Here is a 107,585-nt window from a genome sequence, read left to right as displayed (position 1 = left end):
CATATTTTGTAGCGATTCAATTCAGTTAATGATCATTACTCGTTTTACTCAATATCACCCATTAAAAGATAAAACTTATATAAGGTGGTTAATAAGAATATTGATAGAAAGAATTAAACAAGATATATATCTATAATCAAATATGAATAGCCAATAATTATAATTTTTACATATATTTAAACTTTATTTAGCAGATATCACTCTTTATCTTATTTAATGGGTTTAAGTACCTATATAGATCTAGTTTTTTCTCAATTTTCCTCGCTAAGAAACCCAAGAATAGAACGGCAATGACCATCAAGTTTTAGTATATAAAATGAGCAAAAGACCAAATATTTTTTTATTACGCAATTCGAATTGGTAAATTTTTGTACAAAAGAACTGATGTAGAAAAAATATTTATAGGTAGTATTATTTTTATTAATATTATATTTATTTTCTCTTAAATTATTGAATTTAAAATTTAAAATTTTCTTAAATTAAAATTAACAAAAGAATTAGATTAGCTAAACTTCATAACATTATTAATACTTTTCCTTCATTATTTGAAACTAAAAAATTAAATCAGTGTACTATATTTAGTAAAAACGTGATTAAGGTGAAGCATTTAATGTCTATTTCTCCCTTATTTAAGGCTGTCTATACATCCTTAGTTGGATTGCTATTGGCAAATACAACTACTCAGGCCGCTGATGCATTTAGTGCAGAAAGTCCGTGGATGTTGGGCGACTGGAATGGTCAACGTATCCAGCTTCAAGAGCAGGGCTATGATTTTAGCTTTGGATATACAGGTGAAATGGCAACTTTGCTTGACGCGAAACGCTCAAATAGCCATGGCACAGAATATACAGGTCAGTTAAACCTGGGTACTCATCTGGATCTGGAAAAAATTGCTGGCTGGCAAGACACTGAAGCACAAATTACAGTAACTCATCGTGATGGTCGCAACCTTTCGAATACTTCTGATGCGCTTACAGGACATTTAAGTTCAGTTCAGGAAGTATGGGGTCGCGGTCAAACTTGGCGTCTAACAGATTTCTGGATCAAGAAACAATTCCTGGATCAAAAACTGGATGTAAAAGTCGGACGTTTTGGTGAAGGTGAAGACTTTAACAGTTTTGATTGTGACTTCCAGAATCTGGCATTGTGCGGTTCACAAGTGGGTAACTGGGTAGGGGATCAATGGTATAACTGGCCAGTTTCTCAATGGGCTGCGCGGGTTAAATATAACGTTACCCCGGAAGTTTATACCCAGGTCGGTGTCTATGAATATAACCCTGAGAATCTGGAACGCGGCAAAGGCTTTAACCTGAGCACAGACGGATCTAAAGGCGCGATCATTCCTGCAGAAGTGGTCTGGACACCGAAACTGGGTGAGCAAAAACTGCCAGGTGAATATCGTGCCGGGTATTACTACAGTACCGCTGATGCCAGAATATTTGATGGCGTGACTCCACAAGATGAACAAATCCAAACTGGTCATCATCACGGGGGGTGGATTGTAGCTAAGCAACAGCTGACTTCACATCAAGGGGATACATCACGAGGTTTAAGCGGTTTCGTGAACGTCACTGTTCATGACTCTAAAACCAACCAAGTTAGTGATATGCAAAATGTCGGTCTTGTCTACAAAGGTGCGATGAATGCCCGCCCACAGGATGAAATCGCTTTGGGTGTTGCCCGTATCAATATGAACAATGATGTATTGGGTAACCGTAGTGAAGAAGTCGATGCGGAAATCTATTACGGCATTCATGCAACTAACTGGCTAACCATCCGTCCAAACCTGCAATATGTCCATCATGTCGGCGCATATAAAGACGGTGAAAATGTCTGGGTAGGCGGAATCAAGTTTAATACGTCGTTCTAATCGGAGTTTTTAGTTGCAAATACACAATTGATTCTTCCATTACTTTGGGGCATTGATGAACTGATACTCCAAGTATTCATGTATTTATAACTAAGAACTTAACAATATGGTGTCTATGCCGCTTAAGTGCTTAGACGTTCAAGAAATCAAAAAAAAGGTGTTCAATATGAATACTTCGTCTTCAGGTTCAGTACTGAAAACGATTCTGGCAGCTATTGCTGCCATTTTCGGTTTGGTTCTGCTATTTGGAGGAATATATCTGGCAACACTTGGTGGGTCTTGGTACTACATCATTGCCGGTCTGTTCTTCCTGGCGACAGCCGTGTTATTACAAAAACGTAAAAACACCGCCCTTATTGTTTATGCAGTATTGGTCCTTGGTACAGTGGTATGGGGTCTTTGGGAAGTGGGTTCAGACTTCTTTGCACTGGCACCACGTCTGGATATTTTAGGCCTATTCGGTCTGGCCCTGCTGATTCCTGCAGTGACTCGTGGTTTTGGTGACAGCAAAGCTGCAAAAATGGCGCTGACTGGCTCGCTGGCAATTACGATTGCTGTCATGATTTATTCTGTATTTAATGACCCACAGGAAATCCGTGGCGAATTAACATCACAGCAACCTGCAGTCCATCAATCTATTCCAGGTATTGCCGATGAAGACTGGCCTGCTTATGGTCGTACTCAGTCAGGTTTACGTTATTCTCCATTAAAACAGATCAATTCTGAAAACGTAAAAGATCTTGAACTGGCTTGGGAATTCCGTACTGGCGATACTAAAACAGATAAAGACTCTGGTGAAACCACCAATCAGGTGACTCCAATTAAAGTGGGGAACAACCTGTTCATGTGTTCAACTCACCAATATCTGATTGCACTTGATCCTGCGACTGGTAAGGAAAAATGGCGCTTCGATCCTAAACTGAAAGCGGACAATACCTTCCAGCATTTAACTTGTCGTGGCGTATCTTATTATGATGCGAACAATACTGCAGGTTTTGAAAGCAGCCTGGCTGCACGTTCAACAACTTCTGCTGAATGTCCTCAGAAAGTGATCTTACCAGTCAATGATGGACGTCTGGTCGCAGTGAATGCGACTACTGGTAAAGTATGTTCTGACTTTGGTAACAATGGTGAAGTTGATCTGCAAAAAGACATGCCATTTCCATATCCAGGCGGTTATAACCCGACTTCACCTCCAGTGATCACAGGTACAACCATCATTATCGCGGGTTCAACCACAGATAACTATTCAACTGAAGAACCTTCAGGTGTGATTCGTGGTTATGATGTAAATACTGGTGAATTGCTCTGGGTATTTGATACGGGTGCGGAAGATCCAAATGCGATTCCTGCTCCAGGGCAAAAATTCGTAAATAACTCTCCAAACGCATGGGCGCCATTGGCTTATGATGCACAGCTGGATATCGTCTATGTACCAACAGGTGTAGGTACACCGGATATCTACGGTGGTCACCGTACTGAGCTAGACGAGCGTTATGCGAACTCTATGCTGGCGATTAATGCATCTACCGGTAAATTGATCTGGAACTTCCAGACTACTCACCACGACTTGTGGGATATGGATGTACCCGCTCAACCGACATTGACTGATATCAAAGACAAAAACGGGAAAATGGTTCCAGCGATCTATGTGCTGACCAAAACCGGTAATGCCTTTGTATTAGACCGTCGTACAGGTGAAGCGATTGTTCCGATTACTGAAAAACCAGTACCTCAGTCAGTAAAACGCGGTCCGCAAACCAAAGGCGAGTGGTATTCAAAAACTCAACCATTCTCTGACTTTAACCTGGCACCTAAAGATAAATTGACTGATAAAGACATGTGGGGTGCCACTATGTTTGACCAGTTGATGTGTCGTGTATCGTTCAAGAAATTAAACTATGACGGTATTTATACGCCACCATCTGAAAATGGTACGTTGGTGTTCCCGGGTAACCTCGGTGTATTCGAATGGGGCGGTATGTCAGTCAACCCAGACCGTCAAATCGCATTAACCAATCCAATTGGTTTGCCATTTGTATCTCGTCTGATTCCGCAAGATCCGAACCGTAAGCAGACTGCCAAAGGTGCAGGTACTGAAGCGGGGGTACAGCCAATGTATGGCGTGCCTTATGGTGTTGAAATCAGTGCCTTCCTGTCTCCATTCGGCTTACCATGTAAGCAACCTGCATGGGGTTATGTGGCTGGTGTTGATCTGACCAATCATGAAATCGCTTGGAAACGTCGTATCGGTACGATTCGTGACAGTATGCCGGGCATTCCATTGCCTCCATTTAAAATGGGTGTACCAATGTTAGGTGGTCCAATCTCGACTGCAGGTAATGTGATGTTTGTCGGTGCAACTCAAGACAATTACATCCGTGCGATCAACGTGACTAATGGTGATGAGCTGTGGAAAGGTCGTCTGCCTGCAGGTGGTCAAGCGACGCCAATGACTTATGAAGCCAATGGTAAGCAGTATGTTGTGATTATGGCGGGTGGTCACGGTTCCTTCGGTACCAAAATGGGTGATTCTTTGGTTGCCTATGCACTACCTGACAATAAATAATGAAGTTTTATAGTTAAGTAAAAAAGCCTGATTCGTCAGGCTTTTTTATGCAAAATACAGGCTGTTATGACAATAAAGCTTGATTAGAAAATCATGAACCTTTAGCTCGGCTTTCCTGCAAGTATTCAGTTTGATCTTATGCAGATGCTGAGTCTTTAAAATTAATAAGACACTTTTAAAACGTTTGAACTCCCATGGCATGAGTGAATGCCAGATATCAGGAATATTAGCTATGCACCTTCATACCACGCGGTTGCCGATGAAATCGACTTTATCCTGTCTGATTGCTTGTATCAGTCAAGGAATTTATGCGGAAGAACCGGTTACAGAGGTACAGCGACTGGCTCCCATTGTGGTTGAAGCAACCCGTACAGATCGTGCCATTCTGGAAACACCGGCATCTACCTATTATCTGAATCAGGAACAACAGAATAGCCTGAATGTGAATCTGTCTGAAACCTTAAAAGGTGTACCAGGTTTACAACTGAATAACCGCGAAAATTATGCTCAGGATTTACAGATATCAATGCGGGGCTTCGGTGCACGTTCGACTTTCGGTGTGCGAGGAGTACGTTTATATGTAGACGGTATTCCTGCCACTATGCCGGATGGGCAGGGGCAAACCTCGAATATTGACCTGAATAGTCTGGATCATATTGAAGTGCTGAGTGGTCCATTTTCCTCGTTATATGGTAATTCTTCTGGCGGAACCATCCTGACACAAAGCCGTGAAGGGCAGGGACCTGATTCAGTCACTTTGGGATATTCGGGCGGCAGTCAGAACAAAGGCCAAACGAACCTGGTGCTACAAGGTGGTTCAGAAAATGCTTCTGAACCAAGCTATATCATCAGTTCATCTTATTTTGATACGGATGGTTTCCGTGATCATAGTGGTGCACATAAAGTACTGAACAATGCCAAGCTGACTTGGGATCTGGACGATGGCTCTAAAATTAACTGGGTCAATAACTATGTCAAAATTGCAGCAGATGATCCAGGTGGTTTAACTCGAAATCAATTGCGAGAAAATCCTAAACAGGTCGCAGCGAATGTGTTGCTATATAATGCACGTAAAGAAATTGAGCAATTCCAGACAGGACTGACCTGGAACAAGCCGATCAATGATCAGCATGAATTGTACGGTATGGCATATTGGGGACAGCGTGAAGTCACTCAATATCAATCTATTCCAAGTACAGCACAAGGTGGTCCAAATCATGCGGGTAGTGTCATTGATTTTGACCGTCAGTTTTATGGAGCAGATCTTCGCTGGACCGGAACAGATATTTTACAAAACACTAAATTGATTGCTGGTGTGGCTGTAGATGGTATGACCGAAGACCGTAAAGGCTATCAAAACTTTGTCGGTAATACTTTAGGCGTTAAAGGTGAACTCCGTCGTAATGAAGACAATACGCTTTGGAATGCAGATCCTTATATTCAAGCATCTTATAACTTTGCGCCAGATTGGACGCTAGATGCTGGTTTGCGTTATAGCAATGTGCATTTTAAATCTGAAGATCGATACCTAAGCAATGGCGATAATTCAGGTAAAACGACTTATGAGAAATTACTGCCTTCAGTTGCATTAAGTTGGAAAATTTTTCCTGATTTAATGACTTATGCAAGCTATGCACAAGGTTTTGAAACACCAACATTTACCGAAATGGCTTATCCGGCTGATGGTAGCAACGATGTACTAAGCTTAAAAGCGGCTGAAAGTGAAACTTATGAGCTAGGATTAAAATCTGCGAATCGCTTTGGTGATATGACCTTAGCAGCATTTCAGACTCAAACCAAAAATGACATTGTTTCTGCGGGAAGTGATGGCGGGCGCTCAACGTTTCGTAATGCAGATAAAACTCTAAGAAAAGGATTAGAGCTATCTTGGAATAAAGATCTTTGGCGTGATCTAACAGCTCAAGCCAGCTATAGCTATATTGATGCAACATTTGATGCCGATATTCCAGCAATTGGTACAGTAGCTGCAGTTTCGTCAGGTAATTATATTCCTGGAATTGCTAAAAATCAGGCTTTTGTCAGTCTAGGCTGGAAACCTGAAAATGGCTTTAATGCAGGTCTTGATGTGCGTTATTCAGACCGAATTTTTGTGAATGATATTAATTCTGAAGTTGCACCAAGTTATACAGTGGCTGGGGCTAATGTAGGCTATAACTGGAATGTCAAAGATTTATCTATAAAAACGTTTGCACGCGTAGATAATCTGTTTGATAAGGATTATTCAGGTTCAGTCATTGTCAATGAAAGCAATGGTCGTTTCTATGAACCTGCAGAAGGTCGTAACTGGAGTGCTGGGTTAAGCGTGACAAAACAGTTTTAATTTAAATCTGATTTAAGCTTTCTCAATTTATTCAAGATTCATGTTCACATGTGAATGTCCGCCAAGATCAGCAATAAGTGCGAATCTATGGTGGACATTTCTATTTGAGGCTAATATATATTTTATTTCGTATAATGTATATTATGTTAAATAGGATATTATGCATATGGCCTATTTCTGTATGTAGCACTCACCAATTAGTTAATATGTCTTTTTCATCCTAGTCGTGTTAAACGTAGATATTAAGATTAGTTTGAAGGTTTTCTTTATATAAATTACCTAAATATTTACCTCATAACCTAGATGAAGCTCATCCGCAATTTTTCCTCGAATACCCCAGTTTTCTTTAGGAGTTTCAAATATAGTTATTTCAATATCATTGGATTTAATCCCACATAAATGACTTATATTTTTAAATAAAGCCTAAATAAATACTCTCTTGGTCTCTTTGTTCTTCCTTCAAACATTCAAATCTCGATAATGATCTAAGATCTGGATCGATCCTTTGAGTAAATAAAATTTTCAGACTCTATAAGGTATAAATCGTTGAAAAATCTTTTCTCGGGACAATTTAGCTCTTTGACTAAAGCTTGATGAATAGCTTTACTCAGTTCTATTCTATGTAGTTCGATTGTTTTATTTAAAGCATAAATTTTTATTTGAGACATTGTTTTCTACGCTCTTATAGTTACAGTTTTAATTATAGTGTGTGCTTTAATCTGGCTAGCGTTGTTGTTCAGCATCATTCATAAAAAGTTCAATTATTTATACAAAACAACTAAATGCTGCCCTGTCTAAATTGATAAAATTCTGGTCCTCTATAAAAAAACTTGAAGATTGATAAGGACTAAAGTGAACAGACAACATGATTTACCTGAACTAAGTAAATATAGTGAGCTAAGTAGCGATGAACAAGTAGCTATTCATCAAATGCTTATCTCTTACGTACGCTCAGATCACTTTTATAATATTATCTTGACTCACAATGTTGAACCCTATGACTTGGTTAAGCTTGTAAGTATTAGTTTTGAGAATAGAGATGCAGCTATCTGGGTTCATTTCGAAACAATAACGGCTGAAAGACTAACTATGCCTCTCGATTTTATTTCAAGAATAGAAATATGTAATCAGGAAATATTTTAAATACTGAGACTTGAAGTGTTGAAATTTATTTAAGTTGCCTCGGAATTTTAAATCTATTAAAAAATAGAGACGGTTAACCCTCTCTATTTTTTAAAACTAAAAATTTAATTATTTTATAAATTTCAATAACTTAAAATTATAAATATAACATGTAATATAGCAATTTCTTTAAATTAACATATCACATGTTACATCTTAAGCTGACTAGGCCATCACCTGGGCTTTGTATAAATCATCTTCGTGCTGTCTGAGTAATTCTATAAAAGCAGGAATAGTGTCTGGTTCCAGGAGATAAGGATTAAATCCATCATGGTGATTCTTGATAAAGAACTCAATGAGATCATTATGGACATTGGCATACTTCATGTGCCAACTAGAAAAAAGATATGAGTCGATTATTTCATAAGAGAGAATTTCACAGTTCTTATGGCGTGGATCTTTGACTATTCGATTATAGAAAAGGTCTTTTACACTTTCTTCAGTGCCTTCCAAACACTGGACAAAATAATTATTTCCGAAATAGAGTGCGCCAAAGATTTTGTGTAACTCATTAAATTTTAAGGCTTCTGTTAAAATATTATAAAGTTCAGAAGTAGAGTATTTCTCATCTTTGAACTTACTTACATATAAAAGCCTTACATCATTCATAATAAAAATTTCCTCCTGCTTAAAAAAGGTCCATATGAAAATATAAAAATTTGAACGAATGGTCAATAAAAATGTAATGACAAGGTAATTTAATGGTCAAATTACATACTTCTTATTATTACCTTTTTTATATAGCTGTTTGATCTTTTTAAATCAGGATTCATGACAAGGTTCTCTTTTCGTAAAGAACCTTGTGTTATTGAATTACAGGTCAGTTTTTTCCTTGCTTTTCTATATGCACTGTTGCTGTTCGCCCTGCAACGAAGGCAAGTTCATTCTTTGGTAATTCATCCAGAATAATCTTAACAGGGACACGTTGGGCTAAACGCACCCAACTAAAGGTTGGATTTACATTCGCTAAAAGACCTGAACCAGCAGTACGTTCGCGATCTTCAATCCCCGAGGCAATACCTTGCACATGGCCCTTAAGTTTTTGCGAATCACCCATCAGCTGAATGATGGCAGGTGCTCCCACGTAAATTTTATCTAGTTTAGTTTCTTCAAAATAACCCACTACATAGAGCTGCTTGCGATCTAGTAATGCTGCAACCGCTTGGCCAACTTTGACATAGTTCCCTTCTTTTAATTCAAAATTTGATAATGTGCCATTTGCCGGAGCAACAACTTCTGAACGATGTAAATTAAGTTGCGCGAGATTGAGGTTATTCATGGCGACTTGTGTTAATGCTTCTTGCTGTTCGATATTCGCTTTGGTCTGTTCGATTGCAGCTAAGGACTGCTCATGCTCGGCATGTGATTCATCTCGTGCAGCAAAAATCTGATCCTGTTCCTGTTTTGAAATAGCACCATCCATTAAACTTGAATAACGGCTCGCATTCTTGTCTGCCAGATGAATACTTGCTTGGGATTTCACGACATTGGCTTTAGCATTCGCCAGTTCAGCCTCAGCTTGCGCTAAACCTGCTTTCGCTTTCGCAAGATCCGCACGAGCTTCTTCAACATCTAGTTCTTGACGTTCAACATCAATTTTAAATAATGGCTGCCCTTTCTTGATGGTCTGGTTATCTTGCACCAGTACTTCTGTGACCAGGCCTGAAATATCTGATGACACCTGAATAACATCACCACGTACACGCCCGTCCCTCGTCCATGGCTCAGAATTATAATAATTCCAGATATGTCGAATCACTAAAATGGCGAGAACAGCCACTACCGTCAAAAGTACAGGTCGCAAATATTTGCGTAAATTGACAGATGTCATATACGGTTTTCCTCAATCATTTTAATATCAGGCCTCATAGTAATAAGCCTGCCCAATGGACGGCGCCCAGCAAAAGTACGTAAATGCATAAGTAGAAGATATTTGGCATGATAATCCAGTCATTCGCGACTAGTTTGTCCAGCCATTTCCTCAAGATTCTAAGCAGAACATAGGCAATCACAGCTTGAATCAATAAAATTGGCACATACACACCATAGATATTCAGCTCTCCCATGTATTAATCTCCTGCGCCTGCATATCTTGGCGGTGTCTTGATATGACATAAACTGCTACGAATATTGTTGAGTGAAATATGCAGCCGTTCTACAACATCTGTATGTTCCTGCATGATGAGATCTGCTTCTAGAGCCTGTATTTTGTTGATTAACTGTGTGAAGGCAGCATCATAATTTTGTCCAATTTCTTTGGCACGGAAATACTCATCCAGCTGTATTTGAAGATCTTCGAGTTGCTGGGTCAAAAGCTGCTGTTCAGGTAACTTGAGTATGAGTTCCTGTAACCGTGCCAGATCCACTACGGCGCTGGATTCAATGAGTGCCTGATTGATTTTATTTTTCAGATCTTCAGATTCTACTGCTTTAGTATTTAATACCCCGATGCGGTCAATCATTGTACGTAAATGAATACGGAACCGTACCCCATAAGGAATATACAGTGCTTGTCGAATTGCTCGATTATGAATAGCCAAAATGCGCTGTACGGTTATATCTGGCGACATTGCACGGATCATATGGATAATAAATACAGCAATGATTGGTCCAATCACTGTACCAATCGCTGCATCGAAGAAAGAAATTTGATTCAGGGTATAACGGTTCTGAAAATTCAGCCCCATGATCGTACCCATCAACAAAGGCAAACCAATTCCAACCAAGGGTGGATGCAAAAAAAGCATCAGGCAATATATGCAGAATGGTGCAAGTACAAGTGCTAACTGCCAAAATTCTATAATGTTTGGAAAAATTCCATAGGCATATATGAAGATCACGATCGAAGCATATAAGCTACTGCGAATAAACAGCTTCAATGCAGGCACCGGATTATCCAGCGCCGTTAATATACATGCACTGATTGCAGCCATTTCAGCCAGCATAAATCCTGCTTTCCAGCCGCTTAAGATCCAAAAGGCAGTAGCAATAAAAACAGTGAGGCATGCAGAAACCCCGCCCCGCACCGCTACGCCATGATCACGATGCAGAGCTGGATAGTTTGTAGTAAGTGGAACAATCATTTCAGGCAGTGAAGTATCCCCTTGTTGGATTCGCTGCCAGATCAACTTAATTGCATGGATATTCTGAATAAAATGACGAATATTCATTTTCAAACTTTTCAATATTACAATTTGCTCATCTTTTGAATGTTCAAAAATTTTTAGGAAATCTATTTCAAAATCAGTAGGAAGCTGATTCAATTCAGACTCTTTCAATAGATGTTCATCTGTTAGATATGTATTAATTTTGGAATGTAAATCTGCCAATGACTGGCGATATTCTGTATCAATGAAGTCTAACTGTTGCATGCGTTCAGACATTGCCACCAAATTACTCACCAGCATTGTGATCTGGTTCAGCATTTCCTGCAGTGGTTTGGTCATTCCCTGTAGAGCTGATTTTTCATAGCTTAAATGCACAGCCATGACATGAATATCTGCAATATCTCCAGCCAACTTGCTTAAAGCTTTTGTATAGTTCTGATCTTGACGTGGTTCCAATAGAATTTTATTAAAAATCTGCTGAGTATCCGCTAAGGTTTTACTGACACGACTTTTCACTGCGGGGCCAATATGCATTGGAAATATGGTCGTCGTCACAATCGCGCTGCAAACGACGCCAATAGTAATTTCCAGAAAGCGTCCTACCGCCATATCAAATAATGAAGCAGTATCAATAAAGTAAATGATATTGAAGCAGATAATGACAGTCGTATATCCAGCCAGCATCAGTATATAACTGCGCGGTGTACGATCAAGCAGAGAGAAATATAAGCAAAGACCAACCCAACAGGATAAAAACAGCGTAAACAACCACGGGGTATTGATTAGCCAAGGAGTAACTGCAACTGCCACAATTGCGCCTAATAAAGTACCTAGTACACGATAGATACTTTTTGAAGCGGTCATCCCCGTATAAGGATTGGCAATAACGAAAACTGTGCCAATTGCCCAAATCGGATAAGCAAGATCCAAACTCAACGCAACGTAGAGCGCCAAAATACCAGCCACAAACGTTTTAGTCGCAAAAATCCAGTCCATTTTATTTGGACGAAATGCGAGTAAAGATTTTATAAGCAGCATCGTTTCTCTCTAAGAGCTTATTTTATTTTCTAAAGCAAATAACCTGCTCACCAAGCCCAAAGAACTCAGTGACAAAATTTTTACTTATTGAAAGTCTATAAAATTAGAATATTCAGTTGATTGAACTGAAACTGGTTGATGAAAATATAAAAAGCAAAAGATAGCAATTTGCTTAATTATTCATCATTGGATATTTACGTAATTAATTTTTTCAAATAAACGCATTATTGTCAATAAAAATATCTCTATATGAGAATAAGTATGATTTTTTTATCATTGCATAGGCCGTTAAGCTGAATATTTATCTCTTTTCTTCCTATATCCTCATTATTCGAGAATTTCAGGTAAATAGTTGCCTCTACTGCCCTCTTTTAAGCTAAAGTGAGTCATCACCTTTTTCAATGGTCAGCACTTCAGGTTTTTTTATGGCGCAAGCAAGTTTTGGAAAAATTCTTACGGTTCTCGATCTATTTTCGTTATCACGTTCAGTGATTAATGTAGATATCATCAGTGAAGAATTAAACCTCTCCAAACCCACCAGTTATCGCTATTTAAAAGAATTGGTATCGGCTGAACTTTTACAGCGAATAAGTGGCACATCCGGTGACTATACATTGGGTTCAAAAATTGCTGTTCTGGATTATATTTCAAGAAAAACTGATCCTTTGGTACAGATCAGCATTCCCTTTATGCAGGAAATCGTCGAACGGACTGAGTTCTCTTGTATATTGACTCATCTCAATTATGATTCGTGTATCGACTTACATGACGAAGTCTTTAAAAATGCACATCTGCTTTCATTTGGACGCGGTTGTCCACGTCCGGTCTATGTAGGTTCATCTTCAAAAGTCATCATGGCACATTTATCGAAACAAGCGTTGCTTGATTATTACCAACGTTATGCAGATGCATTTGCAGAAGTAGGATTTGTGCAGAATGAAACCGCTTTTCTGGAACAAATGAGAAAGATCAAAAAACAGGGGTATTATTATTCTAGTGGTGAACTTGATCCTCAAGTTGCAGGTTTGTCTGTCCCAGTTAAATTCTCTCTTAAAGAACCGCCCTTAGCGCTTACTTTATTAGCCTCAAAAAATAGATTTGATTTTGTAAATCTGGAAAAATTAGTACAAATTCTTCAGGAGAAAGCACAGATTATTGAAAATAAGTTCCTCCACCATCCTGAAAGCACCAGTGATATTCGTAATAATTTAATCAAATAAAATTTAAATTATGTTTGAAAAACTATTCATATTCTCATAATATGATTATCAGTCTTTAAGCTATAGTATTCTTACTGAATTAAATGGCGAGAAGATTCCTCAGAGGTAAAAAAGCCTATTTCGAATGAGATAGGCTTTTTTATTTTAATTTTGGATTTATAGCAATAATGCAGATACATTTAAGGAAATTTAAGAATTTTACAATTGCGATGTGTAGATAAAATCTAAAGTTAGAAATTTGAAATCATATAAGTTCTTCCATTTTATGCTTTTCATCTTAGCTCTTCCTTAGAATCCTTCTTGATCAAAAAAGATAACTAAGAAACCAATTAAGCTTTTTATAATTGGATCATAAAAATTTTAAAACTTAAGAATATTATCCCAGTACGGCGGATCTCCAATTTCTTTTAAAATGAAATCAAGCACAGTTCTAACCTTTTGCGAACGAATTCTGTTTTCAGGAGAAACCAGATGAATCCCTATAGAATAAGGCTCTACTGTACTGATCCAGTCAGGAAGGAGTTGAACCAGTTTATGTGTTTTGAAATAGTCTTCCGTAAAAATCCAGGTTGGAAATAATACAATCCCCCGTCCTTCCAATGCCGCATCTACCAGGACTTCTGCATTATTACTTCTTAAAGGCCCTTGTGGCTCAATTAAAACTGGAGTGTCATGCTCTTGCTGACGGAAATACCAGCGTTGGCTGCCTGAAACGCCCTTATACACCAGACATTGATGATTCTGAATCTCGTGTGGAGAATGTGGAGTTCCATATTTTTCAAGATATGCAGGACTCGCACACAGCACATATTGTTGATCACAGACCTTGCGTGCAATTAATGCTGAATCCTGTAATGAGCCAATCCTTATCGCAATGTCTACGCCTTCTTGTACAGGATCAATAAAAGTATCCGTCAAGATTAGCTCGACTGAAAGATCTGGAAAGCTATCATGCAATTTATTTACGATACGCGATATATGTAGCCTTCCCAACGCAACCGCTGTATTGATACGAATTAACCCTCTGATCGCATTTTTACCAGAAATTTCTTCATTGGCTAGATCTAGCGTATCAAGCACTTCCTTAATTTGCACAAAGTACTTTTCTCCTATGTCAGTCAGCCGGACAGAGCGTGTATTACGATAAAAAAGTTGTTGCCCAATTTCCTGTTCAAGTTTGGAAATAAAACGAGATACTGAGGAAGATGGAACCTGAAAATGCTTTGCTGTAGCTGAAAAACTGCCGGTCGTTGCCACCATCACAAAATAGCGTAATGCATTGAGTTGCATAATTGATCTGTCCCTGAATTTAATTCAATCATTTTATTATTGTCATAATAGCAATTATGTTTTGAAAAATTGTGGAATTGTAGCTTTTAAATAAGAGAATATAATTCGGTGCTTTCTTCCTTTGGAAAGCATATATGAAACAGTTGTGGATTTTCCCATTAGTCGTTCTTGCAGGTATGGGGTTATCTGTTGAAGCGGGTTTACTGGGTCCACTCGGGGAAGAAATTGGCCATTTCTGGGCAACATTGGGAATTTTCGCGATCGGATCACTGCTCTTAACCTTCGGACTGATCTTTAGCCGTCCAAAACTTTCTCTCATGTTTAATCAGCCACGGTGGCAACTGACTGGCGGTATATTAGGCCCTATATATGTGGTGGCTTTAACTGTAGCGACACCTCATATCGGCGTTGGCCTGACCATGGTGGGCATCCTGTTTGGCCAGGTTGCAACCAGTCTTATTATTGATCACTGGGGTTTGTTAGGTAGCCATAAACGGGCTGTAGACAAATATCGTATTGGCGCGCTGGTAGCTATTTTAGCTGCATTATGGCTTATTCAATAAGGAAGCTTCTCCATGATTTATATAATGTTATTAGTCGTTATTTTTGGCGGAGCAGTTTTATGTGCTCAATCTTCAATTAATGGTCGTTTGGGTGCTAAAGTAGGTGTATTAGAAAGTTCTTGGCTGACATTTGTCTTAGGTGCTCTAGTCAGTTTTCTAATCGCTTTCTTTCTTGAACCCAACCATGCATTGAATTTATTCACCGCACCAAGATGGCAATTAACAGGTGCATTTTTTGGCGTGGCCTATATGCTTACGATTGTATTTGCTATGCCTAGACTGGGCGCTGCTGCCACCACTGTCGCCGTCATTAGTGGCCAGTTATTAATGAGTCTGCTCATCGATCATTTTGGATGGTTGAATAATCCGGTGATTCATTTAGATGGATCCAGACTAGCAGCAATTGCCCTATTAGCTGTTGCACTATTTTTTATCTATAAAAGTAATATTGCAGCCAAAGCACAAGCTGAAAATTAAGATACTGTGAAAGGAAAGAGATTTTAGGTTTTAAAATCTCTTTTTTTATGAGCTCATAAAGTTATTTTGAGGAATCTAAGGGTAATATTAGGCATAGTTCATAAGTCATTTCACTTAAGCATGCATAATCAATTTTCAGGCAATAAACAAATTCGTGTAGTCTCAAACTTTTCAGAACTCGTTAATTCGGATTTTAAGGGTGCGATGAATGCGATTTGCTGGTCTAGAAATTTAGCGGGTGATTTTGCCGAGATCGTGAATAAGCTTCATTTACAGGAAAATATGACTGAAGTTTCAATTGATGATCTTATGAAACTCCAGCTGTCAGAAAGCGGTCATCTGGCAAGAAAGATTATCTTAGAAGATATACAGCTACTGACTGACTACGGCGCTTCCCCTTCACTCAATCTGCTCAAATGCTATGAACGGGATAATGAGCTCGATTTCATTACTACAGATGTCTATTCATTCCATGTCGATCGCTCTCCGATTGAAACAGATACTTTCTTATGTACCTATCATGGTGCTGCAAGCGATATCTTGCCTAATGATCAGGTGGAACAAAAGATTCTGATTCCAGAAATCAGGGCAAAGCTGAAAGAATTATATGATGGCCCAGAAGCCGGATTTGAAGGTTTTCTGGAAGAGTATTTCTTTGATCTGCATTATCAACCTAAGCCTAATGCAAAACCTGTAAATTTAGGTCAGGGACATCTTTGGCGATTGGCAGTCGATCATCCAGCCCAAAGAGCCCTACCTTGTGTACATCGGGCTCCGGTTGAAAATGAGGGTGAATATCGATTGCTTTTGATTTGTTAAATTCGATACAAATCTTAAAAATAAGAAAATCCACATTATCTTATTGTCATTTTTCTCATTTTCATTCAAGCAAATTCTAACTGTCCAACCGAATGGTAAGTACGATTAAAATACACCAGGCTCTGATCTTGTTCGCTCCGTTGAATCGCAACCACTCGACACATAAAGATACTATGTGTCCCTACTTGCTGGATATTCTCGATTTCACAGTCAAAACTCACTAATGCATCGCCTAGTACAGGTGAGCCTGTTTTTAGTATTGTCCAAGAACCTAATTGAAATCTTCGTTCAGAACTGAATTTGCTGGATGCGAATGCATTAGAAATCTGTTCGTGCTGTGGACCTAAGACGTTCACTGACAAAATTTTGTTCTCAATAAAATGCACATGTGAACGAGATGACTGATTCATACAGACCAGCAATGTCGGTGGTGTATCAGTCACGCTGCATACTGCAGATGCCGTAAAACCATGCATTCCTGTCTCACCCGAGGTTGTAATGACATTCACTGCTGTGGTGAGTAAGGACATGGCATTTCTAAAGTCAGTCGCTTCAATCATCTCTTAAATCCCTAATTGACTATCGCTTTGATGAAGAGCGGTAAAAGTACATGTATTCCTTATACAGCTCTTAAGACAAATGCATACTCAGGCTGTCAGTTCTTGACGAACAATAGCTACGCCAGCACTTAAAGCATTCAGTTTGCCTTGTGCGACTTGACGCGATAAAGGTGCCATACCACAGTTAGTTGAAGGATACAGCTTGTCAGCATCCACGAACTGAAGCGCCTTTCGTAAAGTATCTGCAACCTGTTCTGGTGTTTCAATTTGATTGGTTGCGACATCTATGGCGCCGACCATGACTTTTTTGCCACGAATCAATTCAATCAGATCCATTGGTACATGAGAGTTTTGGCATTCAAGTGAAACAATGTCGATCTTAGACTTTTGCAGTTTCGGAAAAATTGCTTCGTATTGGCGCCACTCTGAACCTAGACTCTTTTTCCAGTCCGTATTGGCTTTGATACCGTAACCATAGCAGATGTGTACTGCTGTTTCACATTTCAGACCTTCAAGCGCTCGTTCTAATGTGGCAATGCCCCAGTCATTTACTTCATCAAAAAATACATTAAATGCAGGCTCATCAAACTGGATGATATCTACACCTGCTGCTTCGAGTTCAAGTGCTTCCTGATTCAGGATTTTTGCAAATTCCCAAGCCAGTTTTTCACGGCTCTTATAATGAGCATCATAAAGCGTATCGATCATGGTCATTGGACCCGGCAACGCCCATTTGATTGGCTGCTTAGTTTGACTACGCAAGAACTTGGCATCATCTACAAATACAGGTTTCTTGCGCGCGACAGCACCCACGACGGATGGCACACTCGCATCATAGCGATTTCGAATACGCACCATCTCACGCTTTTCGAAATCCACACCTTCCAGATGTTCAATAAAGGTGGTCACGAAGTGCTGACGGGTTTGTTCGCCATCACTGACGATATCAATGCCTGCCTGTAGTTGCTCATGTAGGGACAAGCTCAAAGCATCTCGCTTGGCTTCAAGGAGCTGCTCGCCTTCCAGTTTCCAGGGTGACCAAAGTTGCTCAGGTTCGGCAAGCCAAGACGGTTTCGGCAAGCTGCCAGCTGTAGATGTTGGGAGTAAAATGCTCATGTCTAATCTTCTCTCTATATTCGTTAATTTATTTCTTCATTCAGGCAGTATGCTCTTGATGAGCATTATCTACAGTAAAATTTGCGGCCCACTTTTCAAGAATGTCTTTATACGGCTTAATAAAATTTTCTTCTGTCCATTTGCCCTGCTTAACTGCTAATTGACTACGCTCCACACGGTCGTAAACGATTTGTGTCAACGAATAATCCTGATAATTCAGGCTTGGTTGATAGATCAAACCTGCAGGCGAATTGGTGTTGTAAATTTCAGGACGATAAATCTTCTGGAAACTTTCCATGGTACTGATCGCACTGATAAGTTCGAAGTCCGTGTAATCACGCAATAAGTCACCGGCAAAATAGAATGCCAACGGTGCATTACCATGTTCAGGTTTGAAATAGCGAACGCTTAAGCCCATCTTTCTGAAGTATGCATCTGTACGTGAATAATCATCATTTTTATATTCCACACCGAGTACAGGATGCACATGTGCAGTACGGTAATAGGTTTTCGTGGTAGATACACTCAGGCAAATCACCGGCTGTTTCTTAAACTCGGCTTTAAACACATCTGAATGAATTAAATGCTGATAAAGTTTGCCGTGCAAATCACCAAAGTCGTCAAGCTTTGCATCAGCTTTATCACTGAAAGTTGGCAATACAACGCTAAAATCATAATCACGTACATAAGATGAAAAGCTGTTGCCAGTCATGCCTTCAATGCGTTCATTGGTTTGATGATCAATGACGGTACTTTTCAGCATCTCGATAAAAGGGAAAGTTTGACCATGGCCTTCGACATCAAGTTCCGCAGAGATAATGTCAATTTCAAGGGAATAACGGTCGCCTTTAGGATTATCACTTGTCGCTAATGAATTAAAACGCTGATTAATCATGGCCAGAGTTCTGTGCAGATTTTCCTGTCGACTTTCACCACGTGCCAGATTGGCAAAGTTTGTGGTTAAACGTGTGTTGTCTGCTGGTTGATAATTTTCATCAAAACGGATGTGCTTGATTGAGCATGTAAATTGATTACCCATGGAGATTCACTATCCTAAATTTTTAAATAAAGCCAAATTTCTGTATGACTTTATTTAAACGTAAATCTAAAGATGAGTAAAACGATATAAATTCAGTAAAACATGAGAGAAATTCACTATAGCTGAATTAATTGTATGAATACTTACTCAAAATTAAATAGAACGAAATACAGTTTCTCATTCAAAAATAAATATAGATCGCCTTTTATAAAAATGAGCTATCAATTTAATTTTAAAGGTAAAAATTATTGATGTGTCTTTCAATTGGCTCTTGCTGTAGCACCTAGTTTGCATCATTTATTTTAACAACACACAACTTCTGCGTATAAGCAGAACCGACATCGATATAGTGGCAATTATCAATTTGAGTATGGTTTTTTACAATCGTATGACCCAGATAGATCTCATCGATATTTTTAACGGTTCCATAGCGATAAGAATGATTGCGAATTCTCCCTCTACCCCAAAGAGCATTGGTATATGCTGAAGTTAAGCCTGGAATTCTATTTTCACCTTTTGCAATTTTCTTTTTAAATACATTCCAGTCATTAAGCGCAATATCTGCGTGTAAAATGCCAATCTTTTTATGTTTTAGGTTTAGTTCAATGGTCAAAGGAAGTGCAGAAAAAATTTCACTGAGTTCATCCTGTTTTTCGGTTGATAAAAGATAGAACCACTCACCACCATTCTGCGCATGCATATCTTGAATCCATGCATCGTCACGGCCCTTGATACACATTTCCTCATGATTGCCGCGAACACAATAAAACCAGGGCTGACTTAGCAATGAAACGCATTCCAGGTTTTCATTACCACGATCGACCAGATCTCCGGTACAAATCAGTAGATCTTTCTCAAAATTAAAATGAACTTTCTCTAATTCTTGCATGAGCAAGCTATAACAACCATGCAGATCCCCAACCACATATATGGCAGAGAAATCAGATCCATCAATTACCTTAGTTAAAGTGTTCATAAGTATCTTCTATAACATGGAACCCTGTCTGCCAAACCTGAAGCAAAAGATGATTCTTAAATCATATCTTTTAATTTTAATGCTGTTTAAAACCTTAAAGATGATTTTTTAACATTATTTATCTACTACAATTAAATTATTTTTAGTCATAAAGCCCTTTGTAAAATATAGGAAAGTTCACATAATGTTAACTTTTGTATAAATATATTATTTTTTTGTAAGTTTAAGCTTACATCGATTGGAGCAAATACTCTATATCCTGTTTCCTCAATTTTTGACATTATGTTTCACATAAAGAGTCAGCAAGGAAAGCTGATAATAATCGCATTACAATGATAATAAAGTCGAAAGACAGCGAACTTACTGGGATGGTAAGTGATAAAAGTAGAGACTACAGCCGCTAAGCCTTATAGTTTTGGGAGAGACTATAAGGCTTTTATTTTATTAGCATCTACTTATTTATTGATTCGGTGATACTCGCCAAATCACGTTCCCTACATCATCAGCAACTAATATTGCGCCTTGAGCATCTGTAGCTACACCCACAGGCCGACCAAATGCATCTCCATTTTTGCTTAAAAATCCGGTCAGAACCTCTTGAGGCTGACCAGAAGGCTGACCATTTTGAAATGGCACAAAAATAACTTTATAACCACTATGAGGTTTCCTATTCCAGGAACCATGCTGGCCAATGAGTGCACCATCACGATATTGGGATATTAAATTAGCCTTATAAAATGTCAGACCCAGTGATGCAGTATGATTTCCCAAGGCATAATCTGGCTTAATTGCTTTCGCGACCAGTTCAGGCTTTTGCGGTTTTACCCGGGTATCCACATGCTGGCCATAATAACTATAAGGCCAGCCATAAAAAGCGCCATCTTTTACTGAGGTCATATAATCAGGAACCAGATCATTGCCCAGCTCATCACGCTCATTCACTACAGTCCATAAGGCTCCACTCTGAGGCTGCCAGTCCATGCCATTGGGATTACGCAGGCCTGTAGCAAACGGCCGGGCTTGACCTGTAGAAAGGTCCAATTCCATGATCAGGGCGCGTCCTTCTTCCTGAGCTATGCCATTTTCAGCCACATTACTATTGGAGCCTACCGTAATGTAGAGCTTCGTGCCTGCAGGATTGGCAATAACATTTTTCGTCCAGTGATGATTTAAAGGGCCTGCAGGCAAGTCTAATACATTAGTTCCTTTTTCTTTGATCTGGGTCATACCTGGCTGATAAGAGAATCGCACTAAAGCATCTGTATTTGCGACATAAAGCATATTACCCACTAAGGTCATTCCAAACGGCGAGTTTAAATTTTGCAGAAATACCGTTTTCTGGTCAGCAATGCCGTCTTGATTACTGTCACGCAGCAGGCTAATACGGTTGGCGCTTGGATAGGATGATCCTGCTCTTCTCATCACCATTTTCATGATTTTACCTTTAATCCCTTTACTGTCTTCAGGCTTAGGTGGAGCATCAGTTTCAGCTACCAGTACATCTCCATTCGGTAATACATATAACCAGCGCGGATGTTGAAGGCCTTGTGCGAATGCTTGCACTTTTAAACCCGGTGCTGGCGTCGGCATGACGCCTTCAGGCCAACCTTTTGCAGGCGCAATGTTGACGACCGGAAACAGTCTTGATTTTGGTTCAGGTAAAGACGGCTGAGCGCCATAACTATCTGTTACAGGTGTTTTGGATGAAACTGTACAGCCGGTAAATGCCAATATGATTACGGTACTTAAGGCTGATAGGAGAAATTGAGCCGCCATGGTATTTCCTTGCTTTTTGTTTTTATCTCTCCCATTTTAAAAGGTGGTTGAAATCGTAATGATATAGTTCTTGTAGTTTCTGGTTGTGGATTGATTGCCGTAAATATACTAGTGACGCAAGTTGCCTAAAGCATAGAACGCTGTCTAATTTTTTTACTTATATTCACTCCAACCTTCTTAAATAAATGGCCATGCAATACTTAATAAAAGTAAAAGTCCTAAAACCGCACAACTGATTTGCCAGAAACGTAAAGGATCACGTTCAATGATGGTAGGGGCTTTGGATTTTAATAATTCCTTGGATGGGTGTTCCAGATCATGGATCAATTCAGTCAATGCCTCATAACGATACATTGGCTCGATACTCAAAGCCTTTTTTAGAATCTGGTCTAACCAGAGTGGTAAATCTGGCCGATATTTTTGAATGGAATGATATTGAACTTTTTTCATCTGTTTCAATGACTTACATCGAGCCAAATCTGTACCATAAGGAAGCTGTTTAGTCAGTAAATAATAAGCCATGGCTGCCAAAGAAAATTGATCGGACTGAATCGATGGTGAATGTTCAATGAAATATTCAGGCGCCATAAATGCCAAGGTACCAAGTGGCCGATTCACATGTTTAGGATTAATTTCGACTAAACCTCGTACAGCAGTTGAACCATAATCAATCAGTTTGACTTTAAGTGTATTATCAACGTTTAAGACCATAACATTTTCAGGACGTACATCTTGATGCAACATTTCCAGTCGGTGCATTGCATTTAAGGCCAATGCTGTTTGCTGCAAAATAGGGAGAATATCTTCCATCTGCAAAGGCTTTTTCTGTTGATGCAGCCAGCGATCTAAGGTTTCTCCCTGCAAATATTCATAACTCTGGAATAAATATTTTTTCTCTGATTGATGCGGATAACATTGCAGCAGATTTTCGTGCTTAAGACGCTTTGAAACCCAGTCTTCAAGTTGAAACTGTTCAACAGCCTGTTCATCTTGTTGTAAATCTACTGCCAGAGTTTTAATCACTAGCGGTTGCCGATCATGATCGTGTGCCAAATACAGGCAACTGCGGTGATTTTGGTGCAGGATTTTGTCAATGGCATAGCCTTCAAATGCTTCACCTTTGCTGAGCTGGGGTGGAAAGACATAATCCTGGTGCATATAAAACTGATCTGGTTCAGGCAACTGCTCAATACGGAGCACTTGAAGACTTAAATTATCATCACTGCCCTGTTTTAAAGCCTGTTCAACCAGGAATTTGGCAAGCTGATTTAAGTGATCTGCTGCTAAGGTGAAATCTAATAATTGTTGGTCTGTAACAAACTCATAAACCCCATCAGTCATGAGTAGAAAGACATCTTTTTCTTTTAGTTCAAGGCTTTGATAATCAATTTCAATACGATAATCCACCCCTAAGGCACGACTGAGATAATGTTCTGTCGAAGACAGACAGACGCGATGATCATGGGTTAATAATTCAATTTCACCATCTCGGATTCGATAAATACGACTATCACCGACGTGAAAAATATGCGCCTGATGCTGCTTTAAAATCAGTGCGGATAAGGTACAGACATAGCCCCGATCTTTATCGAAACGTCCCTGACTTTGTTGAGTTTGTGCATATAACCATGAATTAGTGGCACGAATCACCCGTGCTGCTGAAGTCTGAGTGCTCCAGGCATCCGAAGTCGAATAATAATCAGAGAGAAAACTGCTAACGGCTGTTTCTGCGGCAATGTGACTGACATTGCTACTGCCGATCCCGTCGGCAATCGCACAGCCTATACCTTTTTGCTTCAGTACATGACCTTCTGGCAAATAGATGCCATAAAAATCCTGATTCTGATCTTTAATACCAGCCGTAGAATACTGTCCAATAGCGACTTTTAATGTTTTTTTCATATTGAAAACTCAAAAAGGGATCATATTGATCCCTTTAAAAATGATTCATTATTAGAATTCTTTTTTCGCGCCAGTACGTACGTGTGTGGTATAAAGTGCCAGACCTGTTAAGGCTAAACCACCGACCAGATTACCTAAAGCAACCGGTAATTCATTCCACAGGAAATAATCTGCAATCGAGAAGTCACCACCCATCATCATGGCAAATGGGAACAGGAACATGTTTACCACTGAATGTTCAAAGCCCATGGCAAAGAACAGCATCACTGGCATCCACATTGCGATGAACTTGCCACTCACTGTAGTTGACATCATCGCACCAATCACCCCTAAAGACACCATCCAGTTACACAGCATGCCGCGAATAAAAATAGTTATCCAGCCTGAGAAACCATAAGCCGCATAACCTAAGGTACGGTCTTCACCAATATGAGAAATCTTTTCACCGACTGGATTCGGATCAGTCGCAAAGCCCATGGTATAAACAGCAGCCATCAGTACTGCAACGACTAAACACCCAGTAAAGTTACCTAAAAATACCAGTCCCCAGTTTTTTAAAATGCGTGCCCAGGTTACGCCAGGACGTTTATCCAGCCATGCCAGCGGTGTCAATACAAATACCCCAGTCAGCAAGTCATAGCCCAATAAATACAACATGCAGAAGCCAACAGGAAACAGTAATGCGCCAATCAGTGGCACACCAGTTTGCACTGCAATCGTAATTGCAAATACGGCTGCCAAGGCCAAAATCGCACCTGCCATAAAGGCACGAATCAAAACATCACGGGTTGCCATATGAAGCTTGGATTCACCCGCATCTACTACTTTTTTTGCAAACTCCGCAGGAGCAAGATATGCCATGTTGTCGTCCTCTTTTTCAATATACGGACCTGTTTTTCGAAAAAAAGACGCCTAAGATCACTGAAGACCTTAGGCGCCGTTGCCTTGAATATTAGAACAGGTAATGGTGAATGGCGTCGTTGCCATGTATATCGAAATAGAAGCAAAAGCTATGCCACAAATAATTAACAATCGCTTAAATATTCATTTTCTATTTAGCATGAACTCTAGAATGCTGTTGGCATGATATCTGCATTATCCGTTCTGCATACATTCATTTGAGAATAATATGGAGAGGATTATGATTACCCATCGTCAACAAGTAACTGATATGATCATTTCAGCGAAAGTTTTAAAGTCAATTAAGTGGTCAGATGTTGCCAAAGAGATTGGTCTTTCTAAAGAATGGGTAACCGCTGCATGTTTAGGTCAGATGGCGTTTAATAAAGAGCAAGCAGAAAAGATTGGTCAGATTTTTGGCTTAAGTGATGAAGCCGTTGCATGGCTACAGATCGTGCCATATAAAGGTTCCCTGCCAACCAGCGTACCGACCGATCCTTTAATTTATCGTTGGTATGAAGTGGTGAATGTATATGGTTCTACCATTAAAGAACTGATTCATGAAGAATTTGGTGACGGTATTATGAGCGCGATTGATTTTAGTATGGATATTCAACGCGAAGAAAATCCGAATGGCGACCGTGTCAATGTCGTATTGTCTGGCAAGTTCTTACCTTATAAAACTTATTGATCAATATCATTTATAAAAAGCCATCAATGTGATGGCTTTTTTTTATTTCATTTTTCTTTTTATATTTGAGCATTAATCTCATTCTCTACATGAAAAAAATTTAGCGAATATACTTTATAAATTTAAAAAATTAATATGAAGTCAATAATTTACATATTATTTTACTAAAATAAATCGTTTTTATTTTAAGCAAAATCTTAACCCCTTCTTCTTTTAATCTGCTTTAACTGCAAAGTATTCCTCTATCAATGAGTAATTTTTAATTTAAATTTCCTATTGTATTTAGATTGATTTAAAAATATCTAATCAATAACATTAGCGATAATTATTATCATTTACATTCATTAAAATGTTTTATACCAATCATCCAACTTTCAAGCTATCTTTGCTCAGTTTTGCCATATTGATGACACAGCAAAGTTTTGCAGAAAATAGTCAGCAACTTCCTACCATCACGATAGTCACTGATGCAGCACAAACAACAGAAAGCTCTGAACAGACTAAAAGCTATATTATTCAAAATTCTGCAACAGCTTCTAAACTAAATATTCCTCTTAAGGAAACGCCACAAACAGTGAATGTAGTGACGCGTCAACAATTAGATGACTTTGCACTGGATAATACCCGTGATGTACTCCGCAACTCACCGGGGATCATTGTAAGTAACCAGGAGACCGAACGAACTTCCTATCTATCACGTGGTTTTGAAATCTCAAACGTATTGGTAGACGGCGTTGGGATTCCGCTTGAAGGCTATAACTACAATAATGACAATCCAGACAGCTTTTTATTTGACCGTATAGAGATCGTTAAAGGTGCAAATGCCTTAAATAATGGTATTGGCGATCCGGGCGCTACCATTAATATGATTAGAAAACGCCCTACTCAGGAACTTCAGGCCGCGTTTAATACCAGTTATGGTTCATGGAATACCCAACGTTATGAAGCAGATGTTTCCTCTCCCCTGACACAGGATGGAAAAATCAGAGGCCGAGTATTTGGCTATCAGCAGACAGGTGATAGTTATCTGGATCACTATGAACTCGAAAAAAATGGCATTGGTGCAGTGGTTGAGGCTGACCTGACTGATTCGACCTTAATAACTGCTGGCTATACTGAAACCAATCACAAGCCGAATGGTGTCAATTGGGGTTCTAATCCACTGATCAATACTGAAGGCGAGCAGCTCAGTTACTCACGGAATTATAATTACAGTCCAAGCTGGGCCTACTGGGACAGTAATATTAAAAACTATTTTGCCGAGATCGAACAACAACTTGGCGCTGATTGGAAAGCTAAACTGAGTTATGAGGAAAAACGGACTGACCGGGATTCAAAACTTTTATTCCTGTCCGGTAAACCTGGTGCTGACGGTACTTCAGGTATTTTCTTATATCCAGGTATGTATATTGATGACAACAAGGAACAGCAGGCCAGTCTGAGTTTTAGTGGCACCTATCCACTTTGGGGACAACAACATGAGGCATCTTTTGGCTATATCTGGGCTGAAAACAATCTGAATGAGTTAGGTTATGCAGGCAGCTTTACCAACCCACTTACCACAGATTTATCCAGTTTTACGCCGCCCGAACCAGTTTGGGATATGTCAAAAACCAGTGGTGAGATGCACATCCGGCAAAAAAACCAAAGCCTATATGCCGCCACCCGTTTACATATGACTGACGATCTGAAACTGCTTTTAGGTGCCAACTATGTTCAGGCTGAAAGTACAGGCAGCAGTTATGGAACAGACACGATTTATGATGAGAATAAGCTATTACCTTATGCAGGCCTGACTTATGAATTTAGTCCTGAATATACAGGTTATCTAAGCTATACCTCAATTTTCCGTCCACAAACAACTAAAGCGCTGGATGGCAGTATTAATAAACCGGTTGAAGGTGAAAGTTATGAAGCCGGGATTAAAAGTTCCTGGCTAGATGATAAGCTCACCGCCAACATGGCCGTGTTCAGAACGGAGCAAAGTAATTATCCGCTTCGTGATTCTGATGGTATACCGACTTTACGCACAACTCAGGTCAGTGACCTGCGTTCCCAAGGCTACGAGTTTGGCCTCGCTGGACAGCTGACCGACCATTTAAACCTAAGCTTTGGCTATACTCAGTTTAGTCTTAAAGATCTGATCAACGGTGGTGATGCCCGTACCTTTAATCCTAATCAGTCTTTTAATCTTCTGACCACCTATCAGGTGCCACAGATTCCAAAACTGAAACTGGGCCTTGGTGTGCAATGGCAGGATAAAACTTATCTAGAAGTTCCTGAAGCTGCTACAGAGGGTGTTGTTACCCAACAAGCAGGCATTATCAAACAGGATGCATATGCGCTTGTGAATCTGATGGCCAGTTATGAACTCAATGATCACATTACTTTGCAGGCCAACGGGAACAATCTGACCAATGAAAAATACTTATTTAATTTCCCGAATCAGCAAGGCTTCTATGGTGCACCGGCAAATTACAGTGTGGCCGTAAAATTCAAATATTAATTTTTCGCTTGAGCTTTGAAAGAATATTCGGAGCTCATTTTCTTATATGTAAACAATAATCAGGTAGAATTCATGAAAAAAATCATTACTTTGACATTTGGACTGTCAATGACCCTTTCTACTCAGGCCCATATGCTTTGGCTAGAACGTGCTTCAGATGCAAAAACACATGCATTCTTTGGGGAATATAGTGAACAGCTTAAAGAAACTCAAGAAGGTGCCTTAAAATCATTCAGCCAAGCAAAAGCGATTCAGACTAAAAAACAATTTAGTCCCCAACTACACCAGGATCATCTGGTCTACTCTACAAAAGATCAAGCAGATGTAGAGCTCCATCATGAACTGATCTATGGGGAATCCTTACTCAGCTATCACGCGAAATCCGGCAGACAAAACCTGAAAGCAGACTCAGAGCTGGATATCGTACCGGTTCAGCCGAACAGTAATACTTTTACAGTCATGTATCAGGGTAAACCCGCTGCGGATGTCAAAGTGACTGTCTATTCCCCACAGCACTGGCTTAAAAATTATACGACCAACAACAAGGGCCAAATTAATATTGCTACGCCATGGAAGGGTCAATATGTACTAGAGGTGAGTCAAGAAATAGACAAGACAGGAAAATTAAATCAGCAAGTGTATAAGAAACAGTACCTGGTTACGACCTTAAGCTTCGTGCATTAAGTTGCCTCAATATTTATTTATACAGATTCATATAAAGGCCTTTCCATGATTTCTACCCTTCAGCCACTTGCTATCCTGTATCGATTAGGCATGAGCTTTGGTATTGGTTATTTATGTAGTTATCTGATTGCTCTCGATCTGGCCTATTTTTTACAGGCGAGTTTACCCAAAGCTGAATCGGTTTATCTGGCTGCCTTTATTGCCCTCATTTTTTATGTCTGTTTTGTGATTGGAATCTTCTGTATCCAAAGTCTTAAAACACTTTCAGTCTATAGCCTGATTCCTCTCATTGTTTTATTTGTCATTTCCCGTTTCATAGGTTAAACCATGCATAAATCTGTCCGTCAATCTATGGCATGGCTACATTCATGGCTAGGTTTAAGTTTTGGCTGGCTCCTCTTCGCGATCTTTTTAACAGGTGCGGTTACCTATTATCGCCATGAAATTACAATGTGGATGCAGCCACAATTTGTCATGATGCAGGTGAACCAGGAAACAGCTTTAAAAACTGCTTATAGCTATTTACAGCAACATGCACCTGATGCACAGAGCTGGTATATCGGGGTAGCAAATCATGATTTACCGGTTAATAAAATTTATTGGCAAACTGCAGAGGGTGCTTATCAACTTAAAACCTTGGATGCTATGACAGGTAAGGAATTAACGCTTTCGGCTACACAGGGCGGAGATTTTTTCTATAACTTTCATTTTCAGCTATATGGCGTACCTTATACCATTGGCCGTCTGATTGTCACCATTGCTGCATTCATCATGTTGATGACCCTGATTTCCGGAATCATTACCCATAAAAAAATTCTGACCGACTTCTTTACTCTGAGAGCTTTTAAAGGACAACGTTCCTATCTGGATTTTCATAATGTCAGTTCCGTCATTGCGCTACCGTTCTTTTTAACTATGACTTTTACTGGACTGGCTATTTTCTTTTATATTGTTTTGCCTTCTGGCATGAAGCAGCTATATCCAGAAAATCCATTTCAATATTTTGAAGAAATCCGAACCAAAAATGTGCTTGCTCCCTCTGCTGTGCCCATTAAAACGGAGATGTTGCCGATTCAACATTTTATCACTACGGCGCAGCAGCACTGGGGAAAATCAGAATTTGACAATATTACCGTGAAGCAGCCGAATACCCAGCTGGCACAGATTACCTTAACCGAATTGAAAGATCATTCTATTACCCGCAATCAGGCACAACTCGTATTCAATGCGACGACAGGCAAATTGCTTGAAAACACCCGTAATGACAGTGCAATTGCTACCCTGAATGCTGGAGTATATGGTTTGCATATGGCACGTTTTGCCGAACCTGTTTTACGTTTCGCCCTATTTTTCTCAGGCATATTAGGCTGTGCCATGATCGCTTCCGGATTATTGCTCTGGAGCCTGAAACGACAGATGCAGAAAAAATCGGATCGTTTTCACTTTGGATATTATCTGGTGAATCGTCTGAATATCACCATTATAATTGGTTTACCTATTGCCATGCTGGCTTATCTTTATGCAAACCGTTTGATTCACATTCCTGTGGGCACCACAAATTATGAAATCTATATCTTCTTTAGTATTTGGCTGAGTAGTTTTATCTTGGCCTGTTTAACGCCACAACAGCATTTATGGAAAACGCAGCTTAAAATTCTCATCTGTGCCGCTTTTATGCTTCCACTCATCGACCTGTATTATTTGTGGTCCCAGCATTATCTGGATTCTTTTGCGAACTATTGGCTGTTTTTGCGTATCGATCTGATGCTCTGGATCTTGGCACTTCTCGCTTACTTCCTACATCAGAAAATTACACCTATCCAGCAAAAAGCTGTTCATAAAATTCAGGCCAAGCTTAAAACTGCACAGCAGGAGTCTTCTTCATGATATGGATGGCAATAGTAGGACTGATCTGGATGGCCTGTTTTGGTTTTTATGCAGTGAGTGAAAAACAGATTTTAAAAACCAGACAGTCTCGATATTCTTTTCTTGTGAGTTATCCGGTCATCGTTAAATTGATCTCAGGCAGTCTTTTACTGTTGGTATTGTTCCTTTTACGAACTCAATTCAGTAGTAGTATTAGCTTTATGGCACTTTGGGTTGTTATAAGTCCAATCGTATTTATATTTATTCTGAAAATGAATAATTTAAAACAAAGAAAAATATAAAAGTTTATAGAGGCCTTAAGAATAAGATATAGCTGAGTATATGAGGCGAGAAAATGATTTTCCCGCCTCATAAATATTAGCTTACATACATATCTGTTTAGAACATCATTCTTAAACCGATTCCATAACGCCAGCCCTGTTCAGAATCAGATGCGTCCTGCCATGCAGTTTTCTCGTTGCCCTTGGAATATTCATAAGCAATATCAAGGTAAGGCATGATCTTTTTATTGATCTCATAACGAGTTTCCAGACCGAATGCCGCATGACTTATTCCAGTCTTTTTAGCATTGGCTGCTTTATCCTTCAAAATGAGGTCAACTTCAACATAAGGCTGCAAAATCAGTTTTTGTGTGAGTAGCAGATCACGTTCTGTTTCTAGCTCAAGTCCGATAAAATCATCTTCACCAAGATACAGATGTGTATTGGTTTCAAAGAAATACGGCGCCAGTCCATGGAATCCAAATACTGCATCTACATGTTCAATATCTTGCCCAGTATTAGGCTGCCCCAAATTTTCCTGACGGTAGCGAAGACCCGCCTGAGCATCCCAGAAATCTGAAATATTCCGGCTATACAGAGCTTGGACTGCATATTCTGTTGCTCTGGATTCTTGTTTGTCAGCTTTGAGTTTAATGAACAGTTTATTTTCATCCGTGCCAATCCGAAGCTCATTCTCAGACTGTAAGCCTCCCTCACCTTCTGAGTTTTTGATCCATTTATTGTCCAGTTTGACCCGCGTATAAATTTGCCCTCCATGTTCCTTGCGATGATCATGTTCGCTGGAATAGGTTGAAGCTGAATCTGGAATTAAATTTTCAGTAATTTCCGGTGCTACTGAAGTTAAATGATGCTCTGACGATTGGAGTGATTGTTGATGATGCATCGAATGATCAGCATGCTGTTGAGATATATCTTCGGCAAAAACAGTCATATTTCCCAACGCCAATACACTAGCCAAAACAGGCTTCAAACAAAGATTAATGGTGTGCATGAGCATCTCCTTGTTTTTCTACTGGTTTTGTCATGTGATGATGGGAATGCTCTTCCCGCACAGTATTCTGAGTCGAAACGTCATTTTCCTGAACATTTGCTACAATCAGTTTATTCATCATTCCGGCAGTCATGTGATACAACAGATGACAATGAATCGCCCATTCACCTAGTTCATCTGCAGTCAGCAAAGTCGTAACGGTTTTTCCAGGTGGGACAATCACTGTATGTTTATTCGGCATATCTATTGCAAACTGGCCATTTTCGAGCTGCATGAACATGCCATGTAAATGCATCGGATGTGCCATCATACTGTCATTGATAAATTTCAGCCTGATCCGTTCCCCAAATTTCACTTTGAGCGGCTCTGCTTCATTAAATTTCTTGCCGTTCATGGTCCAGATATACCGTTCCATGGTGCCGCCTAAACGAATCACCAATTCGCTTTCTGCGTCGCGAATATCTTTTTGCGGAGTTAAAGATTTGAGGTCGCTATATTGCAAAGCTTTATGCCCTACCGGTGTAGAAGCATTGGCCCAGCCGTAAACTGGTTGCTGCGTAAAAGTTTTGGCATCTTTTTCATGTTGCATATCCCCGGTCATATTTGAGTGATTCACATGATCTATAGCGGATGAAGTATCTGAATGCTCGGTATGATTGTCCTCTCCTTGTTCGATAATTTTGGCTGATGCATGCTGCTTATGTCCCATCATCGAATGTTCAGTATCTTTTTTAACATTTATGTCATGGCTAGCATGATTCTGATGATTCATCTGCTCGTGTGCTTCACCCTGCATATTGCCATGTCCCATATCTTCCATGGTCAATAAGGCACGAGGACGGGATATAGGTTTGTGTATGGCATGATGAGCTGGCTTTAATTCATTCTGTAAGCTGCCAATCGCAAAACCGGAACGGTCAATCGATTCAGCTTCAATCTGATAATGTTCCGCAGTGGGCTCCACAATCACATCATAGGTTTCTGCGGCACCAATGCGGAATTCATCGACAACTACAGGTTTGACAGGCTGTCCGTCTGCACTGACCACCGTCATTTTCAACTGTGGAATACGCACATCAAAAAATGACATGGCAGAGGCATTGATAAAACGCAATCGCACTTTTTCATTCAGTTTAAACTGTCCTATCCAGTTCTGTTCAGGCGTTTTTCCATTCACCAAAAAGGTATAGCCGGTTACATCAGACAGATCAGTTTTCAGCATGCGCATCTGGTTCCACATTTTGCGATCATTCCAGGTGGCCTTAAGTCCATCCCGTTTGATTTGCTGAAAAACATCGCTCAGAGTTTCACGCTGATTTTGATAATACTCGGCAGATTTTTTTAAATTATTCATGATCTGCTGGCCGGACTGCTCATGAAATTCTGAAAGCATGACCACATAATCACGCTCGGTCTGCTCATGTGCAGGAACTTCCGCCTGGTTTTTGGGATAGATTACAAAGGCGCCGTAAAGGCCGTCCTGTTCCTGCCCCTTGGAATGGGCATGATACCAGTAGGTTCCACTCTGACGAATTTTAAAGCGATAGACAAATTCCTGATTAGGTGCAATGCCCTGAAACCCGTTAAAACCGGGGACACCATCCATCAGGCCGGGTAGCAATAAACCATGCCAATGCAGAGAGCTTTCTTTATTCTTTAGCTTGTTTTTAACGCGAATAATCGCCTCATCACCTTCCTCAAATTCCAGTAAAGGTGCAGGAAATTTTCCATTCACTGTAATACGTTGTACGGTTTTACCGGTGATATTGACTGGACCTTCATCAATAACCAGCTGATATTCTTTTACAGCAGCCAATAATGAAGACGAGATCACTAAACTTAAGCCCAATAACAGGCTTTGACTAATTTTAATCGACATAACTTAATCCTTGATTTTTGAAATATTAATAACGAGGATTAAGCTTTAGGTGGGCGCAGAATTTCCTGCCAATACCCGGCAAGGTGCTTGGCTTGATAATTAGAAATAAAAGTAGTTTCTAAAACATGGATCTCAGGGAGAGATAACTTCGAGATTTCCACATCGATCCAGCTACTCAGGTTATGGCAAGAGCTATAAATACAATCCAGACAGTCATCTTTGTGTTCATTTAAATCGGAGTGGCAATCCATGTCCTGACTCATATCATGAGCAGAACCATGCATAGCTTGATGCTGGCTATGTAACTTCTCTATTTTTGCCATTTCCTGACAATGGGAACTCATCTGCTTGGCTGACGTTTCCAGATGCATTGTTTTTGCTGAAGCAATCGACATGCCGCTCCAGCTTACGGCGAATACCATAAGCATCACAAACCAGATCTGTTTAAAGAACTGTCTGAGCACGATGCACCCTGAAAATATAAAAATGAGTTAACCCAAATAGCATAGGGTGGAATATTAAAATTCGCAAACTTTATAAGCGCTTAATTTAAAGATTAATATTTTGTTCCTGATAAATTGATCACTTCTTAAAATAATTTAGCGGCAGCTTCAAATAAGACACGCCATTGGCTTCTGGCATTGGGAACTGTCCGCCATTCATATTAATCTGGATCGCAGGCAAAATCAGCTTTGGCATACTTAGACCCGCATCACGCTGCCGACGCATCTGCACAAATTCAGATTTGCTAATCCCTTCACGGATATGAATATTTTGCTGTTTTTGCTGCTGAATCGTGGTTTCACATTGATATTCATGACGTGACTCTGGCAAATAGTCATGACACAAAAATACACGGGTGCTTTCCGGGAGCTGAAACAGCTTGTGAACAGAATCATATAAAACCGAGGCACTGCCATTTGGAAAATCACAACGAGCCGTGCCATAGTCCGGCATAAACAGTGTATCCCCTACAAAGACGGCATCACCAATCACATAGCTTAAACAGGCAGGTGTATGGCCTGGCGTAGGAATATTATAAACTTCCAGTTCTCCAATCTTGAAATGCTCACCATCCTCAAACAGATAGTCAAAAGGCTGATGCGCATTGATCTGTTTCATGTCCAGATGATATATCTCGGCAAAAGTTTCCTGCACCAGCGCAATTTTCTTACTGATTGCAATCTTGCCACCTAATTGCTGCTTCAGATAATGGGCAGCTGTCAGATGATCAGCATGCACATGGGTTTCCAGAATCCATTCCACGGTCAAACCTTTTGATTTTACATAGGCAATCATCTGATCGGCATGCTCGGTCGATGTAGTGGCAGACGCAGCATCGTAATCCAGCACGCTATCAATAATGGCACATTGGGCAGTTTGAGGATCGCTCACCACATAACTAAAAGTATTGGTATTTTTATCAAAAAACGCTTTGACGTTTGGCTGCTGTGTCATATTTATACTCCTGCCCATTTACGGTGAATCCAGACCCCAAGCAGCATAGCTGCAATAAAATACAAGGCTTGATAATGTCCCAAACCAATCAGGGTAAAACTGGGTGCCGGACAAATGCCTGCAATTCCCCAACCGATACCAAATAATAAACTACCCGACAGCAGTTTAGGATCAATCTTTTGATTCTTTGGTAAATCAATGGGTTCATTAAATAAAGTGGTCGGATGTGGATTATGTTTAGCTTTCTGGAAAGGAATAAAAGCCACCAGAATTGCCCCCATCATGACAAAGGCAAGACTGGCATCCCAATCCCCAAACAGATCCAGAAAATCCAGAACTTTTTCAGGATTAGACATACCTGAGAGCATTAAGCCGACTGAAAACAGGCCACCAAATAGAAAAGCGAATAGATTTTTCATTTAGATAGCTCCAACCAGATGACGAACAACATAAACCGTGATAAATCCCGCCAGCATAAAAGACCCGGTCGCAACAAAGGAGCGATTTGACAGACGGCTAATCCCACAGATGCCATGTCCACTGGTACAACCTGAACCTAAACGTGTACCAAAACCAACCAGCAAACCGGCAATGACCATCATCCATGGGCTGGCATTCAGCTCAATTTCTGGCTGAAACAATACGCCGTAGATAAATGGAACTATAAATAGTCCTGCTAAAAACCAGACCGCAGGAGTTTTGAAAATTGTCTTTCGATTAAGTACCTGCCCAACCAACCCACTCACGCCCGCAATACGGCCATTCACATACAGATAGCCGACCACTGAAAGACCAAGCAGTAATCCACCGAGAAACGCTGCCAAAAAGTCATGCATGAGCATATTCCACTTAAAATATATAATTTTATATTATATAATTATAAATATTAATCAAGACGGTTTTTAAATATTGTGTGACTAATACAGGTTTTTTATATGACAGCAGATGAAACTCAGACACGTATTGATTTTTCTCAGGCTCATGTGGTAAGCGAACGCTTAAAAGTGTTGTCGAATTCTGACCGACTGAAAATTCTATGTGTACTGGTCGATAGTGAAATGAATGTGCAACAGATTGAGCTACAAACAGATATTAACCAACCCACTCTCTCACAACAACTTACGGTGCTCCGAAAAGCCGAAATGGTCAGCACGCGTCGTGAAGGAAAGCAGATTTTCTATCAGCTTTCCGACCCCAAAGTACTTACCCTGATGCAAACCTTGTATCAGCTTTATTGCAAGGCTTAAGTGATAAGAAAAATCTTTATTTATCCATAATTGGAGAATACAAATTCTTAAAATATTTAAAAATTAAGTATTTTCAGGAATATCTGCTGGAGCTGTTCTGGTATCACTTTGAATCAGGCCGTCAACTAACTTGATGGTGCGATCACAACTAACAGACAAGCGCGGATCATGAGTCACCAGCAAAATGGCACAGCCCTGTTCCTTATTTACTTTACGAAACAGTTCAAAAACTTCAGACGCGGTCTGGGTATCCAGGTTCCCGGTCGGTTCATCGGCCAGCAACAAGGCAGGTTCTGTAATGAGTGCTCGAGCGATTGCAACACGTTGCTGTTGCCCGCCGGAAAGCTCATTCGGTTTTCGATGTGCATACTTTTCCAGCCCGACTGCAGCCAGAAGTTCATAGGCTCGGTCTAGAGCTTTTTGATCAGGCTTTCCATGCGCCATCATTAACGGCATAAGGACATTGTCTAATGCATTAAAAGCTTGAATCAGATGATGAAACTGAAATACAAATCCAATACTGCTGCCGCGTAATGCGGTACGTGCAGCGTCATCCATACGGCTGGTGGGTTGACCAAGCAGATATAGTTCACCGCTAGTTGGCTGGTCCAATAGACCCAGAATATTCAATAAAGTACTTTTCCCCGAGCCTGAAGGACCAATTAGTGCTGCAAAGTCATTACGTTCAATACACAAATCAATGCCATGCAGAACATCGACTTCATTAGGCTGACCAATATTATAAGATTTACGTAGTGCTTCCAGCCGCAAGACTTCATTCGATGAATCAGACATGACGAATTGCCTCCACAGGATCAAGTGCCGCAGCACGACGGGATGGTATAGCCGCTGCCACTACACCAGTCAATGTGGCCAGCAATAAAGCCAGCAATAGCAGATTGATTGAAATTGGGATATAGAACAGGCCTGGGCCAAATTCATTAAAGATCCAGACCAGCAAATAACTGACTGCACTGCCGATAATAGACCCCAACAAGCCAAAAATTGCGCCCTGAAACAGGAAAACGCGCAGGATTTGTCTTTGTGTGGCCCCTGTTGCCCTTAAGATGCCAATTTCACGAGTCCGTTGTACGACACTGACTGACAAGACGCTAGCAATACCAAAAGCGACGGAGATGGCCACAAAAATAATAATCATATTGGTGGAAAGGCTCTGCGCTGAGATGGCATTCATTAACTGACCATTGGTTTTAATCCAGCTTTCTGCCTGTAAGGAAGTCAAACGCCCGACCTGCGTTGCAATATTTTCTGCTTCAAAAATATTTTCTACCGTCAGGTCTATTACAGTGATCCCGCCTGGCAGGCTGAGTAAGGACTGTGCCTGTTTTAAATCCATATAGACATAGCGCGAATCCAGCTCACGTACTCCAAGTTCAAAAATTCCGGAAATATTTACGACAGTACTGTTGTCCTGACCGGTGTCTAATCGTAATTTGCTACCCACCTGTACACCCAGATCTTTAGCCAGCTGACTGCCAATCATTACATCATCTGCACCGACACGTAACTGCCCACTGATCATATATTCTTTGAGTGGAATTATTTTCTGATAACGTTCTGGATCCATGCCCACCAGCGCAACCGATTCCTGAGCTTCACCACGCTGTGCGAATGCAGGTCCAGAAACTACTGGAGAAACAGCTGTCAATAAAGGCACCTGATCCAAGGTCGTCACGACCTCTTGCCAATTATTGATAGAGCGTAGTCTTTGGGCCCGTTTATCTTCTAGAACCAGCTGCACAGTGCCTGCGGGTGCGGGTATAACTTGGTTCACTTCATCGGGAGACAATAAACGGATATGTGCCTGTGTCCCTAAAGTCCTTTCGATGATATTAGACTGCAAGCCCTGTATCAGTGCCGAGATAAAAACAATCACAGACACCCCTACAGCAACACCCACTGTAATCATCAGAGACTGCATCCGGCCTTCTCGCAAAAAACTGATTGCGATCTTCCATTCGATCCAGAGACGCCCTAGTAATTTTTTCACTCGAATTTCACCGGTAATTCGTTTTTATTGCTGACATCATTGTTCTGTTCAGCATAGTTGATTTCTTTGGGCTTAAATCGAACTCGTGTGCCATCTTTTAAAGTTGAATTTGCATCTGACAGTACCTGATCACCCGCTTTTAAACCGGAAATCACTTCAGACATGGCAAGTCCGCGCAGACCCAGTTGCACTTTTTGTCGCTGGATTTTGCTATCACGTACCAGTAATACGGTGGCCTGATCGCCCTGTACTTTCCCTAGCGCATCATTCGGAATCGCTAAGGTACGATCACGGCGACCTGTCTCGACATTAACCGATACCGTCATATCCTGACGCAGGAAATCAGGTACCGGATCAACCGATAGACGCACTTCTACCGTGCCGCGTTGAGGATCGATACTCGGTGCAATAAAATTAATTCGTGCCGGAAAAGGTTTATCCGGATAAGCATCGGCAATTGCAGTGGCTTTCTGGGACAACGCCAGTCGTGACAGATTACGTTCATCCAGTGGTACACGGATTTCGGTATTACCATCCATTGCAATGGTAAATAAGGTACGTCCTGGCTGAACCAGATCGCCAGGCTCAACATCACGGGTCAGCACCGTTCCAGCAACAGTTGCCCGGATTTTAGTTTTAGCCAGTTGAGCCTGTGCTACCGAAAGCTGCTCACGCAATGAAGCCTCCTCTACCTGACCAGGTGCCAGTGCAGCTGCTTTTAAACGCACAGTTTCATAATTATTGCGTGCTACCCTTTCTGCCTCTACAGCCTGTTCAATTTCTTCTGCCGAAAGGATGCCTGCTTCGGCATTGCGACGACGCGTCGCTTCACGGCTGGCCTGTTCCAGCTGAGCTTTTGCTGAAGCTAACTCTGCTGAGGCTTGTGGACGGCGATTGGTTGCCAGTTCATTCAATGCGACTTCTGCCTGACGAACTTGGGCTGCCAGTTCATCCGATTTAAGTACAACTAGCAAATCGCCCGGTTTGACCCGATCGCCTTCCTTGACCCGACGTTCTAGTACCACGCCGGTTACTTCACTACCGACTTGAGCACGTGAAACGGTGATGACCTGCCCGGTGGCAACCACTGATTGCACCAGCGGCATCGGCTCTAAGGTATAACCTGTGACTTGTGGCCCTTGCCACCAGCGAAATACACCAAATGCAACGAGCAAAATTAAAAGGATCAGGACAATATATTTATAGCGGATAGCGCGCAATGTGCTTCTCCATTCTGGTTAAAAGCGCAGTTGTAAAGAAATACTTGTAGCTTATCTAGCTGTATATTTTAGATTTATTTGGTTGTAAATAAGTTATTGGTTTTATTTTGCAGATTGGTTCCTAAATCGACTTAACTCTTCTGTAATCCGCTGAAGGTATATTTCTGCTTATCGCTCTTTTCCCTAAAAATAAACCCGATATTTCATTCTAGAAGTGAAATTTGAATAACCAAAACAGGCAGTTCTAAAGTGTCAATTTAAGCTAAATGTATAAATGCTAAATCTTGCACAGGTTCTGTTATGAAATGTTGAGTCTAATTCAATCCCAACTAAAAGCTCCTAATATATTTTTTCATCAAGAGCAATCATGGAAAAAATATGAATAACTATCCTGAAACTCCAGCTTCAACTGAAACCCAAGCCCATCAACCGGGTGACCAGACTAAAATGGATCCTACCCCGGAAGTCATTAAAGAGAATTATAAAGGTAGCGATAAATTAAAAGGCAAAGTAGCACTCATTACAGGTGGTGACAGCGGGATTGGTCGCTCTGTATCAGTATTGTTTGCCCGCGAAGGCGCCGATATTGCCATTTGCTATCTGGATGAAGATCAGGATGCGCTTGATACCAAAAAAATGGTTGAAGCAGAAGGACGACGTTGTCTGCTGATTCAATGCGATTTACAGCATCCTGATGAAATCAAGAAAATGGTTGAGCAGACCCTTCAGGAATTTAAAACCATTAATATTCTGGTAAATAATGCAGGTGTGCAGTATCCGCAGGACAGTATTACCGATATTTCTCCAGACCAGTTATTCAAGACCTTCAATGTCAATATCCTGTCCATGTTCCATCTGACTCAGGCGGTACTTCCACATATGCAGGCAGGTGACAGTATTATCAATACCACCAGTATCACCAGCTATCATGGACATGACACACTGATAGACTATTCAAGCACCAAAGGTGCGATTACTTCTTTTACCCGCAGCTTATCTACCAATCTGGCGAAAAATAAAACCGGAATTCGTGTGAATGGTGTTGCACCAGGCCCAATCTGGACACCACTCATTCCAAGTAGCTTTGATGAAGAACAACTGGAAGATTTTGGTAAACAGACACCAATGGGACGTATGGGACAACCGAGTGAAGTCGCTCCTGCCTATTTATTTCTGGCCAGTGAAGAAGCCAGCTATATTTCAGGTCAGGTCATTCATGTAAATGGCGGCAGTATTATTAACGGCTAATCAAAGTTTGAAAGTAGATAACAGCCTTTCTAGCTGTTATCTACTTTTTTCTGAAATATTTAATACGTTTTAGTTTTAGAATCTTTGAAAAACAGAATTTGATGGATATCTATAAAATTCATCTTAAAGCTATAAAACAATTCAAACAAATCCTGACAGATGATTACCCGCGCCAAAATAATCCCTTGTTATAGTGATTTCAGACCCTACCTGATGAGGATAGTAAAATGTCTAGAGGTGATAAATCAGCTTATACCGAAAAGCAAAAACGACAGGCTAAGCATATTGAAGACAGTGAAAAAGATCGTGGTCGTCCTGAAGACGAAGCAGAGCGTATTGCCTGGTCGACTGTGAATAAGCAGGACGGCGGTGGCAAGAAAAAGAAAAACTGAGCTATCCAAAGTTCAAGGAAAGTGATGCTATTGATTTAGCATCAATTCAACTATCTAGATTTTATTCCTTTTATTTTTTAAGCAATCGAAAAAGTCTGATGGCCTTAGGTATTCAGATTCTTTCCTCTGTTTTGTTATTCCATCAAATCATTCAAGATAATTTTAAGGAAAAATATGAAAATTCTGATTATATTAACCTCCCATGATCAACTTGGCGAAACGGGTAAAAAAACCGGATTCTGGCTCGAAGAACTGGCTGCTCCTTATTACACTTTTATTGATGCAGGCGCAGACGTAACGTTGGCCTCTCCAGCCGGTGGCCAGCCACCACTTGATCCAAAAAGCAATGAACCTGATGCGCAAACCGAAACAACCAAACGTTTTGAAGCAGATGAAGTGGCCATGCAGGCTCTTGCCAATACGCATAAATTAAGTGATGTGCTGAATCAGGATTTTGATGCGATCTTTTATCCGGGTGGTCACGGACCGTTATGGGATCTGGCCAATGACCAGAATTCTATTTCCTTAATTGAACAGACTCTACAGGCCAATAAACCTGTGGCACTTGTCTGTCATGCACCGGGTGTGCTTCGCGATGTTAAAAATGCAGAAGGCCGACCTATCGTCGAAGGTAAATCAGTGACTGGCTTTAGTAACACTGAAGAAGATGGTGTTGGCCTGACTGATATCGTGCCATTTTTAGTTGAAGATACGCTGAAAGAAAAAGGCGGACAGTATTCCAAGGCTGAGGACTGGCAAGTGCATGTACAGCAAGATGGCCTGTTAATTACCGGACAGAATCCGGCATCTTCTGCTGCAACGGCTGAGGCGCTGTTAAAGTTATTAAAATAATTTCATCCAGATATAAGTCATTGGAGACCAGTTACTTATTTGCTGGTAAAAAACCCTGATGTGATGTCACATCAGGGTTTATTCGTTTTATGTTGAGATTCTAATTCGCTACTGCTGCTGTTGATGCAATGTGCTGGGCCAGTAATTCTCTGAGTTTAAATTTCTGGATTTTCCCAGATGGCGTCATTGGAATCTCATCCCAGATTTCCAAACGTTCTGGAATATATTGCACTGCCAGATTATGGGTTTTCAGGAAATCCACCAGCTCATTAAAACTTAAAGACTGTGCCGGATCTTTCAACTTGATAATCGCACAGGCACGCTCACCTAGCCGTTCATCTGCATAAGCCACTAAAGCGACCACCGCCACATTGGGATGTTTATATAAAAGTGATTCAATTTCTGCGACCGGAATATTTTCACCGCCACGAATGATTACATCCTTTTTACGGCCACAAATCCGGATATAACCTTTTTCATCCTGATAGGCGATATCGCCCGTATCAAACCAGCCATCTGCATCGGTATCATTTAAATGAGCACGTTTGAGGTAGCCACCGAATCCAGAACAAGCGCGAATCATCAAGCGACCAGACTCATTCACCGGCTTGGCCTTCCCTGTTTTATCGACAATTTTGACGTCTACACCCGGCAAGGCGATGCCATCAGTATTAAAAGAACGTTCATCGTCATCTTCTGGACAGGTAGTAGTGACCGCGCCACATTCAGTCATTCCCCAGGCTGAAATCACTTTTACGCCTAAAATCTCCCGGGCTTTTTGCACTAATGGTCCCGGAATTGGCGCACCAGCACAAAGGAAAATTTTCAGTGAGTCGACTTTGTCATGCTGTTCAGCCACAGTATTGGATAGGTCATTCAGGAATGGTGTTGAAGCCATGGTGAAATTCACCTGATGCTGATGAATCAGATCCACGGCTTTGGAGACATCCCAAACATCCTGTAATACCACTTTGGTATTGAGCTGAATTGGCATCATCAGACCATACATAAAACCGGTCTGGTGCGCCATCGGTGATGCCATGAGCACCACATCATTTTCAGCTAAATGCAGTCGCTCTGCATAAGGCACAATATTGGAAAATAAGGTATTGACCGTATGCATCACGCCTTTCGGTTCACCTGTGGTGCCCGAAGTAAAGATCAGTTGGGTAATATCATCTGGGCCAGATTCAAGCCCATCTAGCTCAGCAATGGCTGCAGCATTCTGTTCCAGACTATGATTAAGCAACAGGCGATCAAAATTATTCTCGCCATCCCCATTCACTACAACTACGTGTTTTAGGGTGTCCAGCTTGTTGTGTAGCTGATTGGCCAACTGTTCATGGCCAAAATTACGAAAGATTTTAGGCACAACAAATACTTTAGATTCACCATGTTTAAGCATGAATTCCAATTCACGTTCACGGAATATCGGCATGAGTGGATTCAATACGGCGCCAATACGGCTACAAGCCAGATACAGCAAGGTAAATTCCCACCAGTTCGGCAACTGGCAAGACACCACATCATTTTTCTCAATACCCAACTGTTTCAAGCCCAGCGCAATTTTGTTGGTCATGTCCCAAATCTGCTGGTAGCTGAAAGTCTGTTCAGTTTGATTCTCGACCTTAAAACTCACTAAAGCGGTTTTGTCCGGATTTTTTTCTACCGCACTGCGTAAAAAATCGAGAATTGTTTGATTGAGCCAGTGTCCTTGTTTGAGCATGGCCTCTTTTCTTGTCGGGATCAGAACCGCATCGAAATCCATTCGCTTACTCCTTATCTTTTATAATAGTCTTATTCAGGCTGGGGCGTATTTTCCTTAAGCTGGTACAGCCTTACGTCCTGCCTTATGCCGAGCGATAATTGTTTTCATGATCTGTGCTGTGCCATCGCCAATCTGGAATCCTAGTACATCACGCATGCGTTGTTCCATCACACCACGGTCATAACCGGCATGACCATAAGTCAGCAGGCATTGATGAATCACATCATAGGCCAGTTTCGGCCCCCACCATTTACACATGCCTGCTTCAGAGGTATGTGGCAGATGGTTGTCTTTCAACCATAATGTTTGCAGACAAAGTAAGCGCGCAGCTTCAACCTGCGTTTCATATTCTGCTAACGGATGGGAAACACCCTGGAAAGCAGTCAATGGCTGACCAAAAGCTTCACGTTGCGCAGCATATTCCCAAGCCTCATCCAGACTGACGCGTGCAACCGCCAAAACTTGCAGACCAATCAGGGCACGCGAGAAATCAAAGCCCTGCATAACCTGAACGAAACCTTTATTTTCATTGCCCAGACGATGATTTACTGGTACACGGACATTGTCAAAGAAGATCGAACCGCGGCCAATCGCACGCTGACCATGGCAGTCAAATCGTGTGGTGCTGATGCCTGGTAAATTCATCGGAACCAAGAGCGCTGTCACGCCATGTGCACCATCTTCATGAGTGCCAGTGCGACCGAAAACCACCGAAGCATCTGCCTGATCGGCCGCAGAAATTGAGGTCTTTTCGCCGTTAATCACATATTCGTCGCCATCACGTTCAATCTTTAAACGTAAGTTGGCAGCATCTGAACCACCACGCGGCTCGGTCAACGCAATTGAAAAAATCGCTTCACCAGCTGTCAGTTTTTTTAACCACGGCTCCACCACTTCAGGTTGGCCATGTTCTGCCAGAATCTGGCCATTTAACGATGCAAGCAGATTGATATAGGAAAAACTTAAATCAGCCTTGGCAATGGCTTCATGGATAATCCCTGCTGCCAGTCGGCCCATACCCTGACCACCGTATTGTTCAGGGAGTTCGGGGGCTATAAAGCCCATTTCCCCCATTTTTTTCACCAGATCACGATCAAAGACTCGGCTTTGGTCGCGCTCCAGAAATCCCGGAGCCACATATTTCTGGGCAAACTTTTCTGCCGTTTCAGCTAAAAATTCTAGATCTTCGGTGATATAAGGATTCTTTTTCATTGATCAGTCTCCTTATTTGGCATATTTACGGAATTCAGGCTGACGTTTTTCTTTCAGTGCATTGACGCCTTCACGAGACTCTTCGGTATCGTAATAAAGTTTTAGCGCATACATGCCCATGCCAGCGATCCCTGCCTGATGTGCGGTATCCATATTGAAACTGCGTTTGGCAATCGCGATTGCGGTCGGACTACGCTGACAGATTTCTTCGCCCCATGCCTGAACTTCTGCATCAAGTTGATCTGCCGGCACACATTTATTGGCCAAGCCAATTTCAACCGCTTCCTGACCAGAATAACGACGGCACATATACCAAATTTCACGGGCTTTCTTCTCACCCACGACGCGCGCTAAAAATGCCGTGCCATAACCAGGATCAACAGATCCCATCTTTGGTCCGACCTGACCGAAAATGGCTTTATCTGAGCAGATCGTCAGATCACAAATGGTTGCCAGTACATTACCACCACCAATTGCATAACCTTGTACACGCGCAATCACCGGTTTTGGGACATCACGAATGGCGGTATGCAATTCTTCCATCGGTAAACCAATGGTGCCACGACCGTCATAATTGCCATCATGTGCAGACTGGTCGCCACCGGTACAGAAGGCTTTTTCACCGGCACCCGCCAATACAATCGCACCAATATTACGGTCATAACCAGCCTTGTTTAAGGCCTTAATCAGTTCGTCACAGGTTGTACCACGAAAAGCATTCATTTTTTCTGGGCGGTTAATTGTGATCCAGGCCACACCGTTTTTTACTTCATATAAGATATCTTCAAAATTCATATTCATTACGTCCTGTACTGTTTTTATCTATCTAATTTATTGTCGATTAATTTGATGCTTTAACCGTTCATGGTCAGGCCACCAGAGACACTAAGCACCTGTCCGGTAATAAAGCTGGCATCTTTGCTCAAGAAAAAGGCAATCGCAGAGGCTAAATCATCCGGTTGACCCAAACGGCCCAGTGGAATGGCACGAACAAAGGCTTCACGTAATTTTTCGGGATTCGATGCACCCTCAGTCACGCCTGCAAGTAAAGCGGTGTCTGTTGGGCCTGGGCAAATCACATTAATTTTGATGTTGTGGCGTGAATGTTCGCGTGCCAGAGTTTTGGAGAAAGATAGCAAACCTCCCTTACAGGCGGCATAGACAGCTTCGCCCGAAGAACCGACACGGGCTGCATCTGAGGCAATATTAACAATGCTGCCGGAATTACGTTCGACCATGCCTTTCAGCACAGCAAAGTGCATATTCAGCATACCAACCAGATTGATCTGGATGAGTTTTTGCCATTCATCAGGCGTACTTTTGATGAAAGGTTTGAAAATGTCCCAACCGGCATTATTCACCAGTCCATCGATCGGGCCCAGTTCGGCTTCCGTTTTTTGGACTGCCTGTTCAACGACGTCACTTTGGGTAATATCACACTGAATTGCTAACGCCTGACCGTATTGATTAATTTCATTTGCCAGCTTCTCGGCAGCTTCCAGATTCATATCAAAAATGGCAACTTTTGCACCTTCTTCAGCCAGACGTCGGCAGGTTGCAGAACCAATTCCGCCAGCACCGCCTGTTACAATCACGACCTTATCTTTTAATCCTTTCATTGTTTTATCCCTACGCTATTCGTTGTCGAATTTAATCGGCTGTTGTTCTAATTCGGTATGTTTTATCTAAAATAGAAACAGATTGAATTTATGTCAATATATTTACATAAAATAATATTTATATTTTTATAAATATATAAATAACAATTACTTAATAATTTTATTTATTCAATGTATTGACCTATATTGACATTTATCTTTAGAGTAACCCATATCTAGTCCCAGCTTATTACTAAGCTGTTTCTGTTTCATGAAGGATGTTTTATTTCTTTAGTTTGCTAGATGACTGCCTTGATATTCAGCTAGAGAACAAACTGAAACTGTGAATATCAAGAAAGATATTTTTAAATGATTTAATCGCTTAGTACAGGATTTAAAGATGCAGATTTCTACTAAAAAACTATGATTTTTAAAACAAATTATAAAAGAAACTGATTTATGCGAAAAAGCGATAGGTTATACTTTGCACCGTTTGGCTATTTCAGTATTGAGGATGTTGCATATAGTGAGTGATACTTTGTCAAAAAAATATGATCAATCCTTATATTCCGCTCATAACCGGCTGTTTTTCCGGCTGTTTCAGGTGGGAAACAGTCTAGATCGAAAATGCTTAAATGAGCTAAAAATATCTCCCGTGCATTGGGCGGTGCTCGGTGCCCTGTCTCGTCCTAAAGTTAAGTCTGGTATGTCTTTTTCAGATCTGACCGAATATCTGGGTGTAAGCCGACAAAATCTGGATGCCGTCTTAAAACGACTGGAACGTGATGGACTGGTAGAGCGTGTTATCAATGAACAGGATCGACGTGCCAAAATTGTTGCGCTTACCACGGAAGGTTTTCAGACCTGGGATAGCCTGCAGGATGATTTTTTTGAGTTTTATGGACAAGCCTTAAATAAACTGGCTTTTGATGATGTGATTACCCTGATTCATTTACTCAATAAAGTAAATGATGGTCTGAAAAGTATTCATCTGCAAAAAGAGTCGGACCAATAAAAAATAGAAATCTTATTTTTAAATTAAATAGATAAAAAATGAGCCCTTATGAGGCTCATTTTTAACATCATTGTTTAAAATGATCATTATGCTTTTTGTGGGTCATATTGACGATCTTTGATAAAGATCCCAGACACTGCACCACACAAGAAATAGGCACCGCCCATAATCAGGAAGCCCAAGCCAATTGAACCACCACTCGCTGCTGCGCCAATAATCGCAGGCGCAAACATGGCCCCAATACGCCCTGCATTATAAGCACCACCGACTGCTGTACCGCGGATTGACGTCGCAAAGCTTTCAGTCATATAAGTTGCGTTAATTGCATATGGAATACCATATAGGAAACCAAAGAAAATTAGCAGATAGGCAATATTATCGGGGGTGTTGAACAGCACAATTACGGGTAGAAAAATCGCCGTACCAATCGCGCCAAAAGAGAAAACGGCGCGTCGACCTAAACGGTCTGCAGCAAAACCGGCCAGAACTTTACCAAAAATCATGGCGACATAAGTCCCGATCATATAGCCCGCCATTGATTTAAAGTTCATGTGTAATTCAGATTCTAGATACGCCGGCATCCAGTTATTTACACCGTAATAGCCAAACTGCAGGAACCCAGCCGTAAAAATCCATAAAATAAACATTTTACGATTCGCAGGATCTGCAAAGATTTCTTTAATGGTACTTTTCTTAACAGGTTGTTTGGTGGTTTCTTCAGCGGGTGCATATAAACGCAGTAATCTTGCACGCTGCCACGATTCTGGTTCAGGAACCAGTTTCTGGATAAAAATCGCCATGACGGATGGGATAATCGCGACAAAAAACAGTGTACGCCAGCCATATTCAGGAATAATCCAACCTGCCAATACAGTAGCTACGATATAGCCGACCGTCCAACCTGCCTGTAAGGTACCTAAAATTGTAGTCCGGTATTTGGTTGGTACATATTCAGCCATCAGGGTACTGGCTGCAATATATAAAGACCCGATCCCAAACGCAGACAGGAAACGTAGTACCGCGAACTGTTCATAGTTTTGGGTAAAGCCCAAGGCTGCAGTTAATACTGAAAAGATCAGAATTGAAATAACGACTGTACGTACCCGGCCTAAACGGTCGCAAGCCCAGCCACCAATAAAACCGCCAATCGCCATACCCGCGAGTGTAAAACTACCCAAGGTGCCGGCTTGTAAATTACTTAAACCAAATTCTGCTTTCAGGCTATTTAAGCTGAAGGACAGCAGTAGCATATCCGCGCCATCGACCAGGAGTGCCAAAAAGGCAAAGACAAAGGCGATCTGCTGGGTTCGCTTGGTGGTGGGTTTTATCTTTGCGAGTTCTCTTTCTAAAAGTTGTTCTCTTACTAATTCCGTCATATTTAAATCTCTATTCCTATCCTTAGGTTTTTTCATTCTGATCTTGTGTATGCACACTTCTGTATGCATGCGCTTTAAGCGCGATCCGTTTTCAAAGCACAGTACTTACTCCTGTTCTTATAGTCTCATTCCCGAGACTTTTCCCTTTCCTGTTATTTTTGAATCGTATTTATTCTCGTCATCAGGCTAAAGAAGTTAGGATGATTTTTCAATCATTTTAGATGTTTTATTTTGTTAGACGAAATTAAGTATCGTAAAGTTGATTGTTTTTCCATTTTCATATAGCTTTAAAGCGATTATTAAAATGACATGTAATCTAAATAACATCGAACAAGGAGCGTAACGATGGGTGCTTTAACAGGCTTTCGTGTACTGGATTTAAGCCGGATTTTGGCTGGTCCTTGGTGTAGCCAGATTCTGGCGGACTTAGGTGCGGAAGTGATTAAAATTGAAAAGCCTGATCATGGAGATGACACACGCATCTGGGGACCACCTTGGCTTAAAAATAATCAGCAGGAAGATACCCATGAATCGGCTTACTATCTTTCAGCCAATCGCGGTAAACATTCAGTTGCCGTAGATTTATCTACTCCGGAAGGTCAACGCATTATCAAGAAACTCGCAGAACAGAGTGATGTAGTGATTGAGAACTATAAAGCGGGTTCGTTGAAAAGATATGGTCTGGATTATGAAAGTCTGAGCCAGATAAATCCGCGTCTGGTGTACTGTTCAATTACCGGCTTTGGCCAGAATGGCCCGCGTGCGCAAGAACCAGGCTATGACTTCATTGTTCAGGGTATGGGCGGTATGATGAGTGTTACGGGTGAACGTGATGACCTTCCAGGGGGTGGTCCGCAAAAAGCAGGTCTAGCCTTTGCTGATCTGACCACTGGCTTATATGCTGCAATTGCGATTCAAGCTGCTTTATTGTCCCGTGAAAAAACTGGTGAAGGTCAGCATATTGATATGGCACTGCTGGATACCCAGGTCGCTTCCCTCTCTGTTCTAGCCATGAATTATCTGACCTCAGGTAAAGTCCCTGGCCGCTTCGGAAATGCCCATGCCAATATTGTGCCTTATCAGGTGTTTAAAGCACAGGAAGGTGAATTCATTATTGCTTGTGGGAATGACCTGCAATTTCAAGCGCTGTGTCAGGCCGTGGGTTTGACCAAAGTGGCAGAAGATCCGCGTTTCTTGAAAAATTCAGGCCGGGTTACACATCGTGAAGAACTCACCACTCTCTTACAGGCTCATTTCTACTCTCAACCGGCAAAACACTGGGTAGATCTGATTCATGCAGTCAAAGTCCCAGTGGGCATGATCAATAACCTGAAACAGGCTTTGGAAGAAGAACAGGTTCTGGCGCGTGAAATGGTCATTCATATGCCGCATACTCTACGTGACGATTACACCTCGATTGGTTCGCCGATTAAACTTTCCAAGACCCCGGTAGAATATAAAAAAGCCCCACCTTGTCTGGGTGAAGATACAGATGCCATTTTGAGTCAGTATTTAAGCCCTGATGAAATGCAAGAATTAAAAAATAAAAAAGTCATCCAGCAGCGCTAAACTGCTCAGCAACAAAAAAAGGAATCGAAAGATTCCTTTTTTATTTTGACTATGTCATTTCTCAGCAGGCTTTGGCATCCGGCTGCACGGTTTTAGGCAACTCACGGCGTAGAATTTTACCGACTGCAGACTTTGGCAATCCAGACACAAACTCAATATATTTTGGCAGCTTATAACTGGTCAATTGTAGTCTCAGATAAGTCATGACTTCATTCTCGGTCAGACTGGTATCCTGTTTTACAATAAAAGCTTTCGGAACTTGTCCAGATTTTTCATCATCCACTCCAATGACGGCACATTCCAGTACTTTAGGATGTTTGGATAAAACGCCTTCCAGCTCATTTGGATAGACATTAAAGCCGGAGACCAGAATCATGTCCTTTTTACGGTCCAGAATGGTGATATAACCCTGCTCGTCCATACAACCGATATCACCTGTCAGGAAGAAACCATCTTTGGTAAATACCTGTGCTGTTGCTTCCGGTTGCTTCCAGTAACCTTTCATCACCTGAGGGCCGCGAATAGCAATTTCTCCAGCCTGATGAAGTGCTACAGGTTTTCCTTCATCATCCAGAATCTGAATTTCTGTGCCTGCCAATGGCAAGCCAATACTACCGCTAAAGCGCTTGCTTAAAGGTGGGTTAAATGTTGCCGTTGGTGAGGTCTCAGAAAGACCGTAGCCTTCATAGATATGACAGCCTGTGACTTCGTACCATAATTCTGCTGTATTTTTTAAAACAGATGCACCACCGCCTGTCGTGGTTTTTAGGCGTGAGTGATCCAGCTCGCGGAAACGTGGATGATGAGCCAATGCATTAAACATGGTATTCACGCCCGGAAACACCGTCGGTGGATGCTTATGATATTGATCTACCAATGCATCCAGATCTCTTGGATTTGGAATCAGGACATTGGCAAAACCGCGACTTAGTCCATAACTGAACAGGCAGATGGTAAAACCATAAATGTGATACAGCGGCAAGGCACAAAACACATATTCTTCTTCAGTGGCATAGCGGTCACCAAAATGGCTGATAAACACCGTACTGTTCTGGGCAATATTAAATAAGATATTGCGATGACTGAGTTCAGCCCCTTTGGAAACACCTGTAGTCCCACCGGTATATTGCAGAATGACAGTATCTTCCTGCTGCTGTACAGGCGCTACAAAATCAATCACCTGTACCTGATCAATGGCCTGCTTAAAGTCAGAAAAATGTTTATCAGGATATTGCGCTGTTTGGCTATAAATTGAAACTGACTGATCCTGAATGAAATCGAGCGGATGGGTAGAAATCACATGTTTTAGCGCAGAACATTCATCCAGATTATTTAACTGTTCTAAGGTTGAGCCCAGAATAATCAAGGCTTCTGCTCCTGAATCCTGAACTTGATGATACAACTCACGCTGGGTGTACATCGGGTTTACATTAACCAGAATATAACCCGCACGAATAATCGCGAAAGTCGCAATCGGATATTGAATAATATTCGGCAACATCACCGCGATGCGGCTACCGGCTGCTAGGCCTAGATTCTGTAGGTAAGTAGCCAGTTTCTGGCTATAAACATCAATCTCCTGATAGCTGAACTTTCGATCCAGATAAAAGAATGCAGTCTTATCCTTAAACTTAAGCAGATTCTCAGCAATCGTCGTACTCAAAGTTTTGTCAGGATCGGGCCGGGTAAATTCCGGATTGACGTTCCATTTTTTATATTCTTCCATCCATGGCTGACTTGTCATTACAGCACTCCTATCCTTGATTTTAAATTTATTTTGTATCGTGAAACTTTATTTTGATTAAAAAATAATAACGTTATCTTTCCTCCCAAATCAATGCAATATTTGGCTAATTTCAAATTTTTACAAATAAAATCACGAATTTTATGGCTAATTATTTGGATATATTTTATCAATTAATAATATGACATTTCTTATAGCGAAATAATAAATCAGTAAAAGCAACAAAAGAATGTGGATTCATTCTTATAAAACAACAACGTAACAAGAAAAGGATGTCGATGATGACGTATGAAACTTCAGTGCTAGAAGCTGAACGGGTCACAGTTCAGCCTAAAAAAATATGGATGACCGCATTTATTCTATGTTTTCTTATTTTACTTGCAGACGGTGTTGATCTGGCTTTTTTGGCCTATAGCCTCACCAGTATCAAAGCTGAATTTAATTTAACCACCGTTCAGGCAGGGGCCTTAGGGAGCTGGAGTCTGGTCGGTGGAGTGATTGGCGGATTAATTGGCGGTTGGGCCTGTGACCGTTTTGGCCGGGTGAAAGTTATTGTATTTTATATGATTCTTGCTTCCAGCTTATCCTGCACCTTGGGCTTTGTAGAATCTTACCATCAGTTTTTAATTATCCGCAGTATTGCAGCTATTGGACTGGGTTCCCTGTACATTGCCTGTAATACATTAATGTCAGAATATGTTCCGACAAAATACCGGACGACTGTTCTGGCGGCACTTATGACCGGTTTTACCTTAGGTTCATTATGTGCAACTTTACTGGCGGGCTGGATTATTCCTGAATATGGCTGGCGTATGCTGTACTGGATTACCATTTGCCCGATCGTTCTGGCTTTTCTGCTTTATTTCCTTGTTCCTGAGCCAGATTCATGGCTACGTTCACGTGAATTAAAACGTCAGGAAGCAGCTAGCAAAGTTAAGGTGAAAAAAGAGAATCCTTATAAAGTCATTCTCAAAGATAAAAATCACCGCTGGATATTTTTACTATGGATTTTAAGTGCAGGTGCCCTGCAATTTGGCTATGCCGGTTTAAGTAACTGGTTACCTGCCTATCTCGAATCGGATCTAGGCATCAGCTTTAAGGCCATGACTGGCTATATGGTTGGCACGTTTATGATCATGATTTTTGCCAAGATCGTCGCCGGGATTCTGGCAGATCGTTTCGGACGACGTGCCCTATTCGCTTTTGGAACCATGGGCACAGCTCTGTTTCTTCCGATTGTAATTTATTTCAATACACCGACCAATATCTTGTACCTGATGCTCATGTTCGGCTTCTTATATGGTATGCCATTTGCCATTAATGCCACGTATATGACTGAAAGCTTCCCTACTTCGATTCGTGGTACAGCTGTAGGTGGTGCATTCAATATAGGCCGTATCGGAGCAGTATTTGCACCACTCACTATTGGTTATTTTGCCCATGGAGGCTCAATTGGAACGGGACTACTAGTTATGGCAGGTGCCTATTTTATTTGCGGCCTGATTCCTGCACTGTTTATACGTGACCGCTTATATGATCCGCAAAAAGCAGATTAATCTCCATCATCTTTTGATAAAAAAACCAGTCAAATAGACTGGTTTTTTAATGAGTAAAATTTAAAAATCAGACAACTTTTCTTTGAGCATTTTCCATGTATTCATAATGGTAACCACTCCGAATAAAATGCTGGTTTTTGTCTCTGAATGAATGCGCATAATCTGGCCAGACTAAAGTCAGCTTGCGACTCACCGGGTCCAGATACCAGCTTTTACAGCTTTCTGATAACCAGACACTGCCTTGGGAAAGCTGCTGTAACTCCTGCATATAGGCATTTTCAGCATCTTGATCAGCTTCAAAGACCTGAATCTGTTCCTGTTCAAAAAACTGCAAGGCATCCAGTACCAGATCAAATTGGGTTTCCAGGAAATAAAGCGCTGAGTTATGCCCACTTCCGGTATTTGGACCGTTTAAGATAAACAGATTCGGAAAGTTATGGACTGTCGTAGATTGATAACCCTGCATACCACTAGACCATTGCTGCTCAAGGCTTAAGCCATGTTTACCTACCACCTTTGCCGCATAAGGTGGACGTGCTGCTTCAAATCCAGTAGCAAAGACGATGATATCTGCAGAAAACTCATTGCCGGACTTACTGATCACACCATCTTTCGTAATTTCAGCCAAAGCTGAATCTTCAAGCGTGACATTCGGTTTTAGAAAAGTTGGATAATAATCATTGGACAGCAATAAACGCTTGCAGCCTGGTTCATAATTCGGTGTGAGTTTTCGCTGTAATTCGGGATCTGGTATCTGGTGTTTCAAGAATTGCAGGCAGTTTTTCTTGACCCGCTCGATCTGGCTTTTCAGATTACGGCGCTGGGCAAAATTATATTCATTGCCCCAGAACAAGGAATGTCTTAACTCTGCCATGCTGTCCGGATCTTTGCGGAAAAGCTGTTTTTCTGACTCAGAATAAGGTCGGTCTGGTCGCGGCAAGATATACGGTGCACTGCGCTGCAATACGGTCAGGCTTTTGGCTGTTTTGGCAATTTCTGGTACAAGCTGTATGGCAGAAGCCCCTGAACCCACTACAACTACGCGCTGGTTTTCCAGATTTACTTCGTGATTCCAGCGTGCAGAATGCATCACCTGACCTTGGAATTCATCCAGTCCTAGAATTTGAGGTAAATGTTCATCTGCCAGATGTCCAGTAGCGGTGATTAGAAATTCTGCTTCATAAGAACCTTTAGATGTCTGAATATTCCAGATACGTTTTTCGGCATTCCAGCTGGCTTTTTCCAGTTGAGTCTGAAAATCGATATGTGGCCGGATATTTTCCTGATCACAGCATTGAATCAAATAGCGCTGAATTTCTGCCCCTTGCGGAAAGACACGTGACCAGTTGGGATTTTTAATAAACGAGAAAGAATATAAATGTGAGGGTACATCACAGGCGACACCGGGATAGGTATTATCACGCCATGTTCCGCCCACTTCTGCGGCACGTTCAATGATTTTAAAATCGTGAATGCCCTGCTGTTTAAGACGGATCGCCATGCCTAATCCACCAAAACCGCTGCCTACAATTAAAATCTTGCTGCGCTGTCCTTGAGCTTGCATTATTTTTCTCCTTTTTTTAAGGCATCATGGGCTGGATTTTCTGATTCGCCGGATACTGTTCTGGATGCTGGCTAAACTGGTTGATCAGTTGCACCACTTCCGCTGGCGCTTCAATATGGATTGCATGTCCTGAAGCTATTTCGATATAGCGGCTGTTCTGAATCGAAGCAAACAGTAATTTTGCTTGCGCTAAAGGCACCATCCGGTCTTCACGGCAAGCCACGATCAAAGTCTCCGCAGAGATGTTCGGCAAAATGGCGGTGATGTCAATGCGATAATTCAGTTCACGCTGTTTGGCTGCATCTTGAGAAGGCTTAACGAAGCGTGCCAGATCCAACACCTGCTGTTCACTACGTGCAGACAAATAATCATCGCTATACAGGCAATAATTCACAAAATGCGGTAAAGCTGCGGATTGATCGTTAAATAGCTGTTGCCAGATCGTGGTCCGTAGTTGTTGCACCGAGCTGGTTTTTGCCCAACCTGCTAACAGAATCAAACGTGCCACGCGCTGTTTAAGACTCGCAGCTACTTGTGTAGCAATCACAGCACCAAGTGAATAACCCACCACAGTAATTGCTTCATCTTCTGCAACTGCATGCTGGATCAGTGCTTCAACTTGTTGACTAAAATCAGTCACTGCCAGATCGGCTTTATCTGGAGTATGCAAATCAAGCGATAAAACCCGCTGATGGATACCGAGCATGGGGAAAATATAGCTGAAATGTTTGTCCGTATTTCCACCCGTACCATGGATCAGAATGATGGTGGGATATGAGGATTTCTGTCCGACTTCATGATAAGTCAGTTGCAGATCACCATAAGGACATTGTCGCGTAATCGTGTCTAAATCCATATAGACTCCTGATCTTGTTGTTTTATGGCCGATGTAATACTGAAAAGTACCTATCGATATTGAGTTTTGTGCAGGATAAAAAAAGTAGTAACAAAAAAAGACCCACGATCGAGAGATTGATCGTGGGCAAAAGGATTAATCGAATTTAAACTCTTCAGGAGTCAGCAGGAACAGGCTCTCACCACCCGCCTGAATATTGGCAATGTGGGTTGAAGTTCTTGGCAGAATACGTGCAAAGAAGAATTGCGCGGTTTTAATCTTCGCTGCATAGAACGGATCAGTATTGCCTTCCTCAATTTTTTGCTGCGCCGTAATCGCCATTTTCAGCCATAAATACGAAGACACCACATAACCAGAGAAATATAGGTAATCCACAGATGCCGCACCGATTTCATTGGCAGACTGTTGTGCCTGAGCCTGAATCGTTTTGGTTAATTCTAGCCATTGCTCAGTCAGCTGGCTCACTTGTGCAACCTGCTGGTTAAACTGGGCATGTTGCTGATGCTCTTTCACAAAACCTTGGATTTCATCGGTTAAGGCAGTCAACAAACCTAGTTTTGAACCCAGCACTTTACGCGCCAGCAAGTCGATTGATTGAATTTCAGTAGTACCTTCATACAGACTGGCAATACGTGCATCACGGGCAATCTGTTCCATGCCATGTTCAGCAATATAACCGTGACCACCAAAGACCTGCATACCATGTTTGGCCGCTTCTACACCTGTTTCGGTCATTAATGCTTTAGCAATTGGGGTCAATAATGCCAGACGGTCTTCTGCGGCTTTCTTCTCTTCAGGATTGTCCGTTGCTTCCGCAATATCAGCATAAGTCGCCAGATAGTAAGCCAAGGCACGTGAACCTTCTGCAAATACTTTTTGAGTCAGTAGCATATTACGCACCGCTGGATGAACGATGATTGGATCCGCAGGTAGGTTTGGCTCTTTGGCACCTTCAAGTGAACGCATCGCCAGACGGTCTTTGGCATAAGCCAACGCGCCTTGATAAGAAGATTCAGCTGCAGCCAAACCTTGAATCGCTGTACCAATACGCGCAGAGTTCATAAAAGTAAACATGCAGTTCAAGCCGCGGTTTTCAGGCCCGATCAGGAAACCTTTGGCATTATCAAAATTCAGTACACAGGTCGCATTGCCATGAATACCCATCTTGTGTTCAATCGCGCTACACACCACACCATTGCGTGAAGCCACATTTCCAGCTTCATCCAGATTGTATTTAGGCACGATAAACAGCGAAATACCTTTAGTACCTGCAGGCGCATCCGGTAAACGCGCCAATACAATGTGTACGATATTTTCAGCCAGGTCATGCTCACCTGCAGAAATAAAGATTTTCTCACCGCTGATGCTATAACTGCCATCTTTATTTGGCACTGCCTTAGTACGGATCAGACCTAAATCAGAACCTGCATGTGATTCAGTTAAACACATAGTTCCGGTCCAGCGACCTGCAATTAAAGGCACCAGGAATTTCTGTTTCTGTTCGTCGCTACCGTGATGCTCTAAGGTACGCATCGCACCATGTGACAGGCCTGGGTACATACCCCAAGACCAGTTAGTCGCCGTAATAATTTCTGAAATGGCAATACGGTATAAGGTCGGGAAGCCTTGGCCACCATATTTTTCATCACCAGTTAATGAGGTAAAACCAAGTTCTACATATTTGTCATAAGCCGCTTTAAAACCATCCGGTGTAGTCACGACGCCATCTTGCAGACGGCAGCCCTGCTGGTCGCCTGTCGCATTAATTGGTAGAAGTTCGTTTTGGCAAAAATCAGCAGCGACTTCCAGATATTGTTCCATAATATCCATAGAAACTTTGTCTGCGAACTTTGCATAGCCTTCGTATTTCTGTTCAACATTGAGCAGATCTTTCAGGACAAACTTCATGTCTTTTAATGGCGCAATATAATTTCTCATCGTAATTCCCTTGTATGAGTTCTAATTTGTATATTTATGACAATTAATTTCATAATACGAAATTATGTTTTAGGTCGAATATAATATAAGTGCATGGATAAAATCTAGTCATGACATAAAAAATCACATTTAAAAAATTAAAACTTTGGTATAAAAAAGCCATTCGGTAATGAATGGCTTTTTATTAAATGATCAAAATAAATCGATCTAGCGCGGGAAAAACTGAGCCAAACGTTGCTGAACAATCTGTTCTGCTTCTTGCATGATATTGTCAATCAGCGTTTGACAGGTTGGAATGTCATGGATTAACCCCATCACTTGACCTGCTGTCAGTACGCCTGCATCTACATCGCCATTTTCCAAAGCCAGCTTGCCTTTTAAGCCACTGACATAAGGGCGAATCTGTTCAAATTCCAGATTTGGATCTTCCCCCATTTTAACGACGAGGTCAGATACCGCATTTTTCGCAACACGCGCAGTATTTCTGAACTGGCGGTAAAGCAGATGCGTTGCCCTTTCATCATTGTCGACATAAAACTGCTTGATGTTGGGATGGATTGGCGCTTCTTGTGTGGCACAGAAACGTGTCCCCATATTGATGCCTTCAGCACCTAAAGCGAGTGCTGCTACCAGACCACGACCATCCGCAAAACCACCACTCGCTACAATCGGTATAGTGAGCTGATCAGCGGCTGCTGGAATCAGGATCAGCCCGGGAATATCATCTTCACCCGGATGGCCGGCACATTCAAAACCGTCAATCGAGATCACATCCGCACCGATTCGTTGTGCTGAAAGTGCATGTCTGACCGAGGTACATTTATGAATCACAATGATGCCGTGCTGTTTAAAGGCCTCAATATGTTCATGTGGCTTGTTACCTGCCGTTTCTACAATCTTGATTCCACTTTCAATAATGGCCTGACGATATTCGGCATACGGCGGTGGGTTTACAGCGGGTAATAAAGTTAAATTGACCGCAAAAGGCTGATCCGTCATTTCACGGCAACGTGCAATTTCCTTGGTCAGCGCTTCAGGTGTGGGTTGTGTCAATGCCGTCAGCGTTCCCAAACCACCCGCATTGGAGACTGCACTGGCCATTTCTGCGGTACCGACCCACATCATGCCGCCCTGAATAATCGGATAGCGAATGCCTAAAAGCTCGGTGATACGCGTTTGAATTTTCATGAATGCTCTCCTTAGCGTCCGGTAAATTGTGCAGGGCGTTTTTCGACAAAGGCCTGCACACCCTCTTTGTAGTCCTGGCTACTTAAGGCCAAGTATTGCAGGTTTTGTTCCAGCTCCAGTTGCTGATCCATGCTATTTTCAGCACTGCGTTGCAAAGCCTGTTTGGTTAAGGCCAGTGCATAGGTCGGCTGTCGTGCCAGTCGCTGTGCAAGCTCATCGATATAAGCATCAAATTCTGCATCAGGGATCATTTTCCAGACCATACCCATTTCAGCCGCTTCTTTGGCATGTACAGGCTCACCAAGTAAAGTCAGTGCCATGGCACGTGCATAGCCGATCAAACGCGGCAACATCCAGGTGCCGCCGGCATCAGGAATTAAGCCAATTTTAGAAAAGGCTTGAATAAATTTGGCACTTTCCTTGGCAATAACCAGATCGCAAGCCAGCGCGATATTGGCCCCTGCACCGGCAGCCACACCATTTACTGCCGCAAGCACCGGTTTGGGACTTTTACGAATCAGGTTGATCAAAGGATTATAATATTTGGCTAGAGAGCCTTCGGGAGGCAACGGCACACTACCGAGCTGCCCGGCACGTTCTTTTAAATCCTGTCCCGCTGAAAATGCCCGACCATTACCACGAATCACAATCACCCGAATATCCGAGTCTGTATTCCAACTTTTCAACACCTGCTGCACTTCCTCATGCATTTGCCGGTTAAAACTGTTGAGTGAATCTGGTCGGTTAAAACTTAAAGTCGCGACGCCTAGTTGAACCTGGGTCTGAATCATTTCCCACATCATCAATTTCCTTATTTTTTTGTCTGTATCTCTACAATTAATAGCCTTTATTGACATTCACCTGATGACACAAATCCAGCCCTTGATTTAAACGACGGTCATTTTCCAGAATCTGCTCTACCACCACAGACATCGGCGCATGTGAGGCGACATGTGGCGTTACCACAATTTTTTCGTGCTGCCAGAATGGATGGTCCGCAGGTAACGGCTCCTGCTCAAAGACATCGACAATTGCACCACGCAGATGACCTGAATCCAGTACATCCAATAAATCCTGCTCGATTAAATGCTGGCCACGCCCGACATGAATCAAAGCTGACTGTTCAGGCAGTTGCTGAAATAATTCAGCAGAAAGAATACCGGTATTTTCTTCAGTAAGTGGTAGCAGGTTAATCAGAATCTGACTTTGCGCCAGGAACTCGGAAAGCTGTTCTTGACCCACATAACTTTTAACTTGATTAATATCTTTTGGGGAATTCGACCAACCAGAAACTTGATAGCCCATGTCTGCGAAACGTTCTGCTACGTATCCGCCCATATGCCCCAGTCCCATAATCCCGATCTGGATATGATGGCTATAGCTCTGGCGATACTGCTTCCACAGCTGCTGCTTTTGCTGTTGGATCATACGGTCAAAATAACGCTGAAAATACAGCACGCCCCAAAGCAGATAATCAAACATGCCCTTTTGGTGATGTGGATCCAGTACCCGGCAAACGGCTTGATCTGGGCGTACAGCATTTAAGTTTAAATGTTCTACCCCAGCAGCAATCGAATGAATCAGGCCAAGCTTTGGTAGCTGCTGCACTTTTTCCAGATCTGGAAACCAGGCAGCAACCGTGGTTGCCTGTTCAGCTTCAGGGCTGTCAACTGTACAGAAACTACCAGCTGGCGCATATTTTTGAAAAGACTTGACCAGAATGGCTTCAATATTTGGTACAGAACTGGAAATAACAATCATGATGCATACTCCGTATATTGATGCTCAATCAGGGACAAAGCGGCCTGCCAGGCACGCTGTAAAATCGGTTCAATGAGAGGACTGGCGAACTGTTTGGCTGTTTTAATTCGGACTTCTTCAGCTGGATAATGCAACTCGGCACCGCCGCTTAAGGCCTTCACCTGTGCCTGACAGGCGCGTTCCAGGAAATAGATTTCATGAAAAGCCCGCGCAATGGTTTCCCCAGCTGTTAATAGCCCGTGATTGCGTAAAATCATGGCACGATGGTCGCCCAAGTCCTGAATCAAGCGTTCTTGTTCGTCAGTTGAAAGCGCAACGCCTTCATATTCGTGATAGGCCACATGCTGATAAAATTTCATGGCATGCTGGGAAATTGGGAGAAGGCCGTGTTTCTGCGCAGAAACAGCAATTCCATCCGCGGTATGCGTATGAATGACACAGTTCAGATGAGGATGCGCGTCATGAATTGCAGAGTGGATCACAAAGCCTGCCATATTCACCGGCTTGTCTTGTTCATAGCTTTCTACCACCTGCCCTTCATGATTAATCTTCACCAGCGTTGAGGCACGCATTTTTTCAAATGCGACACCATATTGATTAATCAGAAAGCAGTCTGGTTGATCTGGGACTCTTAGGCTGATGTGGGTATCAATCAGGTCAGTCATCCGATAATGCGCAATAATGCGATAAAGCGCTGCCAGTTCACAGCGTGCCTGCCATTCAGCAGCTGTAACGAGATTTTTTATTGTCATCATTCCATCCTGGAAAAATATAGCATTTCGATCACTATCTGTTATATCATAATTTTAGAAAAACAGAATATTATTTCATAAAGCGAAATATTTTATTAAAGGGAAGCTATATGACTACAGCTCAAATGAATGGACTTGAATATCTAACTGCAATTAAAAATGGCGAATTACCTGGCTCAGCGATGGGACAACTCATTCCCATGAAACTCAGTGTAGTCCGTGAAAACTATGTGGAATATGAAGTTTATCCAGATGAACGTCATTTCAACCTGCAAGGCGGCATTCATGGTGGATTCTGCGCCACGGTTCTAGACAGCGTAACCGGTGCAGCAGTTCATACTACAGTTGATGCGGGCGTGAGTTTTTCCACTATTGACCTGAATGTCAAAATGCTCAAAGCCATGAAAAATAGCGAAACTTATACTGCGATTGGCGAAGTGATCCGGATTGGACGCAATGTGTTGACTTCAGAAGGCCGAATTGTAGATAAAGACGGTAAAATTTATGCCTTTGGTTCAGCAACTTTATTGGTTACTGGCCGTAAATAATCCTTACGCTGATTTAAGCAATCCCTGCATTTGCAGGGATTTGTATTTCTATATAAATAGCCCAATAAAAAATGCCATGCATATCATCTATACATGGCATTAATACGATAACTAAAGCTGTTATGCAGCTTCAGGGTTTTCAATCACCATCGCCAGGCCTTGACCCAGACCGATACACAGGCTGATCACGGCATATTTTTTACCAGTACGCTGTAATTGACGCGCAACAGTTAAAGCCAAACGCGCACCTGAACAGCCTAGTGGATGGCCAATCGCAATGCCACCACCATTTGGGTTGACACGCGGATCATCAAAAGCCACATCCAGACCTTTCAGGCAAGATAACACCTGGCTGGCAAATGCTTCATTGATCTCGATAATGTCCATATCATCTAGCGTCAAACCTGCACGTTTTACAGCTTTTTTGATTGCTTCAATTGGGCCCGCACCCATGATGCGTGGCTCAATGCCAGCGGCTGCAGAAGACAGAATACGAGCTAAAGGTTTTAAGCCATACTGTTCCTGAACTTTTTCACTGCCGATAATCAGTGCTGCAGCGCCGTCATTGATACCTGATGCATTACCTGCAGTCACAACACCACCTTCGAAAAGCGGTTTTAACTTGGATAATGCTTCAAATGTCGAAGATGGACGTGGATGTTCATCTTCAGTCACTAATTTAGGCGGCAATTTACGCCCTTGTGAAACTTCAATCGGGGTAATTTCACCTTCAAAGAAACCTGCTTCTTTTGCAGCTTGATATTTCGCTTGTGATGCAGCAGCAAAAGTATCTGCCTGTTCACGCGTAATGCCAAACTCTTCAGCAACGTTATCACCTGTTTCTGGCATACTGTGCGCGCCAAATTGATCGGTGAATTTACGATTTGGGAAACGTGTACCAATGGTGGTGTCATAGATTTTGGCATCACGTGAATACGCGCTTTCAGCTTTAGCCATTACAAATGGTGCACGCGTCATGCTCTCTACACCACCTGCAATATACAGTTCGCCTTCACCTGCGGTAATGGCACGTGCTGAATCAATCACAGCACCGAGACCTGATGCACATAAGCGGTTTACCGTTTGACCCGGAACTGTCACTGGCATACCTGCAAGCAGTGCCGCAAAACGAGCCACGTTACGGCTGTCTTCACCGGCCTGATTGGTGCTGCCAAAGATCACATCTTCTACGTCAGCTGCTGGAATACCGGTTTTTTCTAGCAGGTTTTTAATAACTGTTGCTGCTAGATCATCTGGACGTACGCTTGCCAGGCTTCCTGCGTGGCGACCGATTGGTGAACGTAAACCATCATAAATATAGGCATTTAACATGAGTGTTATTCCTTTAACTTTTTAATTAATGTGTAGTATGAACAAGAGCTAAACCGAGCTGAACGCGGCGGCGCAACCAAGGACTTGGGCGGTAACGCTGGTCACGAGTAATCGCAGTCATACGATCCAGAATTTTCAGGATTTTTTCAGCACCTAATACATCGCCCCATTCAATTGGGCCGTATGGATAACCAAGGCCTAATTTCACGGCAATATTAATGTCTTCTACAGTGGCAACACCTTGCTGGGCAATATCACAGCCAAGATTCACGATCATGGCCAAAGCACGCTGAGCCACAAAGCCGACGCTTTCCTGAATTGTGCTCGCAGTCACACCATCCAGATTGAAAATCGATTGGGCTGCTTTTATCAGTTCAGCTTTGGTCACAAACGTTGGCATTAAAGTACGGTGTTTATTCAGACCGTAAAGTAGATCGATACAGACTACTTGTTGCGGAGACACCTGATAGCGGACTGCGGCTGAAGTGGCATCTTCACCATAAGTCGCAATTAAAATTAAAGCATCTGCTGAAGGTGTTTCAGTTTGCTCAATCTGGATGTTGAACTGCTGCAGATATTGCTCAAGCGCCTGACGGTCTTCGCTATATTCTGTACCTAACCAAACCGATGGATATTGATCCAGCTTTTCAACCAGTGTTGGAGCCACATCACCTACTTTGCTACCTGAAGTGTAATCATAAAAACCTTTACCAGTTTTACGACCTAGCTGTTTAGCAATAAAACGCTGGCGGGTAATCACGCTTGGGCGGTAACGCGCTTCTTCATAATATTGGTGATAGATCGATTCGCTCACTGGATGAGATACATCCATCCCGGTCAGATCGCCTAACTCGAATGGCCCCATCTTGAAACCGATCCCGTCACGGTAGATGCGATCAATTTCATAAAATGGAGTGACATTTTCATTCAGAATTGCATAGGCTTCGCTACCAAAAGCACGGCCAGCATGGTTAATGATAAATCCCGGAGTATCTTTGGCTTTTACCGGGCGATGTCCCATCTTGGTCGACAACTGAGTAAGTGCATCCACAATATCAGTACGGGTATTAAAGCCTTCAATGACCTCAACCACTTTCATCAGTGGAACCGGGTTAAAGAAGTGATAACCGGCAACGCGTTCCGGCTGGCTGCAATTGGCAGCAATCGCACTAATGGATAGTGAAGATGTATTGGATGCCAGAATTGCTTCCGGTTTTACGATACCTTCCAGTTGCTGCATCAGCTTTTGTTTGATTTCCAGATTTTCAATAATCGCTTCAACGATTAAATCGCAATCTTTCAGATCTTCGATCTGATGAGCAATCGATAAATGAGCAAGATCTTCAGCAGCTTTTTCATGGCTGAATTTACCTTTATCAGCCAAGGTATTTAATGTTTTAGCCAGCTTTTCCTGTGCCTGTTCAGCAGCACCCGCTTTGGCATCAAACAACACCACATCATGACCGGACTGAATCGCGATCTGGGCAATGCCCGCACCCATGGTACCTACGCCAATAATACCGATTTTCTGAATTTGAATGCTCATGCTTATCGTCCCTGATAATTTGGTTTACGTTTTTCGATAAAGGCTTGCATACCTTCTTTTTGATCTTCTGAAGAAAACAGCATCTGGAAGGATTTACGTTCCAGCATTAAGCCGGCATTGAGTGGCACATCTTCAGCCAGTAAAGCCACTTCCTTGATTTGTTCAAGCGCAATTGGCGGCATTTTTGCCAAACCTTCAGCCATTTTGATTGCTGTTGCAAGGGTTTCGCTGTCTTCAGTTACTTGAGACACCAGACCAATCTGATACGCTTCTGGTGCAGGAACCAGACAACCCGTCATAATGATGCGCATTGCATGAAATTTACCCACGGCACGGAATAAACGCTGTGTACCACCAGCACCCGGCATTACCCCTACTTTGACTTCAGGCTGACCGAACTGGGCACTTTTTCCAGCAATGATAATGTCCGCATGCATTGCCAGTTCACAACCGCCGCCCAATGCATAACCGTTTACTGCTGCAATCACTGGTTTTGAACATTGTGCAATCGCTTGCCAGTAACGTTCGGTACGACGCTGCATCATCTGGATCGTTACAGCATTTGCCAGTTCTTTAAGGTCAGCGCCTGCAGCGAAGTCAGTTTCACCGCCAGTGAGAATAATGGCACGGATATTTTCATCGTCATTCAATTGCAGAAAAGCCGCAGCCAGTTTCTGACGCACTTCTGTATTCAGGGCATTTTTAGCTTCTGGACGATGGATCTTGACCATCGCCACATGTGTCGAGATTTGCTCTACTTGAACTACCTGTTCCATCAAAAATCTCCATTTATTTTGTATAGCGAAATTTTATTTTATATAAAACTACGGTTTCTAGACCCATAAATCAAGATTTTTTCTCTCAAAAACTCAAAAAAGTTATTTTTTAATAAAAATTAGAGTAAAAACTCTTGTTCAGTTGGCTATTTTATGATTAATTGATTTCGCAATACGGAATTAATTATTTAATTCGAATTTTGGTTATTCATTTATGTAAATATTAACCACAATACAAAAAAAAAATTAATTTCCGTCATAAGGATACTACGTTGTTCAGTGATTTTTCACTCAAGGTGAAACGGAAAAATCAGATCCAGCCTGATCGTAACAGGGCGAATGCGCACAGACGCTTAGACCTTAGATGAGGAAAATGCTTTTCCGTGAGGAAGAAAATGGATTTAGCGGTAGCAGAGGAATGCTACTTTAATATATAGAGGATATAAGAATGACAAGCGATACCATCGTAGCTGAGGAAACTAAAACGGGGGTCTCCTCCGACGACACCGTTAAGCAGGCACCTAAACGCCTGTGGATGACGGCCTTTGTCTTCGCTTTTTTGATTTTACTATGTGACGGTGCAGACATTGGTATTCTGGCTTTCAGCTTGACCAGTTTGAAAGCAGAATGGGGGCTAACTTCTGTACAGGCCGGTGCCTTGGGAAGTTATTCTCTTTTGGGTATGGGGATCGGTGGCTTTATTGGCGGATGGGCCTGTGACAAATTCGGTCGCGTACGTGTCATCGTATTGGCCACTATTTCCTTCTCGATTTTGTCTGCCTATTCAGGTTTTGCCCAGTCTTATCAAGAGTTTGCGATTTTACGTACCCTTTCGTGCTTAGGTTTAGGCTGTTTATATATTGCCTGTAATACCCTGATGTCAGAATACGTACCGACCAAATACCGTACTACAGTACTGGCAACATTAATGACTGGTTTCACTTTAGGCTCATTGGTGATTACCATGGTTTCTGGCTGGATTATTCCTGAATTCGGCTGGCGTATGCTGTACTGGGTAACAATTGCCCCATTAGCTTTGGGTATTTTGATGCACTTCATGGTACCAGAGCCAGAGTCATGGAAACGTGTGCGTGAAATGAAAAGAACTGGTCAGATCGTGGATAATGATGCCAAAAAAGGCAATCCATATATCACCATTCTTAAAGATAAAACCCATGGCAAGATGTTCATCTTGTGGTCTTTCAGCTCTGGTTTCCTGCTATTCGGTTATTTCGGTGTAAGTAACTGGTTACCAAGTTATCTTGAAGCTGAATTAGGTATTAAATTCAAGGAAATGGCGCTATACATGGTAGGTACCTTTGTCACCATGATGTTTGCCAAAATCATTGCAGGTTATGTGGCTGATAAAATTGGTCGTCGTATTGTGTTTGCTTTCGGCACCATGGGAACAGCGCTGTTTATTCCTGTTGTCGTATATATGCACAATGCCGATAACATTGGTGTGCTGATGCTGATCTTCGGCTTCCTGTACGGTATTCCATATGCGATTAATGCAACCTATCTCACTGAAAGTTTCCCAACTGGTGTTCGTGGTACAGCAGTCGGTGGTGCATTCAATATCGGTCGTATCGGTGCAATCTTCGCTCCAATTACGATTGGTTATCTAGCGATGAATGGTTCGATCGGTACGGGTCTATTGGTGATGGGTGCAGCTTACTTCCTTTGCGGCTTGATTCCTGCCCTGTTTATTAAAGACCGTTTATACGATCCACAAAAAGCAGAATAAGTTTTAACTTAGGAGGGCTATGAATTCATTGCCCTCCTTCATCCATATTTTTATGACTTTAAATATCGAATACATGCCCTTTGACCTGAACAGGATGTTTCTTGGTTGAACGAGAATCGTATTCATCATTCAAAAGTCAGCATCTCTGCATTTAGCAATGAGAGCAATGACAAGGAAAGATTTTCCTTTTTAGATATCAGAAAATTTCTTTAGGGATTAAGAAATGAAAAAATTAGTTTTAGCGACATTATGTGGTATTGCTTCAGCACAGGCATTTTCAGCAGAAGCGTCTGAAGACCGGATGCAGTTTTTAGAATCACAGTTAAAGCAAATCCAGGCTGAACTGGAACAGCAAAAGGCTGCACAACTTGCGTTAAAGAACCAGCAAGAAGAAGCCAAAGCACAAGACTCTAAAACGCTGAGTTCGATGGTGGATAATGTCGATGTTTATGGATTGATTCGCTTTGATGGCGCAGTTGATTTCAAAAGTACCCCTGAAGCTCGTGGCCGTACTATTAACCAGATTAATAAAGTGCCTTTTACTGAACCTGACTCTACCCGTTCAGATTTTACTGCTGCTGCCAGCCGAATTGGTTTCCTGGCGAAAGACTTGGGTGGAAATCCAAATGTTTCTGCACGTTTAGAAGCTGACTTCTGGACCAATAATGGTAAAGGCGATGGTGGACTACGTATCCGTCATGCACATTTAAAATACTATAACTGGACTTTTGGTCAGGCCTGGTCATTAATGTCGACACCAGAAATTAGTACTGAAGCTGTCGATTACAGTTTATTGCTGGGTGGATCAGTTCTACGTACCCCTCAAGTCAGCTATGCTTTCAAACTTGATCCGGAAAATACCTGGAATGTAGGTCTGGAGTATATGGCCGGTGGTGATCGCTCTTCTGCCTTGCCTGCTTTAACCACTAAATATGTTCATCAATCAGGTCCGCTGCATTTATTGGCTCAAGGCTTTGTCAATCAAAAGCAGGCGCAAACAGATACAGGTGATATTGAAAAAGTTGGTTGGGGTGTAGGCCTTGGTGGACGTTATCATCTCAATGATCAAAACTCGATCCAGGGTAACTATTTCCATATGGTCGGTGACCAGCGTATTGCAGCTTTCTTGACTCAAGGTTCAACCACCGACGGTGCTGCCTGGGGTGGAGATTACTCAGTCGATCCAATCAATAACGAACTTTTACTCAATGAGTTTAATAGTTTGAATATCGGCTTTACGCATAAATTTACGCCAAAACTACGTAGTAGCATTAATGCCAGCGTGGTAGATTTTGATGATTCTAGCGACTATGCACGCGCGAATCCTGAAACCAATAAACGTTTAACTGACTATGTAGCGAACGTGATTTATTCTCCAGTTCCAAAGGTTAATCTGGGCGCAGAATATCACCACGGTAAGCGTGAAACTTTTGATAATCGAGAAGCGGATGTTTCTCGTGTGAACTTATCAGCGACTTATAGTTTCTAAAGCCTTAGGAGACAAGGATGTCAGCCCAAGGGCAAATTTCAAGAAAGTTTATGTTTATGATGGCTATGACCTGCGCACTTTGCGCAGGTTGTAACTATTTTAACCAGCCATTAATTTATTCTATCGCAGAAGATCTGCATATCAGTGTGGCCGAGTCTGGCTGGACTGTCGTTTTAACCCAGATTGGTTATGCCACTGGGTTATTTTTGTTTGTACCTCTAGGCGATTTATTTGAAAAACGTCTCTACATTTGTAGCCTCATGCTATGTACCGGTCTGGCATTGATCGGGCTTTCTGCCAGTACTAATCTGCATATGCTGTATGGTTTTACCCTGCTCGCCTCTTTCTGTTCGATTACCACCCAGATTCTGATTCCTTTTGCGGCCAACCTGTCTCAAAGAGAAAAAAGTGCTGAAGTGGTTGGTCTGTTGATGAGTGGTGTTTTGGTCGGTATTCTGTTTGCCCGGACTGTATCAGGACTGATTTCTACCTTATGGTCTTGGCATGCCGTTTACCTATTGAGTGGCTGTTCTATTCTCTTATTGAGTATCGCTATGTGGTATCAGTTACCTAAAGCGAAAAGCCAGCTACAAATGAGCATCATGCAGATTTATCGCTCACTATTTACCTTTGCCAAAACTGAACCGATGCTGATTCGACGCAGCATCATTGGTGGTTTGGGCTTTGGTATGCTGAGTATTATTTTTACCACCATGACTTTTGTACTGGCGGAAGCCCCCTACCATTTTAATGATTTCCAGATTGGGTTAATGGGCATCGTTGGTATAGTCGGCATCTGGTCATCACAATGGACCGGTAAAATGATTGGTCGACATCGGGAAAAATGGGTTGCACAACTCGCTACCACAGGATTAATTCTGGCCTGGATTCCGTTATTTTTTGCGCAAAGCTATTTATGGGTATATATCATTGGTTTAATTCCCGCTTATTTTGGGATTTCTTCACTGCACGTCTTAAACCAGAATTTGGTATACCGGATCTCGGTTCAGGCCCGTTCCCGTATTAATGCCATTTATATGACCTGTTACTTTTCAGGTGCTGGGATTGGTGCATTTCTATCGCTAAATCTATGGAAAATGTATGGCTGGTCAGCCTGCGTTGCATTAGGCTTTGTCTTTGCCTTGCTGATCTTTAGTATTAACCGTTACGACCTAAGCCGAGAACGCAATCTGGTCAATATCCAGTCCCAGTCATAATCAATCTAAACTCATACCTTGTGCACTCATAGAATATAAGATTGGGTGCGCAGTACATGACACATTATCTATGTTAATTTTAGAAATTCTTTAAAGCTCATTGGTCGTTTTTTTACATAAAGATAGACTCCAAATTGCAGTATTACAAAGAAGCCTATGTTTCTTAAAATAGTAAACAATAAGTCCAAATTGCCAAAAATTAAGTCTGTAGCGAAGAGCAAGCTCACTAATACGGAATGTAAGTATAAGGTTTGTTGGGTCTTACTTTGCAGTGCAGTAGCTGCATTGATATAACCAATGAGCGTTAATCCTAATATCATAAGAATGATTCCGCAGATAATACCTAGAGTCATATAAGGCCCAGAGCTATATGCAAACAGGGTTAATACAGCACCAGTTAAAGCTACTAAACCTACAAATGAGCCTAATAAATTTCTTAAATAATATGTCATTCGTTACATGTTCTCTTCTAATGAAAGTTTAAAATTTTTTAGCCTTGTAGTTGCTAAGAAATGTTTTCTCTTGTTCCAGGTATATCTATTACTTCTTGTACAAATACATTAGATTGATGGCACTTAATCTTTTGAATAAAAACCGAATGAAGATGCAATCATATTTCAAGTATTTCTGTTTTGGATTTGCAGCATTCTCTTTATTCCTAATTTATTCGGATATCGTAGATGGTAAAACAGAAATTGGTGCATATTTAGGAAATATCGGGTTATTTCTAGTATGTATTGAAATGGGCGTTCTAATGACTTATGAACAACTCACAGCTGAAGTAACGTTAAGAAATTTCTTTTCCAAAGATAAATCTCTATATCTCTCACCAGTTGGGATCTTTGCTCATACACTAGGGAAAATTGGATGTATCTTATTAATTATTGATTTTGTAATAAGCTTTGCCTAAAAATTTCTAGCCCATTTAACATAATGGCGATTATGCAAAATTTAGTTTGTAAGCCCAAAATAGAAATGTCCGTTTTTAGAATATGCAACTAAGCGCATAAAAAAATCGCAGCCTAAGCTGCGATTTTTAACTAGATTATTATACGGATGCTTTTAACTGTGCAGCTGCACGGCCATCGAGCAACTTGCAACCTGTCTGTTGCTGAAGTTCCTCAAAACTCAAGCCATCGACCATTTCTAGCACCCAAGCCTGATTATCTTTGAGTTCAATAATACACAAATCGGTATAAATGCGGTCAACGCAGTTTTTGCCGGTAATTGGATAAGTCAGTTCTTCCACAATTCGTGGTTCGCCATTTTTAGTGACATGTTCCATGCAAACATAGACACAACGAGCACCAACCGCCAGATCCATCGCCCCACCCACCGCTGGAACCGCATCCAGTGCACCGGTATGCCAGTTAGCGAGATCACCGTTCACAGCAACCTGAAAGGCGCCCATAATACAGAAATCTAAATGGCCGCCACGCATAATATCGAAGGAATCTGCAGAGTTCATAAAACTGCCGCCATCCAGCATGCTGACTAGTTCTTTACCGGCATTAATCAGATCATCATCAGCTTGATCAGGATCAGTTAAAGCGGTAAAACCCAGAACGCCATTTTCGGAATGCAAGACAATATCTTGCTCAGGCTTTAAATAACCGGCAACGCGTGTTGGTAAGCCAATGCCTAAATTCACATAAGAACCGGTCGGAATATCCTGTGCAACTTTTTCTACAATCTGTTCACGTGTACGTTTTTGAATTGTCATTATTTGATATCTCCTACCTTCACCACATGCTGCACAAAAATACCCGGCGTTACGATAATCTCTGGATCAAGCTCGCCTAGCTCTACAATTTCATGCACTTGGGCAATTGTTGTTCTGGCTGCTTTTGCCATTAACGGGCCAAAGTTTCGGGCTGCTTTACGGTAGGTTAAATTGCCCCATTGATCAGCCTGATTGCCATAAACCAAGGCATAGTCTGCATGAATTGGATATTCCAGCACATAGTCCTTGCCATTGATATGGCGGGTTTCTTTGCCTTCAGCAATCTTGGTGCCGTAACCTGTAGGCGTAAAAATAGCGCCCAGACCTGCACCCGCTGCCTGGATACGGCAAGCCAAGTTGCCTTGTGGTACCAACTCTAGTTCAACCTTTCCAGCTTTATACAGTTCTTCAAACACCTTGGAATTATTGGCACGAGGAAATGAACAGATCATTTTTTTCACCAATCCTGACAATAACAGGTTGGTTAAGCCACGATCACCAGAAGCAGCATTATTGTTGATGATGGTCAGATCTTTAGGACCCATATCAATCAAAGCTTCAATCAGTTCGATTGGCTGTCCTGCCAGACCGAAGCCACTGGTCATAATATGCGCACCATCTGGAATCTGCTTGAGTATGGTTTCGATATCCTGTGTGATTTTATTCATTTAATTGCTTCCTAGCATCTTCCTGTCTTTATAAATGTTTGATTAATCAATTAGTCAGCTTTTTGTGGGTCAAACAAACGGTTTTTAATGAAAATTGCCGGGATCAAACCACAAATAAAATAAGCCACACTCATGATGAGTAGACCTGTACCAATTGAGCCACCTTGCGCAAAATAACCGATGGTTAAAGGTGCCAATACTGCGCCTAGACGGCCAATGTTATAAGCGCCACCTGTTGCTGTACCACGGACTTTAGTAGAGAAACTTTCAGTCATATAAGTCGCATTAATGCCATATGGAATACCGTAAAGGAATCCGAAAAACAGCATTAGCCATAAGATATTGTCCGGTGTGTTACCAAAGACAATGATAGGAATAAAGATTGCGGTGCCCATGGTACCGAAAGCAAATACAGCACGACGACCGATTTTATCCGCAATAATGCCCGCGATCACTTTGGTACACATCATGATCAGGAAGGTCCCAATCATATAGGTAGTCATTTCTTTAAATTTGATACCTAAGTCTGATTCCAGATAAGCCGGTAACCAGTTACTTACACCGTAATAACCAAACTGTAAGAATGCGGTGCTGAACGACCAGAGGATGAACATGCGACGGCTTAAAGCATCGGCAAAAATCATTTTAAACGTATTCTTCGGTTTTTCCTGCACTACGCCGCTGGCTTTGGCGGCCAATCTTTCTTGACGTGCCTTTAACCAGGCTTGTGGTTCTGGTACCAGGAAGAACATGCCAATGGCAAGAACAATCGGAACAATGGCAATATAGTAAAGGTAACGCCAGCCTAGCTCTGGAAGCAGCCATCCTGCAAGTACAGTGGCAACGACTGAACCAAGTGTCCAACCTGTCATTAAAGCAGCAAGTACTGTAGAACGATATTTTGTTGGCACATACTCTGCCATTAGAGTATTACAGGCAATATAGAGGGCACCTAAGCCAATTGCTGAAAAGAATCGCAACCACTTAAATTCTTCATAGCTTTGAGTGAAGCCCAGCCAGAAGGTTAATGAAGAGAATAAAGCGATCGCAACAACAATCACCCGCACTCGTCCGAAGCGGTCACAAGCCCAGCCACCAAAAAAGCCACCAATGGCCATACCAGCAAGTGTCCAGCTACCGAGTGCACCTGCCTGAATACTACTTAAAGAAAATTCTTGTTTGAGGCTGGTTAGACTGTAGGCTAATAGTGCAAGATCTGCACCATCTACCAATAATGCTAAAAATGAAAAGATAAAAGCCAGAATCCAGACCTTTTTCTTAGGCATATTTTCTTCTGGTAGAAGGTTTTGTTGTGAATTAAGCGTATTCATAATGTCCTTTACACTTTGCTGGCACTCCTGTGCCCTTTAGAAGTTTATGGTTCACCTAATTAATTAAATGAAACATAGAATGTTGAATTGATCTTTAATTCTGAATCTGACTAGATTTTTAAAATCCATCCCAGAACTGGATTGGCTGACTTTAATTAAAGTCAGCCAAAACAAACTAGCCAGCAATGCTGGCTAGAGGTTGATCTGCATTTAGTTGGAAAATGCAGCAATACCTGTTTGAGCACGACCTAGAATTAGGGCATGTACATCATGGGTACCTTCATAAGTATTGACCACTTCCAGGTTTACCAGATGACGAGCTACACCGAATTCATCAGAGATCCCGTTACCGCCCATCATGTCACGCGCTAAACGGGCAATGTCTAAAGCTTTACCACAGTTATTACGTTTGATCAGTGAAGTACCCTCGACTGAAGCAATACCTTCATCTTTCATACGGCCAAAACGTAATGCCACTTGCAGACCCAACGCAATTTCAGTTTGCATGTCTGCCAGTTTTTTCTGAATTAACTGATTGGCAGCCAATGGACGACCGAATTGTTTACGGTCCATGGTGTATTGATGCGCTGTATGCCAGCAGAATTCTGCTGCGCCCATCGCACCCCAGGCAATGCCATAACGCGCACTGTTCAGACAGGTAAATGGACCTTTTAAACCACGGATTTCCGGGAATGCGTTTTCTTCTGGAACAAAAACATTGTCCATCACGATTTCACCGGTAATCGAAGCACGTAGGCCAACTTTACCGTGAATTGCTGGTGCAGAAAGCCCTTCCCAACCCTTTTCTAAGATAAAGCCGCGAATGTCACCGACATTGCCTTCAGGAGATACTTCTTTTGCCCAAACCACAAAGACATCAGCAATTGGGCTGTTGGTGATCCACATTTTCGCACCAGTCAGACGGTAACCACCATCAACTTTCTTGGCACGAGTAATCATGCTGCCCGGATCAGAACCATGATCTGGTTCAGTCAGACCGAAACAACCGATATATTCACCGGTCGCCAATTTCGGTAAATATTTCTGCTTCTGTTCTTCAGAACCAAATTCATTGATTGGCACCATCACTAGCGAGCTTTGTACGCTGGCCATTGAACGATAACCTGAATCCACACGTTCTACTTCACGGGCAATCAGACCATAGCTGACATAATTTAAGCCGGCACCGCCGTATTGCTCAGGAATGGTTGGACCCAACAGACCGAGTTCACCCATTTCACGGAAAATGGTTGGATCAGTTTTTTCATGACGGAACTGTTCTAATACGCGTGGCATCAGCTTGTCCTGACAGTATGCATGTGCGCTGTCACGGATCATGCGCTCTTCTTCAGTCAGTTGCTGTTCCAGTAAAAATGGATCTTGCCAGTCAAATCTAATTCTTGTGCTCATTTTAATATTTCCAATATTCTAAAATCTGCTGCTTAAGCGGTCGCTTGTTTAATCATTTCACGTGCGATGATGATTTGCTGGATTTGAGTAGTACCTTCATACAGACGGAACAAACGCACATCACGATAGAAACGTTCAATTGAATATTCACTGATATAGCCCGCGCCACCATGAATTTGCAGACAGCGATCCGCTACACGGCCACACATTTCAGTCGCAAACATTTTCGCGCATGAAGATTCAGTGGTCACATTCTTACCTTCGTCACGCAGACGAGCAGCATCTAGAACCATACATTTGGCTGCGTAAATCTCAGCTTTAGAGTCTGCCAGCATGCCTTGGATAAGCTGGAAACTCGCAATCGGTTGACCGAACTGCTTGCGTTCCACTGCATAATTTAAAGCGTCTTCCAGCATACGCTCTGCCATACCTACGCTATAGCCAGCAATGTGCAGACGGCCTTTATCCAGGACACGCATTGCAGTTTTAAAGCCAATGCCTTCAACACCACCGATCAACTGATCTTTATGAACTTTACAGTTGTCAAAAATCACGTCACAAGTGTATGAACCGTGTTGACCCATTTTTTTATCAATTTTGCCCAGACTTAGGCCCGGTGTATTCGCTTCTACCAGGAATGCAGAAATGCCGCTTGCACCTTTGATATCAGGATTGGTACGCGCCATCACCGTAAATGTTGTTGCACGCGGTGCATTGGTAATAAAACGTTTAGTACCGTTTAAAATATAGTAATCGCCATCTTTAACCGCGCTAGTTTTCAAAGATGCTGCATCTGAACCTGAATCCGGCTCAGTTAAACAGAATGAACCAATGATTTCACCAGTCGCATAACGTGGCAGGTATTTCTGTTTTTGCTCTTCTGTACCGTCAATCACGATCCCGCTTGAACCGATCCCATTATTGGTCCCGATCAAAGAACGGAATGCAGCCGATGTACGGCCTAATTCCATTGCGACCAGAATTTCCTCTTCCATGGTGATACCTAAACCGCCGTATTCCTCTGGAATAGTTAGGCCAAACAGACCTAATTCTTTCATCTGCTCGACAATACGCTCAGGAATCGCGTTACTTTCTTCAACTTCATGTTCTAAAGGGACTAGTTCATTTTTTACAAAGTTACGAATAGTCGAAAGAAGTTGCTCGACCATTTCCGGATCGCGAATCATAGGGATCTCCATGTTATTTAGTTCATCTGGGTAAATTCCTTTACCCTTTAATTTTAGTTTCGTAATACGAAATAAATAATCATAAAAATTCATTTTGAGCAAGAAAAATTATTAAAAATTTTATTTTTTAAGCAAAAAAGCAAATTTTTCTAGCTTTAATTAAAAATTATAGTTAGAATTTTATTTCACAATGCGAAATTTTTTAGATTGTTAGTAGATTTAGAAAAGAGTTAGATGATCGGAATCAGGTCATAATTGATTCTATAAAAGCGCAGCGAGATAAGAATGTTTCAATTAAATCGTGCTGATGATTCTCGTTTTGATTGGCTCCATTTTCCTGAAATTTTATCTGGCGAACTTTAAATTTTCTAAAGATACTTAAAGATCATTACAGGTCTCAAAAACCTGTAAATTCTGCATCGTTTTTAGCTGAATAGCGCTAATTGACTTAAATACAGATAAAATGAGCACTTTTTTATTTATTTTATCATTAATAGAAGTGTTTTATTTTGTATCGTGAAATTTAATTGCTATCATATTTATTAATTTACCTTTAATTGCTCTGACCATGACAAAAAATAAAACTGGCGAAATACCTAATTTTGATGAGATCCGTTTAGATCCGATTTCACATATTCATAGAGAAAATAACCCACAATTTATCGCGTCTATTGCACGTGGTTTAGAAATCCTCAGATGTTTTTCCGCAACGAATCAATTACTGGGCAACCAGGAAATTGCACAGCTAACTAATCTGCCAAAACCGACTGTTGCCCGGATCACCAGCACGTTGGTTTCTTTAGGTTATCTAAAACAGTTACCGAATACGACCAAATACCTGTTGGACGTTGGTGTATTGGCTCTGGGTTATGCGGCGCTAAGCAATATTTCGGCACGTACACAGGCTTATCCATTTATGGAAGAAATGTCACGTTATGCGCAAGCGCCTGTCGCCATGGCAACACGTGATCGTCTGAGCATGATTTATCTTGAAGTCGTTCACACGGAATCTACTTTGACCATGCGTCGTCCAGTTGGCTCTACCCTGCCGATTCATAGTAGTGCGATGGGTCGTGCCTGCCTGGCTGCGATGGAAGTTAAAGAACGTGAATATTTATTTGATGCGATCAAGAAAAGAAATGAAGATCAATGGCCAACCATTAAGCGTAATTTAGAACGTGCCATTCGTGATTATCAGGATTATGGCTATTGCCTATCTCTCGGCGATTGGGCCAAAGATGTGAACTCTGTTGCAGTGCCATTGATTCACCCTAAACATGGTATTCTGACCTTTAACTGCGGTGCGCCAACTTACCTGCTTAATCAGGAAAAACTGGAAAATGAAATCGGTCCTCGCCTGATTCATATGGTCAATAATATTTCCCTGACTTTAAATAATATTTAAGCTGTTATTTAAGATCGTGGATTTAAATGGGCGGCAAGGATCGCCCTTTATTTTTTCTTTTTTTAATTACTCCTAAGATGTTAGAGCAATATAAAAAATAGCCCATTCTAAGATGGGCTATTTTTTTAAAGATTTAAAGACTAGCAAAGTCAGCTAATCATCTTCACTTACTACGCTGCTACAAACTTGGCACGCGCTGCATGCAGTTTCTTGTAACTATCAATTAAACGTAGATGACGATCCAGACCTTCAAGCTGCATATTGGTTTCAGCTAAACCGTAGAAACGTACTGTGCCTTCTACTGAACCGAGGACTGCATCCATACGGGCATCGCCAAACATACGACGGAAGTTGTGTTCATAGTCTTCCAGTTCCATTTCATCATCCAGAATGACTTCAAGCACTACATTCATGCACTGATAGAACAGGCCACGTTCAACCGTGTTGGTATTGTATTGCAGGAACTGCTCAACCAGATCTTTAGCTTCTTCAAATTGCTGTAACGCCAGATAGATCAGCAGTTTTAGTTCCAGAATGGTTAACTGACCCCATTCGGTATTTTCGTCAAATTCAATCCCGATCAGGGTACGGATCTCGGTGTAATCATCTTCATCTGCTTCTTCCAGACGTTCAACCAGAGCTCCCAGCTGTTCATCATCCAGACGATGCAAGTTCAGGATATCTTCACGATATAAAAGCGCCTTATTAGTGTTATCCCAAACTAGATCTTCCACCAGATAAATTTCAGAATAACCCGGCACTAGAATACGACAAGCGGTTGCACCTAAATGCTGATAGACCGCCATATAAACTTCGTGGCCCATCTCTTCCAGAATGGTAAACAATTCCTGCGCTTCATCGGCATTTGAGTTTTGGCCATTATTGGTGAAATCCCACTCAACAAAATCATAGTCAGATTTTGCACTGAAGAAACGCCAAGACACGACACCACTTGAGTCAATAAAGTGCTCAACGAAGTTATTTGGCTCAGTAACTGCATTTGAACTGAAGGTTGGTTTTGGCAGATCATTCAGGCCTTCAAAACTACGGCCTTGTAACAGTTCAGTCAGACTACGCTCTAAAGCGACTTCAAAGTTTGGATGGGCACCAAATGAAGCAAAGACACCACCCGTACGCGGGTTCATCAAGGTCACGCACATCACCGGGAACTGACCGCCTAAAGAAGCATCTTTGACCAGTACTGGAAAGCCTTGTTCTTCCAAGCCTTTAATACCTTCAACAATTTTCGGATATTTTGCCAGTACGTGTTCAGGGACATCCGGCAGTGCCAGTTCACCTTCCAGAATTTCGCGTTTAACCGCACGTTCGAAAATTTCAGACAGACATTGTACTTGAGCTTCAGCCAAGGTATTGCCCGCGCTCATACCATTACTGAGATACAGGTTTTCAATCAGATTCGATGGGAAATATACAGTTTCACCATCAGACTGACGTACAAATGGCAATGAACAGATACCGCGTGCTTTATTGCCCGAGTTGGTGTCATACAGATGAGTACCTAGTAACTCATCTTCAGGATCATAAATTTCACGGGTATGTTCATCTAAAACTTCGGCTGGCAGTTCACCATTTGGACCTGGCTGGAACCATTCTTCATCCGGATAATGCACAAATTCTGCATTAGCAATATCTTCACCCCAGAACTGGTCATTATAGAAGAAGTTACAATTCAGACGCTCGATAAATTCACCCAGTGCAGATGCCAGTGCACTTTCCTTGGTTGAACCTTTACCATTGGTAAAGCACATCGGTGACTGAGCATCACGAATATGTAGTGACCAGACATTCGGTACAATGTTACGCCAAGACGCAATTTCAATTTTCATGCCGAGTCCTGCCAGAATCGCAGACATATTTGCAATGGTTTCTTCCAGTGGCAGGTCTTTACCCGGAATACAGGTCAAGCTATCTGAAGCCAGATTAGGCATTAATAATGCCTGAGCATCGGCATCAATACTTTCTACTTCTTCAATAACAAATTCAGGACCGGTCTGAATTACTTTTTTGACGGTACAGCGGTCAATCGAACGCAAAATCCCCTGACGGTCTTTTTCAGAAATATCAGCTGGTAGCTCGACCTGAATTTTAAAAATCTGTTTGTAGCGGTTTTCAGGATCGACGATATTGTTTTGAGACAGACGGATATTGTCGGTTGGAATGTCACGCGCTGCACAATAAACTTTAACAAAATAAGCTGCACACAACGCAGAAGATGCCAGAAAATAATCAAATGGACCTGGCGCAGAACCATCACCTTTATAGCGGATCGGCTGATCGGCGATTACCGTGAAGTCATCGAACTTAGCTTCTTGACGAAGATTATCGAGATAATTGACCTTAATTTCCATGTGGATACCTAAATATTCTTATGTGCCACCACGGACAGATAAGATGCTAAATCTGAATATACAAGCCGAATCACGGAGGAGAATTTGACTCAAAAATAAAAATAACCCGGGTTAAACCTTCAACCAGTTAGTTTCAGGATAAGCTCGAGTAAGAATGGGCGCTATTATAGAATCATTTTATGAAATTGATAATGTTTGCTCGAATTTCCTGCAGATTTATCAAAATATCTGTTAATTAAATATTCAGGAAATCTGGCTTTAAGCCGAGAACAGGCTGTTTTTATTGATACTTGCTGTTCCCGACTGGATTTCATGGACTGCGAAATGCATATTTTAAATCAGATCAAGATCCAAATTAAAAGTCATAGCCAATGCCAAACACAGCGAGATCGCGCTGCTTATCACCGAAACGGTCGTAACCACCGAAGATATAATCACCAGACAAGGTCAATTTCGGCGCAACTTCATAACTTAATCCAGCAGTTGCATAACGGAAAGCATGCTGTTTTGTGGTATTACCTAGCTCATTACCTTCATATTTACCTTCATCATTAAAATAACCACCTGCTGCACCGACATGTGCACCAAGCTTGTCATTAATCTGATGGGTTAAATCCAAGGTATAAAAAGTATCGCCCTGATTGGCATAGGCCACATCATATAAATAGGTCGACACACCTGCTGTAACACTGGTCTTGTCATTCAGTGCACGACTTACATTCAAACCTAATTCATTTGAAGTCGTATGGCTGCCACCCGGATAATAATAGGTTGCATCCCAGAAATTCCAGTCGTAGTTTTCACTGCTATAGTTATAGCCCACGATAAAATCATGTTCGACTTTATCGCGACGATGTGATTTTTTGCCTTCCAGTTCTGGGTAGGAATAACCTAAGGTTGAGCCCCAGTAACCGACATAAAAATTACCATAAGCCAGATTCAGCGCTGCCTGTAAGGCAACGTCATCATTTTCTGGTGCATTGGTCAGACCACGGGAGATGTATTTAGAAACTACACTGATGTTTCCACTGGTTTCAATTTTTTTTGCTTCTGCATCATCTGCAAAACAATAAACACTAGAAACAGCAGCACAGCCGAAAAGGACTGTTTGTTTGAAAATTCTCATAAAATATAAATTATATTAAGCAAAGAATGGATAACTCTGAAACCGATTACAGTTTTATCCAGCTTTGGGTAAAAATAAATTCCGCTATATTCCTTGATGCAACAAGCAACAGGAATATAGCCATGACTTAAGCGCGTGGGGCCCGATAGAAAGGCGCTGTAGAAGCAGGTAATGCCTGCTTGCCACGGATATGATCTGCAAGCTTTTCAGCCATCATGATCGTGGTTGCATTGAGGTTGCCTGTAATAATAAGCGGCATAATTGAAGCATCGATGACACGCAGGCCTTGCATCTCATGCACACGCCCATAACCATCGACAACTGCCATATCATCCTCACCCATTTTACAGCTACAGGACGGATGATACGCTGTTTCTGCATGATTACGAACAAATTCATCAATTTCTGCATCAGTTTGCAGATTTTTACCCGGACTGATTTCCTCACCACGATAGGGATCCAGGGCTGGCTGATGCATAATTTCACGGGTAATACGGATAGCATCACGGAATTCGCGCCAGTCCTGTTCAGTACTCATATAGTTGAACAGAATACTTGGATGCTCAAATGGATCTTTGGATTTCAGGCGAATCCGACCACGAGATGGTGAACGCATGGAACCGACATGGGCCTGAAAACCATGTTCATGAATAGCATTGGTCCCATTATAGTTAATCGCCACTGGCAGGAAGTGGTATTGGATGTTTGGCCATTCAAACTCATCCGAAGAACGGATAAAGCCTCCGGCTTCAAACTGGTTGCTGGCGCCAATGCCTTTGCCCAGGAATAGCCATTCTGCGCCAATCATGGGCTGGTTATACCATTTCAATGCCGGATATAAACTGACCGGTTTTTTGCACTTATATTGTAAGTACATTTCCAGATGGTCTTGCAGGTTTTCACCCACACCCGGCAGATCCTGAACCACGGGAATATCCAGACTTTTTAATAACTCAGCCGGACCTACACCAGAGCGTTGCAGGATTTGTGGAGATGCAATTGCACCTGCACATAGTAGAACTTCACGATCCGCAAAGACCTGAATCGGCTGTAAGGTATTTTGGCCTTCAAAATATTCCACGCCAATGGCCTGATTACGATTAAACAGAATCCGGTTGGTCATGGCATGGGTAATAATGGTGAGATTATCCCGGCCTTTGGCCATATCCAGATAACCACGTGCCGTACTGGAGCGACGGCCTTGTGGTGTCACAGTACGATCCATCGGGCCGAAGCCTTCCTGCTGATAGCCATTCAGGTCATCGGTACGTGGATAACCTGCCTGCACTCCAGCTTCGACCATGGCATGAAACAGCTCATTATTACCATTCTTAGGTGTTGCGACTGAAACCGGACCTGAATCGCCATGATAGTCATTGCCGCCAATATCGCGGGTTTCAGCTTTTTTGTAATAGGGTAGACACTGCGCATAGTTCCAGTGTTCCAGACCTTTAAGGCTGGCCCACTGTTCCAGATCCATAGCATTACCACGGATATAGCACATGCCATTAATCAGTGAAGATCCGCCCAGACCTTTACCACGGCCGCATTCCATACGGCGATTGTTCATGTGGGGTTCTGGATCGGTCAGATAGGCCCAGTTATAACGGCGTCCTTGTAAAGGATAAGCTAAAGCAGCCGGCATCTGGGTTCTAAAATCCAGACGATAGTCCGGGCCACCTGCCTCAAGTAATAGCACCTTAGTATCTGGATCTTCAGTTAAACGCGCTGCCAGAACATTACCCGCAGAGCCCGCACCGATAATAATATAGTCGTAATTCATCAAATCCCCCTTATGCGCTAAATACAGATTGGAAAGGACTGAGTTCGACCTGAACCGATTTGGTCTGGGTGTAATGCTGTAAGGTCACAAGCCCATTTTCACGTCCAACACCGGAATGTTTATAACCACCGACCGGCATTTCTGCAGGTGATTCACCCCAGGTATTGATCCAGCAGATACCGGCTTCGACCTGATGAATAATTCGGTGGGCACGGGCTAAGTCTGGTGTAACGACACCGGCGGCCAGACCATAATCGGTATCATTGGCACGACGAATGGCTTCTTGCTCGGTGTCATAACTCAGGATGCTCATGACTGGACCGAAGATTTCTTCACGTACAATAGTCATGTCATCGCGGCAGTCGGTAAACACGGTTGGCAGGACATAAGCCCCTTGGGCAAACTGTTCATCCTCAGCACGGCCGCCGCCACATAATAGACGTGCCCCTTCTATCTTGCCTTTTTCGATATAGCCCAGCACTTTTTCCATATGCTCAAAGCTGGACACCGGACCGAAATTGGTTTCAGGATCAAGTGGATCACCCATACGGATATGTTCAACACGCTGCAAAATCTTTTCTTCAAATTCTGCTTTCAATGCCAAAGGCACAAATACGCGAGTACCGTTGGTACACACCTGACCGGAACTATAGAAATTGGCCATCATGGCAATATCGGCCGCCAAATCCAGATCGGCATCTTCACAGATAATCAGCGGAGACTTACCGCCCAGCTCCATCGTGACTTCTTTCAAACTAGAATTGGCAGCTTGCGCCATGACCTTTTTGCCGGTAGAAACGCCACCGGTAAACGACACTTTGGCAATATCAGGATGCGAAGTCAGATAACCCCCAATTTCACCACTGCCGGTAACCACATTAAAGACACCATGCGGTACACCGGCTTCAGTATAAATTTCTGCCAGTTTCAGCGCAGTTAAAGGCGTAACTTCACTGGCTTTGAAAATCATGGCATTGCCTGCAGCGAGTGCCGGTGCAGATTTCCACAATGCGATCTGAATTGGATAATTCCATGCGCCAATTCCAGCGACGACACCCAAAGGTTCACGACGGGTATAAACAAAGGAGCTACTTCTCAGCGGGATTTGCTGGCCTTCAAGAACCGGTAGAATCCCCGCATAATATTCGAGTACATCTGCACCTGTCGTAATATCAACAGTCGATGTTTCACTAAAGGCTTTACCGCTGTCCAAGCTTTCTAATTTTGCCAGCTCATCATTACGTTCTCTTAAAATGGCCACGGCCTTATTTAAGATGCGCGAACGTTGAATCGCGGTCATTTCTGCCCAGACTTTTTGCCCTTGTTGTGCAGATTCAACCGCACGATCGATATCATTTTTTGAACAGACCTGCACTTCAGCCAGGACTTCGCCTGTTGCAGGATTAATCGTTTGAAACGTGCTATTGGACGTTGCATCGACATATTGTCCATGGATATAAGGACGTTGCAGTTTGAATGTTGTCAATGGAATTCCCTCGCAGATTGGTTATTTGAGTTGTTGCCGGATATATTCACTACACAGTTCAATCGGCAGTTCTGGATCAATTTCGCCACTTACTAAAGCACCTCTTAGCCAGAATCCATCAATGAGTGCAGCCAGACCTTGTGCTGCCTTCTCAGCTTGATCCTTACTCAGCTTTTTCATGAATTCATATTTAAGATTGGAATGTAAGCGGTAATGGTTTATTTGCTGTAAACGATGTAAATCGGGCTGATGCAGACTGCTGGCCCAAAAAGCCAACCACACCTTCATGGCCGCTTTATCCGTTTGTGGAGCAGTAAAATTGCCACGCACAATCGCCAGTAAGCGTTGTTCAGGGGCGTCATTCACCTGTGACTTGATTTCAGCAACAGACTTACCTAATTGCTGCAATAAGTAACGCATTGTGGCTTCAATTAACCCATTTTTACCTTGAAAATAATGACTTATGATGCCGGTTGAGACACCTGCCCTCTGAGCAATCTGACTAATTGAAGCTTCTGCAAAACCTAGCTCATTGACTGCAGCTAAGGTGGCATCGATCAGTTGCTGACGACGGATCGGTTGCATACCAACTTTTGGCATAGGACTAACCTGAATAACGGATGTAGCAATAAAAAATCATTCTGCTAAAGCAAATAGCTGAATGATGTAACAATTCATAAACGCTTTTTTAATTGAACGTTCAATTAATAAAAATTATACTGCCAGCTCACCCTTGATGTACAGCGCAGTTTGTTTTGGATTTGCAAAAGTTTGTAATTCACGAAAACAAGGAAGCTTTATGGCCAGCTTTTGCTTTTAAATCACACTGCACTGTAGATCATCCGGAAACAAAAACGATGGTCAGAGATTTATGCAAAAGAAAAACGAAGAGGTGCAAGATAGTCTGAATAAGGTAGTCTTTTATTGTTCGGCGACGCTTATTCTGCTGTTTTCTATCATCACGATTTTATTTAATGAACAAGCCAATCTAGTCATTATTAATATTTTAAACTGGGTCAGTAGTACCTTTAGCTGGTATTACCTGCTGGCGGCAACGCTGTATCTGGTTTTTATTGTCTTTATCGCCTGCTCACGTTATGGCGAAATTAAGCTTGGTCCCAAACATTCTAAACCCGAATTCAGCCTGCTGAGCTGGTCGGCCATGTTGTTCTCAGCCGGGATCGGGATTGACTTGATGTTCTTCTCGGTCGCTGAACCCCTGTCTCATTATATGAGTCCTCCAGTCGGTGAAGCTGAAACCTTTGAAGCTGCACGCCAGTCCATGGTCTGGACCCTGTTTCACTATGGTCTGACCGGCTGGAGCATGTATGCGCTGATTGGGGTTGCGTTGGGATATTTCAGTTATCGCTATAATTTACCACTGACAATTCGCTCTGCGCTTTATCCTATTTTTGGAAAAAGAATTAATGGCCCGATTGGCCATACGGTAGATACCGCTGCAGTACTCGGTACGATTTTTGGTATTGCCACCACCTGCGGTATCGGTGTGGTTCAGCTAAATTACGGTCTGCATGTCCTGTTTGGCTTGCCGGAAAATATCTGGATTCAAACTGCATTAATTGGTGTTGCAGTCATTATTACTATTATTTCCGTGACTGCGGGTGTCAATAAAGGTATTCGGGTTCTGTCTGAAATTAATATCTATGTATCAATCGGGTTGCTGCTCTTTATTCTCTTTATGGGAAATACAGAGTTTTTATTAGCGGCTCTAATTCAGAATTTTGGTGATTATCTCAGCCAGTTCCCGAAACTCTCTTTAAGCAGTTTTCCTTTTGAGCAGCCTAAAGAATGGATGAATAGCTGGACCCTGTTCTTCTGGGCATGGTGGATTGCCTGGTCGCCTTTTGTCGGTCTGTTCCTGGCACGTATTTCCCGTGGTCGTACTATTCGTGAATTTGTCACCGGGACTTTGGTTATTCCTCTGTTATTTACCCTCACTTGGTTGTCTATTTTCGGTAACAGTGCTTTATACAGCGTGATTTTTGATGGTAATACTCAGCTTGCGACAACTGTTTTAGAAAATCCAGCGCATGGTTTTTATGACCTGCTGGCACAGTATCCAGGTTTCACATTTCTCGCAGGTGTCGCCACCATTACAGGTTTGCTGTTCTATGTGACTTCAGCGGATTCAGGGGCATTGGTATTGGGGAACTTCACCACTAAATTCACTAATATTGAGCATGATTCACCGCGCTGGCTCAGTGTGTTCTGGGCCATTGCTATCGGTTTGCTAACTTTGGCAATGCTCATGGCGAATGGCGTGACAGCATTACAGAACACCACGATTATTATGGGTCTGCCTTTTAGTTTCGTGATTTTCTTTGTGATGGCCGGACTGTATAAGTCCTTGCGTCTGGAGGATTTTCGGCAGGCCAGTACCAGTCTGAATGCTGCGCCTGTGGTCGGTAATGTGGATATCCTGAACTGGAAGAAGCGTCTGAGCCGGGTCATGCTGCATCCAAGCCTATCCCAGACCCGAACCATGCTGGATAATGTTTGCAAACCAGCCATTGAGGCCGTTGCAACCGAGTTAATTGACAAAGGCATTCAAGTAAATATTCAGGAAAAACCGCTTGAGGAAGAACCTGAACTGTATCATCTGGATCTCACCATTCAGCTGGATGAAGAAGAAAACTTTGTCTATGAAATATGGCCGGTACGCTATGACACGCCAAATTTCAGTTCACGGGGTAAACGAACCAAACGTTATTACTATCGTCTGGAAAGTTATCTGTTTGAAGGCTCTCAGGGCAACGATCTGGTCGGTTATAGTAAGGAACAGGTGATCAATGACATCCTGGATAAATATGAACGCCATATGATGTATCTGCATATTAACCGGATCAGCCCAGGTAAACGTCCGCTGTTCCCGGACCGTGAAATCTAGGATATCTCAACTACGGAAGGACTGAATGATGTCAGAAAGTTTGAATGCATTTGCCCTGTTTTTCTCCCTGCTCAACCCTTTTCTGATGAGTATCTATATGCTCGGAATTATCCGTAATTCCGACGCAAAAGTATTCAACATGGCATTGATTCAGGGCAGTCTGATCAGCTTTATTGTGTTCATCATTTTTGCAAAAACCGGTGAAGCCTTCTTTAATGAAGTCTTGCATGTACGGTTTGAGTCCTTCCAGATTTTTGGCGGTATTATTTTTCTGGTGATTGGCTATCGTTATGTCTTTGAAGGTGCTGATACGATTGGTGTGATGCGTGGAGCGCCCAGTCATCTGGCGGGTACGATTGCCATGCCGTTTATGATCGGTCCCGGCACCATTTCGGCTTCCGTGATTACCGGGATTCAGCTCAGTTTAATGCAAACCATTCTGGTGATCTTTTTCACTTTATTTTTAACCTGTAGCTTACTGATCCTGATGAAGTATCTGCATGATCATTTACAGCACAAATATTCTAATTATATTGACCTTTATGTCGATATCGTTGGTCGTGTCGCAGCACTATTAATCGGAACCATCGCCATTGATATGATTGTGACAGGTGTCAGCGGAATTCTGGAAGGCTAGTTTTATATAAGCTGACAATAAAAAAAGCGGGCAAAAATGCCCGCTTTTTTATGAAGTGATGATTTTAAAATTTAAACGACACACCTGCATAGGTTGAGAAGCCTTCACCCGGTGAAGATCGTGCTCGATCTTCACCTTTGTCGTCATAACCTGGAATCACCACTGCTGCATATTTTTCATCGGTGATATTCTTGAAGTTAACCCAGGCACTCCATGACTGATCTTCTGGTGCATATCCCAGATCAATACCCCAAATCTGATAATCATCACTGAAGCGGCTATTGGCATAATCATGTGCCATCTTCGATGCATATTCAGTATTTAGCCCCATATAAAGACCATTATTCAAGGCATAACTGAGCTGCGCCTGATAAAGGTGTTTTGGAATTCCCGGCAACTGGTTTTTACCAAATAAAGGATCGTTTTTATATTGGAAATCACTCAAGGTATAAGCCTGTCGTAGGCGAAGCTCGCCCTGCTGCGATACATACAATGGTGTATCCAGACTGAGTTCTACACCTTGATGAAGCGTTGGAGTTGCATTGGATTCTACAGCAATTGGTTCAGAAGGTCGTTCCGATCCATCCTCATAGGTTTTGATCAACTCTGAGGTTAATAACTCGTTTTTAACTTTGGAATAATAGTAGCTCAGTGCCCAATCACCCCAGGCTGATTGGCCCCGGCCACCCAGTTCTAAAGTATTTGCAGTTTGCGTGTCCAGATAAATAGGTTCACGTACCCGCCCTGAAGCGACACCAGTGTCAAAATAGTATGGCGAAGACCATGCCATCGCCCATGGATGTGCCGGTTCAATACTACGGCTTAAATTGGCAAACCATTGTAATGTTTCATTTGGCTGATAAGTCAGGCCAATACGCGGGGCGAAATTCCATTCATAGCGGCTAACTTCAGGACTAGCCACAGGATAAGTCACTTCACTCTCACGGTGGGTATAGGCTGCTGCCAATCCTAGATCAAGCTTAAACTGATCATTCAACTGAGTTTCCTGATCAAATTGCAGCACATTGTCTGAACCACGATAAGTATAACGGCGTGTTACGGTATCTGCCGGATAAAGCGTGCCATCAATTGTAGTATCGCGTCGAATTGTTTCGGTTACACCACTATTTGGACGGTGCGTGGTACTTCGAAAAGCAACTTTTCCTTGATGTTCAAGACCGAATAACTGATAAGGTTTCTCATACTGAACCCGCGCACTAATATCCTCATAATCGACATTGGTACGATAACTACTTTCACGTAGATCCAATGGATAATGGTGATAAGCCAGACTACCGGTCAGTTTGGCATCATCCTGCAAGTTCCAGGTGGTAGTATTTGCCAGCCAGGTACTGCCCGGTTGAATCCGCTTGGCATCTACAGCCAGATTAAAATCATTGGCTGCTTCAGGATTATTCTTGAGCTGTTCCTGGGTAATGCGCCCTGGCGTTAAATGTTTGCTTTCACGGTAACGGGCATAAAAGCGGGTCTCAATATCTGGACTGATCTGATAACCCAGATTAAAAGCTAGACCTTTACCATCACCTTCGGCATGATCCTGAATCCCATCAAACTGTGAACCCGTTACTGTCAGATAGTAATCTAACTTATCGAGTTGTCGGCCAGTACTAAACTGGTATTTCTGATAGCCATGGCTACCCGTTTCATATTTTAATTCAGAGCCATTCTGCTCTGCACCAGTCTTACTTTTATAATTAACTGTTCCACCTAAGGACAATCCGCCCTGTTTTAAACCATTGGCACCACGGTACACCTCAACATGATCAATCCACCATGGTTCAAGCAGTTCATAAGCTGTACCACCCGGTCCGGTAAAGGGAATATCATCGATCATGACATAAGTTCCGGATGCATGTGCACCAGAAGTACGGTTAATGCCAGAACCACGGATAGAAATTTTGGCTCCTTCATTGCCCGGCGATTGGGCATAAATACCGGGCTGGAGACGGAAGACGTCAGCAGTGGTTCCCAGACGCTGATGTTCTAACTGCTGATCTGAAATAAAGTTGGTTCCTCCCGAAACGCTGGCAAGTTCGGCCTCAGTCTGTTTCTGAGAATTTGTATTTTGCTCAGTGGTCACCACAATAGTGTCCAGCTGCTGAACACTATCCTGTGCTAGCGTAGTTTCAGCATAAAGATGGCCTGAAAATGCCGACAATATCATCAGGCTAAGCGGATTTTTCTTGAGAGGAATTTTTGTCATATTCATGGCGAATTTATACAATCCTGTATAAGTGATCCTGATCTGCTTTAGGACTTGGCTTAAAATTTAAGCTGTAGCATAAATGAAGCATGCAAAATTAAGCAGATATTTTCTGCCAAAATATCTGACTGGTGCGGCAATATTTTTAATTTATTCTATACAAATAATCTGTCAGTACTTTACAAGATCACAGACAGATTCATACAAGTTCTGACATCTAATTTATTAAGTATTTGTAATTTATAGATATGTATTTTTTTCTTGTAACCATCTAATTCGAGTTGGCAAAAAGTGATTTAAATTAAAAATTTTGAAGATATAAACAATATTCTGATTCATCAAGATCAGTTTAATAGACAGGTTTCTAGACCAAAATCTTAGTCATAACTAGAAAATAGAATTCTTATTTTTTGAACTATGGCTTATAGATTTCAGCCCAAAAAAGAAACCCTCCTGCTGGAGAGTTTCTTCATGTATTCTGGCTATTATTTTATTTAGAGGCATTTTCAATTACTTGCGCTTGTAATGGTGCAGCTTGCCGGGTTTCGGCTAATTTTTTCTTGGTTTTCATTTCTGTCACTTTGGCCAGAGTTTTCTCAGTAAAACGTAAACCACCATCTTCTGCCATCACATTACCCGCCATCAAAAGACTGCTTATTACTAGCAGTGATGGTATAAGTTGTAATTTCATGTCTATTCCACCTTTTTATTTTATAGTGGATTAAAAATAAGCAATTATTATTCCAATATTTTTATCTATATTTGATTTTTTATTTTTCCCGATCATCTTGATGAAATTAAAATTGATCTAAGCGGTAATTTTTATATTCTTTATTGCCTTAAAACTCCTTATTTTAGTGCGATTATTTCAACAACGCCTTATTTTAGTCAGGTTAATTCGGCCTTTTAAGTTCCTCTGCACTATTTTTATGACACTTTTAACCTGATCTCCTGATTTTTTGCACCAAATTGCATGGCATGTTTTTTGCATAAGTCCTCATAGAATATTCCCCGATGTACTAGTTAAAAATCTTGCATGTCTAAATTACGAATTGCCCTGATTGATGATGATCCAGAACGCGCTGAATTTATTCAGGCTTCTTTACTTGCGCATGATTTTCATGTGGTGGCCTGTGTCATTCTGAATGACCTCAACATTGTTGATATCAAAAGCCTGCATGCCGATGTCATTCTGTTAAATATGGATCATCCTCATCGCGATATTATCGAAAGCTGCGTGAGTCAGTATGAATTACCTACGGTTTTATTTACCCAAAATTCCAACAAGGACACCATCAGAAATGCCATTGATGCCGGAGTCACGGCATATATTGTGGACGGGATTGATCCAACCAAACTGGAAAATATTCTGGAAATATCGATTAAACAATTCCAGAAACATAAAAAACTGTTACATGACCTGAAGGAAACTCAGGAAAAATTAAGTGATCGCAGGGATATTGATAAAGCCAAAGTCCTGCTGATCCAGCTGCATGGACTGAGCGAAGAAGAAGCATTTGCCCTGTTGCGCAAAAATGCCATGAGTCACCGGATTACCATTGGCGATATGGCAAGGCGCTTACTTGATGCACAAAAACTGTTATCCGGCCAATAAGGAGCATTCAATGACAACATTAGAAAAAACAGAACTCAATATTGGCTATATTCCACTGCTTGATTGTGTTGCCATTCTTTGGGCGGAGCGACAAGGTTATTTTAGTGAACAGGGTTTAAAGGTAAATCTGATCCGTGAAGCCTCCTGGTCCAGCTTACGCGACCGTCTGGCCTATGGCTTTCTGGATGCTGCCCATTGCCTGTCTGCCATGCTTCCCGCGGCTGCTTTGGGCGCAGACCAGTTACAAGTGGCTTTGCAAACCCCATTAGTGCTCAGTATTAATCAGGCATTTATCAGTTTAAGACAGGATCTGTGTTATGAACTGGGCATTCAGCCTGAAGATAATGAACAGATCACGTCGCAAAAGCTGGTCAGTGCCTTAAAGCAGCAACATAAAGTAGGTCTGGCTCATGTTTATAAATACTCCATTCATCATTACTGTTTAAGAGAATGGCTGGCTTTAACTGATGCGCAATATGCTAAAAATATATTGCTCAAGACCTCACCTCCCCCTTTGATGGTCAAAGGGATTGCAGCACAGATTTTTGATGGTTTTTGTGTGGGTGAGCCATGGAATATTCAGGCCAAGCTTGAAGGTTATAGCCTGATTGTCGCAGCCAGCCAGAATGTCATTCCTAAAGTGGCAGACAAAGTGCTGGCGATAACTCAGGAATGGGGCGAGTTGCATCCACTGACTGTTGAGGCCTTAGTCTCAGCTGTAAAAAAAGCCCAGATGGATTTAAAGCATGCTACGGATCTTTCTGATGTCTGGGACATGCTGATCGATTATCAGATTATCCAGTTTGAATGTTCAGCTTCTCGACACGTTTATGACTTCCATAAGATTCAGAATATTATTCGTAACCTTGCAGGTGAAAGTGTTGAGCCTCAATTCACCGATTTTATCTGGCTATTAGAGCAGATGGAAAAATGGGAAAATATTGATCTGTCCGCAGATGATCAGCGACAGATTGCCCAATCCTGTATTTATCAGCAAGAATCCACGACTGTATAAATTATAAATTTATAAACTTCCAATAAAAAACCCAGAAATTTCTGGGTCTTTTTATTTACTGCTGATATTTAGCTGAGCGCTTGCTGCAAATCCAGTTGCATGAATTTTTGTAAGGACAATTTTCCAGCGATAATCTGATTGATGAATTGTGACATTTCATCATACAAGGTCTCATATAGCTGCGGCTCTAATGCCATATGTCTTAACTGGATTTGTAAATGCATCAACAGTTCCTGCTGCTCGCATTCACCCTGTTCCAGAGCATAGATATAACCTAACACTGCGCCTTTTAAAACCACATCAAACGGTAAACTATATTTAAGCAAGGTCGATAATGAACCCATAACCCGTTCATTGTGTTTCAGCTTTCTTAAAGGTTCACGCCCTACACGTGCACATGGGTCCTGATAAGCATAGGCACAGGATTCAGTGAAACTTTGTGCCAGCCGCTCCAGATCTGAAGCATGCTTAGGAATCTGGTAACAGAGACCATGCTTCACCTGCGCTAAGGCCTGCTGCATGAATTTTCTGACCGCATGATCTGACATGGCCACGCCAATGGTCTGATGACCGCGCAGGCTGGCATACCAGGCCATCATCGCATGCACACCATTCCATAAGCGGTTTTTAATCAGCTGGATATTGGCAATATCATCTACCAGAATCATCTGGCGCATTTTAGCCAATAATGGACTGTTATTTTCCACATAGATTGGCATATCCGTTTCGGCATTAAACAGAATCAGATCCATTGACTGTAGAATATGACTCGGCTGGAAATTACGGCGCAGGTCTTCAATATACAAGCCAGCCTGATGTTCCTGCTCTGCATTCAGGGCTGTAGAATCATCCAGATCCACTACGGACAGATCTTCATCCAGCTGATACTGCTTGAACATGTTGTATTTGATGCGCAGCTGACGGTACAGTTTCTGGTCGGACAGTTTGGAGACCATACGGTTCACCACTGTGTCACAGAAATAATGCTGATCCATAATGTGCTGCGCTGTCTGTTCATCCGTAATCTGTTTCAGACGGCTCAGAATCTGCTGCATCACCAGCTGTTTGGCCCCGATTTTATTCAGGATAATTAACAGCGTCAGCGGCTGTTCCTGCTGCTCGTAGGCCAAGTATCGCGCATATAAACCCTGTGCAATTACTTCTGCTTCAGAAACCAGAGCTTCCTCAGGGACACAGACTGCCACCAGACTGGATTCAATATACATGTTCTGCATTTGCTCCAGATCATGCGCATCAATCACACTCATATTTTCAATACGCTGGTCAAAAGAGTTCTGACCATAACGAATGCAATAGGTGCCAAACGCATTTACGGCAGATTGATAGAGTGGATTACGCGTTGAGGCAATAATTTTGCGTGGACGCGTATAGCCATCCCAGTGTGATAACACCTGAGCCAGATAACCACCGCCAATTGCACCGAAGCCGTGAATCCCAACTGTTAACTGATTCAGCGTTTGCGGAAATGCAGTCTCAAGTTCAGGCATTTCCAGAACCGGAACAAACTGGTTCAGATCTATCAGAAAATCTTCCATCGTTTCATAATAATACTGGGCTTGTGCCAGCATCGATTCATTCGGTGTTTTAATGTCTTTGAAAAGTACCGTCATACCACCTGCATCATAAGCAGATCGCAGGCCATTTTCAGAATCTTCAAACATCAGGCATTGAGCCGGACTTAAATTGATTTTTTCGGCTGCGCTGATAAAAATTTCTGGATGAGGTTTCCCTTGTTTAATCTCATCGCCACACACCAGCACATCAAAAAATTTATAGACATTGGCATTGATCAGATATTCTTCTGCGATCGCACGTCGACTCGAAGTCGCCACAGCCATTTTTAGACCTGCCTTGCGTAGGCGTTCCAGTACCTGTAATAAACCTTTTTTAATTGGAACACCATAATTGCGTACATGTTCTAGTTCCAGTACATCGGCGCGCTGGCGGATCTCGGCATAAGGAACATCTTGTCCATAACGCTCTTTGGCCAACTGCTCGGCACTACGGGCACTTAAGCCCAAGCACTGCATTAAATAGTTTTCAGAAAATTCGACGCCGATCAGCTCACGTGAAGCTTGTTGCAAGGTTTGAAAGCGCAAACGTTCTGTATCAAACATGGTTCCATCCATATCGAAAATTGCGCCGTGTACGATTTGATTTTTAAATTCTAGCATTGCTCCCCTTTTATAATTCAATGAGTTAAGAAGTGGACAATACCTTAAAGAAAATAAGAGATTAAATAAACCGATGTAAAGATATGAAATAGTTCTGACTATAAATTGATCAATAAAGACTAAAATACGATTATTTATGTTTCTGGATGTAATCAAACTGTTAACTTAAGTAAGTTATTAATCTTGCCCCTCAGTTTAAATTTTTCTTTTGAAATATCAGGTTATTTTATCATTTTAAATGTTTCTGCTTATCATGGCATCCATTTTGCTTGATCAGTATTACGTTTTATAAAAATTGTAATATTGAGGGGCAACACTATGAGTTACGTTGCACGTGAACTCAGTCAAAGAAATAAAATACTGTTTGGCTTGGGGTCTTTTTTAATACCGATCTTGATTTGGTGTGCAGTCAGTTATTTGCCATTTATCTGGCATCCACAAGTCCAGATTGCCGATTCAGGCAGCGTTAGCTATTTACAGGTCGGTAGTCGTATTGATAAGGATATCTTTTTCTCTGCTGCGCAATCCGCAGTGGATCAAGGTCTTGCGCCGCCCCAAGGTATTCTGGTCAATCCGATCTATCTGCCTGCCCCGCATGAAGTGGCGATCGCATTGGTCACTGCATTTACCACAGAACCTGCTCAAGCCAATGCCCCATGGTTTCATGAAAGCCTGTGGCACAGTATCAAACTGGTGTTTACTGCCTTCTTTATTTCTTCCCTGATCGGTATTCCACTCGGTATTTTATGTGGCTTCTCTAATAAAATTTCCCAACTGACCGAGCCATTTGTTGAGTTTTTCCGCTATCTGCCTGCCCCGGCCTTTGGTGCGCTTGCGGTTGCTATTTTAGGCATCAATGATGCACCAAAAGTAGCCATCATTGTGATTGGAACCCTGTTCCAGCAAATCCTGATTATTGCCAATACCACACGACTGGTGGATCGCAGTCTGATTGAAGCCGGTTTTACCCTGGGTACTAATAAATTAAAAAGCCTGTTTCATGTGGTTATTCCAGCAGCCCTTCCTGAAATCTACCGCAACCTGCGCGTACTGCTCGGCTGGGCATGGACTTACCTGATCGTAGCTGAACTGATCGGTAGCACGTCTGGTATTACCTGGTTTATTACCCAGCAGGCCCGTTATCAGAATTTTGACAATGTCTTTGCAGCAATCCTGATCATTGGGGTAATTGGTCTGCTCTGTGACGTGATTTTAATGAAATTGGGACAACGCTTATTTAAATGGAAACCGGGAGCAAACTGATGCAAAACTCTGAATTTAATACCCGCGAATACTTTGACAAGATTTATAGCCGTCCGGTCATCCTGGAAGCCAAACAGCTCACTCAATCCTTCAAGCATGGCAAAACTGAACGCACCATTTTAAATGGCATTGACCTGAAAATTCATAAACGTGAGTTTATCTGTGTGATTGGTCCATCGGGTTGCGGTAAATCCACCTTTAGCCGCGTTGTTGCTGGGCTTGATCCTTATACCAGCGGTGAAATTCTGGTGGATGGCAAGCCGATTACTGGCCCAAGCCCGGAACGTGGCATGGTGTTTCAGGGCTATACCCTGTTTCCATGGAAGACCGTGAAAGAAAACATCATGTTTGGCCCGAAAATGAAAGGTCAAAGCAATGCTTCTGCTGAAGCGCAGGCACGTGAATGGATCAACATTATTGGCCTGGAAAAATATCAGGATCAGTATCCGCATCAACTCTCAGGTGGGATGAAACAGCGTGTGGCGATTGCCCGCGCCTTGGTCAATGAACCTAAAGTACTACTGATGGATGAACCTTTTGGTGCACTGGATCCGCATACGCGCCAAAAAATGCAGCGTCACCTGATGGATCTGTGGCAAAACATCGACATCACCATCATTTTCGTGACCCACGATATGGATGAAGCCATCTTGCTGGCAGACCGGATTGTGGCGCTGAAAGCCAATCCAGGTGAGATCAAAGAGATTATTGAAGTGGATTTGCCACGTCCACGTCATCCAGATCTGATGCTGACTCCGGAATTTAAACAGCTTCGCGAGCACGTCAATCATCTGGTACATGCACGGGAGGATGAGTTGGATCCTGCACTCGCCGATCTTCCAGAGATTCCACGCTTGACCAAAGTCAGCACGAGCAAATAATCCATTTTAAAGAGCCTTTGGGACGACCCAAAGGTTTTAATCGCTGTGTTGGACGACCAACAATAAGGTGATTGCAATGCAAGACCAATACGTACTCCCACTCGTCGATATTTCCAAAATGCAAAATCCACATCTGGCCGATCGTCTTGAAGTTGCGGCAGCTTTAGACCAGGCCTGTAAAGATGTCGGATTCCTTTATCTTAAAGTAGATCAGTTTAATTTTGATTATGCCACGTCACTGGTTGAACTGGCCAAATCCTATTTCGAGCAGGATCTGGACACAAAAATGCAGCACTATATTGGCAAATCCAGTAACCATAGTGGTTATGTGCCAATTGGTGAAGAACAGTTCGCAAGCAACAGTTATGACCTCAAAGAAGCCTATGATGTGAATTATGACTATCAGGGTTCTAGAACAGACTGCCCATTGCTTGGCCCAACCTTATGGCCTGATTATCCAAATTTTAAAGCCATTGTCAGCCAATATTACGGTCACTTGCGCACCATTAGCGAACAAATTTTTTCTGCTTTTGCCCTGGCTCTTGGTGTCAAAGAAGATTTCTTTGCTGATAAAATTAATGATGCGCCAAGTCAATTGCGCCTGATTCATTATCCGTACAATCCGGATATCAAAGATGCCGAAGGCATCGGCGCACATACCGACTATGAATGCTTTACCCTGCTATTACCAACTGCGCCAGGTTTGCAGGTGCTGAACAAATCCGGTGAATGGATTGATATTCCACTCATCGAAAATACGTTGGTGATGAACATTGGAGACATGATGGAAATCCTGTCCAATGGCAAATACCTGGCAACCAAACACCGCGTAAAAAAAGTCTCTGAAGAACGTTATTCCTTCCCGTTGTTCTGTGCCTGTAACTATGACACGGTGATTGAACCGGTGGTAAAAACTGATGATTCCAAATATAAGCCTTTGATTGGTGGTGAACACCTGTTTAATCAGACCGCACAAACGTTCCAGTATTTAAAACAGCGAATTGCCAATGGTGAGCTGGTTCTAAAAAATGCCGTTCCACTGTCTTCCTTTGGTTTAAATGAAAAATCGGAGGCAGCATCATGAACCTATTAGAAGCCATAAAAAAATTAACGCCAACAACTACTCAACCTGAAGTAGTTCCGAGCTTTTTATATGGGGCATTTCGCAGGAAAAGCATCAGTTTCTTTAATGGCCTGACCGATCAAAACACCATTGTGTACTGGTTCCAGTCACGCAGCTTTACTATTGATCTACGCCTGAAAAGTCAGAATGACACACCAGTGACAGAACGTCAGGGCTGGATTGGCAATACGGTATGGGATGATGCAACGCAGCTCTTGTCATGGGAAGTTGAAGACTACGCCAATTATCAAAATCATGTGCAGTGGCCTGAACCGGCCAAACTACATGCGATTGGTAACTGCATTCTGGAATTTTCACCAAGCAATGTCTATGTCGAAGACTGGCGTCAGCAAGTGAAGAAAGGGCTGTTCTTAGGCCTACGCTTAGAATCTGCGGTAGATGTCCAATCAGGTGCAAAACTGCAAATGGATGGCGGTCTGATCATCTGTGATGATCATATTGCCTATGCCCTGACCCGTTTGCCAGAGATGCAATCTCAAGTTGCAGAACTAGATATCAAGTCAGCCGATACTACTTCATTTGATCTATTACAAAGCTTTGAAGTCTCTATTGGCACCCAAGGTTTAAGTAAAACCTACAGCACCCGTACCGGTGAAACAGGCAACGCCTTTGATCTGGACAATTTTGAAATTCTGGATGCAACCCGTCTGGTCCAGCATGTGGTTCTGGATGGTCGTGCAATTGACCTGATTTTTAAGATTGATATCTACCAACCTGAATATGAGTTTCAGCACAGGACTAGCACGACTACAGAAGCTGAACAGTGGATGAGCAAAGAACAGAATCACCTGCTGCATCATGCAGAACGGGTGTTATAAGGAGGAATATGGCTTTTTTATATCTATCCGTTGCTATTATTGCAGAAGTCATCGCGACTTCTGCACTAAAGGCCTCCAATGGCTTTAGCGTACTCTGGCCTTCAATCACCACATTTGTTGGCTATGCGATTGCCATTTTCTTTCTTTCCATGGCCATGAAAACCATCCCAATGGGCATTGCTTATGCCATCTGGTCCGGTGCAGGTATTATCCTGATTTCTACAGTGGGACTGCTGGTGTTCAAGCAGCATCTGGATATTCCGGCACTGATTGGTCTGTCATTCATGATTGTGGGAATTATTTTTATTAATGTCTTTTCCAAAAGTATTGAACTTTAATTTCTTAATATTAGTGTTTTTCATCAGTCATTTTTTAATTACTAAGAAGTAAATTCCCTCTCCTTGTAGGAGACTTGCGGAGCATGCTCCTCAGGGAGAGGTTCTCTCTAATAAATACCCTCATCCTCTTGCAAAGCTATGCTTCTCATCCCAGAGGGAGAAGAAACTTTCAATATCCATTAAATTTGAATATTAATGATCATTTTTCGATTTATAAAAGATATTTACTCATCTAATAATAAAAAATCCCCGAAACCGGGGATTTTTTATTATCTGGATTTCGACTTATTTTAGCTCTTGTACCAGCGTTGGAACAATCACACTATCCACATTCATTTCAGTGCTATAAATGCCATTGGTAACGTTGAACTTGTTGACGTGATAGCTTGAACCATAGATCGAATCGAAACCATCACCTTTGGTAAAGACTTTCTTGTTGGCTTCCAGATCCAGCAAGTGAGTACCATCTACAAATTGCATATAGGCCTTGGCATCAACACCGACACGTTTCGACATGATTTCTACAGCATCTGCACGTGTTGCCGGGTCATTGATATATTTAACGGTTTTATCCCAAACCTGAATGACCTTTTTCCATTGCTCTTTATTGGCTTCCAGATGCGCAGGATTTACGGTCAAAGTATCATAGATCAGACCAGCTTTATCTTTAGAGCTGAAAATAATTTTTGACCCGGCAACCGCAGATAATGCCTGATTTGCGACTGGCTGCCATACCGCAATCGCATCAATATCTGGAGTATTAAAGACCTGTGGTAATTCATTGGTCATGGTATTGACCAGTTTCACTTCATTCAGTTTAACCTTTGCATCATCCAGAGCAGTCGATAGCAGCAAGTGATCGACCAGACCTTTTTCAGTGGCAACCGTTTTACCGCGTAGATCCTGAATCGAGTTAATTCCATTCTTGGCAATGATCACGTCATTTCCAGCTGAATAATCCGTCGCCAGAATCATCACGCCTTTAGTACCACCAGAGCCAGTCACCAGATTATCACCATTAGTTACCATGACGGCATCCAGCTGATTTGCTGCAAAGGCAGACAATGAAGCAGAATAGTCAAACCATTTAAAATCTGCATTCACACCTGCTTCTTTTAACCAGCCTTTTTCAATCGCCACTTGCCAAGCCACCCAACCTGGCCAGTCGCTATAGCCGATACGAATCGGCTGAGTATTTACACTGCCTTTGGCCTGACCAGATGATTCTGGAACTTTAGCCGTATTGTCACAACCGCTCATAAAAATTGCGCAGCAAACAGATGCTGCTAAAGTTACTTTCTTGATCATTGTGCTATTTCCCCTATGCAATTACATTTAAAACGCGTATTTGAAAGTTGTTTTGATTTAATAAAGTCACGCCAACCGCCGAAATGACTGATGCCAGTTGCATCTTCCAGCGCATAGCCTTCGCAGATAAAACCTTTCACCCAGCTGCCATCTGCCAGCTGTACATTGCCAATGCCCAGCGGTGCTGGAACTTCTGCCACGATTTGACCAAAGTTGGCAAACGGAATCTCCCAGACTTCCACTTCGATTTCTTGACCTTTGCTGTGGTACTGCAAGCCCGGTTTCGGTGGGGTGGTATTTTTCAGTGCAAACAATTTATAGCTGGCTGCCGTTTTGGTTTTTTGCACTAAAGTGCCGCCACGTGTGGTGAGCTGGAAGTTCAATGGCATACCAGTCAGATGGGCGCCGACAACAGCCAGTTTTACTGCATGCTGTGACTGAATCTGGCTTGTTGGTTCATAAGTTTTTTCAGATGTGCCCAGTGTCAACGCCGTTGCCTGCTGCCAAGTCTGACCAAAGTTTGCCAAGGCCTGATCCATCCAGACTGGAGCGATAAAAGTTACCCCGCTTGGCAAACCATCAGCACGAATCGCATTAGGCAGTGCCAAAGCCGACAAATCCGCAAAATTCACGAAGTTGGTATAAGCGCCCATGTGGCTGTTTTTCACCAGTGAATCGGCTTCTACATCGGCAATCTTGTAGATGGTTGGCGCCGTTGGCACCATCAAGGCATCAAAATCCGCCAGCGCCAGATTGATCTGACGAGCCAATTGCGCTCTTTCATATTCCGCCTGCATCATATCCACGGCATTAAAGTTATCTGCCTGACTGATGATCTGGTTAATCACCGGATGCGTTACATCACGAGAAACCAGTTTTTCAACAGCATTGGTCCGTTCAGCCACCCAAGCCTTGTTATAAAGTGCGGATGCCAACTGGTTGAAAATGCTGAAATCAATCGCTTCAACTGCATAACCAAGCTGTTTTACACGAGCAATTGCCAATTCAAAGGCTTTATCAGTTTCGGCATCACCATAGAATTCCAGTTGTGCCGGAATGGCGATTTTGCCTTTGGAAAATTGGGTTGGGACATTGGCTGGATGCTGGCGTGAATATTCATCGCTTGCGTCATAGCCTTGCATGATTTGTGCGACTTGCCATGCATCATCGACAGTCAAAGCAAAGACCGAAATCACATCAATGGTGCGGCACGCGGGTACCAGACCCGTAGTGGAGAACCAGCCTTTGGTGGGTTTCAAGCCGACAATATTGTTATGTCCTGCCGGTACACGACCTGAACCCGCCGTATCGGTACCTAAACTGAATGGCACCTGACCATTCGCCACCGCTACCGATGAACCTGAGCTTGAACCGCCGCTGATATATTCTGGATTAAAGCTGTTTTTCACTGCGCCGTAGGGTGAACGTACACCAACCAGACCTGTGGCAAACTGGTCTAGGTTGGTTTTACCCACCACAATTGCACCTGCAGCTTTTAATTTAGTGACGACAGTGGCATCGCTGGTTGCGAGATAAGATGCTTCTTTGCAGGCTGCAGTGGTATAAAAACCGGCTACATCAATATTGTCTTTGACTGCAAATGGAATGCCGTAGAGTGGCAATTCGGCTAGTGATTTTCCTGTTAAGGCATCAATTTGTGCTTGTAATTGTTCTGCAGATGCAATTGAAATCCAGGCATGATCATCATTTTGAAATGATGCAACATAATCGATCAGGTCCTGTAACTGAATCTGCTGCTGTTGGTAGGCGTTCTGCCAGTCTTGAATTGTCCATAAAGTATTCATGACAATACTCCTTTATTGGTATTTTGGGGAATGGGAGGCATCACGGCATCCATCAGTTCCAGGTGTCCTTTGAGCACCCCTTTTAATGCAATAAATTGTTCGCTAATTTCTTTTAAATCACTGCTTACACCCTGCATCAGCATCACTTGCAGGACTTTCTGATCATCCAGCTGGATATGCAGCGAGCTGATCACCTGTTCCAGATATTGCTGTTGCAAATCGACCAATTGGGAACGTAACGGTTTCAGGCTGACGTCATAAACCAGCGTCAGCGTACCGACCATCACTTCATCACGAGAAACCAGTTCATCAATCAGGTGGCGGTTAATCATGTCGACAATGGCCTGCGAGCGGCTTTCATAATGCTGCTCGACAATTTTCTGATCCATGGCCTGTAAGGTGGTTTCCGGCACGGTGATACTGATTCGTGCCAATTTCGGTTTAGACACGTCTGCTTTCCTTGAGTGAATCCTGTTTGACATAAAGCCCGGCGCGAACGCTGAGCAGTTCAATGAAAAATTGGGCAAATGGATGCAGCTTGGCTTTTTTGCTTTGATTATTCATGCGCATCTCCTCGGTATTACTGAATGTAAATTTCGTATTACTTAAGGAAAAGCAGAAAGCGTGCCAGTTTTAGATGAGGAAATTTGCTAATTACGAGGAGAAAAGGCAGAAATTCAGCTCAAAAAAGCCCCATCAACGGTTATGGGGCTTATTTGGAATCAAAATGAGTGAATTAATTCACCAAGAGGTCGTTAAATTAATCATGTACTGTAATTATTTTTAGACATGATGGATTGATCGAGAATTGCGTCTGGTTATTCAAGTAATATGCTCTCCTCTTTTAATTCGGTATATAAATAAAAGCAGAAAATATGCCAAATATAAAGAGTTTTTTATTATTAAAAAATTGATTTAAAACAGTTAGTTGAAACTTAATAAATGCTACAAAATGTGTCTAAAATATTTATGCGCCAAGAGTGATCAAACTTGCACCAAAACGATATCAAAATGGGGTTTTATGGTACAGTTTTTGATAATGGAATCTTCACCAATTACTCTTCTCTGGCTTTAATTATGAATACTAAAGCCGCTCAGATTTAGGTTTTGATTAAAATTTGCACTACAGGTGAATTTCTATACAATAAATTCCATAAAAATGCCCGAACAATAAGGAAATTTAATGAAGACTTCCACTCTCCTTCGTACTGCCATTCTTTGTATGCCTTTTATTTTTGCGGCATGTAGCAAAACCGAGCAAGCAGAAACCTCCAAAACCGAAATCCAGCAGGAAGATACCACGCAAGCTGCCGAAACGGCACCGGCACAAGCTTTTGACATCAGTAAAATTCCACTCAGCACAGCGACACTCGGTGACTTTCCTTATATTTCCCTGCCAGACGGTTATATCTATCAAAATACTGAGCAGCGCAATTTTGAGCGCGTTCCATTCTGGACAGGACAGCAACTGGAATGGGTTGAAGGCAAATTATTCAGTTCAGGCATTACCTCGAAACCGGAATATAAAGAAGGCAATTTTTTAGAAATTCAGCGTAATCTGGAGAGTGTGATCAAGGATTTGGGCGGTGTAGAAATTGCCAATAGCCAGATTCCCAAAGATATCATTGAGAAAATTCCTAAGGATTTTCAGGTGCAGTATTATGCTGGCCTGGGTGATATTTTTAACTACCCGACCAAGACTTATGTAGTTCGCCAGGAAGATAAGACCGCATGGTTCCAGCTAACCCAATCTGGCAATTATATTTCGCTGATGGTGGCTGAATCCAAGCCTTTAAATGTCACTGCCAAAGCACTGACTTCGAGTGCACTAAAACAAAGTCTGGATCAAGACAATAAAGTGAGCGTACAGATTAACTTTGCAACCGATAAAGCCGAGATTTTGCCAGACTCACAAGATCAAATTGAGCAGATTGTTGCTTTATTAAAAGACAATCCTGAGTTAAAACTGGGCATTTATGGTCATACGGATAATAGCGGTGATGCTGCACATAATTTAAAGTTGTCTGATCAACGTGCGCAAAGTGTGGTGAGTGCCCTGGCTAAAGCAGGTATTGAAAGCAGTCGTTTAACTGCTAAAGGGTTTGGGGATATACAACCTGTTGCAGATAATGCAAGCGAAGATGGTAAGGCGAAAAATCGTCGGGTAGAGTTGGTGAAGTTATAAGATTCCGACTAAATAAAGACCGCTTTATTGCGGTCTTTTAAATAAATTTAATTTTATAATTCTAAAATTTATTAAGTAATTTTTACAAATTACTTAATAATTCATCTACCTATTCTTGTTCTAACCCATTTCCTCCACATCTTGGACAATTACCAGTTGCTCCCCCATCACCACCACATAATCGGCAAGAAAAAGAGATAGCAGGGCTTACTTTTATAATAGAATTATCCGTAGGTTTATAGGTTTTTTCAAAATCAATCGTAAACTTTAATCTTCTCTCAACAATTTTTTCTATAAATTTCTGAATCCACTTTTTAGGATCAGTAATGAAGCTCCCCTTATACCGTTCTGTAAAGTCTACAGTTCTATGTTTTTCAATAGTAAAAACAATTTCTTTTCTACCATCATGCATAAGATATTTAGCCTTTATTAACAATAGAACTGTTTGAGATTCTCTTGAATAAATTCTAATTAGATTATGAATACGTTTAATTTCTAAACCATTCTGATTTGCCACTTCTGAGACTTCATCTACTAATTTATCTATATAAGAGAGCAAATTATCATCAAATTCATTTTCTCCTCTTAAATATTCATTTATTTCTAATTTTTTTTCAAATTGTCGCTTGTATTGATTTAACCATATGTAATTATCCATTTCCCAGCACTCCGATCAATATTTTCTATAGCTATCAAAGTCAAAAGTAGTAATTAAGTTCTCCTTATCAGAAACAATAACGATCCCACCTTTGTCCCTTAAGCGCTTTGCTGCCATTAATTCTTTCGTTAAATTGTTAATTAGATCATCTAGGATCTTTTTATTTATAAATGAACGTTCACCTTTAACTTCTCCATATTTCAAAGCGAATTGCACCATTCGATATGTAATACCTCTTTGCTTAGCACGCTTCATAAAGTGATTTGACTGCAACATTTTATACACCCCAATTATTGGTTGTTTTTTAGGCTACGATTATCCAAAACAAATGTCAAATACAATTTATATATTTTTTTATTTGTATTGTATTTGACATTTATCCAACCTCATTTTATGCTTGCTTCAATCCCTTCGGAGTATTAAAAATGAGAAATGAAAATATAGAAATGGTTTTAAAACTGTTCCTAAACTCAAAAAAAGCTTATGCCTATGACTCGAAAAAGCTTTTAAGCTCAATTGCTTTAAAGGAAGTCGAAGAACTTATTGAATTTTTTCAGACCACAGAAAATGTAAAACTACACAATCTATTAGAATTAGATCACGAGAATAATGGACTCTATACGTTTGATGATTTGTCGATTTTTTTTAATTTAGGTAGTAAGGCTCAATTAAATAAGGAAAATTACCAAACTAAAGGTATTTCTATTAAATTAAATGAAGATCAAAAACAAAAATTAGATTTCTGTGCACATAACCTTGATATAAGCCGAGCTAAAATTTTAGAAGAATTGGTTGTGAGTTATTCCGATTCTGCATATTTAAACTATCTACTTGGCAAACACTTGCAAAGAGGGGGGCAATTAAATTTAGAAAATTTAATTGAAGAACTAAGAACAGATGCAATTGAGCTTGATGAACCAAATCATGTTATGTGGTCATTATTCAAAATGAGAAAAATAAGTAATGATATTGAAAATATGGCATGGCAAGAATTTGATAGACTTAACCCTCAGGAATCAATGAAATGAGCAATTACTTCAAAGAATTAGGAAAAATTCATGCTAATGAAGGACAAGAAAAAAATGAAAAAAGTTCACCTCTTACTTTCAAACTACCCGAAGTTGAATTTGAAAAACTAGAATTTTATTGCAAAAAAATGGGAATTAGTAAATCTAAATTTATCAATATGCTTTTTCAACAGAAAATTAACTTTGCAATTGCTGAATATCTTGAAACTTCTCAAAAAAAATTTGAAGATCTAGATACATGTCAATTAACTGAAGATCAAATATCTAACCTCAAACTTGCCATAACATTTTATAATTTAGAATCTAGGGTCTGTTGACACTTACTGTTCATAATTAACCCTATAACGGTAGCCATAAAAATATACAGGCTAAGGCAACAGAACTTTGATAATTTCTTTTGAGCTTGTCATATCGAGTAGCTATTCCTCTAA

95 protein-coding genes and 2 pseudogenes are annotated in these 107,585 nt (G+C 41.9%); 38 read left to right on the top strand and 59 right to left on the bottom strand.

All coding sequences use genetic code 11. From position 1 onward, the window contains the following. The first annotated feature begins 610 nt into the window (after window positions 1–610). The 3 genes from FTU46_RS09710 to FTU46_RS09700 all read left to right on the top strand — a co-directional run bounded on the left by FTU46_RS09710 (window position 611) and on the right by FTU46_RS09700 (window position 6,780). Window positions 611–1,870, top strand: coding sequence for a carbohydrate porin (locus tag FTU46_RS09710; RefSeq protein ID WP_180104896.1), 1,260 nt, complete (start codon window positions 611–613; stop codon window positions 1,868–1,870). A 166-nt stretch (window positions 1,871–2,036) separates the two neighbouring features. Continuing rightward, window positions 2,037–4,439 (top strand): glucose/quinate/shikimate family membrane-bound PQQ-dependent dehydrogenase, encoded by a 2,403-nt coding sequence (locus FTU46_RS09705; protein ID WP_180104895.1) that lies wholly within the window; start codon window positions 2,037–2,039, stop codon window positions 4,437–4,439. 232 nt (window positions 4,440–4,671) lie between these two features. Next, a complete protein-coding gene (locus FTU46_RS09700; protein ID WP_180104894.1) occupies window positions 4,672–6,780 on the top strand; it encodes a TonB-dependent receptor in 2,109 nt (702 codons plus the stop codon). A 279-nt stretch (window positions 6,781–7,059) separates the two neighbouring features. Here the strand turns inward: FTU46_RS09700 and FTU46_RS09695 are convergent. Continuing rightward, window positions 7,060–7,448, bottom strand: a pseudogene (locus tag FTU46_RS09695) (tautomerase family protein). Between the two features lie 184 nt (window positions 7,449–7,632). Here FTU46_RS09695 and FTU46_RS09690 point away from each other — a divergent pair. Beyond that, window positions 7,633–7,923, top strand: coding sequence for a hypothetical protein (locus tag FTU46_RS09690; RefSeq protein WP_004785797.1), 291 nt, complete (start codon window positions 7,633–7,635; stop codon window positions 7,921–7,923). Between the two features lie 204 nt (window positions 7,924–8,127). Here FTU46_RS09690 and FTU46_RS09685 read toward each other — a convergent pair whose 3' ends face one another. From FTU46_RS09685 to FTU46_RS09670, 4 genes are all read right to left on the bottom strand, one after another. Then, the gene (locus FTU46_RS09685; protein WP_180104893.1) at window positions 8,128–8,571 is read right to left on the bottom strand and encodes a BLUF domain-containing protein; all 444 of its coding nucleotides are present in this window, start codon (window positions 8,569–8,571) and stop codon (window positions 8,128–8,130) included. Window positions 8,572–8,782: 211 nt separating this feature from the next. After that, window positions 8,783–9,793, bottom strand: coding sequence for an HlyD family secretion protein (locus FTU46_RS09680; RefSeq protein WP_180104892.1), 1,011 nt, complete (start codon window positions 9,791–9,793; stop codon window positions 8,783–8,785). A gap of 34 nt (window positions 9,794–9,827) precedes the next feature. Next, window positions 9,828–10,028: a DUF1656 domain-containing protein gene (locus FTU46_RS09675; RefSeq protein ID WP_180104891.1), complete on the bottom strand. Its 201-nt coding sequence runs from the start codon at window positions 10,026–10,028 to the stop codon at window positions 9,828–9,830. A gap of 3 nt (window positions 10,029–10,031) precedes the next feature. Beyond that, window positions 10,032–12,107 (bottom strand): FUSC family protein, encoded by a 2,076-nt coding sequence (locus FTU46_RS09670; RefSeq protein ID WP_180104890.1) that lies wholly within the window; start codon window positions 12,105–12,107, stop codon window positions 10,032–10,034. A 425-nt stretch (window positions 12,108–12,532) separates the two neighbouring features. On the opposite strand from FTU46_RS09670, the gene FTU46_RS09665 reads away from it, so the two are divergent. Beyond that, window positions 12,533–13,327 (top strand): IclR family transcriptional regulator, encoded by a 795-nt coding sequence (locus tag FTU46_RS09665; protein WP_180104889.1) that lies wholly within the window; start codon window positions 12,533–12,535, stop codon window positions 13,325–13,327. A 360-nt stretch (window positions 13,328–13,687) separates the two neighbouring features. Here the strand turns inward: FTU46_RS09665 and FTU46_RS09660 are convergent, their stop codons facing one another. Beyond that, window positions 13,688–14,617 carry a LysR family transcriptional regulator gene (locus FTU46_RS09660; protein WP_180104888.1) on the bottom strand — a complete coding sequence of 310 codons (930 nt, stop codon included), beginning with the start codon at window positions 14,615–14,617 and terminating at the stop codon, window positions 13,688–13,690. 134 nt (window positions 14,618–14,751) lie between these two features. Between FTU46_RS09660 and FTU46_RS09655 the strand changes: the two genes are divergently transcribed. From FTU46_RS09655 to FTU46_RS09645, 3 genes are all read left to right on the top strand, one after another. Next, window positions 14,752–15,180, top strand: a complete 429-nt coding sequence (locus tag FTU46_RS09655) for a DMT family transporter (RefSeq protein WP_180104887.1) — start codon at window positions 14,752–14,754, stop codon at window positions 15,178–15,180. 12 nt (window positions 15,181–15,192) lie between these two features. After that, entirely contained in the window at window positions 15,193–15,657 is a 465-nt protein-coding gene (locus FTU46_RS09650; protein WP_034170895.1) for a DMT family transporter, read from the top strand. Between the two features lie 120 nt (window positions 15,658–15,777). Next, window positions 15,778–16,476, top strand: a complete 699-nt coding sequence (locus FTU46_RS09645) for a DUF1826 domain-containing protein (RefSeq protein WP_166137214.1) — start codon at window positions 15,778–15,780, stop codon at window positions 16,474–16,476. Between the two features lie 65 nt (window positions 16,477–16,541). Here the strand turns inward: FTU46_RS09645 and FTU46_RS09640 are convergent, their stop codons facing one another. From FTU46_RS09640 to FTU46_RS09610, 7 genes are all read right to left on the bottom strand, one after another. Then, window positions 16,542–17,036, bottom strand: coding sequence for a flavin reductase (locus FTU46_RS09640; protein WP_159123555.1), 495 nt, complete (start codon window positions 17,034–17,036; stop codon window positions 16,542–16,544). An 87-nt stretch (window positions 17,037–17,123) separates the two neighbouring features. Further along, complete coding sequence (locus tag FTU46_RS09635) at window positions 17,124–18,152, bottom strand: methionine synthase (RefSeq protein ID WP_180104886.1); 1,029 nt, start codon at window positions 18,150–18,152, stop codon at window positions 17,124–17,126. Between the two features lie 40 nt (window positions 18,153–18,192). Further along, window positions 18,193–19,191, bottom strand: coding sequence for a putative oxygenase MesX (locus FTU46_RS09630; protein ID WP_180104885.1), 999 nt, complete (start codon window positions 19,189–19,191; stop codon window positions 18,193–18,195). 283 nt (window positions 19,192–19,474) lie between these two features. Then, window positions 19,475–20,167 (bottom strand): metallophosphoesterase, encoded by a 693-nt coding sequence (locus tag FTU46_RS09625; protein ID WP_180104884.1) that lies wholly within the window; start codon window positions 20,165–20,167, stop codon window positions 19,475–19,477. A 459-nt stretch (window positions 20,168–20,626) separates the two neighbouring features. Then, window positions 20,627–21,943, bottom strand: a complete 1,317-nt coding sequence (locus FTU46_RS09620; RefSeq protein ID WP_180104883.1) for a sorbosone dehydrogenase family protein — start codon at window positions 21,941–21,943, stop codon at window positions 20,627–20,629. 177 nt (window positions 21,944–22,120) lie between these two features. After that, window positions 22,121–23,845 carry a bifunctional protein-serine/threonine kinase/phosphatase gene (locus FTU46_RS09615; protein WP_180104882.1) on the bottom strand — a complete coding sequence of 575 codons (1,725 nt, stop codon included), beginning with the start codon at window positions 23,843–23,845 and terminating at the stop codon, window positions 22,121–22,123. A 51-nt stretch (window positions 23,846–23,896) separates the two neighbouring features. Continuing rightward, window positions 23,897–24,706 (bottom strand): formate/nitrite transporter family protein, encoded by an 810-nt coding sequence (locus FTU46_RS09610; RefSeq protein WP_125278664.1) that lies wholly within the window; start codon window positions 24,704–24,706, stop codon window positions 23,897–23,899. Window positions 24,707–24,986: 280 nt separating this feature from the next. Here FTU46_RS09610 and cynS point away from each other — a divergent pair, with 280 nt between their 5' ends. The 5 genes from cynS (at window position 24,987) to FTU46_RS09585 (ending at window position 30,513) form a co-directional block, all read left to right on the top strand. After that, window positions 24,987–25,436 (top strand): cyanase, encoded by a 450-nt coding sequence (cynS, locus tag FTU46_RS09605; RefSeq protein ID WP_004785763.1) that lies wholly within the window; start codon window positions 24,987–24,989, stop codon window positions 25,434–25,436. Between the two features lie 349 nt (window positions 25,437–25,785). After that, window positions 25,786–27,942, top strand: coding sequence for a TonB-dependent siderophore receptor (locus FTU46_RS09600; RefSeq protein ID WP_180104881.1), 2,157 nt, complete (start codon window positions 25,786–25,788; stop codon window positions 27,940–27,942). Between the two features lie 72 nt (window positions 27,943–28,014). Further along, entirely contained in the window at window positions 28,015–28,626 is a 612-nt protein-coding gene (locus FTU46_RS09595; protein WP_180104880.1) for a DUF4198 domain-containing protein, read from the top strand. A gap of 45 nt (window positions 28,627–28,671) precedes the next feature. Further along, complete coding sequence (locus tag FTU46_RS09590; RefSeq protein ID WP_166138842.1) at window positions 28,672–28,950, top strand: hypothetical protein; 279 nt, start codon at window positions 28,672–28,674, stop codon at window positions 28,948–28,950. Window positions 28,951–28,953: 3 nt separating this feature from the next. Next, a complete protein-coding gene (locus tag FTU46_RS09585; protein ID WP_180104879.1) occupies window positions 28,954–30,513 on the top strand; it encodes a PepSY domain-containing protein in 1,560 nt (519 codons plus the stop codon). Window positions 30,514–30,891: 378 nt separating this feature from the next. Here the strand turns inward: FTU46_RS09585 and FTU46_RS09580 are convergent, their stop codons facing one another. The 6 genes from FTU46_RS09580 to FTU46_RS09555 form a co-directional block, all read right to left on the bottom strand. Beyond that, window positions 30,892–31,785 carry a copper resistance protein B gene (locus FTU46_RS09580; protein ID WP_180104878.1) on the bottom strand — a complete coding sequence of 298 codons (894 nt, stop codon included), beginning with the start codon at window positions 31,783–31,785 and terminating at the stop codon, window positions 30,892–30,894. Further along, window positions 31,772–33,664 carry a copper resistance system multicopper oxidase gene (locus FTU46_RS09575; protein WP_180104877.1) on the bottom strand — a complete coding sequence of 631 codons (1,893 nt, stop codon included), beginning with the start codon at window positions 33,662–33,664 and terminating at the stop codon, window positions 31,772–31,774. The genes FTU46_RS09580 and FTU46_RS09575 overlap by 14 nt, the downstream gene beginning before the upstream one ends. Window positions 33,665–33,702: 38 nt before the next feature. Beyond that, complete coding sequence (locus FTU46_RS09570) at window positions 33,703–34,128, bottom strand: hypothetical protein (RefSeq protein ID WP_180104876.1); 426 nt, start codon at window positions 34,126–34,128, stop codon at window positions 33,703–33,705. 118 nt (window positions 34,129–34,246) lie between these two features. Beyond that, the gene (locus tag FTU46_RS09565; protein ID WP_180104875.1) at window positions 34,247–35,122 is read right to left on the bottom strand and encodes an MBL fold metallo-hydrolase; all 876 of its coding nucleotides are present in this window, start codon (window positions 35,120–35,122) and stop codon (window positions 34,247–34,249) included. 2 nt (window positions 35,123–35,124) lie between these two features. Then, window positions 35,125–35,541 carry a DUF6691 family protein gene (locus FTU46_RS09560; protein WP_034170881.1) on the bottom strand — a complete coding sequence of 139 codons (417 nt, stop codon included), beginning with the start codon at window positions 35,539–35,541 and terminating at the stop codon, window positions 35,125–35,127. Further along, window positions 35,542–35,958 (bottom strand): YeeE/YedE family protein, encoded by a 417-nt coding sequence (locus FTU46_RS09555; protein WP_034170880.1) that lies wholly within the window; start codon window positions 35,956–35,958, stop codon window positions 35,542–35,544. A 99-nt stretch (window positions 35,959–36,057) separates the two neighbouring features. Here FTU46_RS09555 and FTU46_RS09550 point away from each other — a divergent pair, with 99 nt between their 5' ends. Continuing rightward, window positions 36,058–36,369, top strand: coding sequence for a metalloregulator ArsR/SmtB family transcription factor (locus tag FTU46_RS09550; RefSeq protein WP_166138819.1), 312 nt, complete (start codon window positions 36,058–36,060; stop codon window positions 36,367–36,369). A 63-nt stretch (window positions 36,370–36,432) separates the two neighbouring features. Here the strand turns inward: FTU46_RS09550 and FTU46_RS09545 are convergent, their stop codons facing one another. From FTU46_RS09545 to FTU46_RS09535, 3 genes are read right to left on the bottom strand one after another with little or no spacing between them, the layout of a single operon-like run. Next, window positions 36,433–37,164 (bottom strand): ABC transporter ATP-binding protein, encoded by a 732-nt coding sequence (locus FTU46_RS09545; RefSeq protein ID WP_180104874.1) that lies wholly within the window; start codon window positions 37,162–37,164, stop codon window positions 36,433–36,435. After that, window positions 37,157–38,380, bottom strand: a complete 1,224-nt coding sequence (locus FTU46_RS09540; RefSeq protein ID WP_179993038.1) for an ABC transporter permease — start codon at window positions 38,378–38,380, stop codon at window positions 37,157–37,159. The genes FTU46_RS09545 and FTU46_RS09540 overlap by 8 nt, the downstream gene beginning before the upstream one ends. Beyond that, window positions 38,377–39,600 (bottom strand): efflux RND transporter periplasmic adaptor subunit, encoded by a 1,224-nt coding sequence (locus tag FTU46_RS09535; protein ID WP_180104873.1) that lies wholly within the window; start codon window positions 39,598–39,600, stop codon window positions 38,377–38,379. Before FTU46_RS09535 ends, FTU46_RS09540 begins: the two co-directional genes overlap by 4 nt. A 378-nt stretch (window positions 39,601–39,978) precedes the next feature. Between FTU46_RS09535 and FTU46_RS09530 the strand changes: the two genes are divergently transcribed. From FTU46_RS09530 to FTU46_RS09520, 3 genes are all read left to right on the top strand, one after another. Continuing rightward, window positions 39,979–40,848 (top strand): SDR family oxidoreductase, encoded by an 870-nt coding sequence (locus tag FTU46_RS09530; RefSeq protein ID WP_180104872.1) that lies wholly within the window; start codon window positions 39,979–39,981, stop codon window positions 40,846–40,848. 227 nt (window positions 40,849–41,075) lie between these two features. Beyond that, complete coding sequence (locus FTU46_RS09525; protein WP_166138732.1) at window positions 41,076–41,240, top strand: hypothetical protein; 165 nt, start codon at window positions 41,076–41,078, stop codon at window positions 41,238–41,240. A 174-nt stretch (window positions 41,241–41,414) separates the two neighbouring features. Continuing rightward, entirely contained in the window at window positions 41,415–42,092 is a 678-nt protein-coding gene (locus FTU46_RS09520) for a type 1 glutamine amidotransferase domain-containing protein (RefSeq protein ID WP_180104871.1), read from the top strand. 100 nt (window positions 42,093–42,192) lie between these two features. Here FTU46_RS09520 and aliA read toward each other — a convergent pair whose 3' ends face one another. Genes aliA through FTU46_RS09500 form a run of 4 tightly spaced genes read right to left on the bottom strand, consistent with a single transcriptional unit; the run spans window position 42,193 to window position 46,691 of the window. Then, window positions 42,193–43,860, bottom strand: coding sequence for a cyclohexanecarboxylate-CoA ligase (gene aliA, locus FTU46_RS09515; RefSeq protein ID WP_180104870.1), 1,668 nt, complete (start codon window positions 43,858–43,860; stop codon window positions 42,193–42,195). Between the two features lie 54 nt (window positions 43,861–43,914). Further along, complete coding sequence (aliB, locus tag FTU46_RS09510; protein WP_180104869.1) at window positions 43,915–45,072, bottom strand: cyclohexanecarboxyl-CoA dehydrogenase; 1,158 nt, start codon at window positions 45,070–45,072, stop codon at window positions 43,915–43,917. Window positions 45,073–45,084: 12 nt separating this feature from the next. Continuing rightward, window positions 45,085–45,867: a 2-ketocyclohexanecarboxyl-CoA hydrolase gene (gene badI, locus FTU46_RS09505; RefSeq protein WP_166138718.1), complete on the bottom strand. Its 783-nt coding sequence runs from the start codon at window positions 45,865–45,867 to the stop codon at window positions 45,085–45,087. 59 nt (window positions 45,868–45,926) lie between these two features. Next, on the bottom strand, window positions 45,927–46,691 hold the full coding sequence (locus FTU46_RS09500) for a glucose 1-dehydrogenase (RefSeq protein ID WP_180104868.1): 765 nt from the start codon (window positions 46,689–46,691) through the stop codon (window positions 45,927–45,929). 505 nt (window positions 46,692–47,196) lie between these two features. Here FTU46_RS09500 and FTU46_RS09495 point away from each other — a divergent pair. Further along, window positions 47,197–47,685, top strand: a complete 489-nt coding sequence (locus FTU46_RS09495) for a MarR family winged helix-turn-helix transcriptional regulator (protein ID WP_034706362.1) — start codon at window positions 47,197–47,199, stop codon at window positions 47,683–47,685. Window positions 47,686–47,771: 86 nt separating this feature from the next. On the opposite strand, the gene FTU46_RS09490 is transcribed toward FTU46_RS09495, so the two are convergent. After that, window positions 47,772–49,061, bottom strand: coding sequence for an MFS transporter (locus FTU46_RS09490; protein ID WP_180104867.1), 1,290 nt, complete (start codon window positions 49,059–49,061; stop codon window positions 47,772–47,774). 345 nt (window positions 49,062–49,406) lie between these two features. Between FTU46_RS09490 and FTU46_RS09485 the strand changes: the two genes are divergently transcribed. After that, on the top strand, window positions 49,407–50,630 hold the full coding sequence (locus FTU46_RS09485) for a CaiB/BaiF CoA-transferase family protein (protein ID WP_180104866.1): 1,224 nt from the start codon (window positions 49,407–49,409) through the stop codon (window positions 50,628–50,630). 61 nt (window positions 50,631–50,691) lie between these two features. On the opposite strand, the gene FTU46_RS09480 is transcribed toward FTU46_RS09485, so the two are convergent. After that, window positions 50,692–52,374 (bottom strand): AMP-binding protein, encoded by a 1,683-nt coding sequence (locus tag FTU46_RS09480; protein ID WP_180104865.1) that lies wholly within the window; start codon window positions 52,372–52,374, stop codon window positions 50,692–50,694. 281 nt (window positions 52,375–52,655) lie between these two features. Between FTU46_RS09480 and FTU46_RS09475 the strand changes: the two genes are divergently transcribed. Next, a complete protein-coding gene (locus tag FTU46_RS09475; protein ID WP_180104864.1) occupies window positions 52,656–53,930 on the top strand; it encodes an MFS transporter in 1,275 nt (424 codons plus the stop codon). Between the two features lie 67 nt (window positions 53,931–53,997). On the opposite strand, the gene FTU46_RS09470 is transcribed toward FTU46_RS09475, so the two are convergent. The 7 genes from FTU46_RS09470 to FTU46_RS09440 all read right to left on the bottom strand — a co-directional run bounded on the left by FTU46_RS09470 (window position 53,998) and on the right by FTU46_RS09440 (window position 61,989). Beyond that, on the bottom strand, window positions 53,998–55,494 hold the full coding sequence (locus FTU46_RS09470; RefSeq protein WP_180104863.1) for an NAD(P)/FAD-dependent oxidoreductase: 1,497 nt from the start codon (window positions 55,492–55,494) through the stop codon (window positions 53,998–54,000). Window positions 55,495–55,510: 16 nt separating this feature from the next. After that, window positions 55,511–56,350 (bottom strand): alpha/beta fold hydrolase, encoded by an 840-nt coding sequence (locus FTU46_RS09465; protein ID WP_180104862.1) that lies wholly within the window; start codon window positions 56,348–56,350, stop codon window positions 55,511–55,513. A 135-nt stretch (window positions 56,351–56,485) separates the two neighbouring features. Beyond that, window positions 56,486–58,288, bottom strand: a complete 1,803-nt coding sequence (locus tag FTU46_RS09460; protein ID WP_180104861.1) for an acyl-CoA dehydrogenase C-terminal domain-containing protein — start codon at window positions 58,286–58,288, stop codon at window positions 56,486–56,488. Between the two features lie 207 nt (window positions 58,289–58,495). Next, entirely contained in the window at window positions 58,496–59,476 is a 981-nt protein-coding gene (locus FTU46_RS09455; RefSeq protein WP_125278515.1) for a nitronate monooxygenase family protein, read from the bottom strand. An 11-nt stretch (window positions 59,477–59,487) separates the two neighbouring features. Beyond that, window positions 59,488–60,276 (bottom strand): enoyl-CoA hydratase-related protein, encoded by a 789-nt coding sequence (locus FTU46_RS09450; protein WP_180104860.1) that lies wholly within the window; start codon window positions 60,274–60,276, stop codon window positions 59,488–59,490. 37 nt (window positions 60,277–60,313) lie between these two features. Beyond that, window positions 60,314–61,237: a glyoxylate/hydroxypyruvate reductase A gene (locus FTU46_RS09445; protein ID WP_180104859.1), complete on the bottom strand. Its 924-nt coding sequence runs from the start codon at window positions 61,235–61,237 to the stop codon at window positions 60,314–60,316. Then, window positions 61,234–61,989: a class II aldolase/adducin family protein gene (locus FTU46_RS09440; protein WP_159123591.1), complete on the bottom strand. Its 756-nt coding sequence runs from the start codon at window positions 61,987–61,989 to the stop codon at window positions 61,234–61,236. Before FTU46_RS09440 ends, FTU46_RS09445 begins: the two co-directional genes overlap by 4 nt. Window positions 61,990–62,099: 110 nt before the next feature. Here FTU46_RS09440 and FTU46_RS09435 point away from each other — a divergent pair, with 110 nt between their 5' ends. Then, window positions 62,100–62,537 (top strand): PaaI family thioesterase, encoded by a 438-nt coding sequence (locus FTU46_RS09435; protein WP_159123592.1) that lies wholly within the window; start codon window positions 62,100–62,102, stop codon window positions 62,535–62,537. 120 nt (window positions 62,538–62,657) lie between these two features. On the opposite strand, the gene FTU46_RS09430 is transcribed toward FTU46_RS09435, so the two are convergent. The 3 genes from FTU46_RS09430 to FTU46_RS09420 are packed head-to-tail and all read right to left on the bottom strand — an operon-like array spanning window position 62,658 to window position 66,191. Next, entirely contained in the window at window positions 62,658–63,869 is a 1,212-nt protein-coding gene (locus FTU46_RS09430; protein WP_159123593.1) for a 3-oxoadipyl-CoA thiolase, read from the bottom strand. A gap of 25 nt (window positions 63,870–63,894) precedes the next feature. Continuing rightward, window positions 63,895–65,415, bottom strand: a complete 1,521-nt coding sequence (locus FTU46_RS09425) for a 3-hydroxyacyl-CoA dehydrogenase (RefSeq protein WP_180104858.1) — start codon at window positions 65,413–65,415, stop codon at window positions 63,895–63,897. Window positions 65,416–65,417: 2 nt separating this feature from the next. Further along, window positions 65,418–66,191 carry an enoyl-CoA hydratase gene (locus FTU46_RS09420; RefSeq protein WP_180104857.1) on the bottom strand — a complete coding sequence of 258 codons (774 nt, stop codon included), beginning with the start codon at window positions 66,189–66,191 and terminating at the stop codon, window positions 65,418–65,420. Window positions 66,192–66,639: 448 nt separating this feature from the next. On the opposite strand from FTU46_RS09420, the gene FTU46_RS09415 reads away from it, so the two are divergent. The 3 genes from FTU46_RS09415 to FTU46_RS09405 all read left to right on the top strand — a co-directional run bounded on the left by FTU46_RS09415 (window position 66,640) and on the right by FTU46_RS09405 (window position 70,644). Then, window positions 66,640–67,938: an MFS transporter gene (locus FTU46_RS09415; protein ID WP_125278508.1), complete on the top strand. Its 1,299-nt coding sequence runs from the start codon at window positions 66,640–66,642 to the stop codon at window positions 67,936–67,938. A 223-nt stretch (window positions 67,939–68,161) separates the two neighbouring features. Beyond that, window positions 68,162–69,427 carry a DcaP family trimeric outer membrane transporter gene (locus tag FTU46_RS09410; protein ID WP_180104856.1) on the top strand — a complete coding sequence of 422 codons (1,266 nt, stop codon included), beginning with the start codon at window positions 68,162–68,164 and terminating at the stop codon, window positions 69,425–69,427. A 17-nt stretch (window positions 69,428–69,444) separates the two neighbouring features. After that, window positions 69,445–70,644: an MFS transporter gene (locus FTU46_RS09405; RefSeq protein ID WP_180104855.1), complete on the top strand. Its 1,200-nt coding sequence runs from the start codon at window positions 69,445–69,447 to the stop codon at window positions 70,642–70,644. A gap of 68 nt (window positions 70,645–70,712) precedes the next feature. On the opposite strand, the gene FTU46_RS09400 is transcribed toward FTU46_RS09405, so the two are convergent. Then, the gene (locus FTU46_RS09400) at window positions 70,713–71,096 is read right to left on the bottom strand and encodes a hypothetical protein (RefSeq protein ID WP_180104854.1); all 384 of its coding nucleotides are present in this window, start codon (window positions 71,094–71,096) and stop codon (window positions 70,713–70,715) included. A 146-nt stretch (window positions 71,097–71,242) separates the two neighbouring features. Between FTU46_RS09400 and FTU46_RS09395 the strand changes: the two genes are divergently transcribed. Beyond that, window positions 71,243–71,554, top strand: coding sequence for a hypothetical protein (locus FTU46_RS09395; protein WP_180104853.1), 312 nt, complete (start codon window positions 71,243–71,245; stop codon window positions 71,552–71,554). Between the two features lie 138 nt (window positions 71,555–71,692). Here the strand turns inward: FTU46_RS09395 and FTU46_RS09390 are convergent, their stop codons facing one another. From FTU46_RS09390 to FTU46_RS09370, 5 genes are all read right to left on the bottom strand, one after another. Further along, window positions 71,693–72,367, bottom strand: a complete 675-nt coding sequence (locus FTU46_RS09390) for a 3-oxoacid CoA-transferase subunit B (protein WP_125278503.1) — start codon at window positions 72,365–72,367, stop codon at window positions 71,693–71,695. Continuing rightward, a complete protein-coding gene (locus FTU46_RS09385; RefSeq protein ID WP_180013662.1) occupies window positions 72,367–73,035 on the bottom strand; it encodes a 3-oxoacid CoA-transferase subunit A in 669 nt (222 codons plus the stop codon). The genes FTU46_RS09390 and FTU46_RS09385 overlap by 1 nt, the downstream gene beginning before the upstream one ends. Before the next feature lie 50 nt (window positions 73,036–73,085). Next, on the bottom strand, window positions 73,086–74,366 hold the full coding sequence (locus FTU46_RS09380; protein WP_004785691.1) for an MFS transporter: 1,281 nt from the start codon (window positions 74,364–74,366) through the stop codon (window positions 73,086–73,088). A gap of 210 nt (window positions 74,367–74,576) precedes the next feature. Then, complete coding sequence (locus FTU46_RS09375) at window positions 74,577–75,776, bottom strand: acyl-CoA dehydrogenase (RefSeq protein ID WP_005235711.1); 1,200 nt, start codon at window positions 75,774–75,776, stop codon at window positions 74,577–74,579. Between the two features lie 32 nt (window positions 75,777–75,808). Beyond that, window positions 75,809–76,963 (bottom strand): acyl-CoA dehydrogenase family protein, encoded by a 1,155-nt coding sequence (locus tag FTU46_RS09370; RefSeq protein WP_180104852.1) that lies wholly within the window; start codon window positions 76,961–76,963, stop codon window positions 75,809–75,811. A gap of 568 nt (window positions 76,964–77,531) precedes the next feature. Between FTU46_RS09370 and FTU46_RS09365 the strand changes: the two genes are divergently transcribed. After that, on the top strand, window positions 77,532–78,368 hold the full coding sequence (locus FTU46_RS09365; protein WP_004785687.1) for an IclR family transcriptional regulator: 837 nt from the start codon (window positions 77,532–77,534) through the stop codon (window positions 78,366–78,368). Window positions 78,369–78,538: 170 nt separating this feature from the next. On the opposite strand, the gene FTU46_RS09360 is transcribed toward FTU46_RS09365, so the two are convergent. The 5 genes from FTU46_RS09360 to betI all read right to left on the bottom strand — a co-directional run bounded on the left by FTU46_RS09360 (window position 78,539) and on the right by betI (window position 85,732). Continuing rightward, entirely contained in the window at window positions 78,539–80,737 is a 2,199-nt protein-coding gene (locus FTU46_RS09360; protein WP_180104851.1) for an OsmC domain/YcaO domain-containing protein, read from the bottom strand. Window positions 80,738–81,092: 355 nt separating this feature from the next. Next, a complete protein-coding gene (locus FTU46_RS09355; protein ID WP_034705255.1) occupies window positions 81,093–81,863 on the bottom strand; it encodes a hypothetical protein in 771 nt (256 codons plus the stop codon). A gap of 127 nt (window positions 81,864–81,990) precedes the next feature. Further along, window positions 81,991–83,646 (bottom strand): choline dehydrogenase, encoded by a 1,656-nt coding sequence (betA, locus tag FTU46_RS09350; protein ID WP_180104850.1) that lies wholly within the window; start codon window positions 83,644–83,646, stop codon window positions 81,991–81,993. 10 nt (window positions 83,647–83,656) lie between these two features. Beyond that, window positions 83,657–85,132 (bottom strand): betaine-aldehyde dehydrogenase, encoded by a 1,476-nt coding sequence (gene betB / locus FTU46_RS09345; protein ID WP_159122946.1) that lies wholly within the window; start codon window positions 85,130–85,132, stop codon window positions 83,657–83,659. Window positions 85,133–85,153: 21 nt separating this feature from the next. Further along, entirely contained in the window at window positions 85,154–85,732 is a 579-nt protein-coding gene (gene betI / locus FTU46_RS09340) for a transcriptional regulator BetI (RefSeq protein ID WP_005235723.1), read from the bottom strand. Between the two features lie 271 nt (window positions 85,733–86,003). Here betI and FTU46_RS09335 point away from each other — a divergent pair, with 271 nt between their 5' ends. Next, window positions 86,004–88,040 (top strand): choline transporter, encoded by a 2,037-nt coding sequence (locus tag FTU46_RS09335; RefSeq protein ID WP_160255607.1) that lies wholly within the window; start codon window positions 86,004–86,006, stop codon window positions 88,038–88,040. Window positions 88,041–88,068: 28 nt separating this feature from the next. Continuing rightward, the gene (locus FTU46_RS09330) at window positions 88,069–88,677 is read left to right on the top strand and encodes a MarC family protein (protein ID WP_005266373.1); all 609 of its coding nucleotides are present in this window, start codon (window positions 88,069–88,071) and stop codon (window positions 88,675–88,677) included. 64 nt (window positions 88,678–88,741) lie between these two features. Here the strand turns inward: FTU46_RS09330 and FTU46_RS09325 are convergent, their stop codons facing one another. Further along, a complete protein-coding gene (locus FTU46_RS09325; protein WP_180104849.1) occupies window positions 88,742–90,907 on the bottom strand; it encodes a TonB-dependent receptor domain-containing protein in 2,166 nt (721 codons plus the stop codon). 484 nt (window positions 90,908–91,391) lie between these two features. Then, window positions 91,392–91,592 carry a hypothetical protein gene (locus FTU46_RS09320; protein WP_180104835.1) on the bottom strand — a complete coding sequence of 67 codons (201 nt, stop codon included), beginning with the start codon at window positions 91,590–91,592 and terminating at the stop codon, window positions 91,392–91,394. A gap of 345 nt (window positions 91,593–91,937) precedes the next feature. Between FTU46_RS09320 and FTU46_RS09315 the strand changes: the two genes are divergently transcribed. Together FTU46_RS09315 and FTU46_RS09310 are read left to right on the top strand one after the other, a co-directional pair. Continuing rightward, on the top strand, window positions 91,938–92,516 hold the full coding sequence (locus FTU46_RS09315) for an ANTAR domain-containing response regulator (protein WP_180104848.1): 579 nt from the start codon (window positions 91,938–91,940) through the stop codon (window positions 92,514–92,516). 10 nt (window positions 92,517–92,526) lie between these two features. Further along, window positions 92,527–93,531, top strand: coding sequence for an ABC transporter substrate-binding protein (locus FTU46_RS09310; RefSeq protein WP_180104847.1), 1,005 nt, complete (start codon window positions 92,527–92,529; stop codon window positions 93,529–93,531). A gap of 68 nt (window positions 93,532–93,599) precedes the next feature. Here FTU46_RS09310 and mtlD read toward each other — a convergent pair whose 3' ends face one another. Next, window positions 93,600–95,726, bottom strand: a complete 2,127-nt coding sequence (mtlD, locus tag FTU46_RS09305; RefSeq protein ID WP_180104846.1) for a bifunctional mannitol-1-phosphate dehydrogenase/phosphatase — start codon at window positions 95,724–95,726, stop codon at window positions 93,600–93,602. A 318-nt stretch (window positions 95,727–96,044) separates the two neighbouring features. Here mtlD and FTU46_RS09300 point away from each other — a divergent pair, with 318 nt between their 5' ends. From FTU46_RS09300 to FTU46_RS09280, 5 genes are all read left to right on the top strand, one after another. Further along, window positions 96,045–96,989 carry an ABC transporter permease gene (locus FTU46_RS09300; RefSeq protein WP_180104845.1) on the top strand — a complete coding sequence of 315 codons (945 nt, stop codon included), beginning with the start codon at window positions 96,045–96,047 and terminating at the stop codon, window positions 96,987–96,989. Next, complete coding sequence (locus tag FTU46_RS09295) at window positions 96,989–97,870, top strand: ABC transporter ATP-binding protein (RefSeq protein WP_180104844.1); 882 nt, start codon at window positions 96,989–96,991, stop codon at window positions 97,868–97,870. The genes FTU46_RS09300 and FTU46_RS09295 overlap by 1 nt, the downstream gene beginning before the upstream one ends. A 76-nt stretch (window positions 97,871–97,946) precedes the next feature. Further along, window positions 97,947–98,954, top strand: a complete 1,008-nt coding sequence (locus FTU46_RS09290; protein ID WP_180104843.1) for an isopenicillin N synthase family oxygenase — start codon at window positions 97,947–97,949, stop codon at window positions 98,952–98,954. After that, the gene (locus FTU46_RS09285) at window positions 98,951–99,832 is read left to right on the top strand and encodes a hypothetical protein (protein ID WP_180104842.1); all 882 of its coding nucleotides are present in this window, start codon (window positions 98,951–98,953) and stop codon (window positions 99,830–99,832) included. The genes FTU46_RS09290 and FTU46_RS09285 overlap by 4 nt, the downstream gene beginning before the upstream one ends. A gap of 8 nt (window positions 99,833–99,840) precedes the next feature. Further along, the gene (locus tag FTU46_RS09280; protein WP_179992574.1) at window positions 99,841–100,170 is read left to right on the top strand and encodes a multidrug efflux SMR transporter; all 330 of its coding nucleotides are present in this window, start codon (window positions 99,841–99,843) and stop codon (window positions 100,168–100,170) included. 285 nt (window positions 100,171–100,455) lie between these two features. Here FTU46_RS09280 and FTU46_RS09275 read toward each other — a convergent pair whose 3' ends face one another. From FTU46_RS09275 to FTU46_RS16725, 4 genes are read right to left on the bottom strand one after another with little or no spacing between them, the layout of a single operon-like run. Next, window positions 100,456–101,478, bottom strand: coding sequence for an ABC transporter substrate-binding protein (locus tag FTU46_RS09275; protein ID WP_180104841.1), 1,023 nt, complete (start codon window positions 101,476–101,478; stop codon window positions 100,456–100,458). Beyond that, entirely contained in the window at window positions 101,475–103,283 is a 1,809-nt protein-coding gene (gene atzF, locus FTU46_RS09270; protein ID WP_180104840.1) for an allophanate hydrolase, read from the bottom strand. The genes FTU46_RS09275 and atzF overlap by 4 nt, the downstream gene beginning before the upstream one ends. Further along, complete coding sequence (locus tag FTU46_RS09265; protein WP_099339103.1) at window positions 103,280–103,732, bottom strand: CopG family ribbon-helix-helix protein; 453 nt, start codon at window positions 103,730–103,732, stop codon at window positions 103,280–103,282. The genes atzF and FTU46_RS09265 overlap by 4 nt, the downstream gene beginning before the upstream one ends. After that, window positions 103,725–103,847: a hypothetical protein gene (locus FTU46_RS16725; protein ID WP_257224637.1), complete on the bottom strand. Its 123-nt coding sequence runs from the start codon at window positions 103,845–103,847 to the stop codon at window positions 103,725–103,727. Before FTU46_RS16725 ends, FTU46_RS09265 begins: the two co-directional genes overlap by 8 nt. Window positions 103,848–104,466: 619 nt before the next feature. Between FTU46_RS16725 and FTU46_RS09260 the strand changes: the two genes are divergently transcribed. Further along, entirely contained in the window at window positions 104,467–105,468 is a 1,002-nt protein-coding gene (locus FTU46_RS09260; protein ID WP_180104839.1) for an OmpA family protein, read from the top strand. Window positions 105,469–105,577: 109 nt separating this feature from the next. Here FTU46_RS09260 and FTU46_RS09255 read toward each other — a convergent pair whose 3' ends face one another. Both FTU46_RS09255 and FTU46_RS09250 read right to left on the bottom strand, forming a co-directional pair. Next, window positions 105,578–106,126 (bottom strand): hypothetical protein, encoded by a 549-nt coding sequence (locus tag FTU46_RS09255; RefSeq protein WP_180104838.1) that lies wholly within the window; start codon window positions 106,124–106,126, stop codon window positions 105,578–105,580. A 15-nt stretch (window positions 106,127–106,141) separates the two neighbouring features. Then, window positions 106,142–106,402, bottom strand: coding sequence for a DUF4258 domain-containing protein (locus FTU46_RS09250; protein ID WP_218951188.1), 261 nt, complete (start codon window positions 106,400–106,402; stop codon window positions 106,142–106,144). 149 nt (window positions 106,403–106,551) lie between these two features. Here FTU46_RS09250 and FTU46_RS09245 point away from each other — a divergent pair, with 149 nt between their 5' ends. Together FTU46_RS09245 and FTU46_RS09240 are read left to right on the top strand one after the other, a co-directional pair. After that, window positions 106,552–107,154, top strand: a complete 603-nt coding sequence (locus tag FTU46_RS09245; protein ID WP_180104837.1) for a hypothetical protein — start codon at window positions 106,552–106,554, stop codon at window positions 107,152–107,154. Next, the gene (locus FTU46_RS09240; RefSeq protein WP_180104836.1) at window positions 107,151–107,471 is read left to right on the top strand and encodes a hypothetical protein; all 321 of its coding nucleotides are present in this window, start codon (window positions 107,151–107,153) and stop codon (window positions 107,469–107,471) included. The genes FTU46_RS09245 and FTU46_RS09240 overlap by 4 nt, the downstream gene beginning before the upstream one ends. A 22-nt stretch (window positions 107,472–107,493) precedes the next feature. Here the strand turns inward: FTU46_RS09240 and FTU46_RS09235 are convergent. Beyond that, window positions 107,494–107,585, bottom strand: a pseudogene (locus FTU46_RS09235) (IS5/IS1182 family transposase); the annotation flags it as partial.

Source organism: Acinetobacter sp. YH12108 (assembly GCF_013419055.1).
Lineage (GTDB): Bacteria > Pseudomonadota > Gammaproteobacteria > Pseudomonadales > Moraxellaceae > Acinetobacter.
Note: the sequence above shows the minus strand (reverse complement) of the source record. Positions and strands in the feature narration are given on the sequence as shown.

Excerpts from the sequence above, each read along its gene's own strand:
- FTU46_RS09625 (WP_180104884.1), bottom strand. The coding sequence starts at position 20,167 with ATGAACACTTTAACTAAGGTAATTGATGGATCTGATTTCTCTGCCATA.
- atzF (WP_180104840.1), bottom strand. The coding sequence starts at position 103,283 with ATGAATACTTTATGGACAATTCAAGACTGGCAGAACGCCTACCAACAG.
- FTU46_RS09365 (WP_004785687.1), top strand. The coding sequence starts at position 77,532 with ATGACAAAAAATAAAACTGGCGAAATACCTAATTTTGATGAGATCCGT.
- FTU46_RS09325 (WP_180104849.1), bottom strand. The coding sequence starts at position 90,907 with ATGAATATGACAAAAATTCCTCTCAAGAAAAATCCGCTTAGCCTGATG.
- FTU46_RS09520 (WP_180104871.1), top strand. The coding sequence starts at position 41,415 with ATGAAAATTCTGATTATATTAACCTCCCATGATCAACTTGGCGAAACG.
- FTU46_RS09400 (WP_180104854.1), bottom strand. The coding sequence starts at position 71,096 with ATGACATATTATTTAAGAAATTTATTAGGCTCATTTGTAGGTTTAGTA.
- FTU46_RS09650 (WP_034170895.1), top strand. The coding sequence starts at position 15,193 with ATGATTTATATAATGTTATTAGTCGTTATTTTTGGCGGAGCAGTTTTA.
- FTU46_RS09675 (WP_180104891.1), bottom strand. The coding sequence starts at position 10,028 with ATGGGAGAGCTGAATATCTATGGTGTGTATGTGCCAATTTTATTGATT.
- FTU46_RS09250 (WP_218951188.1), bottom strand. The coding sequence starts at position 106,402 with ATGTTGCAGTCAAATCACTTTATGAAGCGTGCTAAGCAAAGAGGTATT.
- FTU46_RS09615 (WP_180104882.1), bottom strand. The coding sequence starts at position 23,845 with ATGAAAAAAACATTAAAAGTCGCTATTGGACAGTATTCTACGGCTGGT.
- FTU46_RS09290 (WP_180104843.1), top strand. The coding sequence starts at position 97,947 with ATGCAAGACCAATACGTACTCCCACTCGTCGATATTTCCAAAATGCAA.
- FTU46_RS09405 (WP_180104855.1), top strand. The coding sequence starts at position 69,445 with ATGTCAGCCCAAGGGCAAATTTCAAGAAAGTTTATGTTTATGATGGCT.
- FTU46_RS09240 (WP_180104836.1), top strand. The coding sequence starts at position 107,151 with ATGAGCAATTACTTCAAAGAATTAGGAAAAATTCATGCTAATGAAGGA.
- FTU46_RS09470 (WP_180104863.1), bottom strand. The coding sequence starts at position 55,494 with ATGCAAGCTCAAGGACAGCGCAGCAAGATTTTAATTGTAGGCAGCGGT.
- FTU46_RS09415 (WP_125278508.1), top strand. The coding sequence starts at position 66,640 with ATGACAAGCGATACCATCGTAGCTGAGGAAACTAAAACGGGGGTCTCC.
- FTU46_RS09430 (WP_159123593.1), bottom strand. The coding sequence starts at position 63,869 with ATGTTAAATGCCTATATTTATGATGGTTTACGTTCACCAATCGGTCGC.
- FTU46_RS09580 (WP_180104878.1), bottom strand. The coding sequence starts at position 31,785 with ATGCACACCATTAATCTTTGTTTGAAGCCTGTTTTGGCTAGTGTATTG.
- FTU46_RS09660 (WP_180104888.1), bottom strand. The coding sequence starts at position 14,617 with ATGCAACTCAATGCATTACGCTATTTTGTGATGGTGGCAACGACCGGC.
- FTU46_RS09330 (WP_005266373.1), top strand. The coding sequence starts at position 88,069 with ATGTCAGAAAGTTTGAATGCATTTGCCCTGTTTTTCTCCCTGCTCAAC.
- FTU46_RS09285 (WP_180104842.1), top strand. The coding sequence starts at position 98,951 with ATGAACCTATTAGAAGCCATAAAAAAATTAACGCCAACAACTACTCAA.
- FTU46_RS09555 (WP_034170880.1), bottom strand. The coding sequence starts at position 35,958 with ATGCATGACTTTTTGGCAGCGTTTCTCGGTGGATTACTGCTTGGTCTT.
- betA (WP_180104850.1), bottom strand. The coding sequence starts at position 83,646 with ATGAATTACGACTATATTATTATCGGTGCGGGCTCTGCGGGTAATGTT.
- aliB (WP_180104869.1), bottom strand. The coding sequence starts at position 45,072 with ATGAAAAAGAATCCTTATATCACCGAAGATCTAGAATTTTTAGCTGAA.
- FTU46_RS09565 (WP_180104875.1), bottom strand. The coding sequence starts at position 35,122 with ATGACACAGCAGCCAAACGTCAAAGCGTTTTTTGATAAAAATACCAAT.
- FTU46_RS09600 (WP_180104881.1), top strand. The coding sequence starts at position 25,786 with ATGTTTTATACCAATCATCCAACTTTCAAGCTATCTTTGCTCAGTTTT.
- FTU46_RS09485 (WP_180104866.1), top strand. The coding sequence starts at position 49,407 with ATGGGTGCTTTAACAGGCTTTCGTGTACTGGATTTAAGCCGGATTTTG.
- FTU46_RS09680 (WP_180104892.1), bottom strand. The coding sequence starts at position 9,793 with ATGACATCTGTCAATTTACGCAAATATTTGCGACCTGTACTTTTGACG.
- FTU46_RS16725 (WP_257224637.1), bottom strand. The coding sequence starts at position 103,847 with ATGAATAATCAAAGCAAAAAAGCCAAGCTGCATCCATTTGCCCAATTT.
- FTU46_RS09385 (WP_180013662.1), bottom strand. The coding sequence starts at position 73,035 with ATGAATAAAATCACACAGGATATCGAAACCATACTCAAGCAGATTCCA.
- FTU46_RS09435 (WP_159123592.1), top strand. The coding sequence starts at position 62,100 with ATGACTACAGCTCAAATGAATGGACTTGAATATCTAACTGCAATTAAA.
- badI (WP_166138718.1), bottom strand. The coding sequence starts at position 45,867 with ATGAATTTTGAAGATATCTTATATGAAGTAAAAAACGGTGTGGCCTGG.
- mtlD (WP_180104846.1), bottom strand. The coding sequence starts at position 95,726 with ATGCTAGAATTTAAAAATCAAATCGTACACGGCGCAATTTTCGATATG.
- FTU46_RS09610 (WP_125278664.1), bottom strand. The coding sequence starts at position 24,706 with ATGGCATATCTTGCTCCTGCGGAGTTTGCAAAAAAAGTAGTAGATGCG.
- FTU46_RS09500 (WP_180104868.1), bottom strand. The coding sequence starts at position 46,691 with ATGAAAGGATTAAAAGATAAGGTCGTGATTGTAACAGGCGGTGCTGGC.
- FTU46_RS09490 (WP_180104867.1), bottom strand. The coding sequence starts at position 49,061 with ATGACGGAATTAGTAAGAGAACAACTTTTAGAAAGAGAACTCGCAAAG.
- FTU46_RS09545 (WP_180104874.1), bottom strand. The coding sequence starts at position 37,164 with ATGTCTGATTCATCGAATGAAGTCTTGCGGCTGGAAGCACTACGTAAA.
- FTU46_RS09390 (WP_125278503.1), bottom strand. The coding sequence starts at position 72,367 with ATGACAATTCAAAAACGTACACGTGAACAGATTGTAGAAAAAGTTGCA.
- FTU46_RS09670 (WP_180104890.1), bottom strand. The coding sequence starts at position 12,107 with ATGCTGCTTATAAAATCTTTACTCGCATTTCGTCCAAATAAAATGGAC.
- FTU46_RS09575 (WP_180104877.1), bottom strand. The coding sequence starts at position 33,664 with ATGTCGATTAAAATTAGTCAAAGCCTGTTATTGGGCTTAAGTTTAGTG.
- FTU46_RS09460 (WP_180104861.1), bottom strand. The coding sequence starts at position 58,288 with ATGAGAAATTATATTGCGCCATTAAAAGACATGAAGTTTGTCCTGAAA.
- FTU46_RS09310 (WP_180104847.1), top strand. The coding sequence starts at position 92,527 with ATGACAACATTAGAAAAAACAGAACTCAATATTGGCTATATTCCACTG.
- FTU46_RS09525 (WP_166138732.1), top strand. The coding sequence starts at position 41,076 with ATGTCTAGAGGTGATAAATCAGCTTATACCGAAAAGCAAAAACGACAG.
- FTU46_RS09395 (WP_180104853.1), top strand. The coding sequence starts at position 71,243 with ATGAAGATGCAATCATATTTCAAGTATTTCTGTTTTGGATTTGCAGCA.
- FTU46_RS09335 (WP_160255607.1), top strand. The coding sequence starts at position 86,004 with ATGCAAAAGAAAAACGAAGAGGTGCAAGATAGTCTGAATAAGGTAGTC.
- FTU46_RS09475 (WP_180104864.1), top strand. The coding sequence starts at position 52,656 with ATGACGTATGAAACTTCAGTGCTAGAAGCTGAACGGGTCACAGTTCAG.
- FTU46_RS09710 (WP_180104896.1), top strand. The coding sequence starts at position 611 with ATGTCTATTTCTCCCTTATTTAAGGCTGTCTATACATCCTTAGTTGGA.
- FTU46_RS09685 (WP_180104893.1), bottom strand. The coding sequence starts at position 8,571 with ATGAATGATGTAAGGCTTTTATATGTAAGTAAGTTCAAAGATGAGAAA.
- FTU46_RS09445 (WP_180104859.1), bottom strand. The coding sequence starts at position 61,237 with ATGATTGTTATTTCCAGTTCTGTACCAAATATTGAAGCCATTCTGGTC.
- FTU46_RS09455 (WP_125278515.1), bottom strand. The coding sequence starts at position 59,476 with ATGAAAATTCAAACGCGTATCACCGAGCTTTTAGGCATTCGCTATCCG.
- FTU46_RS09380 (WP_004785691.1), bottom strand. The coding sequence starts at position 74,366 with ATGAATACGCTTAATTCACAACAAAACCTTCTACCAGAAGAAAATATG.
- FTU46_RS09465 (WP_180104862.1), bottom strand. The coding sequence starts at position 56,350 with ATGGATTTAGACACGATTACGCGACAATGTCCTTATGGTGATCTGCAA.
- FTU46_RS09300 (WP_180104845.1), top strand. The coding sequence starts at position 96,045 with ATGAGTTACGTTGCACGTGAACTCAGTCAAAGAAATAAAATACTGTTT.
- FTU46_RS09655 (WP_180104887.1), top strand. The coding sequence starts at position 14,752 with ATGAAACAGTTGTGGATTTTCCCATTAGTCGTTCTTGCAGGTATGGGG.
- FTU46_RS09370 (WP_180104852.1), bottom strand. The coding sequence starts at position 76,963 with ATGATTCGCGATCCGGAAATGGTCGAGCAACTTCTTTCGACTATTCGT.
- FTU46_RS09420 (WP_180104857.1), bottom strand. The coding sequence starts at position 66,191 with ATGGAACAGGTAGTTCAAGTAGAGCAAATCTCGACACATGTGGCGATG.
- FTU46_RS09295 (WP_180104844.1), top strand. The coding sequence starts at position 96,989 with ATGCAAAACTCTGAATTTAATACCCGCGAATACTTTGACAAGATTTAT.
- FTU46_RS09280 (WP_179992574.1), top strand. The coding sequence starts at position 99,841 with ATGGCTTTTTTATATCTATCCGTTGCTATTATTGCAGAAGTCATCGCG.
- FTU46_RS09590 (WP_166138842.1), top strand. The coding sequence starts at position 28,672 with ATGATTTCTACCCTTCAGCCACTTGCTATCCTGTATCGATTAGGCATG.
- FTU46_RS09260 (WP_180104839.1), top strand. The coding sequence starts at position 104,467 with ATGAAGACTTCCACTCTCCTTCGTACTGCCATTCTTTGTATGCCTTTT.
- FTU46_RS09550 (WP_166138819.1), top strand. The coding sequence starts at position 36,058 with ATGACAGCAGATGAAACTCAGACACGTATTGATTTTTCTCAGGCTCAT.
- FTU46_RS09560 (WP_034170881.1), bottom strand. The coding sequence starts at position 35,541 with ATGAAAAATCTATTCGCTTTTCTATTTGGTGGCCTGTTTTCAGTCGGC.
- FTU46_RS09640 (WP_159123555.1), bottom strand. The coding sequence starts at position 17,036 with ATGATTGAAGCGACTGACTTTAGAAATGCCATGTCCTTACTCACCACA.
- FTU46_RS09425 (WP_180104858.1), bottom strand. The coding sequence starts at position 65,415 with ATGAGCATTCAAATTCAGAAAATCGGTATTATTGGCGTAGGTACCATG.
- betI (WP_005235723.1), bottom strand. The coding sequence starts at position 85,732 with ATGCCAAAAGTTGGTATGCAACCGATCCGTCGTCAGCAACTGATCGAT.
- cynS (WP_004785763.1), top strand. The coding sequence starts at position 24,987 with ATGATTACCCATCGTCAACAAGTAACTGATATGATCATTTCAGCGAAA.
- FTU46_RS09320 (WP_180104835.1), bottom strand. The coding sequence starts at position 91,592 with ATGAAATTACAACTTATACCATCACTGCTAGTAATAAGCAGTCTTTTG.
- FTU46_RS09410 (WP_180104856.1), top strand. The coding sequence starts at position 68,162 with ATGAAAAAATTAGTTTTAGCGACATTATGTGGTATTGCTTCAGCACAG.
- FTU46_RS09635 (WP_180104886.1), bottom strand. The coding sequence starts at position 18,152 with ATGAGCATTTTACTCCCAACATCTACAGCTGGCAGCTTGCCGAAACCG.
- FTU46_RS09480 (WP_180104865.1), bottom strand. The coding sequence starts at position 52,374 with ATGACAAGTCAGCCATGGATGGAAGAATATAAAAAATGGAACGTCAAT.
- FTU46_RS09595 (WP_180104880.1), top strand. The coding sequence starts at position 28,015 with ATGAAAAAAATCATTACTTTGACATTTGGACTGTCAATGACCCTTTCT.
- aliA (WP_180104870.1), bottom strand. The coding sequence starts at position 43,860 with ATGGATTTCGATGCGGTTCTGATCCCGACAAGAAAAGAGGCCATGCTC.
- FTU46_RS09585 (WP_180104879.1), top strand. The coding sequence starts at position 28,954 with ATGCATAAATCTGTCCGTCAATCTATGGCATGGCTACATTCATGGCTA.
- FTU46_RS09440 (WP_159123591.1), bottom strand. The coding sequence starts at position 61,989 with ATGACAATAAAAAATCTCGTTACAGCTGCTGAATGGCAGGCACGCTGT.
- FTU46_RS09630 (WP_180104885.1), bottom strand. The coding sequence starts at position 19,191 with ATGGGTAATCAATTTACATGCTCAATCAAGCACATCCGTTTTGATGAA.
- FTU46_RS09315 (WP_180104848.1), top strand. The coding sequence starts at position 91,938 with ATGTCTAAATTACGAATTGCCCTGATTGATGATGATCCAGAACGCGCT.
- FTU46_RS09255 (WP_180104838.1), bottom strand. The coding sequence starts at position 106,126 with ATGGATAATTACATATGGTTAAATCAATACAAGCGACAATTTGAAAAA.
- FTU46_RS09375 (WP_005235711.1), bottom strand. The coding sequence starts at position 75,776 with ATGAGCACAAGAATTAGATTTGACTGGCAAGATCCATTTTTACTGGAA.
- FTU46_RS09700 (WP_180104894.1), top strand. The coding sequence starts at position 4,672 with ATGCACCTTCATACCACGCGGTTGCCGATGAAATCGACTTTATCCTGT.
- FTU46_RS09450 (WP_180104860.1), bottom strand. The coding sequence starts at position 60,276 with ATGTGGGAAATGATTCAGACCCAGGTTCAACTAGGCGTCGCGACTTTA.
- FTU46_RS09705 (WP_180104895.1), top strand. The coding sequence starts at position 2,037 with ATGAATACTTCGTCTTCAGGTTCAGTACTGAAAACGATTCTGGCAGCT.
- FTU46_RS09275 (WP_180104841.1), bottom strand. The coding sequence starts at position 101,478 with ATGATCAAGAAAGTAACTTTAGCAGCATCTGTTTGCTGCGCAATTTTT.
- FTU46_RS09530 (WP_180104872.1), top strand. The coding sequence starts at position 39,979 with ATGAATAACTATCCTGAAACTCCAGCTTCAACTGAAACCCAAGCCCAT.
- FTU46_RS09665 (WP_180104889.1), top strand. The coding sequence starts at position 12,533 with ATGGCGCAAGCAAGTTTTGGAAAAATTCTTACGGTTCTCGATCTATTT.
- FTU46_RS09355 (WP_034705255.1), bottom strand. The coding sequence starts at position 81,863 with ATGAGAATTTTCAAACAAACAGTCCTTTTCGGCTGTGCTGCTGTTTCT.
- FTU46_RS09620 (WP_180104883.1), bottom strand. The coding sequence starts at position 21,943 with ATGGCGGCTCAATTTCTCCTATCAGCCTTAAGTACCGTAATCATATTG.
- FTU46_RS09645 (WP_166137214.1), top strand. The coding sequence starts at position 15,778 with ATGCATAATCAATTTTCAGGCAATAAACAAATTCGTGTAGTCTCAAAC.
- FTU46_RS09360 (WP_180104851.1), bottom strand. The coding sequence starts at position 80,737 with ATGGAAATTAAGGTCAATTATCTCGATAATCTTCGTCAAGAAGCTAAG.
- FTU46_RS09245 (WP_180104837.1), top strand. The coding sequence starts at position 106,552 with ATGAGAAATGAAAATATAGAAATGGTTTTAAAACTGTTCCTAAACTCA.